This is a genomic window from Achromobacter sp. ACM03 (assembly GCF_014851665.1).
In the GTDB taxonomy this organism is placed as follows: Bacteria; Pseudomonadota; Gammaproteobacteria; order Burkholderiales; family Burkholderiaceae_B; genus Achromobacter; species Achromobacter aegrifaciens.
The window spans coordinates 1-114,579 of sequence record NZ_JACVAD010000011.1 but is presented as its reverse complement, the minus strand read 5'-3'; the positions used below and the strand labels follow the sequence as shown (position 1 = coordinate 114,579).

Genomic DNA, 114,579 nt, shown 5'->3' with positions numbered 1-114,579 from the left:
CCTTGACCGCGAGACGAACAAGGGGAGCCGCTACGGAAGCGGAACCGGGGAGACCAAGAAGTACACCGCAGACTACCGGCTTGATTTCGACAAGGACGGCCGCTGCTATTCGATGAGGCTCGATGGCAAGCAAATTACACCGGGATCGCTTCCCAATGCCGTCGGCGGCTTCGAGGCAACTCTGCTCGCCCTCTACGTGGGTCGCACGCGCCTCGAATTCGACATGGATCCGGATGACGTGGAATCGGCCGCTTCCGAGCAGTACGACGACTGACAGCCCCGGCTCATGCCCCGCGTGCGGGGTATCGGCAGGCGCTGTTGCCTGAACACCATCCCATCAATCCAGGGAGCTATGCCATGCTCGAAGCACTCGTACGCTTCATTGAAGAACTCATCGACATTCTCAATTTTGGCAATTCGATCGCCAAATAGCCCAATGCTGACATCTAAGGGGCCATGTAGAGCGTCGTCAGCTGGGGTTCCGCCGCACGCACGTTAATTTCCGTCCTCGCATAAGGAGCTGCGAGACGAATTTGTCTTCCGCTCCCCAGAACGGATTGGTGGATCGCGTTTATCGGAGGGGATCCAGGCGATCCATCCCAAATCAGCAAGTGAAGACTGAGGTACACCGGGCTTCTATGACCATTTCGAACGGTGGTCCCCTCATGGCCGAAATGCATATTCGGCTGCGCGTCAAGAGAGCCATACTCAGACGCTATATCCACATGTAGAAGTTCCAGCGATCCGCGGTCAGGATTCTCCAACCAAACGACCTGATGCGATTGCTGCGGCCCAGTAGGTCCTGGGGCCTCGACCACGATGGAGAATTCCCTATATTCACCGGTGTTAGTTACTCGCCGAGCAAGCGTAGCCCGAATGCATTGCCCACGCCATGCATTCAAAAGAAACATAACCCGCTTATCGTGAAATAACTGGACCCCGTTGATCGGATCTTGTCGGCACCAACCGGGCAGCAGGTCGCCTACTGGAGTAGTGCCTAGATTGCACTCTGTTCGTGCGTTTCTGACCACGGACATGACCTCCCCTCCCGTTGAAACACAACTGGAAGCCTGCGCTAGCGACTCTCGCAACTAAGAGTGCCCGCCAAGGTTATCGGAGCGGTATGCCGGCTGCAATTTATCCAAAAGGATGACTCGGCCTAGATCCGTCGTAATGCCATGGTTCCCCAAGACGGAGCCACTTTAAATCTCGATCCCTAGCCGCGCACCTCTGCGCAGATTCCCATGACCTTGTTTGAAACCCTCCCCTGGAGCCTGGGCCTGCTCGCGTTCGCGCGGCTGGTGCTGGCGCCCCTCGGTGACCACCTCTCTCGCCGCCACGTCGCGGCCGATCCCTGGAGCCCCACATGAACACCATCAGCGCAAGCGCGCCCCCGGTGCGCATCCGCCCCCTGCAAGCCATCGCGAAGGCCGGCAGCAAGCTGGGCAACCTGATCGCGCCACGCGACCACGCCGGCCGCGGCAACTGGAGCAAGGACGCGGATATCCCGTGGCGGGCATGGCCTGGCGGTCTCGCCTTCGCAGCGTTCATCCTCTGCGGCCCTCAGTTCCTCGGCTGGCTGATCCGCTTCATCATATGACCGGCATCGACTTCATGGTGCGCGACCGCAGCGGTTGGCTCCCACCCGTTCCGCTGCCGCGCCGCCGCCTTCGTTGGGCTGACCCGAAGGCAGAGGCGATCAAGCCTGAAGAGATCCACTTTATCCGCAGTGCTCGAGGCAGACTCAGCACCTACGAACTGGCCGACTGCTACGGCGTATCGCCGCAGGCCATCGGCAACATCCGGGCCGATCGGTATCGCTGTCCAGCTAGGAGCTATACGCTGCGTCGAACATGTCCTTTAGGTCTTTGAGATTCTTATGGCGATCGGCAAGCCCAGACTCCAACTCCTTGTAGGCGCCGCGACGATCCTTGTCCGCCAAAGTTCGAGTTATCTCGCCAAAAAAATCTTGCGCCTCCTCCCTAAGCGCAAAGGCGGCGCTGATTCGTTCACTCGAACCCAGGTCATAGATCGGTAGCGAGTCGAAAGCTGCAATTGCAGCCATAGCAGCGGGCTTCAGGAAAGACTCCCAAGATCGTGAAAGGGTGTCGGGATCACGATTGCCCACGAATGTAGCAATAGACGCCATCTCGTTGACCAGATGCTGTACGACTGATCGATATCCCTGCTCCTTTCTCGTCCGTTCCCGGTCTTCACGATGTAGGTCGTCCCGCCTCGCTGTAGCAGCCTGAATGCTCCCCAACTGGAAAGCGCTGACGATGGCAGCAATGGATCCGATCGCCTGAACCCATCCAGCCCAATCTGCCCAGGATGGGGTACTTACGGGAATATTTATAGCAAACAAGACCAGGAACAGCGCTGCCACCATGACTGATATCGCCATTCCGCAAGAAAACTCCCACTTCTGCATGACCCGCCACTCCCATTGATCTTAGTGGCGGCATCGTATCCCACCTCCTCCTAGGTGTCAGCCGCTCAGGCCGCCCTCTCCTTTCACTGGAGCTTTCACAAATGTGGTTCAAGAACCTGAAGATTTACCGCCTGTCCGCCTCCTGGCCGTTGCACGGCGATGACCTGGAGGCCGCACTGGCGCGCCAGGCATTCCATCCTGGCAACAACCTGGAAATGCAGTCCATCGGCTGGGTCCCGCCCCGCGAGAACGGCGGCCTCGCCCACGTTGTCGGCGATCAGATCCTGCTGACCCTGCGCGCCGAAAAGAAGCTTCTCCCTGGCACGGTCATCAACCAGGTGGCGAAGTTCCGCGCGCAGGAAATCGAAGAGCAGCAAGGCTACAAGCCGGGCCGCAAGCAGATGAAGGAAATCAAGGAGCGCGTGACGGACGAACTCTTGCCCCGCGCCTTCAGCGTCTACCGCGATACCCGCGTGTGGATTGACCCGCTCAATCGCTGGCTGGTGATCGACGCGGCAACCTCCAGCAAGGCCGATGAGGTGATCGGCATCCTGGCGAAGTGCATTGACCCGTTCCCGCTGGAAAACCTCTATGTCGTCCAGTCGCCCGCGTCCGCCATGACCAGCTGGCTGGCCGAGGACGAGGCCCCGGCCAACTTCAGCATCGACCAGGACACTGAACTGCGGTCCTCCGGCGAAAGCGGCGCGGCCATCCGCTACATCAAGCATTCCATCGACGCCGACGACGTACGCCGCCACATACAGACAGGCAAGCAATGCGCCCGTCTAGCCGTGACCTGGGCCGACCGCATTTCCTTCGTCCTCACCGAAGGGCTGGATATCAAGCGCGTGTCGCCCCTGGACGTACTGAAGGAAGGCAACGAAGGAGTGGCTGCCAACGATGACGAGAAATTCGATTCGGACATGCTGCTCATGACCGGCGCGCTCGCCAAGATGATGGCCGAATTGGTGGACGCCTTGGGCGGCGAAAAGCGTATTTAGGCCAGGTTATCCACGCCAATCGCCTGCGCAATCATGCGGCGCTGATGTTCGCGGAACTCGGCCAACTCTTCGGGAGATTCAGCCCCGAGTTCCAGCAGGAAATCTTGCACATCAACGCCCTTCGCACTTGCCTGAAGCCGCGCAATTCTCCAGGCCTCCAGGCCCCGCGCCTCTTCAAGGCTACTGCCTACCGCTTCAGCCGCCGCCTGCGATACGGCTGCCATGGCGTTCTTGCATTGCACATTCTCGGCTGAAAAGCGCGCGTGCCCGCGCCGAATTGCCGCCTCGTAACGTTCCTTCATTCCAGCCATGTGGGGCTCCTTTTGAGTCGGCCCATATGGTAGCTCACACACTCAGGCGAAAAATGACCACTTCCCCCGCATCGTTCAAGACGATGATTCTGGACAAGACGATCAAGCGCGCCGACGCGATGAAGATCCGGTACCACCGGATTCACGTGGCCCCCGACTTCAACCCGCGCGACTTGGACGACTTCTACGAAACCGACATTCAGGAACTGCTTGCCCACATACTGGCCGGCGGTACGCTGCCGCCGCTGGAGGTCATCGCGATGGCTGACGGGTCCGGCGTTGAACTTGTCGACGGGCATCGGCGCTTCGATGCCATGGGGCGCGCCATCGCCCAAGGATTCCCCATCGATTGGGTTTCCATCGTGGCCTTTCAGGGCAACAAGATTGATCGCCTGGCACGCGTATACACCAGCAACAAGAACTCTCCCCTGCGCCCCCTGGAAGCAGCTCGCGGCTTCAAGCGCTTCCGCGGCGCCGGCCTGGACAGCGCGGAGATTGCCGCCCTCGTCCATTGCAGCCGTACCCATGTCGAAAACTACCTTGTCCTTGCCGACGCCGAACGCGAAGTGCAAGAACTGGTCCGCAGCTGCAAGGTGTCCGCCGAGGTCGCTATCGACGCCGTGCGCAGGCTGGGCGCCAAGGCCGGCGACTTCCTCAGCGGCAAGGTGGACCAGGCCAAGGCCGCCGGCAAGTCCAAGGTCACCGCCAGCACCATCCACGGCCGCGCCCTCCCCCGCAAAGTCGTCTCCCCGCTCATCAGCGGCGTGGACTCCTTCATCAAGGGACTGGACGCCAACCAGCGCGCAATCCTCATCGACATACAGGAAGGCCGCGTAGCAGCCGACACCATCACCGTATCCACATCCGCGCTACTGGACCTGTTCCAGGCCCACGGCGCCGTCGAAACCGTCCGCGCCAAACGCGCCGAGAAAGCCGCCAAGGAGGCACAGCAAGCCGCCCCCGATACACAGGCACCTATAGACCTTGAACAAGAGGAAGCCACCGCATGAGCGCCCCCGAATCCCACACCAGCGCCGATCAGGCGCTCAGCAGCCTCATGGGCGCCGTTGGTGGCAATCCCGAAGCCTCGCGGCTCGAATCCGCCCCCGTCGCCCCGCCGAGAGACTGGAAAGCAGTTCAGGCCGCCATTGACGACTACCTGGAAGGCTACGAGCTTCGCCTTGATGAGGGATGCCACACCCCTACCGAGTTCGAACGGTTCCTGCTAGTCGATGCAGTAGCCGGCCTGATGGCAGACGACGAGTTCATTGACGCGCTGTACTCGGCAGTGACCGCTGCCCGCGCCGCTCCCGCTGCTGGCGATGCGCATATCGACCCAGCGCTGCTGCGCGAGACCGCCGACCATCTGACGGAGGATGGTCATTCCATCGATCAGGGTCGCGCCGATGAGGTCGCCGCATGGTTGCGGGTCATTGCCGCCCAGCAGGGCAAAGGGGAAGCAGCATGAAGCGCATGAGCCTCGAAGAGTTTCACGCCGTGTGCAAGGCTCAAGCCAGCAGCAGCGAACTGACGACGGTGAAGTGTCCGATGTGCGGCACCTTGCAGAACGGACTCGATTTCATAGCCGCCGGCGCGGGTAAGAATTGGGGCGACGTGGCGCGGTATGTCGGCGTTGACTGCGTCGGGCGCTTCACGGGCGCTGGATCGCCTCGAAAGGAGCCGGACGGCCAGACATGCAACTGGAGCCTGTCCGGCCTGTTCCAGACCCACCGCATGGTGGTGGTCACGCCCGATGGCATCGAGCATCCGCATTTCGAACTGGCGAGCCCGGAAGAAGCGGCAGCACATCACGATGCGCAGCACGGCAAAGGGGGTGTGGCATGAAAAACGGCATCGATGTCCTCAACGAGTTCACGAAGGAAGAAATCATCGCCTACGTGCGTGACAAGGGATTCTTCCTGCGCATCAGTCGCCGAGACCTGCTTTTCATCCGCTGGAAGCTTGCTAGTGAGAAGCTGATGGCCGACTACGATGCGGAGCTTGCCCGTTGGGAAGCTGAGAAACCCGACTTCGCGAAGCGCGACGCACTGGCCGTCCAATGTAACGCGACCACCGACATCCAAGAACGGATCCAGCTGCTACGCGAGATCGAGCCCTACGACAAAGCTATGCACGACCACCTGATGCGCAGCAAAAGGCTGGACGCCCGGCAGAAGGCCGTGGACCGCATGTATCGCGATATCGAAAGGGAGGCAGCATGAAGACGATCCAGCTTATCGATGTAGCCCACGTGGAGGCCGCCGCCCAGGAAATGGCGAAGTACGCTGAGTCGTGCCGACGCGCAGCCAAGGATGTGCCGATCCTGGCCGACATATACACCGCGCAGGCGCTCTCCGGCGACATGGCGGCGCGCTACCTGCGGACGATCATCGAGCGGCATGGACGTATCGCGGCCGCCTCTCAGCAGCAGGAGGGGTGATGCGTACCGCCATTGATCTGTTTGCGGGCCTGGGCGGCAATTCCGAGGGAGCCCGCCAGGTAGGCGTCCACGTCGTCTGGGCGGGCAATCATTGGCCGCCTGCCGTCGACACGCACGCCGTCAACCACCCCGAGGCCGTCCACGTCTGCCAGGATCTGCACCAGGCGGACTGGACGAGTGTGCCGTCGCATGACCTGCTGATCGCATCGCCCGCATGCACCGGGCACACCAACGCCCGCGGCAAAGAACAGCCGCGCCATGATGCCGCTCGCGCCACGGCCTGGGCTGTGGTGTCCGCCGTCGAATGCCACCGCCCGCCAGCGTTCCTGGTCGAGAACGTCAAGGAATTTTTGGGGTGGGAACTGTTCCCCGCGTGGTGTGCCGCTCTTACCGCACTTGGCTATGCCGTGTCGCCCCACTTGTGGGACGCCGCTGATTGCGGCGTACCGCAACACCGGTTGCGAGTGCTGATCGCCGGCACACGCAGCCGGCACCCGATCCAACTGACCGCGCCCTCGATTGCACACCGGCCCGTCCGCGACGTAATCGACTTTGCCGCGGGGAAGTGGTCGCCCGTTACTCGACCCGGCCGTGCGCCCAATACCCTGGCACGAGTGCGCGCCGGTCGCCGACAGCACGGCGACCGCTTCGTCATGCCGTACTACGGATCCGGCTCAGGCCTTACAGGCCGCTCCCTGGACCGTCCGCTAGGAACCATCACGACCCGCGCACGCTGGGCGCTTGTAGACGGCGACCGCATGCGGATGCTCACCACGGACGAGAACCGCGCCGGCATGGGCTTCCCCGCCGGCTACCACCTGCCCGACAACCACGCCCTGGCGCTGCACATGCTGGGCAATGCCAATCCGCCGCCGCTGGCGGCCTACGCCATCGACGCCATAAGGAAAGCAGCATGACCGACAACACCACCGCCGCCCAGGCGGCACACACCAACCCGCTGAGCGACGAATACGTCAATGCGGTGATCCAGCAGCACGGCTACCAAAGCCCGGAAACGGTCATCGCGCGGCTCAACCAGTGGATCGGGCTGCACGGCGGCGAAAACGGCGTCACCCTGCTCATGTACGAAGCCCACAAGGCGCTGGTAAAGCTGCGCGCCCCTGTAGCCGATTCCACGCTGCCACTCGAACAGATGCTGCACGAGTTGGTGAGCAAGATCGACACAGGGCTGGATACCGGCGATCTTCTGCAGGATGCACGACGAGCCTCTACCGTCCTGGATACCATCATGACCGGCGGCGACCTGGTGGCCTGCGCTCATACGTTCTTCAAGGAGTGCGGTGAAGACAAATGGCGCGACCGCTACGAAAGATCGCTGGACTTTCGGCTTGGTTGGAATGCGTGCCTCGACGCGATTGACGAAGCACGGGCGAAGCGCGCCGCCCTGGCAAGCGCCCCTGTAGCCGGGGAGGCGACAGACTGGCCGACCCCGGCGCAGGAAGCTGAAGCGGCAAAACAATGGGATGCCTGGGCGCATGAGATGAACCAGTGCCGTGATGCATCACTGGAGCAGGCCGCCCGTATCTGTGACGCCGAAGGCCAGGAATGGGATTCGGATGCCGTCATTACCGAGAAGAACTACGCGGAGCATTGCGGCCGCCGCATCCGTGCCCTCAAAGGGTCCGCCGCGCCCCAGGCCAGCGAGGCGGTGCGCAACGACGGGTTCAGTGACGGCGTGATCACAGCCCTGGAGGTCATGACGTCGCACGGTGACTGGGGAAGCACAGCGTATTGCGAACTGCTCCAAGCCGCTGGCCTGGAGGCAGTGGTCAGACGTGCCATCGGTCAGGAGACTTGGGAAACCGCTGGGCTCGATCGCACCCCAATGGCTATCGAATGCCGCGCCGCCCTGTCCGCACAACCGGAGCAATCATGACTGCACTCTATGCACTCGCGGTCCCGCTCGCGATCGTCATAGGCATCGCCGCAGGGCTGATGATGCCGCATCGGGGCAAGCGCCCCCGGTGCCGCTGATGACGGCAACCGACACGAATGAACCAAGTTCTCAGCAAGCCCACCTAGCGTGGGCTTCGTTTTGGAGGCAATATGCCAGTCAGGCATTTGACCATCAAGAAATTCGCCGATGAATCGGGCTACAGCGAAGATGCGATCCGCACTAAGATCCGCGACGGGATCTGGCCCGAAGGAACCGTCTGGGTGAAGGCGCCGGATGGGCGAGTTCTAATCAACACCGAAGGATATGACGAATGGGCAAGCAGTACGATGGCGTTCGGCCGGCTTCCGAGTCCTCCATCGAAATCGACTTCTATTATGCGGACCAAAGGTGCCGGGAGCGCATCAAGCTCCAGCCCAGCCCCGCTAATCTGAAGCGCGCGGCCAACCACCGCGCCGCCATACTCGACGCTATCGCCCGTGGCACGTTCAATTACGCAACGACCTTCCCCGGAAGCAAGAACGCAGCGAAGTTCAGCCCGAAGGCTATCAGCCAGAGCGTGCGGGCCTATCTGGAAAGCTGGGTAGACAGCAAGGCAAAGACCATCAAGGCCAGCACGGCCGAAGGCTATCGTAAGGCGGTTAACGGCCGCCTGGTTCCTTCGCTGGGTGCCCATGAATTACCGGACCTCCGGCGCGCCCATGTCAAGGCAATGTGCGAAGACATGCTGACCTCGAACAAGCGCATTGCCAACGTTCTATCGGTCCTTCGCACCGCATTGGACGATGCTGTTACAGATGAACTCATCGACACCAACCCCATTGCGGGCTGGACATACGCGCGGAACGAGCCGCCCAAGGAAGAGGATGATGTGGATCCATTCACGGCTGCGGAGCAGGCCGAGATCCTGAAAGCGCTCGATGGGCAGGGGCGAAATCTGATCCAGTTTGCGCTATGGACCGGCATGCGCACCTCGGAGATGGTCGGTCTGCGATGGGATGACGTGGACCTGGCCCGCGGCGAAGTGCGTGTAAGGCGCGCCACCACCCAGGCGGCGAAAGGAGCGGCGGAAGTCCCGAAGACCAACAGCAGCAAGCGCATGGTGAAGTTGCTTGCTCCGGCTCGGGAGGCGCTGGAGGCGCAGAAAGCCTTCACCCTGCTGGCGAATGGTCATGTCTTTCACAATCCGCGCACGAATTCCCCCTGGGAAGGCGACCAGCCAATCCGCAAGACCCTGTGGCAGCCTGCCCTTAAGCGCGCCAAGGTTCGTTATCGCGTGCCATACCAGACCAGGCACACATACGCGTCCATGATGCTGTCCGCTGGCGAGCATCCCATGTGGGTTGCCAACCAGATGGGCCACGCGGATTGGGGCATGATTCGCCGCGTATATGGCCGCTGGATGCCGGACGCCGCCCCGGACGCAGGGACCAAGGCGGAAGCCCTGTACGGCTCACCGAATAGTCAACATTTGGTCAGCATTACCCCCAAGACCCGCATGAATACTGGATAGCACGGGGGTTCAATTCCCCCCGGCTCCACCAAATACCGCAGAAGGCCGGTCTGATTCAAAGTCAGACCGGCCTTTTTTATTTGCCTGCGCCGGCCACCGGCCGGCGCTGTGCTCACACCTCCAGCCTGAACTGCGGCAAGGTGATCTCGTCCGACACCTGTTCGAAACACACCCGCACCCGGCTTCCTATCCGGACCGCCTCGGGCGGGGTGTCGATGATGTTGGCCATCATGCGCACGCCTTCGTCCAGGTCGATCATGGCGACCACATATGGCACTTTTTCGCTCAGGGCGGCATTGCTCGGACGCCGGTTGACGGTGTAGGTGTAGACGGTGCCCAGTCCTGCGGAGTCGATCCACTCGATGCTGTCGGACAGGCAGGCGGTGCAGAATTCGCGCGGATAGAACTGGCGCGTCTTGCAGCAGGCGCATTGCTGGATGACCAGGCGGCTTTCCTTCGCCGCGTCCCAGTAAGGCTGGGTGATCCGGGTCGGTTGCGGCAGCGGGCGTTGGGCGAGTTCCATGGTCAGACTCCGAGTATCAGGGTGGTGTTGCAGGAAAAAACCAGGCCTGGCGCGTGCACCAGGGCCAGTTCGGCGCGGGGCAGCTGGCGCTCGCCGCATTCCTTGCGCAATTGGTGCACGGCCTCGAGCAGCAGCAGCATGCCGAACTGGCCGGGATGGTTGTAGGACAGGCCGCCGCCCGAGGTATTGATGGGGAAGTCGCCTCCCGGAGCCAGGCGTCCGTCCGCCACGAAGGCCCCACCCTCCCCGCGCTTGCAGAAGCCCAGTTCTTCCAGCGACTGGATCACGCCGATGGTGAAATGGTCGTAGATCTGCACCACGTCGATGTCGGCGCGCGTGACGCCGGCCATGGCGAGCGCGGCGTCGGCCGTCTGCGCCACATTGGTGTCCAGCCAGTCCGCCGTGTTGAAGGGCGTGTAGTGGTGCGAGAAGGATTCGGCGATGCCCATCACGTAGACCGGCGGCCGCTTGAGCTCTCGCGCTCGCGCCGCGGACGTGATGATGACCGCGCCGCCGGCGTCGGTCACCAGGCAGCAGTCACGCTGGCGCAAGGGGTCGGCAATCAACTTGGACGCCATGACTTCCTCGATCGAGGTGTCCTCGCGGCGGTAGGCCTTGGGGTTGAGCTGCGCCCATTTGCGCGCCGCCACCGCCACTTCGGCCAGGTCCTTGTGGGTGGTGCCGTAGCGCTGCATGTGCAGCTGCGCCACCATCGCGTAGTAGCCGATAGGGCTCAGCTGCCCATACGGCGTGATGAACTGTCCGCGCGGCATGCGCATGTCTTCGGGCGTGCCGCCCACCTTGCGCGTGCCGTCCGACAGCTGGGTGCTGCCGTAGGCCACCAGAGCCACCTCGCACATGCCGGCCTCGATGGCGGCCATGGCGTGGCGGATGTGCATGACGCTGGACATGCCGCCCACGCTGGTCGAATCCACATAGCGCGGCCGTATGCCCAGGTATTCCGCCAGGTGCAGCCCGGCGAACTTGTCGTCCACGTGCGCGAACACGCCGTCGACGTCCTTGAGCGTCAGGCCGGCATCGCGCAGCGCGCGGGTCGCTGCCTGCGCCTGCAGGTCCAGCGAGGTCATCCCGGGCACTTTCCCCAGGTCGGATTCGGCGGCGCCGACGATGGCAACCGATTTCGAGAGATGCTTGCTCATGTAGGGATCTGTTCCTGTCGAAGTCGAAGAAGAAGAAAGTTCAAAGCGTCCGTGCGATCAGCTCTCGCATCACTTCCGAGGCGCCGCCGTAGATCCGGTTGGGCCGCACGTCGGTGTAGGCGCGGGCGATGGGGTATTCACGCATGTAGCCGTAGCCGCCGTGGAACTGCAGCAGGTCGTCGATGGCGCTGGTGGCTTCAGATGCCCACAGCTTGGCCATGGCCGCGCCGCCGGCATCGAGCTCGCCATCCAGGTATTGCTGCACGCAACCGTCGACAAAGGCGCGAGTGGCGGCGGCCAGGGTCTTGATGTCTGCCAGCTTGAAGCGGATGTGCTGGTTGTCGATCAATGCCTTGTCAAAGGCGCGCCTGTCCTTGGTGTAGTCGACGGTCCATTGCAGCGCGCTTTCCAGCGCCATGGCGCAGCGCACCGCGATCATCAGGCGCTCGCGCACCAGTTCCTTCATCAGATAGCCGAAGCCCTGGCCTGGCTCGCCCAGCATGTCCTCGTCCGGCACGAACATGTCCTGGAAGAAGAGTTCGGCCGTGTCCTGCGCCTTCTGCCCGACCTTGTCCAGCAGGCGTCCGCGCGTGAATCCGGGCGTCGCGGTATCGACCCAGAACAGGCTGATGCCGCGCGCGCCGGCTGCCGGATCGGTCTTGGCCACCACCAGCACGCGGTCGGCATGGAAGCCGTTGGTGATGAAGGTCTTCTGGCCGTTGATGACGTAGCCGCCCTGCGCGCGGACCGCCGCGGTGCGTATCGCCTTGACGTCGCTGCCCGCGCCCGGCTCGGTCATGGCGATGGACGCCACGATATCGCCCTGGGCCATGCCGGGCAGGTCGCGCTGCTTCTGGCGCTCGGTGCCGAAGTTCAGCAGATACGGCGCGACGATATCGGAATGGGTGGTGAAGCCGGTGACGCCGGTGGCCAGCGCACGGGCGATCTCTTCCACCACGATGATCGTGTGCAGGAAGTCGCCGCCGCCCCCGCCGTATTCCTCGGGCGTGCTGGGCAGCAGGATGCCGGCCGCGCCGGCCTTGCGCCACAGTTCGCGCGGCACCAGGCCTTCCTGTTCCCATTGGTAGTGATGCGGCGTGATCTCTTGCGCGATGAAGCGCGCCACGGTGTCGCGGAACAGGTCATGCTCCGCCGAGAAAAGCTTGCGCTGCCGATTCATGCTGCCTCCTGATCTTTCATGGCGGGCCGCCTAGGCTTGCGGCCAGTAACGTTGCTTGACCAGGCGCTTGAGCAGCTTGCCGGTCTCGGTGCGCGGCATGTCGCTGGAAAAGTCCACGCTCTTCGGGCACTTGATGGGCGAGATCCGGTCGCGGCAATAGTCGATCAACTGCCGCGCCAGGTCGGGGCTGGCCGCGGCCGGATCGCGCAATTGCACGACGGCCTTGACCTCCTCGCCGAACTCCGGGTTCGGCACGCCGACCACCGCTACGTCCGCCACCGCGGGATGCGTGCTCAGCAGGTTCTCAGCTTCCTGGGGATAGATGTTGACGCCGCCCGACACGATCATGTTGGACAGGCGGTCTGTCAGGTACAGATAGCCGTCCTGGTCCAGGTAGCCGATATCGCCGTAGGTGGCCCAGCCGCGCGCGTTGTAGGCGCCGCGCGTCTTGGCCGGGTCCTTGTGGTATTCGAAGGAGCCGCCGCCGGAAAAATAGATGACGCCAGGCTGGCCCGGGGGCAGTTCGTTCAGCCCGTCCTCGCTCATGATGTGGGCCTGGCCGAACTCCGGCCGGCCGACCGAGCCGCGGTGCGCCAGCCACTCATCGGAGCCCAGCGAGGTGCGTCCCACCAGTTCGGTGCCGCTGTAGTACTCGTACAGGATCGGCCCCCACCACGCGATCATGGCTTCCTTGACGTCGGCGGGGCACGGCGCGGCCGCATGCACGGCGTAGCGCAACGTGGACAGGTCGTGGCGCGTGCGCTCCTCCTGCGGCAGGCGCAGCAAGCGGATGAACATGGTCGGCACCCATTGCGAATGCGTGACGCCATGGGTGGCGATGGCCTCCAGCGCAGCGGCCGCGTCGAATTTTTCCATCATCACGCAGCTGCCGCCCGCCCGCAGCGCCGCCATGTTCCAGCGCACCGGGGCCGCGTGATAGAACGGCGCGGTGGACAGATAGACGGTGTCGCGGTCGAAAGCTTTCCAGGCGCTGCTGGGCGCATCGCCAACGCGGAAATAGCGGTTGGCCACCGACAGCGGGCGCTTGATGCCCTTGGGCAGCCCGATGGTGCCCGACGAATACAGGAAGTCCGTGCCCTCCGGGGTTTCAGGCAGGGCCACGTCATCGGCGTAGCGGCCGATCCAGTCTTCGTACGGGATTGCGCTGGCGTCCGCGCCGTCCATGCTGACGCGCAGCACGCCGCGCGCATCCAGCTCGTCCGCATCCGTTTCGGCCTGCGTGTGACCGGAATAGAACAGCACCCGCGCGTCGCAGTTTTCGATGATGTAGCGCGCTTCCTCGCGCTTGAGGTGGCGGCTGATGGTGGTGTAGTACAGGCCGACGCGGTGCGCGGCCCACAACAGTTCGAAGAAGCGCGGATGGTTTTCCAGGAATACCGCGATCACATCGCCGGATTGCAGGCCGGCGTCCAGCATGGCCGCCGCGCATTTGCGGCTGCGCAGTTCCAACTCGCGCCAGGTCACCGTGGTGCCGGACGGAATCATGCGGTAGGCGATGCCATCGGGCATCTCCCGGGCATGGGCTTCAAGTACTGACATGGTTCACCTCTGGTTTCTCTCAATGCGCCAGGCTGGCGGCGCCGTGGCTCAGCACCACCGTGCCGCGCTCGTGGGCCAGCGCGCGGAATTGCAGGCGGTCGCCGTCGCGCCAGATCTCCACGCGCAGCGTCTCGCCCGGGAAGAACGGCGCGGAAAAGCGCGCGGCGATGGCGCCCAGCCGTTGCGGCGCCGCCGGCGCGCAAGCCTGCAGCAAGGCTCGCGCCGCCATGCCGTAGGTGCACAGGCCATGCAGGATGGGCCGGTCGAAGCCGGCGGTGCGCGCCATGTGCGGCAGCGCGTGCACCGGATTGAGATCGCCGTTCAGGCGATAGAGCAACGCCTGCTGCGGCAGCGTGGACAGCAGCACGACCTGATCGGGTTCGCGTTGCGGCGTGGCCGGCAGGGCCTCGGGCGGCTCGTCGCCCTGGCCGAAGCCGCCATCGGCGCGGCAGAACGACACATGCTCCACCGTGGCCAACGGCGCGCCGCTCTCAGCATCCGAAATGTCGCGCACGGTGACTACCAGCGCACCCTTGCTGGCGCCTTTGTCCACGACGCGCGTGACGCGGGTCTGGCTGCGCACCGCGCCGGCCGCGGCCAGCGGCGCATGGAAGGTCATGCGGTGCTCGCCGTGCAGGATCTTGACCCAGTCTATGCCGGTGGCCGGATCGGCGGCCCAGCCATTGGGCGCGCCGATGGTGGCCAGGAAAGTCGGCACCACGGCCGTCCCGTCCTCGTGCACGTAGCGCAGCTCGGCTTCATCGGCCGGATCGCTGCCGTAGCCCAGGCCCAGCGCGTAGATCATGCAGTCGCGCGCGCTGTAGCGGTCGACGCGGTCCTCGAACTTCCAGTTGCGCAGGTTTTGATAATCGATTGCCATGGATCATGCCTCCCTACGCATGCCGGCGGCGCCAGGCCGCCGGCATGCTGGTCATTCCGCCTTGATGCCGGCGGCCTTGATGATTTTTTCCCAGCGGTCTTTTTCCGACCGGATGAAGCTGTCGAACTCGGCCGGCGTGCCGCCCAGCGGAATGCCGCCCTGCTGCGCCAGCTGCTTTTTCACCTCTTCATCGGCCAGGACCGCGTTGAGCTCCTTGTTCAACCGCGCGACCACCGCTGGCGGCGTGCGCGCCGCGACCAGCACGCCCAGCCAGGCGCCGACGTCGACATCGGGATAGCCTTGCTCGGCCAGCGTCGGCACGTCGGGCAGGATCTGGCTGCGTTCGCGGGTGGTGACCGCCAGCGCCCGCAGCCTGCCCGCCTTGACCAGCGGCGCCACGGTGATCACGTTCTCGACCGTGAAGTCGACCTGGCCTGCGACCAGGTCGTTGGTCGCGGGCGCGGCGCCCTTGTAGGGCACGGTGACAGCGGTGAAGTCCAGGCGGTTCTTCAGCAGCTCGCCGCCCAGGTGTCCGGACGTGCCGATCATGGAAACCGCCATGGACAGATTGCCCTGCTTCTTGCGGGCATAGTCGCGGAACTCGGCCAGCGTCTTGACCGGCGCGTTGGCGTTGACCACCAGCGCGTTCGGCATGGTGATGATGCGGATCACCGGGGCGAAGTCGGACATGGCGTACGGCAGTTTGCTGTACAGCGTGTAATTGACCGCGTTCGGGCCGCTGCTGCCCATGACCATCGTGTAGCCGTCGGGCTCGGCGCGCAGCAGGCCTTGCATGCCCAGGATGCCGGCCGCGCCTGCCATGTTTTCCACCACCACCGGCTGGCCGAGCCGCTCCGACAGCTTCTTGCCTATCACCCGACTGGTGATGTCCAGGATCCCGCCGGGCGAACTGGGCGCGATCAGGCGCAGGGGCTTGTTCGGATAGTCATCGGCCGCGTGCGACATCTGCGGCAAGGTCATTGCGGTCATCAGGCCGGCCAGCACTGCCAGCGTGTATCGCCTGCGTGTGTTCATGTATGTCTCCTGATTGGTCTTGTGTCCGCGGGCTTGTGGCGCCCGCTGTCTCGAATCCGGCGAACGGACCCGTTGCCGCGCGTCAGTCCACCTTCATGCCGGTGGCATCGACCACGCCCTGCCACTTCTTCACTTCGCTCTTCAGGAAGGCCCGCGCCTCTTCGGGGCCGCCGGTCAGGGGCCGGGCGTAGATCCGGTCCATGAATTCCTGGACATCCGGCTGCTTGTTGATGTCGGCCACGGCATCGGCCAGCGTCTTCAGGACCGGCGCCGGCACCTTGGCGGGGGCCGCCATGAAGTACACCGCTTCCACGTCGTAGCCCTTGAGGCCGGCTTCCTCGATGGTGGGCAGGTCGGGCATCGCCTTCATGCGCTCGCGCCCGGTGACAGCCAGCGCCTTCAGCTTCTTGGACTGCACCAGCGGAATGGCCGTGGAAACGCTGCCGAACATCATGTCCACGGTGCCCGACATCAGGTCCACCTCGGCCGGCGACACGCCCTTATAGGGCACGTGGGTCATGTCGACGCCGGCCATGACCTTGAACAGCTCGCCCGCCAGGTGAATGGACGAGCCCATGCCGGCCGAGGCGAAAGTCAGCTTGTTGCCGCCGGCCTTGGCCTTGCTGATCAGGTCGTCGACACCCTGGATGCTGGAGCCGGGCGGCACCACCAGGATGTTGGGCGTGGAGGCCACCATGCCTATGGGCATCAGGTCGCGCTCCCAGTCGTAGGGGTTGCGCTTCATGGCGGCGTTGGCCGCCACATAGTTGGCCGCCATCGCGATGGTGTAGCCGTCGGCCGGGGCCTGCGTCAGCGCCTGGATCGCGATGTTGCCGCCCGCGCCGGGGCGGTTTTCCACGATGAATGTCTGGTTGAAACGTTCGCCGAGCTTTTTGGCGTACAGGCGGGCAAGCAAGTCCGTGGCGCCGCCGGGCGCGAAGCCCACGTACACCCGCACCGGCTTGTCCGGATAAGCGTCGGCCCCGCTGGCTGCGCCTGCGGCAGCCAGGCTCAGTACCGCGGCCAACAATCCCTTCAACATTGCCATGAGTCGATCTCCTTCCGTTTTTTTAGAGATATGGGAATGTCGGGCCAACTTATTCCGACATGCCGAACAGTATAACGACGTGCCGATATTAATTGTCAAGAATTCCGGTGGTGTGTATATTTGTTCGGAACCTCGGAATAAATTCAAACTTGCCAGGCGCCTATCCCGGGATATCGGATTTCGGGCCCAGCGTGCCGGGCGCCATCAGCTACAGAAGGGGAATGGAGATGGACCTGCAACTCACCGGTAAAGTCGCCGTCATCACGGGTTCCGGCCGCGGCATTGGCTATGCGTCGGCACTGGCCCTGGCGCAGGAAGGCGCCCGCATCGTCATTACCGACATCAATCCCGAATCGGTGGAACAGGCGGTAGCCAACCTGAAGCAGGCCGGCCACGAGGCCATCGGCGCCGTGCTCGACGTCTGCGACGCGGAACAGGTGCAGACCATGGCCGAGCTGGCCGCGCACAAGTTCGGCGGCATCGACATCCTGGTCAACAACGCCGGCTTCACGCGCGACAAGTACCTGCTCAAGATGCCGGTGGAGGACTGGGATTCGGTGGTCGACACCATCCTGAAAGGCGCCTACTACTGCACCAAGGCCGCCCTGCCCTCGATGATGGAAAGGAAGTGGGGCCGCGTCATCAACATCGCCTCGCGCGCGCACTGGGGCAATCCCGGCCAGACCAACTACTCGGCTGCGAAGGCGGGCCTGATCGGCTTCACCCGCGCGCTGGCGCTGGAACAGGGCAAGTTCAACATCACCGCCAACGCCATCGCCCCGGGACTGATCGAAACGCCGCTGGTGCGCGGCCTGTCCACCTACGAAACCCTGCGCGCCAATGCGCTGGCGCGCCAGCCGGTGCCACGCCTGGGCGCGGTCGAGGACATCGCCAACGCGGTGGCCTTCCTGGCCTCTGAACGGTCCTCCTTCATCACGGGCGAACTGCTGCATGTGACCGGCGGCCGCTACGCTTCGTAAAACGCTCCTCCCTTCCGGAATCCGATCAGCCATGCAAAGCGCAAGCCCTGCCAGCCCATCCCCGCTTCCCGTCCAGCAACCGCTGGAGGTCGGCCATTGCTTCGAATCCGCCGGCCGCACCATTACCGAAAGCGACATCGTCAACTTCGCCTGCCTGTCCGGCGACTTCAACCGCCTGCACGTCGACCACGAGTACGCCAGCGCCACGCCCTTCGGCCAGCGCATCGCCCACGGCCTGCTGGTGCTGTCCGTGCTGTCCGGGCTGACCACCCAGTCCAGCGGCTACCGCCAGCTGGAACCCTACGTGCTGGCGCTGATCGACATCAACTGCCGCTTTCCCAAACCCACCTTCATCGGCGACACCATCGTCGTGCGAGTGACGGTGACCGAAAAAACCGGGCAGTACCGGCCGGGCAAGGACAAGGTGGTGTTCCGGCGCGAAGCCGTCAACCAGCGCGGCGAGGTGGTGGTCCAGGCCGACTTCGCGATGGTGCTGCGGTCCATGGAGGGCGCGGCATGAAACCGTTCGCAGACCTGACGCGCTTCGTCAATCCGCGCAATGTGGCCGTGGTCGGCGCTTCTGCCCGCGAATCCAGCCAGGGGCGCCGCCTGTACGACAACCTGGTGCTGCATTCGTCGGTGCCGGGCGAGGTGTACGCGGTCAACCCGGCCTACCAGGAAATCGGCGGCCGGCCCTGCTGGCCATCCATCAGCGCCCTGCCACCAGCCGAGATCGACGTGGCCCTGATCATGATCAACGCCTCGCTGGTGCTGGATGCCTTGCGGCAATGCGCGGCGCGCGGGATCCCTTTCGCGGTGGTCATGACCTCCGGCTTTTCCGAGGCAGGCGAGGAAGGCCGGCGCCTGGAACGCGAGATCGCCGAGCTGTGCGAGGCTACCGGCCTGCACGTCTACGGGCCGAACTGTCCGGGCTTCGTGAACGTGCGTGACCGCCTGGGCATGACCTTCTCGCCCGCCTTCAAGGACGATCTGAACACCGGCTCCATCGGCTTGGCGACCCAGGGCGGCGGACTCGGCCGCAACCTGCTGCAGGGCCTGTCCTACGGCCAGGGAGTGGGCCTGTGGTTCTCCGCCGGCAACGAGGTCGACCTGGAGATTCCTGACTTCATCGCCCACATGGCGAACGATCCGAAAACCAGCGTGATCGCCTTACTGATGGAAGGCGTGAAGCACGGCAGGCGGCTGACGGCGGCGCTGGAACTGGCGCGCGCCCGCAACAAGCCGGTGGTGGTGCTGAAGGTGGGCCGGTCGGAAGCCGGCGTACGCGCCGCGCAGTCGCACACGGCGTCGGTGGCCGGCACGGCTGCGGTCAACAGCGCTGTGTTCCGGCAGTTCGGCGCAATCGAAGTGGACGACCTGGACCAGCTGCTGGCGGTCTCGCGCCTGCTGACGCGCATCACGCCCAAGAGCGGCAACGGCCTGTGCATCCATACCTTCTCGGGCGGCACCGCCGCGCTGGCCGCCGACATCGCCGGCGCAGCCGGCCTGCCGATGGCGGTGTTCGCGCCCGAGACCAAGGCCGCCTTGCGCAAGCTGCTGCCGGATTTCGCCAGTATCGACAACCCGGTAGACACCACTGCCGACATCCTGCGCAACCCCGAAGCCTCGGCGGCCTGCCTGCGCGCGATATGCGCCGACCCGGCGGTGGGCACGGTGCTGTTCCCCATCCCCATGGATTACGGTTCCATCACCGACGGCATGGCGCAGGCCATCGCCACGGTGGCGGCCGAAACCGAAACTCTGATCGTGCCGGTCTGGATGAGCCGGCGGTTGGGCGGCGGTTTCCAACTGCTGGAAACCGCCGGCCTGCTGCCGTTCCTGTCGCTGTCGGACGCGATCGCGGCCCTGTCCAAGGCCATACCGTGGAAGCGGCCCGAACGCGCGACGGCGGCAGCGCCCGCGCACGCCGATGCCGCATCCGACCAGGCCCGCATGCTTAGCGAAGCCGCGGCCAAGGCCATGCTGCGCGCGGCCGGCCTGCCAATACCCGAAGGAGTGGTTGCCGCCAGCGCCGAGCAGGCAGCCCGCGAGGCCGAGCGCCTGGGCTTTCCCGTGGTGATGAAGGTGGTCAGCGCCCAGATCGCGCACAAGACCGAAGCGGGCGGCGTCAAGCTGGGCATCGCCAGCGCCGGCGCGGCGCGCGAAGCCTATGCCACCATTCATGAATCGGTCGCACGCCACCAGCCGGACGCCATCATCGACGGCATCCTGGTGGAGCGCATGCTGCCGCCGGGCGGCCGCGAAGTGCTGGTCGGCGTGCATAGCGATGCGGCCTTCGGCCTGGTGCTGACCTTCGGCCTGGGCGGCATCTTCGTCGAAACCATCCGCGACGTGGCCCACCGCATGGTGCCGCTGTCGCGCGACGATGCGCGCGCCCTGCTGCGCGAGATCCGTTACGCCGACATGCTGGACGGCGTGCGCGGCCAGGCGCCCGCCGACCTTGCCGCGCTGGAGGACCTGATCCTGCGGGTCTCGGACTTTGCCTGGAGCCGCCGCGACACCTTGCAGGAACTGGAGCTCAACCCGGTCTGGGTCGGCGCCGAAGGACAGGGCGCGATGCCGCTGGACGCGCTGATCGGCCTGCGCCCCGGCGCGGATGCCAGCCTGGAGCAACGCCCCTCATGACCGCCGCCGCAACGCCCTCCTCGACCATCTCCGCCTAGGACTCGCATGGACTTCTCACTGGACTCCACCCAGATCGAATTGCGCGACTCGCTGCGCCGCTACCTGACGGCCGAAGTCGCGCCCATCGTCAACCGCTACGAGGCCGAAGCCCGCGTGGTGCCGCAGGACATGGTCCGCGCCATGCGCGACTTCGGCCTGTTGGGCGGCATGCTGCAGGAAAAGGACGGCGGCTACGGCCTGCCGATGACGACCTACGGCATGCTGATAGCCGAGCTCGCGCGCGTCTGGCCGTCGCTGCGCAGCATCGTCAGCACCAGCAATCTCGCCGCCTCGGTGCTGAGCGACGGCGGCTCGCCCTACCTCAAGGAAAAGTACCTGCCGCGCGTCCTGTCGGGCGACGCGATCGCCAGCTTCGCGCTGAGCGAACCCAACATTGGTTCGGACGCGGCCCATGTCGAAACGCGCGCGGTGCAGACCGAAACCGGCTGGCGGGTCAACGGCCGCAAGCTCTACATCAGCCTGGGCACGGTCTGCGAGCTGGGCGTGGTGTTCGTGCAGACCCAGCGGGATGGCGGCGAACGCGGCGTGTCCTGCCTGCTGTTCGAGCGCGCCATGCAAGGCTTCTCGTCCAGCCCCATCGACAAGATGGGCATGCTGAGCTGCCCGTTGGGCGAGCTGCTGTTCGAAGACGTGGAGATCCCCGCGGCCAACCTGATCGGCGCCGAGGGCAAGGGCTTCGCGCTGGCCAAGAAGTACCTCAACATCGGCCGCTGCGTGGTGGCGTTTTCCGCGTTGGGCATCGCCGAGGCCGCCTATGAGGCGGCGGTAAAATACGCCGGCGACCGGGTCCAGTTCGGCCGGCCCATAGGCGGCTTCCAGCTGGTGCAGCATATGATCGCCGACATGATGACGCTGGTCGAAACCTCGCGCCTGCTGTGCTGGCGCGCCGCCGACGCGCTGGACCGCAACGCCGCCGACAGCCAGATGCTATGTTCGATGGCCAAGCGCCATGCCACCGACGCCGTGCTGCGCGTGGCGGAACTGTCCATGCAGGTGCATGGCGGCGCGGGCTACACCACGCTGTTCCCCGTCGAGCGTCATTACCGCGACGCCCGCCACCTGAGCATTGCCGAAGGCACCAACCAGATCCAGGCCCTGCTCATGGCGCAAAGCGTATTAGGCATTTCCGCGTTGAAATGACCGGCTACGCAAACGCCCGGGCCGGTTCCACTATCCACTCCGACATCCTATGCCGCAAATCCTCCCTACCGCACAGCGCGTGCTGCAAGTCTTCGAAGTCTATGCGCGGGAGCGCCGTCCCCTGACGAATTCGGAAATGGCGCGCTTTCTCGACCTGGCCGACAGCAGTTGCTCGGACCTGCTCTACACGCTGCGCCAGGCAGGCTACCTGTTGCGCACGCCCAAGTCGCGCTACTTCCACCCGACGGGCAGGCTGCTCGACGTGGCCCAGGGCATTTCGGCGGCCGACCCGCTGCAAGCCTTCGCGTCCGAAGCGCTGGAGATCCTGACGCGCCAGTCCGGCGAATCCTCGATGTGCGGCCTGCTCGACGGCAACAAGGTGAAGATCTACGCCAGCCAGGAAAGCCCGCGCGCCTTGCGCTACGTGGTGCAGCCCGGCACCACCTTCGACCTGCAGGTCGCGGCGCTGGGCAAGGCGCTGCTGGGTGAAATGGACGCCGCAGAACGCAACGCCGTGATCGATGCGCTGCCGTTCGAACACGTCACGGCCAGCAGCATCACCGACCCCGGCACCTTGCGCACGCAGATCGAATCCCAGCTGGAAAAGAAGTACTTCCACACCCGCGACGAAGGCAATGAAGGCGTCTCGGCCATCGGCATCGCCGGGCGTGTCGGCGGACAGTTGACTGCCCTGTCCATCGTCGGCCCGACCCATCGCATGGACGCCAACATGGAGAAGTACACCCAGGTCATCCTGGACGCGCGCGCCGAATTCTTCGAAGCCTGAGAACCCGACACATCATGGAGTGACGATAGACATGGCTGGTCCCCTGAACGGATTGACGGTGGTGGAAATGGCCGGCATCGGGCCCGGCCCGTTCTGCGCCATGATGTTGGCGGACATGGGCGCGGACGTGATCCGCATCGACCGGCTTGCGCCCGGGTTCCTGGGCGGCGGCGGCACCATCATCGACCGGGGCCGGCGCACGATCGCGCTGGATCTCAAGAAGCCCGGCGCGACCGACATCGTGCTGCGGCTGCTGGACCGGGCGGACGCCTTGCTGGAAGGCTTCCGGCCGGGCGTGATGGAAAGGCTGGGCCTGGGGCCAGACGAATGCCTGGCGCGCAATCCGCGGCTGGTGTACGGACGCATGACGGGCTGGGGCCAGGACGGACCGCTGGCGCAGGCGGCCGGCCATGACCTGAACTACATCGCCATCACCGGCGCGCTGCACGCCATGGGACATGCCGACCGGCCGCCGACGCCGCCGCTGCATCTGGTCGGCGACATGGGCGGCGGCGCCATGATGCTGGCCTTCGGCGTGCTTTGCGGCCTGCTCGAGGCCGGCCGCACGGGCCGGGGCCAGGTGGTGGACGCAGCCATCTGCGACGGCGCGTCCCTGCTGGCGAGCGCCTACCACGGCAAGCTGCAAGACGGAGGCTGGATCAACCAGCGCCAGTCCAACATGCTGGACGGCGGCGCCCATTTCTACGGCTGCTATGCCTGCGCGGACGGCAAGTACGTTTCCATCGGCGCGATCGAACCGCAGTTCTACCGCCTGCTGCTGGAGCGTTGCGGCATCGACGACCCGGACTTCCAGCAGCAATGGGAACGCGCGCAATGGCCGCAGCTGCGCGCCAAGCTGGCCGGCATCATCGCGGGCCGCACCCGCGAGCAATGGTGCGCGCTGCTCGAAGGCACGGATGCCTGCTTCGCGCCGGTGCTGGACTTCGAGGAAGCGCCGCGGCACCCCCACCATGTGGCGCGCAACAGTTTCATCGAAACCGGCGGCATCGTGCACCCCGCCCCCGCGCCGCGGCTTTCGCGCACGCCCGGGCAGGCTCGCGCAGTGCCCGCGCCCGGTGCGCACACAGAAGAATTGCTGGCGGAACTGGGCCTGGCGCCAGCCGAGATCCAGGCCCTGCGCGAACGCGGCGCCATCGCCTGAGCGCCCGCGGCAGCTTGCGGCCGGATCCGCATGGCGCGGCCCGGCCATCATGGAAGGCAGACATGGAGACCGATCCGATGCAAGTCATCTCTAGCGAGTTCAAGACCCTGCTCTATGCCGTGGAAGGCGGCGTCGCCACCATCACGCTGAACCGCCCCGCCCAGCGCAACGCGCTGGACATGGTCATGCGCGAAGAGCTGGCCCATCTGGTGGGCGAGATCCGGCGCGACCGCGGCGTGCGCGTCGTGATCCTGGCCGGCGCGGGCGGCGCCTTCTGCTCGGGCGGCGACATCTCCACCATGGGCTCCGGCGGCTCCGCCGAAGAGGCGCGCGAACGCATGGCCAGCCTGCTCCTGACGATAGAAGGCCTGATCACGCTGGACCGGCCGGTGATCGCAGCGGTCGACGGCCCGGCCTATGGCGCCGGGCTGGGCCTGGCCCTGACCGCCGACCTGATCCTGGCCTCGCCGCGGGCGCGCTTCTGCCTGTCCTTCCTGCGACTGGGGGCCATCCCCGATTGCGCCACCATGTACACGCTGCCGCGCATGGTGGGCCTGCAACGCGCCAAGGAACTGGCCTTCTCCACCCGCGAATTCGAGGCGCAGGAAGCCCGCGACATGGGCATCGTGTTCGAGATCCAGCCGCAGGAGGCGATCCACGAGCGCGCGCGGCAGATCGCGCTGTCCATGGCAGAACTGCCCATGGCGGCGCTGGCGATCACCAAGCGCGGCTTCAACGCTTCACTCAACAGCGACCTGAACGCGATGCTGGACCTGGAAGCCGCGGGCCAGGGCGTGGCCCGCTCCACCGACTACCACCGCGAGGCGGCCGGCCGCTTTCTCGACAAGGTGGCGCAACGCTTCCAGTGGCCGGCGGCCGGCCTCTAGCCCGAGGTCCGCGCGCTTGCCCGCCGCGCCAGCGTGCAGTAGTACTCGGCCGCCGGCGTCAGCGGCAGGCCGGCGCGCTGCACGATGCATACCGGCGGCGCGGGCAGCGGTTCCTTGACGCGGATTTCCTGGAACACGCCTTGCAGCAGCGGATACTGCAGCCATTGCACCGGCAGCATCATCAGCAGGTCGGAATTGGTCAGGGCCGTGATGAAGGTCAGCGCGGACTGGGCCTTCAAGGCCAGGTGCGGCGGCGGCAGGCCGTGCTTCTCGAACAGCGGACCCAGCTCTTCTTCGGCCTTGTGCGTGATGGAGGTGGTGATCCATTGCGCCCCGGCCAGGTCGCGCAGGGAACGGGCGCGCGCCAGCGGATGGCCCTTGCGGCCGATGATCACGCGCGTGTTGTCGAAGAGCTTTTCCACCTGTAGTTCGCCAGGCGTGCGCGCGGGCACCGGCCCGATGTAGAAGTCCACGGTGCCATCCAGCAGGGACGCCTCCACCAGCGGGTAGACCCCGTCGATGATCTCCAGATGAGTATCCGGGTAGCGCGCCCGGAACTCGCGCAACACTTCGGCGAACAGTCCCAGATGCGGCGCGGTCGACATGCACAGCGTGACGCGTCCGCGGGACGCGCCGTTCAACTGGCCGATCTCGTCGCGCGCACGCTGCAGCTCATGGCGGATGGCGTTGGCCCGCCTGAGGAACACAGCGCCCATGGGGGTCAGGCGCACGCCCTTGGCATGCCGTTCGAACAGCACGCACCCCAGCTCTTTCTCGAGTTCGCGGATGCTGCGCGAGATGGCCGGCTGAGGCGCGTCCAGATGGCGGGCCGCGGCCCTGACGCCGCCGCGTTCGGCCACGGCCAGGAAATCCCGCAGGGTGTTGAGCTTCATGGAAGTGAATCAAATTTGATATCGGTAAGCCAATTTTGCCATCTTTCAGCATCATGGACATAGGCCTAGGATGCTTCCAAAGCCTGCAGGTGAGCAGGCAACCGAGGAGACCGAAGGTGGAGAAGCGAGCCTCGCCCCGCGTGCTGATCGTGGGCGCCGGACCGGCCGGACTGAGTCTGGCGATCGAACTGGGGCACAGAAGGATTCCGTGCCTGCTCATCGAGCGCAACGACCGCGTGGGATACGCGCCGCGCGCCAAGACGACCAATGTGCGCACGCGCGAACACCTGCGCCGCTGGGGCATCGCCGACCGATTGCGCGCGGCGTCGCCGCTGGGCGCGTACTACCCCTCCAACGTCGTGTTCTGCACCCGCCTGGCCGGCTTCGAACTCGGGCGGCACGAGAACGCCATGTACTGCGCCCCCGGCCGCAATCCGCTGTACTCGGAACACGCGCAGTGGATACCCCAGTACACCGTGGAAGAGGTCTTGCGTTCGCATGCCTCCTCGCTACCCGACGTGGAGATACGGTTCCGCTCCGAGCTGCTGGACCTGACGGAGGATGCCGGCGGAGTGCACGCGCGCTTGCGCGATCTGGCGCAAGGCCGGGACATCGAACTGGAAGTGGATTACCTGGTGGGCGCCGACGGCGCCCGCAGCCTGGTGCGGGACCTGATTGGCACGCGCATGGAAGGCAGCTACGGGCTGTCCCGCAACTACAACATCGTGTTCCGCGCCCCCGGACTGGCCCAGGCCCATCGGCACGGCCCCGCCATCATGTACTGGCAGATCAACGGCGACGCGCCCAGCCTGATCGGTCCGATGGACAGCGGCGACACCTGGTTCTTCATGCCCACTCACGTGGACCCGCAGCAACGCGCCAGCGACATCGACGCGCGCGCCATGATCGCCCGCGCCACCGGCATCGACCTGCCATACGAGGTGCTCAGCAGCGACGAGTGGACTGCCAGCAAGCTGCTGGGCGACCGCTACCGCCAAGGGCGCGTCTTCCTCGTGGGCGATGCCTGCCATCTGCATCCGCCCTTCGGCGGCTATGGCATGAACATGGGGGTGGCCGACAGCGTGGACCTGGGCTGGAAGCTGGCCGCGGCGCTGCAAGGCTGGGGCGGCCCCGCCCTCATCGACAGCTATGAACGGGAACGCCGGCCCGTGCACCAATGGGTGCTCGACGAAGCCGAACACAACCATTCGATCCTCGGCAATCATTTGCTGGCGGACCATCTTGAAGACGCTGGCGCCGCAGGCGAGCGGGCGCGCCAGGAAGCCGGCGCGCGCATCCGCGCGGCGAAGATGCGCGAGTTCTCCACCCTGGGCGTGGTGCTGGGCTACCAGTACGCGGACTCTCCCGTCATCGTGCCCGACGGCAGCCCCGAGCCGGCCCGGGACTTCATCAACTACACGCCCTCGTCCCGTCCCGGCGCCCTGGCGCCGCATGCCTGGCTGCATGACGGCAGCTCGCTGTACGACCATTTCGGCCCGGGTTTTACCCTGCTGGCCTTGCCCATGGCAGCCGCCCGCGACGTCGATGCCGCCGTATCCGCAGCGCAGGCTGCGGGCGTGCCCTTGACGCTGATCCGTCCGGACGAAGGCGGCGTGGCCAACCTCTACCCCGCCCCGCTCACCCTGATCCGGCCCGATCAGCACGTCGCCTGGCGCGGCGCCGCGTGGCCGGATACCGACCTGTACGCCCGGGTGACAGGGCGCAACTGAAACCACAGCCGGCGCTGCGCTGCCCCGCGCCGCCGCCATCCCAGCCTAGAGAGATCCGCCACCAAGGCGGACGACAGGAGACCTACCATGATCCGCAATGAAGATCTGGCGCATGCCGAACAGGCTGTCGCCGGCTTTCGCAACCGCGTCCTGCCCTTGCTGTTCGCAGGATATCTGCTCAACTTCCTGGACCGCACCAACATCAGCTATGCGCAGTTGCAGATGGGCGCGGACCTGGGCATCTCCCTGGCGGCCTACGGGTTCGGCGCGGGCCTCTTTTTCATCGGCTATGCCAGCGTATGCGTGCCCGCCAACCTGGCGCTGCAACGCTTCGGCGTCAGGCGCTGGCTGGCCTGCATGTTCCTGGCCTGGGGCCTGGTCTCCTGCCTGATGGCCGCGCTGCACGGTGAAAAATCGTTCTACGCGCTGCGCTTCCTGCTGGGCGTGACGGAAGGCGGTTTCATTCCCGCCGTCAACTTCTACATCGCATCCTGGATTCCGCCGCGCTACCGCAGCCGCATCAATTCGATCTTCATCATGGCGCTGCCGCTGGCCATGATCTTCGGCGGGCCACTGGCGGGCGCGCTGCTGAAGATCGACGCCGGCATGCCGGGCTGGCGCTGGCTGTTCCTCATCGAAGGCCTGCCCACCATGCTGCTGGGCTTGCTGATCCTGCGCTACCTGCCCGGCACGCCGCAGGAGGCCCGCTGGCTCAGCGACGGCCAGCGCCAGGGCTTGCGCGCCGTCATGGAACACGAGGCTCCGGCCCGCACGGCCTTCCCCTCCGCTTCCTGGACGCACGGATTCGCCGTCTTCCGCCAGCCCATGCTGTGGGGCCTGCTGTTGATCTTGCTGGCCGCGTATGCCGCGACCTTTGCCCTGGCGTACTTTCTTCCGACCATACTCAAGCAGCTGTACGGCATCACGCCGCTGGAAATCGGCGCGCTGCTGATGATTCCCAACGTCGTGGCGCTGGTGTTCAGCTACGTGGTCGGACGCAGCAGCGAACGCACCGGCGACATCCGCTGGCACCTGGCGGTCGTCTGCCTGGCGGGCGCGGGCGGCTTCCTGATGCTGCACGGCGCGGCGATGGTGTCCCTGGCGGCATTCCTGGCCGTGGTGTCCATCATCACCGGCTACACCATCGCGTACTACGGTCCGCTCAATGCCGCGGTGCAGAACTATATCGGCGCGAGCGCCGGCCCCCTGGCGCTGGTTACGACCATCGGCTCGCTGGGTGGCTTCTTCGGCCCGACCCTGACCGGCGCGGTCATGCAGGCCAGCGGCGGCGAATGGGAACTCGCGGCCCAGGTGTTCGCCCTGGCGACGCTGGCGAGCGCGGGCCTGGCGATCCTGTGCGTGCGCAACCGGCGCGCGGCGCCGGCCGCGCAAGCAGCGGCCTCCGGCACCTGAAATCGACACAACCTACATAGCGAGCCAGACATGAGCACGAACACTCAAGCAAGGACCGCCGTCATCACCGGCGGCGCAAGCGGGATCGGCCAGGAATGCGCGCGGCAGCTGCGCGCCGAAGGCTGGCAGGTCGTGGTGTGGGACCGGAGCGCCGCGGATGACGCCGTGGCCGTCGACGTTTCGGACTACGCCAGCGTAGCCCGCGCGGCGGCACAGCTGGACGGCGTAGACCTGCTGATCAACGCCGCCGGCATCGCCGGCAGCCGTGCCCCGGTCGCGGAAAAGGACCCCGCGGAATGGGCCCAGGTCCTGGCGGTGAACCTCAACGGCACCTTCCATTGCGCGCATGCCCTGTATCCGGCGCTGCGCGCCCGCGGCGGCGTCATCGTCAACATCGCGTCGGTGGCCGGCATGGTCATGATGAAGGGCCGCGCCCACTACGCCGTATCGAAGGCCGGCGTGGCGACGCTGACGCGGTCGCTGGCCAATGAATGGGCCGAGGACGGCATCCGGGTCATCGCGGTGGCGCCGGGCTACGTCAAGACGCCCTTGATCCAGCATTCCATCGACGCGGGCGAACTGGACGAAGCGCGGCTTGCGGCCATGCATCCGATGAACCGCCTGGCGACTACCCAGGAAATCGCGGCGTCGATCATCGCGTTGACCAGGCCGCCGTTCCTGTTCATGACGGGTTCGGTCGTCACCATCGACGGCGGCATGACGCTGGGTAAATAGTTCGGGGTATCGCGCGAAAGCAACAGTTTGTCCCCAAATTTTCCGGCAATCCCCTTTTATTGAAATAAACCGTCACATATTACGATTACTTTCAATCCATAATCTACGCAAGAAAATGCCACCGGCGTAGGGGGCCCGCTCTTGCGATGAAAGTCCTTTCCATATTCGGGACCCGTCCCGAAGCGATCAAGATGGCGCCCCTGGTGTCCGCGCTGCAAGGCGAACCCAGGATCCAGAGCGTCGTCTGCGTGACGGGCCAGCATCGCGAGATGCTGGATCAGGTGATGGCCCTGTTCGACCTGCGGGCGCAGCACGACCTGGACATCATGGTGCCCAACCAGACGCTCAACGGCCTGTACGCGCGGCTGATCAGCCGGGTGGACAGCGTGCTGGAGGCGGAGCAGCCCGATTGCGTGCTGGTCCACGGCGACACCAGCACCGCATCGGCCTGCGCGCTGGCGGCTTTCCACCGCCGCGCGCGCATCGGCCACGTCGAAGCCGGCCTGCGCACCGGCGATCTGGCCAAGCCCTTCCCCGAGGAAATGAATCGCCGCGTGGTCGACGCGGTGGGCGACTGGCTGTTCGCGCCGACTGCGCAATCGCGCGCCAACCTGTTGCGCGAAAACCTCTCGGGCCGCATCACGGTCACAGGCAATACCGTGATCGACGCGCTGGCCATGACCTGCGCCAAGCTCGCGCCCGAAGGTGCGCTGGCGCAGCAATTGGCGGCACGCTACGGCTGGCTGGATCCGCAGCGCCGCCTGCTGCTGGTGACCGGACACCGGCGCGAGAGCTTCGGCGAGGGCTTCCGGAACATCTGCGCCGCCCTGGCCGAACTGGCGCGGCGCGAAGACCTGCAGATCGTCTACCCCGTGCACCTGAATCCGCAGGTGCGCAACGTGGTGATGGCTCAACTGGACGGCCTGTCGCGCGTGCATCTGATCGCCCCGCTGGATTACCTGGACTTCGTCTGGTTCATGCAGCGCGCCTACCTGATCCTGACCGACTCGGGCGGGGTGCAGGAAGAAGCGCCCTACCTCGGCAAGCCGGTATTGGTGATGCGCGACGTCACCGAACGCCCGGAAGCCGTGCAGGCCGGCACCGTGACGCTGGTCGGCACCGATACGCAGCGCATCCTGGCCGAAGTGAACCGCTTGCTCGACAACCCGGAACTGCACGCTTCGTTCTCGCGCCGCATCAATCCCTATGGCGACGGCCTCGCCAGCCAGCGCATCGTCGATGCGCTTTGCGGCCGCGCCGTATCCGAGTTTGCGCCTCAAGCACCGGCCGCGGCCCGTTAGCCGCCCCATGCCCCTCACCACCGGAGCCCTCATGCCCCATGCCCCGCATTCCCCCGCCGCCCGCACCCTCTGCCGCGCGCTGATCGCCGCCGGGTTGCTGCTCCCCTTGGGAGCGATGGCCAGTCCCGCGGGCGACGCCTTGCGGCGCTTGCTGGGCGACGACTGGGTCACGCGCGACACCAGCCTGGAAGACCTGGGCATCCGCGAACCGGTGGTGCTGAGCAACAGCGATGCGCGCCAGGAGTTCTACCTGCCGGTACCCCGCGGCGTGCCGATAGCCGACGCCACGCTCGATTTCGACGCGCGCTACATCAAGGGCGAACCGGGCCGCGCCAGCATGGTGTTGTGGGTGGACGGCGTGCCGCAGACGGCGCAGCGCATCGCCGACGGCGAGGGGTCGGCCACGCGCAAGCTGAACGTGGAACAACGCGTGCGCGACACCGGCTTCGTGCGCCTGGCGGTGGACTGGCAATCGGACATCGCGCAGCGCCAGTGCGAAAGCAACCGCGCCACCGCCAACGCCTTGATGGTGTCGCCGCGCACGCGCCTGAGCTACCGCTACGACGCCTCGGCCATCGGCAGCCTGGACGAAGCCTGGAGCACCCTGCCCGGCAAGCCCGTGCTGATGGTGGCGGGCGCCAAGCTCGACCAGCAGGCTTTCGACAGCGCCTGGCGCATGGGCGTGGCGATGGAGCGCAGCGGCAAGCGGGTCGCAGTCCGCGCCTTCCCGGCAGTGGGCGACGAGATCGACACCCGCGGCCTGCAGGCCCCGAACGGACTGGGGCAAGTGCAGGCGTTCGCAGCCCTGGCGGGCAAGGACAAGCACAAGCTGGCCAACGCCGCGGAGATCGGCGCGCTGCTGGTCATGGGCGCCCCCGCCGTCAGCGGCGACGTGGTGATCGCCGACGCCGCGCTGCGCGCCCGCTACAACGAGGCGCTGGACGCCTTGCAGGCGCAATTGGCGCAGGACGGCGACGCCGCCGAGGCCTTCCAGGCCTGGCGCCAGCGGCGCATGCCCCTGGCCGGCCAGGACCTGCCCTCCAAGGAGATCCGCCTGGCGCCGCTGGGCCGGCAGGCGGTCATCGCCGTGGCCGCCGACGCCGGCGCGCAAGGCGCGGGCGCCTTCGACACGGCTTGGCGCCGCATCCTGGTCACGCGCCAGGCGCAGGTCAAGACGGCGGAGCCGCCGCAGGCTTCGGGCGAAGATGGCATGCGCCTGACCGCGTTGGGCGGATCGTCCGCCAGCTTCGACGTGGTCGCGCGCGGCGACTGGAACGCCACGTTCGCGCTGGCCGCGGTGTCGGCGGACGGCAGCATGCCGGACGAACTGGTCATGGACCTGGCCGCCGCGCCGGGCGCGTCCGCCACCCGGCCGGTCGCCTCGGTATTCTGGAATGGCATCCTGCTGGCCGCCAAGCAGATGGACGCCGACGGCCATCCTGAACGCCTGACGGCGCGCGTGCCCGGCTACGCCCTGGGCCTTACCAACGCGGTGCGCGTCACGTTCCAGCGCCAGCCGGTATCGGTGGATTGCAATGAAATCCCGCAAGGCTACCCCGTCAACGTGCTGCCCACCAGCTATGTGAAGCCGGGCCGCGCGCAGCCGGACGGCACCTTCGTGGGGCTGCTGCCGCTGTTGGCCGGCAGCCCCCAGTTGCTGATCCCCGACGGCTATCTGGCCGACGCGCCGGCCAGCCTGCAACGCGTCATCGGCATCGCCACGGCCAGCGGCCTGTCCGCCACGCGCGCGGCGCTGTCGCTCACGCCGGCGGGCCAGGCGGCCAAGCCCGGCGGCCCCTTCGTGGCGATGGAAGTCGCGGTGGACGGCGCCAAGCCCATGGTCAAGGTCACGGACCGCAAGCAGCTGACGGTGGACGGCAAGAGCGCGCCCTGGCTCGACGTTTCCGGCCTGGACAACCTGAGCACGGCCGAAGTGGTGCGCGCCGGCGGCCAGGACGGCCTGCTGTGGCACACGCTGGGCCAGCGCCCGGTCATGCCGCAGGCGCCCTTCGTGCTGAACCGCGGCAACATCGCCATCATCGGCGCGGCAGGGCCGCTGGCCTGGATCGACAGCGCCAATCCCGCGGCGGGCCAGCCGCCGGGGGCGGGCGCAAGCGCCTTCTTCGAATGGCGCAACTACCTGTCGTGGAGCGTCCCGGCGCTGAGCGTGGGCCTGCTGGTCCTGCTCCTGATCCTGATCGCCGCATTGCGCGTCACCCGCAGGAAGAACAAGGACAGCAAGTAACACGGAGGCGCCATGTCCTCGCTTTACTGGCCCTACCTCATCGCCGACTACTACCGCGGCCTGGAAATGGTGACGGCGGTAGTCGGCGTCATCATCCTGCTGTCCAGCCTGGACGACCTGTTCATCGACGGCTGGTTCTGGCTGCGCGAACTGCGCCGCGGGCTGACGGTCAAGCGCCAGTATGCGCCGCTGACCGCCGAGCAGTTGCGCGCCAAGCGGGAACAGCCGCTGGCGATCATGGTGCCGGCCTGGCTGGAGTACGACGTGATCGCGCCCATGCTGGAGAACATGGTGTCGACGCTGGAATACAAGAACTACATGATCTTCGCGGGCACGTACCAGAACGACGAGCGCACCATCAAGGAAGTGGAACGCATGCGGCGGCGCTACCGCCAACTGATACGGGTGGAAGTGCCGCACGACGGGCCGACCTGCAAGGCCGACTGCCTGAACTGGATCGTGCAGGCCATCTTCGCGCAGAACGCCATGCAGCCCGAGCCCTTCGCCGGCGTGATCCTGCACGACAGCGAAGACGTGCTGCACCCGCTGGAGCTCAAGTACTACAACTATCTGCTGCCGCGCATCGATTTCATCCAGTTGCCAGTCACGTCGCTGGAACGGGAGTGGCACGAGCTGGTCGCCGGCACCTACATGGACGAGTTCGCCGAATGGCACACCAAGGACCTGGTGGTGCGTGAAAGCCTGTCCAAGATGGTGCCGTCCGCCGGCGTCGGCACCTGCTTCTCGCGCCACGCGCTGGAGGTGCTGGCGGCAGAGACCAACAACCAGCCCTTCAATACCGACACGCTGACCGAGGACTACGACATCGGCGCGCGCCTGGCCCAGCGCGGCATGCGCCAGATCTTCGGCAAATTCGAGGTCGAGTACGTGACGCGCCGCCGCTCATGGATCGGCCTGGGGCGGGAGAAGATCTCCGCCATCAGGATGCCGCTGGGCGTGCGCGAATACTTCCCCAACACCTTCCGCACCGCCTACCGGCAAAAGGCGCGCTGGACGCTGGGCATCGGCCTGCAAGGCTGGCAGCAGGTGGGGTGGACCGGCTCGCTGGCCACCAAGTATCTGCTGTTCCGCGACCGCAAGGGACTGTTCACGTCGTTCATCGCGATACTGGCCTATCTGCTGCTGGCCAACTTCTTTCTCTTCTATCTGGCCGACCGCTTTGGCTGGTGGAAGGTTTATTACCCTTCCTACTTCCGCCCCGGCGGCTGGCTGGTGACGCTGATGTGGCTGAACGCGGGGGCCCTGCTGCTGCGCGTGGTGCAGCGCGCGTACTTCGTCGGCCGCATGTACGGCTGGGAGCACGCCCTGCTGTCCATGCCGCGCATGATCGTCGGCAACTTCATCAACGCCATGGCGGCGGCGCGGGCCTGGCGCCTGTTCATCGGCCACCTGATCACGGGCAAGCGGCTGGCCTGGGACAAGACCATGCACGACTTCCCCTCCACCGACCAGTTGGCGCAGCAGCGCCAGCGCCTGGGCGACCTGCTGCTGTCCTGGCAGGCCATCGATCATCAGATGCTGGAGCAGGCGCTGGAGATCCAGGCGCGCGAGAAGCGGCCGCTGGGCGAAATCCTGATGGAGCGGGGCTGGCTCGACGAAAAGACGCTGCACGAAGCGCTGTCATTCCAGCAAGGCGCCCCGACGCAAACCGAACACCCCGCGGACCCGCTATCGCACAGGCCCACTCCTCCATGACCGTCCTTTCCCGTACGCTGGCTTTCAGCGCCCTGCTGTGCGTGGCCGCAGTCCCTGTAGCGGCCGCGCAACCTGCCGCCGCAGCCGAACGTCCGCTGGAAGGCGACGCCTACCAACTGGCCGACCAGGCCTACAAGCAGTACGACGCCGGCCATTACGAAACCGCCCAGATCATGGCGGAGAACGCCATCCGCCTGCGGCCCGACGTGGCTCGCCTGCGCCTGTTGCTGGTCTATGCCTTGGAAAAGCAAGGCAAACGGCAGGAGGCCGCCCGTGCGGCCGACGCGGCGATCGCCGACGGCCTGGGCACCCCGGAACTGCGGCAGGCCAAGGCCAACCTGCAACGCCCGCCTGCCGTGGCCGCCACGCCCACACAGCCCGCGGCGCAAACGCCTGCGCAAGCTTCCGGGCAGACGCCCGTGCAGACGCCCGCCCCTGTCCGCAAGCCCGCGCCGCAAACCCCGTACCAGCGCGCCTATCCCGTGGCGGCGCGCGCCTATGCGGACTATGGACGCCAGGATTACGCCGCGGCCGCCGCAGGCGCCGAACGCGCCTTCCGCGCCGTGCCCAGGCAAGGCGAATGGGCCTTGCTGTGGGTGGAATCGCTGGGCGCGCAACAGCGCTACGAAGCCGCCAGCCAGGCCGTCGACACGGCGCTGGCGCTGGGCGCGCCCAACAAGGCGGCGCTGCAGGCGAGGCAGCAGGCCTATCAGAAGCAGATCGCCGCAAGCCAGGCGCCCGCGGCGCCGGCTCCGGGTAGCGAGGCCGCCACGGGCGCCTATGCCGCCTACGACAAGGGCGCCTACCAGGAAGCCATCACGCTGGCCCGCCAGGCCGTGGCGCAAGCGCCGGACAATGAGAGCTATGCCCAGCTGCTGACGACCGCGCTGGCCGCGGGCAACAAGGCGCAAGCCGCCGAGGCGGAAGCCCGGCTGAGCGACGCCATCGCCCGCCAGCCGGACTCGGCCCAGCTGCTTGCGCAGCGCGGCTATGCGCGCCAGCGCCTGGGCCAGCCCGCGGGTGCGGCGTCCGACTTCGCGGCCGCGCGCGCCACCGGCCAGGCGCCGCCGCGCCTGATCCTGGACCAGGCCTATGCGCAGTCGGCAATGGGCGACAACCGCGCCGCCACCGACTCGCTCAAGCAAGCCATCGACATGGACGATGCCGGCCAGTTGGGCCTCACGCCGCTGGAGCGCTACAACACGCGCAGCGGCGTCGCCGCCCTGTCGCGCGAATGGGGCGGCTCGTTCTCCGCATCCTATCGCGGCGCACGGCCGGCCAGCTCCAGCCTGGGCGGGGCCGCCATCAACACCCCTGGCGACGTGATCTTCAGCACTGCGGAAATCTTCTGGCGTCCGCCGCAACTGAACAACCGCTGGGGCATGCTCGAGGCGTACGCGCGCAGCTCCAACACGCTGTACGACAGCGGCAGCACCTACGAGTCGCGCAGGAATGTCGACCCTTGCACCGGGGAAAGCACCCCGGACGAACGCTCTAACGAAGAACGCTTCCGCAACAACAGCACCTCATCCGGCATCCCCAGCACGATCGGCGCGCTGGGCCTGCGTTATCTGCTGGCCGATACCGGCATAACTTTCGGCATCGAACGCCGCTTCTTTCTGGGATCCGCCACCCGCCAGGGCTATGCCTACCCCGAATCCAGCGCGGTGCAGTGCGCGGCGCAGCAGGCCTTCCACAACGCCTATCCCAATCTGCAGGACCAGAGCGCCGTGGCGCGCTACAAACTCAACGGCAATGCCGGGGGCTGGATGTCCTACGTCACCTACGGCTATTACCAAGGCCGCGAATTGCGCGTGGACGTACCCAGCTGGCTCACGATCGAAGGCTATGCGCAGGCCGGCTACGCCTGGGACGACAACAGCGCCCGCTATACCGCCTATTCGGTGGATTCCAAGGGCCAGCGTCAGCAGGATCTGGGCAGTTCCTCGGGCCGCCTCAAGCGCGACCAGGCCTTCCTGTCCGGCGAACTGCGCGTGGGCCGCAGCTTCCGCGCCACCAGCATCAGCGACAAGCTGGTGCTGTTTCCGTACGCGGTGGTCGGCGCGGACTGGCTGTGGCAGAAGAGCGTGGCCAAGCTGGACGACCTGCCCGGCTACGGCAGCCAGTCGGTGGTCCTGTCCGACCACGGCACTTCTTGGTCGCTGGGCGTGGGGCCGGGCTTCAACGTGCGCTACTGGTTCCGCGAAGACCACTACAACGCGCCGCGCTCTTACCTGGACTTCGGCGTCCAGTACCGTACCAGCCTGGGCGGGGGCGAGAGCGACCGCGCCAAGGGTTGGTTCATGAACATGACGCTGTCGTACTGAGCCGCTGATACACACGATTACATCGGTTCATAAGCCTATAACAATGAATCGGGCATAGTGCTCCGCGCCACGCAGGCTGAGCGATCGCCAGGCGTGCAAACCTCATCCCTCACCGCGTTGGAGATTGAATTGCCGATGTTCAAACAAGCCCGTATCGCCCTGGCCGCCGCCGCCCTGACCCTGGCCAGCAGCGCCGCCCTTGCCCAGCAGACCATGCAGGGCCAGATGCCCAACCTGGCGGCCGTGAGTGGCCAGATGCATGCCGCCGCCGAGTACTGCGGCGCCTACACGGCAGCGCAGCTCGAGCAGATGAAGCAACAACAGAAGACTGCGACCAGCGCCCAGGGCATGTCGGCGGCGGACTTCGACGCCGCTTTTTCGAAGTCCTACAGCCAAGCCAAGGTGCAACTGGGCACGTTGAGCGCGGCCGACAAGGAAAAGACCTGCGCGCAGCTCAAGGCCATGGCCGCGGCGCAACCGCGCTAACCATTCCGCGTCAGACCGCTGATCGGCCGCCTAGAGCGGCCATTCCCGCTTCAGGCGCTCGGCCTCGGGCGTAGGCCCGATCAGCCAGGGATCAGCCGCAAAGGCGACCACGCGTTGCGCGCGGTAGCGCCGCGCGATGCGCAACTGCCGGCGCACGCGCGCCGCGTCGGCGGAGCGGGCATTGAAGGTGGTGCCGTCCTGGCGTTCGGACGGCAGTTCCTCGAATAGTTCGACGATCAGGTCGAACGGCGCACGACGCGCCAGCAGCATGCGATGCAAGGGCTCCAACGCCTCATACGCCGCCATGCCGGACACGCCCACTCCGTCCTGGAGCATGGGCCTCACCCTGACCACATCCAACAATCCGTTCCACAGGTCGGCCAGGCTCAGCGCTCCCGGCAATTTGCTGTGATACGTGGAGATGGCGGGCACGCGTCCCGTCTGTTGCACGAGCGGATCGGACAGCTCGCGCAGCCATTGCGCCAGCAGCGCCTGGCGGCCGGGCGCGGCCCAGCTGTGCTGCTCGATCTCGTAAGGGATGTACCAGCCGCGGAAAGCGGCAAGCCGGGTTGCGTTCGACGCTTGCGCATAAGCCAGCGCCTGCGCCTGCGTGGCCTGCAGGAATGCGGCCAGCGCGGCGTCATCCGGATTGCCCAACTGTCGCCACCAGCGCTCGTCGTAGGGCAGGCCCAACTGCAGCCCCATGCCCAGGCGCTCGGCCTCGTCGAAGATCAGCGCCAGCGTGGACGCGGGCAGTTGCCAGGGCTGCGCCCCGCCGCTGGCGCCCACCCACTGAATGATGATCTCGCGGAATCCCAACGCGTGCATGGCGGCGATGCGTTCGCGCCACGCCTGCGGGCTCAATTCCAGGTGGCTGGGCCAAAGCTGCCAGAAGGTGCTTTGCACCGACCAGGCCGGCGCGCAGGCGGGCAGGCTGGCGGCCAGCGCCGCCACGCCCAGGCCCTGCAACAGGCGTCGCCGGCCGGTGGAAGCAGGCGCAGACGCCTGCATGGGCTGCCTGGCGATAGGATTTACCCGGCGCGGTTACCGAAGATGCCCGACAGGGACGCCAGCAGGTCGGCAGGGTTGAATTGCTGTTCGCCCTGGACCTCGCCGTTGGGCGTGGCCTTGTCCACCAGTTGCGGCAGCAGCGAGGACAGCGAACCCAGCACGGAGTCCGTGTCCTGACCGGTCTTGGCGGCCAGTTCGTTGACGACGCCGGGATCCAGCACGGAACCGAGCTGATCGGCGCTGACCGGCATGTTCTGGCCGGTGCCCACCCACGAGGCCACGATCTCGCTCAAGCCGCCCTTCTGGAAGCTGGCGATCAGGCCGGTCAGGCCGCCCGGGTACTTGTTCAGTTGCTCGATCAACGCGGGCAGCAGCGAAGCCGAGCCCCCTTGCTGACCGCCGCCGGCCATCGAGGCCAAGGTATCCAATAGGCTCATCATCGTGCTCCTGAAAAAACGGAGATCCAGTATAGGCCCATGCCTGCCGCCCCGCCTGTCATCCGATGGATGACACGCGGCATCTTTACAAAGCTTGTCGATTGCATCCCGTCAGTCGACGGCCTTTCCCGCCTGCAAGGCCTGCAGCGACTTCAGGCCGGCGCGGCCGTCCGGCCGCAGGCCCAGTTCGCGCTGCACCGTCTGCAGGGCCTGCCGGGTGCGGGCGCCGATCATGCCATCGGGTTCGCCGATCTCATAGCCGCGGGCAATCAACAGCCGTTGCAATTCCCGCCGCTGCGCCCGCGACAGGCCTGGATCGTCGGTTGGCCAGGCTTGCACCAGCGGGCCGCCGCCGCGCAGCCTGTCGGACAGGTGGGCGATGGCCAGCGCGTAGCTTTCGGCTGCGTTGTAGGAATACAGGGCGTCGAAATTGCGCGTGACCAGGAAGGCAGGACCTTTGCTGCCCGCCGGCAGCAGCAGCCCCGCCGGCGTGTCGCCCGCGGGCAGCGGCTGGCCGTCGGCGCGCGTCACGCCGCGCCCCGCCCAGTACGACATCGCGCGCTTGTTCTTGCGGCCCGCGCCTGAAGTGTCCAGACCCGCCGGCAGGCGGACTTCATAGCCCCATTGCAGCGCGCTGTTCCAGCCCGCGCGCTTGAGGAAATTGGCTGTCGATGCCAGCGCGTCCGGCACGCTGTCGACCAGGTCGCGGCGGCCGTCGCCGTCGAAGTCCACCGCCAGCCGCAAGTACGTCGAGGGCATGAACTGGGTCTGGCCGAAAGCGCCCGCCCAGGAGCCCGTCAGGCGTTCGGGCGCGATGTGCTCGTCCTGGATGATCTTCAGCGTGGCAAAGAATTCGCCGCGGAAATATGCCTGACGCCGGCCGAAGCAGGACAGCGTGGACAGCGACGTCAGCAGGGGCCGGCCGCCCAGTGTGCGGCCGTAGTTGCTTTCCACGCCCCACACCGCGGCGATGGTGGCTGCGTCCACACCGTAGCGCGACGCGGCGCGGTCCAGGTCGGACTGCCAGCGCGCCATGCCGGCCCGGCCGTCGGCCACGCGCTCGTCGTCGACCAGGGCCGCCATGTAGTCCCAGATAGGCGTCTTGAATTCCGGCTGGGCGTCCAGCAGATCCAGCACTGTCATGTCCGGTGCAAGCCCGGTGGTCTGGGTGTCGAACGTGGCGCCGGACACGCCGGCCTTGAGCGCCGCGCCGCGCAATTGCGCGAGGCAGGCCGCGAACGCGTCGGCGGCCGACGCCGCGGGCGCCAGCGAAATGAGGGCGCCGCCGGCCAGGGCGCAGGCCAGCGCGCGCAGCGGGCGGGCCCGCAGCGTCTTGAAGAAGTTATGGTTGTTCATGTCGTCCAGTCAGCCGGCCTGCAGCGCGGCAAGCTCGGCGTCGTCGAAGCCGGCGGCGCGGCGCGCCTCCAGGTTGAAGGGACCGCGCAGCCGGGGTGCGTCATAGCGCTGCGCCAGTTCGGCATAACAGGACACGGGATCCTTGCCTGCCTGCGCGCACAGCTGCTTGTACCAATAATTACCGATGGCCACGTGGCCGATCTCGTCGGCCAGGATGATGTCGACGATGGCAGCGCTTTCCGCATCGCCCGCTCCCGCCAGCTTGGCACGGATCGCGGGGGAAGCATCCAGGCCGCGCGCCTCCAGCGTGCGCGGCACCAGCGCCAGGCGGGCCAGCAGATCCTCTTGCGTGCGCTGCGCCATGTCCCACAGACCGTTGTGGGCGGGGAAGTCGCCATAGGCGTAGCCCATGGCGGCCAGACGCTGCCTGAGCAGATCGAAGTGATAGGCCTCTTCGCGCGCCACGCGCAGCCAGTCGCGGTAGAAGGCTGCCGGCATGCCGGCAAAGCGCCACATGATATCCAGAGCCAGGTTGATGGCATTGAATTCGATGTGCGCCAGCGCGTGCAGCAGCGCCGCGCGCCCTTCCTCGGTGGCCATGGAACGCTGCTTGACCTGGGCGGGGACCACCAGCTCAGGCCGCGCCGGGCGGCCCGGCAGTTCCGCCGTGGGCGTGTAGGCCTGCTCGCAGTCCAGCACCGTCTCATCCGACATGGCGCGCACTGCCGCCAGCTTGTCCTGCCAGGCCGTGGCGGCCAGGGCCGCCAGCGCCTGCCCACGCAGGCAATCCTGGCGATGCCCGGCCGCGTCGGGCGTCGTGTTGCTATCCATATGCTTCTCTGTGCCGGGCGGCCTCGCGCCCGCCCGAAATCCCTTGAAAGCGCCGTGGCCGCAGGCCTCGCGCATACACGGAGACTTTATCATTCACCCATGGATTCCCTGCGCCTGACCATAGAGACCGACCTGTCCCGCATCGACGCCCAGCAATGGGACGCGCTGGCGGGCGACCAGCCCTTTCTGCGCCATGCATTCCTGCGCGCGCTGCACGAGACCGGCTGCGCCGCGCCCCAGACCGGATGGGCGCCGCATTACCTGGCGCTGTGGCGCGACGATGCGCTGGCGGCTGCTGCGCCGCTCTACCTGAAATCCCATTCGCGCGGCGAATATGTATTCGACTACGCCTGGGCCGACGCCTTCCAGCGCCACGGGCTGCGCTACTACCCCAAGCTGCTGTCGGCCATTCCCTTCACGCCGGTCACCGGCCCCAGGTTGCTGGCCGGCAACGATGAGGATCGCGCCACGCTGGTGCGCGGGCTGGTCGCCTTCGCCGAAGAGATCAAGGTGTCTTCGCTGCACCTGCTGTTCCCCGCCGAGGCCGACATGCGCGCGCTGCGCGAGGCCGGCTTCATGATCCGCGAAAGCGTGCAGTTCCACTGGACCAATCCGGGCTACGCGGACTTCGACGCCTTTCTGGCCATGATGAGCCACGACAAGCGCAAGAAGATCCGCCAGGACCGCAAGAAGGTCGCGGCCGCCGGGCTGTCGTACCGCTGGCTGCGCGGGGCCGCGATCGGCGCGGTCGAGCTGGACTTCTTCTACGAATGCTATTGCCGCACCTACTTCAGCCATGGCAATCCACCCTACCTGAGCCACGAATTCTTCCGCCGCGCGTATCGCGAACAGGCCGAGGCCTTCGTGCTGATCCTGGCAGAGCGGGACGGCCAGCCGGTGGCGGCCGCGCTCAACCTGGCGGGCGGCGACGCGCTGTATGGGCGCTACTGGGGCGCGACCGAATACGTGCCGGGGCTGCACTTCGAGACCTGCTACATGCAGTCCATCGCCTATTGCATTGCCCACGGCATCGCGCGCTTCGAGGGCGGCGCGCAAGGCGAACACAAGATGGCGCGCGGGCTGCTGCCCACGCCCACCTGGTCGGCGCACTGGGTCGCGCACCCCGGTTTCGCGGACGCGATCCAGAACTTCCTGGACGAGGAAACCGCCGCGGTGGCGAACTATCTGGGAGAGCTGGAAACGCACTCCCCGTTCAAGCGGCCGCGGGAAGGCTGAGGGTTAGAGGAAGCGGTCCAGCAGCTTGCGGCTGTGCTTGTCCAGCGACTGGATGTCGCGCACCAGATAGAAGATGCCGTGGCTGTCGGCGATCAACAGGGTCTGCGGACTCAGGCGGCGGATGTCCTCTTCGCCGCGCAGCGTGAACGAGGTGGGGCCGCGGTCGGTATCGACCTGCCAGGTGCTGGGGGTGGCGAAAGTGGAGACGCTGGCCAGCTTGCGGATCTCGGGCATGAATTCCCGGCTTGCCAGTTCTTCCTCGATCAACTCGCGCTGCGGAGCCGGCACATCGGAAAGGTGCTCGATCCAGAGCAATTCGCGCCCGTCCACTGTCACGAGCGACAGGCCGCGGCCCGGTTCGCTGATGGGAAAGGCGCGCACGGGCAGCACGCCCTCGTGGTTCTGGCCATCGGCGGACTGGAACTCCAGGCGCCCGAAGGCATTGCGGCGCAGCTGAAAAGACGGCAAGGTCATGACGATAATTCCGGTTCCGCGTCAGGCCACGGCGGCCATGTCTTCGCTGCCCGACGCCTGCGCGTCGGCCTCGGCCTGGCGCGCCTGCGCCTGGTACAGGCGGTAGTAGGCGCCCTCGCGGGCCATCAGTTCTTCGTGCGGGCCCTGCTCCACGATCTGGCCGCGGTCCAGCACCACCAGGCGGTCCGCCTTGCGCAGCGTGCTCAGACGGTGGGCGATGGCGATCGTGGTGCGGCCACGCACCAGGTTGTCCAGCGCCTTCTGGATTTCCTTTTCGGTGGTGGTGTCCACCGACGAGGTGGCTTCGTCCAGAATCAGGATGCGCGGATCGATCAGCAGCGCGCGCGCGATCGAGATGCGCTGGCGTTCGCCGCCGGACAAGGCCTGGCCACGTTCGCCGACCAGCGAGTCGTAGCCGTGCGGCAACCGCAGGATGAATTCATGCGCATGCGCGGCGCGCGCCGCAGCCACGATTTCGTCACGGGTGGCGTCCGGCTTGCCGTAGGCAATGTTCTCGGCGATGGTGCCGAAGAACAGGAACGGCTCCTGCAGCACCAACCCGATGTTGCGGCGGTAGTCCGCCACGCGCACCGAACGGATATCGGCGCCGTCCACCAGCACCGCCCCTTCGGATACGTCGTAGAAGCGGCAGATCAGGTTGATCAGCGTGCTCTTGCCCGAGCCGCTGTGGCCCACCAGGCCGATCATCTCGCCCGGCGCGATGTTCAGGTTCAAGCCGCGGATGACCTGGCGGTTGCCGTAGCGGAAGCCCACGTCGCGCAACTCGATGCGGCCGTTGATGTGCGGCAGCTTGGCGGGATTCTGCGGTTCCGGCACGCTGGAGACATGGTCCAGGATGTCGAAGATGCGCTTGGCGCCAGCCGCCGCTTTCTGCGTGACCGAGACGATGCGGCTCATCGAATCCAGACGCATGTAGAAGCGCCCGATATAGGCCAGGAAGGCGGCCAGCACGCCAACGGTGATCTGCTTCTGCGACACCTGCCAGATGCCGAAGATCCACACCACCAGCAGGCCCACTTCGGTCAGCAGCGTGACGGTGGGCGAGAACAGCGACCAGGTGGTGTTCACGCGGTCGTTGACTTCCAGGTTACGGTTGTTGGCTTCACGAAAGCGCGCGACTTCGCGCTTTTCCTGCGCGAAAGCCTTGACCACGCGGATGCCCGGAATGGTGTCGGCCAGGACGTTCGTGATCTCCGACCAGATGCGATCGACCTTTTCGAAGCCATGGCGCAGGCGGTCGCGCACCGCGTGGATCATCCAGATGATGAACGGCAGCGGCACCAGCGTGACCAGCGCCAGCCACGGGTTGATGGACACCAGGATGACCGCGGTCATGCAGATCATCAGGATGTCGTTGGCGAAGTCCAGCAAGTGCAGCGACAGGAACACACAGATGCGGTCGGTTTCGCTGCCGATGCGGGAAATCAGATCCCCGGTGCGCTTGCCGCCGAAATACTCCAGCGACAGCTGCTGCAGGTGCTCATAGGTGGTGGTGCGCAGGTCCGCGCCGATGCGCTCGCTGACCCAGGCCAGGATATAGGTCCGGGCCCAGCCCAGCCCCCAGGCCAGGAAAGCCGAGGCCAGCAGCCCGCCCAGATAGAGGCGGACCTTGTCGTAATCGATCGGCGCGCCGTTCTGGAACGGAATCAGCACGTCGTCCATCAGCGGCATGGTCAGGTACGGCGGCACCAGGGTGGCGGCGGTGCCCAGCAGGGTCAGCACGAAACCCGCCAGCAGCGGCCCGCGGTAAGGGCGGGCGAAACGCCACAGGCGCAGCAGCGCCCAAGTGGTGGATGGCGCTGCCTGTTCCTGGTTGCAGGTCGGGCATTCTTCCTCGCCCGCCGGGATGACGTTATTACAGACGGTGCAGGTGCGCTCCGCCAGATCCTCGTCCTGATGGCCGGACAAACGGATGGCCTGCTGCGTTTCGAACTGCGCCAGCAGCCGCAACGCGGCCGGATTGCGCGCCAGCGTGAAACGCCACGCGCCCAGGCGGGAGCCGTCGTCGTGCAATTCCAGCAGCGCGGCGCCAGCGTGGTCGGTGAGGCTCAGTTTTAATTGGGGGCCATATGCCCAGGATTCCCAGCGCGGTTCGTCGGGATGGCGCGCCAACAGCCGGCGGTCGGTGGCGGCGATAAGCCCCGGACGGAACTTCAGGCGCTGATCCAGGTCTATTTCAACCCAGGCCAACAAGGTTTCGCCGTCCGCCAGTTCGGCGCTGATTTCATCGCGCCAGCGGGCAGGAAAGGCTTCGGCAAGGCCGGAAAGCAGGTTTGGTTTTTTCATTGGTACGCATGCCGGGCCAGGACTCTGCCCTACTAGGCGGCAACCGGTTCGCAACCAGGACTGGCGGCAAACGTGTCCCTTCCTTACAACATAACGATTTCACGCCTTGAAGGCGTCGTATAGTAGCAGCCGATTTTTCTAATTAGGAATATCTGGGATCCCCCACTCGTTGGCATTATTCTAAAGGCGCAACCCCAATAAATTCGCGGTCTTGCATAGGGGCGTCCGCGCGTGCCAACCTGCTTCTCTCGTAAATTAAAACATGAAAAAGAAAGACATTGAATTTCTCGATGTCGTGGCTTTGCGCGGCCCGAACATTTGGACGTACCGTCCGGTACTCGAAGCGTGGGTGGATATCGGTGAACTGGAGGATTATCCCTCCAACACCATTCCCGGCTTTTACGAACGCCTGACCGAATGGCTGCCGACGCTGATCGAGCACCGCTGCAGTCCGGGAGTCCGGGGCGGTTTCCTGTCGCGCCTGAAAGAAGGCACCTGGCCCGGCCACATACTTGAACATGTCACCCTGGAACTGCAGAACCTGGCCGGCTTGCGCGGCGGTTTCGGCAAGGCCCGGGAAACCTCCACCCGCGGCGTCTACAAGGTCGTCGTGCGCGCCTGGCAGGAACAGGTCACCCGCACCGCCCTGAACGAAGCCCGCGACCTGGTCATGGCCGGCATCGAAGACCGCCCCTTCGACGTGCCCGCCGCCATCGCCAAGCTGCGCAGCCTGATCGACAAGCACTGTCTCGGCCCCAGCACCGCCTGCATCGTGGATGCCGCCGACGACCGCGACATTCCCTACATCCGCCTGTTCGAGGGCAACCTCGTGCAGTTCGGCTACGGCTCGGCCCAGCGCCGCATCTGGACTGCCGAGACCGACCGCACCAGCGCCATCGCCGAAGGCATTTCGCGCGACAAGGACCTAACCAAGGAACTGCTGTCGACCTGCGGCGTGCCCGTGCCCGAAGGCCGCCTCGTACGCAGCGAGGACGACGCCTGGGAAGCTGCCGAGGACATCGGCCTGCCGGTGGTCGTGAAGCCCTATGACGGCAACCACGGCCGCGGCGTGTTCACCAATCTGACGACGCGCGAGGAAGTGGTGTCGGCCTACCGCGTGGCCGTGGACGAAGGCAGCGGCGTCATCGTCGAACGCTTCGTGCTGGGCAACGAACACCGCCTGCTGGTCGTGGGCGACCGCATGGTGGCCGCCGCCGCCGGCGAACCGGCCTGGGTGACGGGCGACGGCAAGTCCACCATCACCGAACTCATCGACAGCCAGATCAATACCGACCCGCGCCGCGGCCGCACCGAGAACCACCCGCTGAACCCGGTGCGCCTCGATTCCGCCGCGCGGCTGGAAATCGCCCGCCAGGGCCTGTCGGAAGACAGCGTTCCGCCCGAAGGCCAGCGCGTGCTGGTGCAACGCAGCGGCAACGTCGCCTTCGACGTCACCGACCGTGTGCATCCCAGCATCGCCGCCACCGTGACCCTGGCCGCGCGCATCGTCGGCCTGGACATCGCCGGTGTGGACCTGGTGGCCGAGGACATCTCGCGCCCGCTGGAAGAACAGCGCGGCGCCATCGTCGAAGTCAACGCCGGCCCCGGCCTGCTGATGCACCTGAAGCCTGCCGACGGCACGCCGCGTCCGGTCGGCCGCGCCATCGTCGACCACCTGTTCCCTGAAGGCGATGCGGGCCGCATCCCCATCGTCGGCGTTACCGGCACCAACGGCAAAACCGTGGTGGCGCGCCTGGTGGCCCGCCTGCTGAGCCTGTCCGGCAAGCGCACCGGCCTGGCCTGCAGTGAAGGCCTGTACCTGGACCGCCGCCTGGTGCAAAAGGGCGACCGCGCCGATTTCGCTTCCGGTACGCGCCTGCTGATGAACCGCAACGTGGATGCTGCCGTCATCGAGAACGACAGCGGCGTGATCCTGGGCCAAGGCCTGGCCTACGACCGCTGCCAGGTTGGCGTGGTCACCAACATCGACGACGCCGACCACCTGGGCGACTTCGACATCAATGAAACGGAGCGCATGTTCAACGTGTTCCGCACGCAGGTGGACGTGGTGCTGCCCGGCGGCTCCACCGTGCTGAACGCGCGCGATCCGCGCGTGGTGGAAATGGCCGAGCTCTCCGACGGCGCCGTGATCTTCTTCGGCATCGATCCCGCCCTGCCCGCCATCGTCGCTCACCTGCAACAAGACGGCCGCGCCGTGTTCGTGCGCGACGGCGGCATCGTGCTGGCGCATGGCACCCGCGAGGAGCGCCTGGCCACGGTGGCCTCGATCCCGCTGACCCATGGCGGCCGCGTGGCCTTCCAGGTCGAGAACGTGCTGGCCGCGGTGGGCGCGGCCTGGGCGCTGGACATACCCGTGGAGCTGATCCGCGCCGGCATCGAGACCTTCGACATCGACCAGGCCGACGCTCCCTGGCAGTTCACGCTGTTCGAACGCAACGGCAGCACCGTGGTGGTCGACGACGTGCACAACGCCTCGGCGTTGCGCCCCCTGATCGCCGCCATCGACCAGTTCCCGTCGACCACGCGCGCCGCCGTCTACTCGGCCGGCGCCGACCGCCGCGACGCGGACCTGATCGAACAGGGCAAGCTGCTGGGCGACGCCTTCGACCGCGTGGTGCTCTACGACGACCTGACCGTGCGCAGCAAGCGTCCCGAAGGCGAGGCGCGCGCGCTGTTGCGCCAGGGCCTGGCGCAAGGCTCCCGCGTCAAGGACATCCAGGACGAACCCGACCACGGCAAGGCCATCCAGAGCCAGCTCGACGCCATCGCCGCAGGCGACTTCGTCCTGCTGCAGTCCGACGAAGCCTTCTCCGGTCCCACCATCGACCTGGTCCGCCGCTGGATTCAGCAATACTGACAATATCTGCGCGCGCCCTCGCACTAGCGGGGCGCGCGTGAGCTAGACAGGAATACCTGCCATGGAAGTTTCCCGTATCCGAGCACTGCGCGGCCCCAATCTGTGGAGCAAGAACACCGCGATCGAGGCCATCGTTTCCTGCGCCGACGCCGAATGCTCCATCGACAACCTGCCTGATTTCGAAGCGCGCCTGCGCGCGCGCCTGCCGCAGACCGGGCTGCTGCGTCCGGAAGGCCATCAGGGCGCGGTCTCCATCGCGCACGTGCTGCAGATCGTGGCCCTGACGATGCAGGCGCATGCCGGCTGCCCCGTCACGTTCGGCCGCACCGCCTCCACCATCGAGCCTGGCGTGTTCCAGGTGGTGGTCGAGTACAGCGAAGAAGAAGTCGGCAAGCTGGCGATGGAACTGGCGCAAGTGCTGGTGCGCGCCGCGCTGGACGACACCTCCTTCGATCTCGCCGACGCCTTGAAGCGCCTGCGCGAACTGGACGAAGACGTGCGCCTGGGGCCCAGCACCGGCTCCATCGTCAATGCCGCCACCGCCCGCAACATCCCGTACCGCCGCCTGACCCAGGGCAGCATGGTGCAGTTCGGCTGGGGCAGCAAGCAGCGCCGCATCCAGGCCGCCGAAACCGACCTGACCAGCGCCATCTCCGAGTCAATCGCGCAGGACAAGGACCTGACCAAGATGCTGCTGGACGCCGCCGGCGTGCCGGTGCCCATGGGCCGTTCGGTGACCACCGCCGAGGAAGCCTGGGCCGCCGCCGAGGAACTGGGCGGCCCGGTCGTGGTCAAGCCGCGCGACGGCAGCCAGGGCCGCGGCGTCGCCGTCAACATCGAATCCCGCGAGCGCGTGATCCAGGCCTTTGAAGTGGCCGAGGAAATCAGCTCCGAGGTCATCGTCGAGCGCTACATCCCCGGCCACGACTTCCGCCTGCTGGTGGTCGGCGGCGCACTGGTCGCGGCCTCGCGCCGCGACCCGCCGCAGGTCACGGGCGACGGGGTGCAGACCATCCGCCAACTGGTGGACCAGGTCAACGCCGACCCGCTGCGCGGCGACGGCCACGCGACCTCGCTGACCAAGATCCGCTTCGACGACATTGCCCTGGCGACGCTCAAGAAGCAGGGTTTCGAGGCCGACTCCGTGCCGCCGTCCGGCACCCTGATCTTCCTGCGCAACAACGCCAACCTGAGCACCGGCGGCTCGGCCACCGACGTGACCGACGAAGTGCATCCGGAAATGGCCGCGCGCGCGGTGTCGGCGGCCCGCATGATCGGGCTGGACATCTGCGGTGTGGACGTGGTCGCCGAAAGCGTGCTCTACCCGCTTGAAGACCAGAACGGCGGCGTGGTGGAAGTGAACGCCGCCCCCGGCCTGCGCATGCACTTGAATCCGTCCTTCGGCAAGGGCCGCGCCGTGGGCGAGGCCATCATCGCCAACATGTACGCGGACGGCGACGACGGCCGCATCCCGGTCGTGGCCGTGGCCGGCACCAACGGCAAGACCACCACCGTGCGCCTGACCGCCCACATCCTGGGCGTCGCCGGCAACCGCGTCGGCATGACGAATTCCGACGGCGTCTACGTCGACAACCTGCGCATCGACACCGGCGATTGCAGCGGCCCGCGCAGCGCCCGCAGCGTGCTCATGCACCCGGACGTCGACGCGGCCGTGTTCGAAACCGCGCGCGGCGGCATCCTGCGCGAAGGCCTGGCCTTCGACCGCTGCAACGTGGCCATCGTCACCAACATCGGCATGGGCGACCACCTGGGCCTGGGCTACATCAGCACGGTCGAGGACCTGGCCGTGGTCAAGCGCGTGATCGTGCAGCACGTGCACCCCAGCGGCACCGCGGTGCTGAACGCGGCCGATCCCATCGTGGCTGAAATGGCGGCGAGCTGCCCGGGTTCCATCACCTACTTCGCCGAAGACCGCAATCATCCCGTGCTGGCCACGCATCGCGCGCAAGGCCTGCGCTGCGTGTACCGCGACGGCGACTCCATCGTCACCGCGCAGGGCGGCGAAGAAACCCGCTACCCGCTGGCCGCCATTCCGCTCACGCGCAACGGCACGATCACCTTCCAGGTGGAAAACGCCATGGCGTCAATCGCCGCGGCCTGGGCGCTGGGTCTGGACACGGACATCATTCGCCGCGGCCTGGCCAGCTTCGTCAACGACGCCCAGACAGCGCCCGGACGCTTCAACGTGTTTGACTACCGCGGCGCCACGGTGATCGCCGACTACGGCCACAATCCCGATGCCATCCTGGCCCTGGTGCGCGCGGTGGACGCCATGCCGGCCAAGCGCCGTTCCGTGGTCATCAGCGGCGCGGGCGACCGGCGCGACGAAGACATCCGGATGCAAACCGAGATCCTCGGCGAAGCCTTCGACGACGTGCTGCTTTACCAGGACCAATGCCAGCGCGGCCGCGCCGACGGCGAAGTGTTGGCCCTGCTGCAACAAGGCCTGGCCAACGCCACGCGCAGCAAGCACGTCGAAGAGATCCACGGCGAGTTTCTCGCCATCGACACGGCGCTGGCGCGCCTGGGCGCAGGCGACCTGTGCCTGATCCTGGTCGACCAGGTCGAAGAGGCGCTGGATCACATCGCGCGCCGCATCGCGCAAGCCTGAGCCGTACGCGGTTCCTGAAGTGCAAACGGGGCGCCCAAGGGCGCCCCGTTTGCTTCGGCGCGCGCCGATCAGCTGCTGGACGACACCACAGGCGCAGCGGCCTGATAACGGTCCGTCACGTGCGTGCATCCGAGCGCGGCCATCGCGGTCAGCGTCAGCAAGATAGCGCGGCAAAGTCGTTGCGTCATGCGAGTTCCTCTTTCAATATTCTGTGGCCGAACCTGCTTGCGGGTTCCGCGGACACTATACCGGCGCGCGCGTCGGCAAGCCAAGCGCGCATGCCCGCGTCCAGCCTTGCAGATCCAGTTACCAGCCTCCCTCAAAAGGGGACAAGACATTGCCGGAATGTAACTGCGGCACCTAGTACGCCTGCAATCTCCTCCCGCCGGAAACCAGGCCATTTTGCCGCCGCCAGGCCGTTACATTTGCCCACAGCCAGGTTTGACGGCCATGCCGCAGGCTCGTACGGTAAGTACATGGCCTGCACGGCAACTTCTTGAATCGGCAGGCCCTAGCTGATCAGTGTCCCACTCAACCGCGACAACCCGGTTTACAGGCCGCAAACCGGATGCCGCTAGCAACAGGAGAGGTCACCATGAACAACGACATCATCGCTGGCAAATGGAAGCAACTGACGGGCAAGGCCAAGGCCGCCTGGGGTGAGCTCACCGACGACGAGCTGACCCGCACCGAAGGCAACGCCGAACGTCTGGCGGGCCTGATCCAGGAGCGTTATGGCAAGACCAAGGAACAAGCTGAAAAAGAAGTCCGCGACTTCTTCGACCGCAATCCTTGATCCGATAAACCACCAGGAGAAGCTGACATGTTGCACTACGCCGTAGTTTTCTTCGTCATCGCCATCATCGCGGCTGTCCTGGGCTTCGGCGGCATCGCCGCCGGCGCTGCCGGCATCGCCAAGATCCTGTTCTTCGTCTTCCTGGTACTGGCGCTGCTGTCCATCCTCGGCGGCGCTTTCCGCAAAAAATAGAACTCGGACCCAAGACACCACACAATCCTCGCGTCCCGACGCGCTGAACCACTAACAAGGAGCATGACTATGGAATTCCGCAAGCTGATCGCCGCCGCTGCACTGGGCACGGGCGCCGTCTTCACTTCCATGGCTTTTGCCGCCGATGACGGCAAGCCGAAACAGTCCGTGGGTGAGTACGCGTCCGACGCCACCGTGACCACCAAGGTCAAGGCTGCCATCGTGGCCGACAAGCAGCTGAGCGCGCTGGACATCGCCGTGGAGACCAATGCGGGCGTCACCAAGCTGACGGGTACCGTCGGCACCGCAGCCGAAGCCGATCATGCCGCCACCGTGGCGCGCGGCGTCGAAGGCGTCAAGCAGGTGATGAACAACATCAAGGTCGACCCGGCCAAGAACAAGAAGTAAGCCCGACCGGGCCGCTTCGGCCCGGTCTTGAAAACAAGGCGGCGCCTGTGTCCGACACAGGCGCCGCCTTGCTTTTGCGCCGCGTCCCGCGCGGCAGTCCTGATCAGACGTCCACTACGCCCCGGCCTATCTCCAGGGCGCGTCCGCCCACCTGGATCCGGCCATCGGCCTGGACGTCCAGCAACAACCGGCAGGGCCTGCCCATCTGGTCGCCCTGCTCCACCAGGATGCTGGCGGGCAAGGGTCGCTTTTGATGCAAAAGCCAGCCGCCCAGATTGGCGCAGGCCGAACCCGTGCCGGCGTCTTCGTTCACGCCGCCGCCCGCCTTGGCGTAGAAATAGCGCGCCACCACCACCTGGCGCCCATCCTGCTGGCGGCTGTCGTCGAAAGCGTAGGCATACATGACCTTGCGGCCCAGGCTGTTGGCCTGCCAACGGTCCAGCCGCGAGGCATCGGGCGCAACGCGGCGTACCGCGTCCACGCTGGCCAGCGGCACCAGCAGTTGATCGGCGCCGGTGTCCAGCCAGATCGGATCGTCCAGCAGATCGCTCGCATCCAGACCCAGCAGGCTGGCGATTTCGCCTCGCTCCAGCTCGGGCGCGGCGGTGCGCACGCCATCCGGGCACGGCGCGGTAAAGGTCCAGGCATCGCCGCGCGCCGTCACCGGCACCACGCCGGCAGCGAACTCCAGGGTCAATGCATCGCCCGTCTGCCGCAAGTCACGCACGACCTGCGAGGTGCCTATGGTGGGATGGCCCGCGAACTTCATCTCGAAGCCCGGCGTGAAGATGCGCACGCGCGCTGCCGCCTTGTCGGAGGGCAGGATGAAGGTCGTTTCGGACAGATTGAATTGCGCCGCCAGATTCAGCATCGTGGCGTCGTCCATGCCGCGCGCGTCTTCGAACACGCAGAGCTGGTTGCCGCTGAAGGTGGAGGAAGCGAAAACGTTGAGCAGGCGGAAAGCGTAGGTGGCCATGGCGGTAGCGATAGTTGAAAACATTGCGCCGGCTTGAGCCGGCGCGTTCCCTACTTTATCGCAAGCCTCGGGCCCGGACTACCAGACCGCGAAGAACAACACCCATGCCAGGCAGAACGGCGCCAGGCCGGCTGCCAGCACCAGCCAGGCCAGCCCCTTGCGCCAACCGCTTGCCGCGCGCGGCTTGAGCAGGCGCGCATACAGGCGCAGCGTCCACAGCACCGCCAGGCTTAGCAGCGTGAACCGCACCGGCGCGGCCCAGGCGGCCTGCATCCCTTCGTGCTTGAGCAGATTTACGGTGGTGGCCGACAGGCCCAGGAACACGCCGATGCCGGCGGAAGGAATCAGGGCCTGCGCCAGTTTGTGCAGGCCAGGACGGCCCCAGCGCGTCGCGGGTTCGCCTTCCACCGGCGCGGCGGGCGCCAGGCGGTCGGCGATCCACAACGACAGGAAGGAAGCGCCGCCGACACAGATCGTGGCGCCGACGACGAACATCAGGATGCCGGCGCCGTCCAGCCACGAGAAGCTGTCGTTCACTTCCGGGTAATGCGTCAGGATGAACCAGGGCGCGTTGTCCAGCAGCGGCCACACGATGTCGTGTTCGACCAGCCAGGTCGCGGCCCACTGCTTGGCGGTCACGTACCAGGGGCTGGCGCTCCAGAGGAAGGCGCCGATCGCGATGCCCATCAGGCCGAAGCACAGCAGCGCCGTCTGCCATGGATCGCCATGGGTGACATGCACGATTTCTTCTTCGGGCGAACGCGGCGTCAGCTCGATCGCACCGCGATAGCCGCTGCAGCGTCCGCAGACATGGCAGTCGCCCGCGCCCTTCATGTGGCGCAGCGGTACCAGCGGCGCACAGTTGATGGGCTCGATGCGGATGACAGGATGACGCCACTTCTCTTCGTCGACCTTGAAGTGCCAGGGAGCCAGCTTGGCCAACAGGTTGAAGACGCCGTTGACCGGGCACAGGTACTTGCACCACACGCGCTTGCTGCGGCCGTAGCGCCAGCCGACGATCATGGCCGCCACCGTGGACCCGCCCAACACCGCCAGCACCGCCAGCGGATATTGATAGACGCTGACCAGTTGACCGTAGACGGTCGTCAACGCGAACGCGACGAAAGGCCAGCCGCCCCAACGCATCCATTTCGGAATCGCATGGCCCTGGCCGCGCTCGCTGGCCCATTCGGTCAGCATGCCCTCCGGACAGAGCCAGCCGCACCAGGCCCGGCCCAGGATGGGCATGGAAATCAGCACGAACGGCCACCACACGCCCCAGAACGCGAACTGAGCGACGATGGTCAGATTGTTGAAGACCGAGGCCGCGTTGTCCGGCAAGGGCAGGATCGCGGGCACGATCAAAAGGAACGCGTATATCGCAACAATGCCCCACTGCAGCTTGCGCAACAGCGGGGCATGGTCACGGAGAAAGTCGGCGATACGGGAGGTCGCCCTCCCGAGTGCAGCTGCCATGGTCAAACCTTCAAATATTCAGTCCGGCAACAGTCGGGTTCAGGTGGCGCTGCGGGCGGCGGTGGCAGCGCCTGCCGGCTTGCTCCCCACCCAGCGCAGCAGCGCCCACACAATGATCCAGTAAGCCACCCACAACAGCACCGAGATCACCGCAGGCAGCGCGCGGTAGCCGGCGAAGTCGGCCAGGACCTTGCCCACGCCGGTGCTGTCGCTCAAGAGCCACGAGCTGTCCCAGACCGGATCCACGATGGTCGGCAGCACGTCCAGCGAAATCAGGTGATCCAGGCCGCCCACCAGCAGCGAGCCGGCCAACAGCAGCAACAGGATTTCGGTCACGCGGAAGAAGCGGCGCCAGGTGATGAGCTTGCCGCCCAATTGCAACAGCCAGAACGTCAGCAACGCCACCACAAAACCGGCCACGCCAGCCAGCGCCAGCATCAGCATGTCGCTGCCTCCCTCGCCCGCCGACACGGTGCCGTACAGGAACACCACGGTTTCGCTGCCTTCGCGCGCCACGGCAATGGCCACCAGCACGAACAGGCCCCACCAGTTGTCGCTGGCGACGGAAGCGCGGGCTCCGCCTTCGAGTTCGCCCTTGAGCGTGCGGCCGTGCTTCTTCATCCACACCACCATCTGCACCACCAGCGCGCACGCGGCCAGCGACATGATGGCCTGGAACCATTCCTGGCCTTCGTCGCTGAGCCAGGAGGAGACGCCCAGCAGCACCAGCGCCAGGGCCACGGCCAGCGCCAGGCCTGCCGCGACGCCACCCCATAGGTAGTTCAGGCCGCGCTTGCCCTCCGGCGTGGAGCGCAGCCAGGTGTAGAGTATGCCCACCACCAGCATGGCTTCGACGCTTTCACGCCAGACGATAAAGAGGACCTGTTCCATATATTGCTACCGCTTATTCCTTGGGTTTGACGACCAAGGTGCCTTTCACGCTCTGGTGAAAGTCATCAAAAAATGGATACTCGCCGGGGCGGGAAATGGTGATCACCACGAAAGACTTCACACCCGGCCCCAGGACTTTTTCCTTGCGCAGCGGAATGCTTTCGAATTCCACCGGCTCGTTGCTCTCGTTGATGAGCTCGATCTTGAAACGGCCCGCCGGCACTTCCAGCGTGGCGGGCTCGAACGTACCGTTCGGCTTGAAGGTCAGCGTGAACGTGGGTAGTTCGTCAGCCTGCGCGGGCGCCCCGCCGGCCAGGCCGGCCAGGCCGATCAGCAATGCGGCGGCAACGCGAAGCAGGCTGCGCACGATCAGTAACCGCCCTTCTTGCCGGTGCCGGCGTAGACGAATTCATATTCGAGGTCGAAGGGCTCGAACCACGGCCCCACGCCGGTTTCCTTGTCGATGTGACGGCCGAAGTGACTCATCTTGTCCGCGGTCGGCGGCAGGATGGAGTATTTCAGCTTGTACTTGCCCGGACCTTCCAGCTTGACGTTCTCGCCGTAGTGCGGACCGTCGTTGGCGACCATCGGCATGAAGGTGCCCTTCTGCACGTTCTGGCTGCCGACCTTCTGGATTTCGTACTTCACGACCAGGTAAGGCACCCACTCGCCTTCGGGGAAGCCCGTCTTGTTGCCGGCGGTGGCGTGAATGTCGGCCTCAAGGTGCACATCCGAATCCTTGGCCGGGCGCATCATGCCCGGGGGGTCCATTTCGATCGGCTGCAGATACACCGCGCCGATTTCCATGCCGCCCTTTTCCACCGGTTTGCCGATGGGGTATTCGGCCGCGTTCGCGGCGGAAACGCTCAGGGCGACAATGGCCAGGGCCAAGGCTTTCTTGATCATGTGCATAATCCTTGAGACACAAATGAGACGACGGCTCCTAAAATACAAACAAGAACCGTTTTCATTAATGTAACCAAATCAACTGACAGAACCCTGAACCTCGGATCAGGAAAATCTGTGGATCATTGCGTTTGATCAAGCGGCGAAAAAGGCCCTGACCTTTTTTCAGAGCCCGAGAAACTTGAACGGCGCCGCGGGCTGGAAGTCGCGCGTGGCGTCGCCCGCAAACGTGTGGCGCTGATCCGGCCCCAGGTCCAGCTTCAGCACCTTGCCTGTTTCCGAACTGAAGTCCAGGGCCTTCAGGTCCACCCAGAACGTGTTGGGCGTCAGGGCCGATTCGAAGAAGTACAGCTTGCGCTGGTGGTCGAAGACGGTGCGCCAGCGGGTGGACGAGATATTGGGTTGTCCGGGCGTGCTGATGCCATAGGGTACGGAGACGTTGCGTATCACGCTGAAGACGCTGGCCAGCGCCTTGTTGGGATCGGGATCCTTGGGGATGGCGTTGATGTAGAACGATGCGCGCACGAAACGGTCGGCTGCGCGGTTGGTGCCCGGCAGCATGGTGGTGCCGCCGATCTGCTGCCAGTAGGCATCGAGCGCAAGCTGCTGCTCGAACTGAGGCGAGTTGGTCATCACCTGGTAGTCGCGGCTATGGTGGATCACCTGGCGTCCGCCGATGTATTCGATGATGGCGCTGTCGCCGCTGGCGTCCGAGATCGACAGGTGCAGCGTCGTCAGGCGGTCCTCGCCCGGCACGTTGTCCGAGACGATGGTGTAGGGTTCCTGCTCCAGCGCCGCCACGGCCTCCTTGACGGTGGCGTAGTTGTCCAGCACGTATTGCGCCCACGCCGCGATGGTCAGGCCGGGCTTGCTCTTCGCATCGAATTGCGGGTACTGCGATTCGGCCAGCCACAGCAGATTGGCGCTCAGGCCCGCCTCGTTCACGCCATCGGTGGTGGAGACGTCATAGCCGGACGTGACCACGCTGCCGTAGCGCGAAGTCCAGCGCAGGGAGTTCGGGCCGGCCTCGCCGCTGCGCGCCATGCCGCGCGGCAATACCCACAGGTTGCTGGTGATGTCGTTCTTCCAGTCCATGGAGCGTGCGGTAACCACCTGCTGGTTGGCGCCATGGAAGACCACGCGCGTGCAAGCCCAAGCGGCGGGCGACGCGGACATGGCCGTCAAGCCTGCCAGTGCCGCGCAGGCCAGGCGGGAAAACGCCTTGTTCAGTCTCATGCTTGCTCTCCGAGGTATCTGTGCTTGCTTGCCGCGCGAGCAGAACCTGCACGCGGTGATGAAAAAACACCCCAAGAACCAGATCTCTGTCCGGCTTTTGGGGTGCTGATCGATGAGGCCGCGCCAGGCACGGCCCCGCCATTACTTGCGGCCGGGACCTTGCGTGCCGCCAGGCGTGAACGGGAAGGTCGAGAACATGGCGCGGGTCTGATCCTGCATCTGGTCCTGCATCTGCACGAACAGATTCTTGCTCTGGTCGATGTAGTTGTTCATCATGTTCTGCAGCATGGGCGTCTGCACGTTCATGAACTGGGCCCAGGCCTCGGGGCCGAATTGGCTGCCGTACAGGCCCTTGGATTGCTCCGCCATGCGCTGCTGGATTTCCATGAAGGCCTGGATGTTCTTTTCCAGGTAGGAACCCATGATGCCCTGCATGGCATGGCCATAGAAACGGATGATCTGCGACAGCATGTTCGAGGAGAACATGGGCATGCCGCCGCTTTCCTCTTCAAGGATGATCTGCAGCAGGATGCTGCGCGTCAGGTCTTCGCTGCTCTTGGCATCGACGACCTGGAATTCTTCGTTTGCCAGGACCAGTTGCTTGACATCTGCCAGGGTGATGTAGGTGCTGGTCCGGGTGTCGTACAGGCGACGGTTGGGGTACTTTTTAATCAGGCGCAGGCTGGCGCCGGTTTGTGCTTGCGTCATGGTTGTCCCCGGATCGGGCGATCTCTAAGGCTTCGGATAGGGTTAGTGTAATCCGGAGGGCCCTCTCCCCGAGGCCCTCCGGCGCCGACGGGCCGCCCGCTGGCGGCCCGCGATGGGTCAGCCCATGTGCAGGCCGCCATTGAGCGAGAAGTCCGCGCCCGTCGAAAAGCCGGACTCGTCCGAGGCCAACCACGACGTCATGGACGCGATTTCTTCCGGCGTGCCAAGGCGGCGCACCGGGATGGTGGCGACGATCTTTTCCAGCACGTCGGGACGGATGGCGCGGACCATGTCGGTGCCGATGTAGCCGGGCGAAATCGTGTTGACGGTGACGCCCTTGCTGGCGACTTCCTGGGCCAACGCCATGGTGAAGCCATGGATGCCGGCCTTGGCGGTCGAATAGTTCGTCTGGCCGAACTGGCCTTTCTGCCCGTTCACCGAGCTGATGTTGATGATGCGCCCCCACTGGCGTTCGACCATGCCGTCGATCACCTGTTTGGTCACATTGAACAAGCTGTTCAGGTTGGTGTCGATGACCGCGCGCCAATCGTCCGCGCTCATCTTGCGGAACAGGCCATCGCGGGTGATGCCCGCGTTGTTGACCAGCACGTCGACCGGGCCCAGCTCCTTCGTGACCCGTTCGAAGGCTTCTACCGTGGAGTCCCAATCGGACACGTTGCCCACGGACGCGTAGAACGTGTAGCCCTGCGCTGCCTGCTCATCCAGCCACTGCTGGTAGTTGCGGCTGGGGCCGCAACCTGCCACCACGCGAAAGCCATCCTTGGCCAAGCGCTGGCAAATAGAGGTGCCGATACCGCCCATCCCGCCTGTAACGTAAGCCAGTTTTCCGCTCATTGGACTTCCTCCTGTGTGCGACGGACGCCTCGTTGATTAACCTTCTTCTCGTCTGGGCCTAACCGCTGGTCGCGGCTTCAGGCTGCCCGGACTTTCACATATCTGCCAGGCGCCGGCTCTATCGGCCGGTACTTGGCATTGCCCAATTTTTCACGCGCCTTGACCTGCTTGCCGGAATGGCCCGACAGCCAGCCGGCCCAATCGGGCCACCAGCTGCCCGGCGTCTCGACCGCTTGCGCGAACCAGGTGTTCGGGTCGCCAGGCAGATGATGGCCTGACTGTTCAAGCTTGTCAGCCGCCCAGTAGCTGCGGCGCTTCTTCGCCGGAGGGTTCACCACGCCGGCGATGTGGCCGGACGCCCCCAGCACGAAGCGCTGCGGTCCGCGCAGCACCTGGGTCGACGCATACGCCGAAACCCAGGGCACGATATGGTCCTCGCGTGACCCGAAGATGTACGCAGGCATTTCCAGGCGCGTCAGGTCCAGCGGCAGGCCCGCGGCCTGCGCGCGGCCCGGCACCTTGAGGTTGTTCTCCAGATAGGTATTGCGGAAATACCAGGAGAAGAACGGGCCGGGCAGATTGGTGCTGTCGCCATTCCAGAACAGCAGGTCGAACGCGGGCGGCTTCTGGCCTTTCAGGTAGTTGCCGACCACATAGTTCCAGACCAGCTCGTTGGGCCGCAGGAACGAGAACGTGGTGGCGAGATCGCGCCCGGGCATCAGCCCGCCCTGCCCCAACTGGTGGTCGCGCAGCAGCGCGTGCGCTTCGTCGACGAAGACGTTGAGGATGCCGGTATCGTGGAAATCCAGCAGCGAGGTCAACAGGGTCAGCGACGCGACCGGATGCTCGCCGCGCGCCTCGGCCAGGGCCAGCGCGGAAGCCAGCATCGTGCCGCCCACGCAGAAGCCCAGCGCATTGACCTGCGGCTGTTTGGTGATGTCGCTGGCCACGCGCAGCGCCTGCAGCACCGCGTCGTCCAGATAATCGGACCAAGTCGCGCGGTCCACGCCATCGGTGTCGCTGGACACCGGATTGCGCCAGGAAATCAGGAATACCGTGTAGCCCTGGTCCACCGCGTGCCGCACGAAGGAATTTTCGGGCTGCAGGTCCAGGATGTAGAACTTGTTGATGTTCGGCGGCACGATGACCAGCGGCCGTTCGTGTACGGTGGCGGTCGACGGCGCGTACTGGATGAGCTGGAACAACCGGTTTTCAAACACCACTTCGCCCGGCGTCACGGCGACGTTGCGGCCGATCTCGAACTGCGATTCGTCGGTCTGCGTGATGCGGCCTTTCTTGACGTCCCCCAGCAGATTGGCCAGCCCTTCGTTGAGCGCGCGTCCGGCGCTTTCGACGATGGATTGCTGGGCATCCGGGTTCAACGCCAGGAAGTTCGACGGCGACAACGCGTCGACCCATTGCATGATGGAAAAGCGCAGGCGATCGCGCATGGGCTCGCTGACCTGGGCCGCGTCGACCATGCGCGACATGGCGCGGGCCGACAGCAGATAGGTATGCGCCAGCAGCAGGTGCGAATGATTGGAGGCCCAGGCATCACCCGAAAAACGGCGGTCTGGCGGCGGCGCAAGCGCGCCACGGCGGGCGTCATCGCAAAGGCGCTGCCACTCGCGGGAGAATTCGGCCTGAATGTCGGCCAGGACTTCCGGTGCCACGCTCACCGGAATGGGCCCTGCGGAGAGATTGGCATTCACTTCGACACCTTGTTATCGAAACTACGCGATTGATGTTGCATTCCGGGTCCGGGACTGTCAATGCGGGTATACAAGGAGGCCTGACAGGGTATGACGCAAGGCCGGCTGCGGGCCTTGCGCCAGATCAAACCGGGCCTAGCCAGGCCAGCAAAGCCATGCGTCCGGTTTCGCCGTCGCGGCGGTACGAGAAGAACCGGTCCGCCCCGGCCACCGTGCACATCCCGCTCAAGGACACTTCTTGTACTCCGGCGCGGCGCAGGCGGAAATCAGCCAATTCGGCGAGGTCGGCCAGCCATTTTCCGGAAATGCCCGGCCGCGGCGTGAAGTAGCGCAGGGTTGCCGGATCGTCCTTGGTGAACGCGTCCAGTACGTCCTGCCCGACCTCGAACGCCTGCGGGCCGATGCCGGGGCCGACCCAGGCGCGCCAGCCCGAGGCCTGCGGCGCCTTGGCGCGCATGGCCGCGAGCGTGTTCTCCAGCACGCCGCCCGACAGGCCGCGCCAGCCGGCATGCGCCGCGCCCAGCACCGTGCCTTGCGCATCGGCGATGACCACGGGCAGGCAATCGGCAACCATCACGGCCAGCACGCGGCCGGGTTGCGCCGTGACGCTGGCGTCGACCGCCGGCTCGTCCGGCAGGTCGGCCTGATCGGCATCCACCACTACGCTGCCATGGACCTGACGCAGCCACAGGGGTTCGGCCGGCAGCGCAGCGCGCACGCGGCGCCGGTTCTCAGTCACCGTGTCCGGATCGTCCCCGGCGCGGCGGCCCAGATTCAAGGTGTCGTGCGGCGCGACGCCCACGCCCCCTGCCCGGGTCGTGCAGAAGTAGTTCACGCCCGGCCATTGCGGGCCCGTCACCACCGGCAAGCCTGCCACTACGCGTTCCATGCAATCTCTTCCTGGACCAAGCTCATGTCGGGAGGCACGGCCGCGGTGAAGTCGACTTCGCCGCGACCGCCCGGATCTTCGAAATGCAGCGCGCGCGCATGCAGCATCTGCCGCTGCGCGCCCGCAATGTTCTTGCCGCCGTAGATGGTATCGGCCAGCAGCGGATGCCCCAGGCTGGCCATGTGCACGCGGATCTGATGGGTGCGGCCGGTTTCCAGGCGGCACACCACTTCGGTGACGCGGCCGCCGGGATCCGCCTCGCCGCGGCGGGCGGGCATGTAATGGGTGATGGCGGGCTTGGGCGCCACCGGGCGCTCCACGCTCATGCGGACCGGCACGCGCGCATCGCGGCCGATGGGACGATCGACCTTGCCGGCCGCGGCCAGCCAGCCGTGGACCAGCGCCACGTACTCGCGGCCCATGCTGCGCGCCTGCAATTGGCGCACCAGGTGGGTCTGGGCGGTTTCGTTGCGCGCCACGACCATCAGGCCGGAGGTGTCCTTGTCCAGGCGGTGCACGATGCCGGCGCGCGCCACCTGCGCCAGTTCGGGATAGCGGTACAGCAGGCCGTTGAGCAGCGTGCCGCTCCAGTTGCCGGCGCCAGGATGCGTCACCAGGCCGGCGGGCTTGTTCACCACGATCCAGTCGGGGCTTTCGGCCACGACCGCGAACTCCACGGGTTCGGGCGCGAAGGCCAGGGTTTCGGGCGCGGGCTGGGGCCAGACGGTGAGTTCGTCGTCGGGTCCGACCGTCTGGCGGATCTTGCCGGGCTTGCCGTTCACGTGGACGTTGCCGGCCTCGATCCAGCCCTGCAGCCGGCTGCGGGAATGCTCGGGCATCAGCCCCGCGAGCACCTTGTCCAACCGGTCGGCGCGCGTGCCGGAAGGCACTGTTACAAATTGCGGTTCCCCCTGCGGGTTTTCTTCGGAAATACCCAGGAGTTCGTCGTCGGAAACGAGATCCGCGCCGGAGGCTGTATCAGACATGGAGACAAATCATATAATCAGCCTTGCATGCTAACACCAAGGATACGATTCTCGTGATTCACCACTCCGCAGCTCCCTCGAATCCCGCCTCCCGAAGCGGGCCGGTCTTGCGCGTGGTTATCGCGCTGCTCGCCGTGATGGTCATCGCCGGTTGCGGCTCGAGCAACAGCAAGTACGACAAGACCACCAACTGGAGCGCCGAACAGCTCTACGCAGACGCCAAGGCGGAAATGGCCTCGGGCGGCTGGAAAGAAGCGCGCGAACGCCTGACCGCGATCGAAAGCCGCTACCCCTTCGGCGTCTACGCCCAGCAAGCCCTGCTTGAGCTTGCCTACGTCAACTGGAAGGACGGCGAAAACGAGCAGGCCCTGGCCGCCATCGACCGCTTCCAGCAGCTCTACCCCAATCACCCCGGCACCGACTACGCCCTTTACCTGAAGGGCCTGATCAACTTCACCCCGGCCAGCGCCTTCATGAGCAGCATCACCGGCCAGGATCCCGCCGAGCGCGATCCCAAGGGCCTGCGCGCGTCCTACGACGCGTTCAACGAGCTGATCAAGCGCTACCCGGACAGCAAGTACACGGTGGATGCCGAGAAGCGCGTCGCCTGGCTGGTCAACACCATCGCCATGAACGAAGTGCACGTCGCCCGCTACTACTACGAGCGCGGCGCCTACGTGGCCGCGGCCAACCGTGCGCAGACCGTCATCACCGACTTCGAAGGCGCCCCCGCCACCGAGGAAGCGCTCTATCTGATGGTCGAGTCCTACGACAAGCTCGGCCTGACCGAACTGAAGAACGACTCGCAGCGCGTGTACGACAAGAACTTCCCCAACAGCGAATTCAAGACCAAGGGCCTGAAGGCCGACAAGAGCTGGTGGAACCCGTTCAACTGACGTAACGCCCGCCGCACCAAGCAAAGCCCCTGCCACGCAGGGGCTTTTTCATGCCGGCGCGCCGCGCCGCAGCGCTTGCGGCGGCTGCCCGTAGATGCGGATGAAGGCGCGGCGCATGCGCTCCGTATCGCCGAAGCCCACCCGGCGCGCGATGGCATCCATGCCGGCCTCGCCTTCCTCGACCAGTTCACGCGCAGCCTCGGCGCGCACGCGCTCCACGGCCTTGGCCGGGGTCTGCCCGGTTTCCAGCTTGAACTGGCGGCAGAACTGGCGCGGACTCAGGCAGGCCACGCCGGCCAGGCGCTCGATGTCCAGGACTTCGTCCAGGTGCTGGCCCACATGGGCCAGCACCTCGCGCATGCGTCCGCTGGCTGGCGCCAGGTCCTGCAATGCAGAGAACTGCGACTGCCCTCCCGTGCGCCGGTGATAGACCACCATCTCGCGGGCGGTGGCGCGGGCGACCGCCTCGCCGTGGTCCGCCTGCACCATGGCCAGCGCCAGGTCGATGCCGGCCGTGATGCCCGCCGAGGTCCAGACCGCGCGGTCCTCGACGTAGATGCGGTCCGCTTCCACCGCAAGCGCAGGATGGCGCTGCTGCAGTTCGGCGGCATGACGCCAGTGGGTGGTCACGCGGCGCCCTTGCAGGATGCCGGCCTGCGCCAGCACGAACGCGCCGGTGCAGACGCTGGCCACGCGCCGGCCGCGCGCATGCGCTGCGCGCAGATAGGCCAGCATGGCCGGGGCCGCCTGGGGTTCGCGCGCGCCCTGGCCACCCGGCACCAGCACGGTGTCGGCGCGCAGACCGCGCCAGGGCCGCGTCAGCACGGGCACGCCGGCCGAACAGCGGACCAGGCCGCCTTCGGCCGACGCCACGGCCACTTCGTAGGCGCCCGGCACCAGTTCGGCAGCGATCTGGAAGACCGACAGCGGGCCTGCCATGTCGAGCAGCTGGAAGTTGGGTACGGGCAGGATGCAAACGCGATGGGTCATGGCATGAAATGAGGGAAAATAGTCATTCTTGCCATAGTTTCCGGCGCTAGAGTGGGGCCTGTCAATCCTCCGGACTCCCACAGCCATGACCTCCTCCACGCGCGGCCTGCGCAATGCCCGCATCCTCGCCGTCTGCCAGGGCCTGTACATCGCGGCGATCTCCATCGACCTGACCCTGACGGCGCTGACCGGCCAGATGCTGGCGCCGCATCCGGCCCTGGCCACGCTGCCGTTCGCGCTGATCACCGTGGCGGGCGCCGCGGTCACCTGGTATGCATCGCTGCTCATGCAGCGCATCGGCCGCCGTGCGGGCTTCATGCTGGGATCGCTGGCGGGCGCGGCCGGCGGGCTGATTTCCGTGGCCGCGGTGTTCGCCAGCGACTTCTGGCTCTTCTGCCTGGGCACGGCGCTGGTCGGCGTGTTCCAGGCGTTTGCGCAGTACTACCGCCTGGCCGCCGCCGACGCGGTACCCGCCGAGGCCAAGAGCCGCGCCATATCCGTGGTCCTGACGGGCGGCGTCATCGCCGCCATCGCGGGGCCGGCGCTGGCGGCCTGGGCCAAGGACATCTTCCCCGCCGCGATCTTTTCCGGCGCCTATCTGATGGTGGCGCTGCTGGGAGCCGCCAGCGCGCTGCTGCTCTTCGCCTACCGCGATCAGGAAGGCGAAGGCGGCCAGCCCGCCGACACGCAGGCCGCAGGCCTGCCGGCCCGTCCTTTGGGCGAGGTCATGCGGCAGCCGATTTTCGTGGCGGCCCTGGCCAACAACGTCGTGGGTTCGGTGTCGATGATGTTTGTCATGACGGCCGCGCCGCTGGCCGCGGTCGCCTGCCAGCACAGCATCGCCGATGGCGCCAGCATCATGCAGTGGCACCTGATCGGCATGTACGCCCCGGCCTTCTTCGCCGGTGCGCTGATCAACCGGCTGGGTCTGCCCCGCGTACTTGGCATGGGCATGGCGTTGAACGCGGCCTGCTCGCTGATCGCGATGCAATCGACTTCGCTCACGGCCTTCCACGCGGCATTGTTCTGCCTGGGCGTGGGCTGGAACTTCATGTTCGTCGGCGGCACCACGCTGCTGGCGCAGTCCTACCGTCCCGCCGAACGGGCGCGCGTACAAGGAGCCGCCGAAATGCTGCGCTACGCCACCACCGCCCTGGCCACGCTGGCCGCGGGTCCGGCGCTCGTGCGCATGGGCTGGGAAACGTTGAACGCCGCCATGCTGCCCATCGTGGGCCTGGCCGCGGTCATGACCGGGTGGTGGGCGATGTCGCGGCGGACGGAACGGGTCGCGGCCTGAGGCGGCTGGCAGGGGCGCCCGCTGGCGCGGGCAGCCCCCAGGGCTGGCTGATTGTGGCGTGAACGGCCGCTAGTCCTGCGGTTCCTGCTTGCGCCGGTAGAACGCCAGTACTTCTTCCAGTTCGCGCGTCCGCGCGAACGGCGGCAGACCGCGCCACAGGCGCTTGCCATAAGGCTTTTCGACCAGGCGCGCGTCGCCCACCATGAGCACGCCCCAGTCCGATTCCGTACGGATCAGACGGCCCGCGCCCTGCTTGAGCGAGATCGCGGCTTCGGGCAGTTGGTATTCCGCAAAGGGATTGCCGCCATGCGCACGGCAGGCGCGCAGGCGCGCCTCGATGACCGGATCGTCGGGCGGCGCGAACGGCAGCTTGTCGATCGCCACCAGGGTCAGCACGTCGCCGGGCAGGTCTATGCCTTCCCAGAAACTGGCGCTGCCCACCAGCACCGGATGCTCCAGTTTGCAGAAGCGGTCCAGCAGATCGCGGCGCGTGCCCTCGCCCTGCTTGAGCAATGGCCATTCATGGCCGGCATCGTCGAAGGCGTCGGCCAGCAGGTTGGCGACCTTGTCCACCGCGCGCAGCGTCGTGCACAGCACCAGCGTGCCGCCGGGGCTGGCCTCCAGCAGCGGCAGCAGGGTCTGCACGAAGCGGTCGAGGAACTGCGGCGATTGCGGTTCGGGCATGCCGCGCGGCACGAACAGCAAGGCCTGTTCGGGATAGTCGAAGGGCGATTCCCATTTGCCCGTGCGCGCCTTCTCCAGCCCCAGCTGGCTGGTGAAGTGCGTGAACTCGCCGTTCACGGACAGCGTGGCCGAGGTCATGATCCAGGCCTGGCCCGGCTTGCGGTACTTGGAAAAAGCCTGGGCCACCGACAGCGGCGCCGAATGCAGGCGCACGTGGTGCTGCCCGTGTTCGACCCAGCGCACCGCCGGGCCGGTCCATTGTTCCGCCGCGGCCGCGCCCTCCAGGATGGCGGCAGGCGTGGGCAGTCCGTCGCCCAGCGCCGATTGCACGACGGGTTCGGACGCCTGGTCGTCGCGGCCCCAGCCTTCGTCGGAATGGTCTGCGCCCGCCCGGCCCGGCGTGGCCCAGCGCTTCAGCCGCACCGAAATCTCGGCGCCGCTGCGCGCGGCCGCCATCAGGTCCGGGTGCTTTTCGGCCACCGCGCCCAGCGCCTTGGCCGCGCCGTCCACGGCCTCGCGCAGCGCCAACAGCGCTTCGTCGAATTCCTCGGGATTGGGGATGGCCTCGAAAGTCGCCTTGCGGCCGGGCATACGGTCCAGCGGCGCACAGACCAGGCGCAGCTCGCGCGCCGCCGTTTCCACATGGCGGCTGACGTCGCTCCATTTGGCGGCTTCGCGCGCGTAGGCCAGGCCGGCCGCTTCCAGCGCGCGGCCGAAATCCAGCAACTGGTGCGTGGACACGCTGCTGCCCAGAAAGCGGGTGGCCGTGTCCGGCAACTGGTGCGCTTCGTCGAAGATCACGGTGTCCGCTTCGGGCAGCAGGTCGGTCACGCCCTCTTCGCGCAGCACCAGGTCGGCCATGAACAGGGCATGGTTCACGACCACCACGTCGGCTTCCTGCGCCTGGCGGCGCGCCTTCACCACGAAGCAGTCGCGGATGCGCGGGCATTCCTGGCCCAGGCAGTTCTCGCGCGTGGAGGTCACGCGCTGCCAGATGTCGGCGTCTTCCGGTACCTGCGCCAGGTCGCCGCGGTCGCCCGTCTTGGAAATGCCCGCGAACACCTGGATCTGGCGCAACTGCTGGATTTCGGTGCGCGACTTCAGCGCGCGCTCGTCGCCCTGCAGGCGATCCAGGTGGTAATGACAGAGGTAGTTGCCGCGGCCCTTGAGCAGCGCGGCCGTCACCGGCGCGGCCAACGCCGCGCGCACGCGCGGCAGGTCACGGGCGAAAAGCTGGTCCTGCAGGGTGCGCGTACCCGTGGAAATCAGCACCTTGCCGCCCTGGATGAAGGCGGGTACAAGATAGGCCCAGGTTTTGCCGATGCCGGTGCCTGCCTCCGCCACCAAGGTGGCGCGGTCCTGGATGGCCTGCCCTATGGCCTGCGAGAGTTCGACCTGTGAAGGCCGGGGCTTGTAGCCGGGCAAAGCCGTGGCCAAAGGCCCGTCGGCGTCGAAGAATTCGGAGATATCCAGGTCCAGCATAGCGAGTCAACGGTGAACCGGTGCCGGTTGCGGTTCGGGCGCCAGACACTTGGGTGGGAAAGGACCAAATGATACCCGCTGCCGGGCCGCGGATTGGCCGCCAGGCCGTCGCGAGGGGGACATATCCGTCCACCCTGGCACGTTTTGTAACAGCGGCTTATGGCACAATCCGCCCCTTGTTTTTCCTTTTTGTCGTCGTATCGAGATGTCTGAAACTTCCGCTATCACGTACGTCGCCGCCGGCGTCGACAACGCCCGCATCGTCGCGCAGCTCGCCACCGAGCTGGGCACGCGCGCCTCCCAGATCGCTTCGGCGGTGGAACTCCTGGACGATGGCGCCACCGTGCCCTTCATCGCCCGCTATCGCAAGGAAGCCACGGGCGGCCTGGACGATACCGTGCTGCGCAATCTCGAAGTGCGCCTGGGCTATCTGCGCGAACTCGAAGAGCGCCGCGGCTCCATTCTTGAATCCATCTCGCAACAGGGCAAGCTCACGCAAGCGCTGCAGCAGGAAATCGCCACGGCCGACACCAAGCAGCGCCTGGAAGACTTGTACGCGCCGTACAAGCCCAAGCGCCGCACCCGCGCCCAGATCGCCCGCGAAGCGGGCCTGGAGCCGCTGGCCGACGGCATCCTCGCCGATCCCGCCTGCGACCCCGCCGCGCTCGCCGCGCAATACCTGAATCCCGAAGCGTCTATCAACGACGCCAAGGCCGCGCTCGACGGCGCGCGCGACATCCTGGCCGAGCGCTACGCGGAAAACGCGGATCTGCTGGCCGACATGCGCGAGCACCTGTGGTCCACCGGCCTGATCCATTCCAAGGTGGTCGACGGCAAGGAAACCGAGGGCGCCAATTTCCGCGACTGGTTCGACTTCAACGAACCGCTGCGCACCCTGCCCTCGCACCGTATCCTGGCGCTGCTGCGCGGCCGCCAGCAAGGCGTGCTGGAACTGCGCCTGGGCCTGGAAGCCGAACTGGAAGCGCAGACGCCGCATCCCTGCGTGGCCCGCATCGCCGGCTTCCTCAAGCTGGGCAACGGCCTGTTCGCGCTGGACGCCACGCCGCGCGCGCGCTGGCTGGGCGAAGTCTGCCGCTGGACCTGGCGCGTGAAGCTGCTGACGGCGTTCGAAAGCGAGCTGATCGGCCGCCTGCGCGAAAGCGGCGAAGCCGAAGCCATCCGGGTGTTCGCCGCCAACCTGAAGGACCTGCTGCTGGCCGCGCCCGCCGGCCCCAAGGCCGTGCTGGGCCTGGACCCCGGCATCCGCACCGGTTGCAAGGTCGCCGTGATCGACCAGACCGGCAAGGTCGTGGACACCACCACCGTCTACCCGTTCGAACCGCGCCGCGACCGCGACGGCACCATCAACACGCTGGCCGCCCTGGTGGCGCGCCACAAGGTCGACCTGATCGCCATCGGCAACGGCACCGCCTCGCGCGAAAGCGAGAAGCTGGTGGGCGACATGATGGAACGCTTCCCGGACCTGAAGGTCACCCGCGTGGTGGTCTCCGAGGCCGGCGCTTCCGTCTATTCGGCGTCTGAAACCGCGGCCCAGGAATTCCCCGACCTGGACGTGACGCTGCGCGGCGCGGTGTCCATCGCCCGCCGCCTGCAGGATCCGCTGGCCGAACTGGTCAAGATCGATCCCAAGGCCATCGGCGTGGGCCAGTACCAGCACGACGTCAACCAGCGCGAGCTGGCGCGTTCGCTGGACGCCGTGGTCGAGGATTGCGTGAACGCCGTGGGCGTGGACGTGAACACCGCGTCGGCCGCCCTGCTGGCCCGCGTGTCCGGCCTGAATTCGCTGCTGGCCAAGAACATCGTCGCCTGGCGCGACGAGAACGGCGCCTTCCCGACCCGCGAGATCCTGCGCAAGGTGCCGCGCTTTGGCGACAAGGCATTCGAACAAGCCGCGGGCTTCCTGCGCATTCCCAACGGCGACAACCCGCTGGACGCCTCGTCGGTCCACCCCGAAGCCTATCCGGTGGTCGAACGCATCGTCGCCAAGATCAAGGCCGAGGTGAAGCAGATCATCGGCCAGCGCGAAGCGCTCAAGGGCGTGTCGCCGTCCGACTTCACCGACGAGCGCTTCGGCCTGCCGACGGTGCGCGACATCTTCGCCGAACTGGAAAAGCCCGGCCGCGATCCGCGTCCGGAGTTCAAGACGGCGCAGTTCAAGGAAGGCGTCGAAACCCTGAACGACCTGTACCCGGGCATGGTGCTGGAAGGCGTTGTGACCAACGTGGCGAACTTCGGCGCGTTCGTGGACATCGGCGTGCACCAGGACGGCCTGGTCCACATCTCGGCCCTTGCCGAAAAGTTCGTGAAGGATCCGCGCGACGTCGTGCGGGTGGGCCAGACGGTCAGCGTGAAGGTGCTGGAAGTGGACGTGGCGCGCAAGCGCGTCGCGTTGACCATGCGCCTGAACGACACCGCAGCTCCCGCCCGCCGCAGCGGCGACGCCCCCAAGGGCGGCGACCGCAACCGCCGTCCGCAGGGCGACGGCAGCCGCGGCGGCGCCGGGGCCGGCGCCGGCATGAACAGCGCCATGGCGGACGCGTTCGCCAAGCTCAAGCGTTGAGCGAGACCCGCCCCACGGAAAACCGGCGCCTGATGCGCCGGTTTTTTTTGCCTAGGGCTTACCCGTAAAGAGGCGGGTTACTTGTCTTCTCTCAAGCCAAACCTATCAAAAATGATAGAAAATATCTAATTGTGTCCAAATAATAAAACCCGGCGGCGCCAGGCCACAAGGCGGCACAAGCCCCCCGCGAGCAGGCGAGCCAAGGCGCATAGCGCCTGCCGGGGAGCAGCACAAGAACAACAGCGCCCTGCCCCGAACGACCGGAGATCCGCCCAGCCATGTCCCATACCATCACGCTTGCCGCCAATGAAACGGCAACCCTCACCGCCAAGGAAGCCAACGCCAGCGGCGTCTACAGCGAAATCACCCTGGGCCAGTATTCGCACCTGCTTGTCGATGGCGCCGAAGTCAGTTTCAAGCACATCACGCTGGAGCGGCTGGGCAGCCGCATCATCGAATTGAGCAATGGGGCGCAGTTGCACGTCGGCGCACTGGGATTCGCCAGCATGGGCGCCAGCATCACCTACCGTATCGGCGCGGGTTGCGCGCTGACTTTCGATGCCAGCCAATGGGATCCGGAAGTGGTCGCCAACACCACCTTCGATTTTGCCAGCCAGGGCAGCGGCACGCTCAAGTACTTCCCGTTCATCAACCCCGAATGGCTGGACTGCCCGAATGTCACGGGCTACACGGAAGGCGACATGCTGGAAATCGCCGGACAGGGCAGCGCCCAGCGCTTCCAGGTGCGCGACGGGCGCATCGTAGCCAGCGCCCGCGCGGCCTGAACCGCCGGGCCGGCTGCGCGCCGGCCCCTTGGGTTTATTCCTGCGACAAAGACGACAGCGCGGCGCGCGCGCGTTCCAGCAAGGCGCCGGATTCGTCTTGCGCGCCAGCCGGCGCGGTGGCCACGGCCACGCCGTCGATCATCGCGGCATAGCCTTGCCCATCGGCCTTCAGCACCGCATCGGCCGGTTCCGCTTGCAGACGGCGCATCAACGCGCCGGCTTCCTTCGGATCGGCGAAACGCTGCGACAACAGCAGTTCCTCGCCATCCGCTGCCAGCAGGCGGAAACGGAAGCTGCCGTCCTCGTCGCGGAAGCTGACGAAGCGCGCGCCCTTGCCCTTTTCCTTCTTGGGCTGCGCGGCCTTGGCGCCCGAGCCGGCTTCCAGGTTGCGCAGGCCCACGGCCTGGCGCAGTTCCTGCATGAAAGGCGTGGCCAGCTTGCGCGCCTTGGCGGCGCCGGCCTGCAGGATGTCTTCGATGCGGCCAGGGTTGGCCATCAGGTCGAAATACTTCTCGCGCATGGGCGCCAGCAGGTTTTCCAGGTGGTCGCACAGCGCCTGCTTGGCTTCGCCCCAGCCCATGCCTTCTTCGAGCTGCTTGCGCAGCGCGGCAGCCTGTTCGTGCGTGGCAAAGGCGCGGTAGATGGTGTACAGGTGCGAGTTCTCGGCGTCCTTGGGTTCGCCCGGCGCGCGCGAATCGGTCACGATGCGCATCACCGCCGCGCGCAGCGCGCTGGCGCCGCCCTCGAACAGCGGAATGGTGTTGTTGTAGCTCTTGGACATCTTGCGGCCGTCCAGGCCCGGCAAGGTCGCCACGTCTTCTTCGATCACCACTTCCGGCAGCGTGAAATAGTCGCGGCCGTACAGGTGGTTGAAGCGCTGGGCGATGTCGCGCGCCATTTCCAGATGCTGGATCTGGTCACGGCCCACCGGCACCTTGTTGGCGTTGAACATGACGATGTCAGCGGCCATCAGCACCGGGTACGAGAACAGGCCCATGGTCACGCCATCGTCCGGTTCCAGACCCTTTTCCGTGTTCTGGTCCACCGACGCCTTATAGGCGTGCGCCCGGTTCATCAGGCCCTTGGCCGTGACGCAGTTCAACAGCCAGGTCAGCTCGGGGATCTCGGGGATGTCCGACTGGCGGTAGAAGGTCACGCGCTCGTGGTCCAGGCCCACCGCCAGCCAGGTCGCGGCGATTTCAAGGCGCGAGCGCGCCACGCGGGCAGGGTCGTCGCACTTGATGAGGGCGTGGTAATCCGCCATGAAGAAGAATGCGTCCACGCCGGGCTGCGCGCTGGCCTGAACGGCGGGACGGATCGCGCCCGCGTAGTTGCCGAGGTGGGGAGTTCCAGAGGTGGTGATGCCGGTGAGGACGCGGGTATTCATGAGGCGAAGAGGCGTTTGCTGGGGGAAACGCCCAGTGTAACTTGCCGGGCGCGCGGCTACAGGACGGCCAACACTGGCGCCGCCAGCGCGCACAGCCCGCCCGCGGTCAGCGCGGCGCGCGGCCGGAACGTCAGGAACCAGATCAGCAGCAGCCCGGCGATGCTCAGAATGCCGATCCATTCCACCGTGCCGTAGCTCCAGCCCCAGACCGCCGCCGAGGCGCACAAGGACAAAGCCAGCGCCCCCCAGCCGAACAGGCGCAAAGGCAACCTGTGACGCCGCGGCAGCGCGCGGTCGAACAGGTCTTCGTAGTGGCGGTCCATGCCCAGGCACAGGGCGGAAAAGCCCGCGTAGGCCAGGCAGAAGGCAGCTAGCGTCATGGCGTATCACCTCTAGGTTCGTAGGCGGGCTGGGACGGCTTGGATGCGGCGCGGCCCTTGGCGGGCGCTTTGGCGCCCGCTTTGCTGGCGCGGGCCGCCTTGCGCGCCATCCAGGCCAGCAGCAGCGCCCCGGCCAGGCAGGTCAGGTCAAAACCAGCCATGACCCAATCGCCCGCAGGCAGCGACACCCCGAGATGGCGCGAGGTCGTCAGGGCGTTGACCACCGGCACCAGCGCCAGGGAGGCCGCGGCCGCGGCCAACAGGTCGCGCCACTTGCTGCGCTGGAACAGGAAGGCGTAGACCAGCGACAAGCCCCAGACGGCGAAGAAGGCGCGCGATTCCCAGAACTGCCTGCCCGCCAGGTCGATCGGCAGGAGGCGGTTGGCCCAAAAAAAGGCGGCGATCGAGATGAACAGGCCAGCGACCGTGCCGGCGTTGAGCGCGTCGACCAGGCGCAACGAAAACGCTTCGCGCGCCCCCGGACGCGCCTTCTGCCGCCGCTTGGCGATCCACAGGACCAGGCCCGTGCCCACCATCGCCGTGCCCGCCATGCTGACCAGGAAATAGAGCCAGCGCAAAAACGGTTCGGCAAACAATCCCAGGTGCAGGCCGACGATGACGCCCGCCGTACGCGCCGTGGCGCCGAGCTCGTCCTCGCCTTCCTGGAATGCGCCCGTGACGCCGTCAAAACGCATGTAGGGCGCCAGCTTGCCGAACGACACGCCATCCGCGGCGTCGCGCACCAGGGTCACGGTCGCGCCGGCATCGCCGGGATGATTGACGGTGATGCGCCCCACCCGGCCGCCTTGCCAGTGCTGCTGCGCCTGCTCCACCAGCGGCGCCAGCGCGGTCAGCGGCGCGGGCTCGTTGCGCGCGGGAGTGATCCTGAAGGACTTGAAGACCTCGTCGGAATACTGCCTGGGGCTCTCGTAGACGGCCAGTATGCCGGCCGGCATCAGCATGGCCATGAACAGCACCAGCCCGCTGAACGTGATCATCAGGTGGAACGGCAGCCCCAGCACGGACAAGGCGTTGTGGCCGTCCATCCAGGCGCGCTGCCCGCCTTTCCCGGGCCGGAACGTGAAGAAGTCGGTGAATATCTTCTTGTGGGTGATGATGCCGCTGATGATGGCCACCAGCATGAACATGCCGGCGATGCTGGCCAGCCAGCGCCCCCAGGGAAACGCGGTTTCCAGTTCGAAATGGAAGCGGTAGAAGAAGTCGCCGCCACGCGTCTCGCGCGCGGTCAGGGCCTGGCCGGTGGCGGGGTCCAGCTTCACGCGCACGAAACCGCGTTCGCCCGGCTTGGGCTTGGGCACTTGGTAGAGCAGTTGGATGAGCGGTTCGCGGTCGGACGGCGGCGTGATGAACCAGCGCGTGGCGTCGGGCGCATGTTCCGCCAGGTAGTTCTGTGCAGCAGTCACGGACTGCGCCGCAGGCGCGGGCCGCGTCTGGATCTCGGGCTGCATCCAGGCCGTGATCTCGGGGCGGAAGAACGCCAGCGTGCCGGTCAGGAACATCGCGAACAGCACCCAGCCGAAGATCAATCCCGACCAGGTGTGCAGCCAGGACATGGATTGGCGCAGGCCTTCCTCGCCCGGCGCCTTTTCCACTTTCGCCTTCATGCCGCCCCCATCGCGCGGCCGATCGCGAACAGCCCGCCCAGGAGCGCGGCGGACGCCAGCACGCCGGCCCAGGCGCGCCAGGCATTGCGCGTGGCAAAAACCCAGATCACGCCGCAGGCGTAGAACACAAAGGACAGCATCTGCGCCGTGACCACGGCGTCCGGCCGCCGCATGGGCAGCCAGATCGCCAGGCAGGCGGCTGCCGCCGACGCCAGAACATAGCCGCCCAGGATGGCGGCCGCCGCCCTGGAAAAGACGGCCAGACGGTAGCGCATCATGCCTGCGCCGGCAGCGGGAGCTTTCACTGGGACACGTTGAAGGTAGTAGTGGAAACGTAGCGGATCTTGGCGTATGCCTTGCCGTCGGCCTCGCCCGCCTTGTCTTCGACGTGGGCGGCTTCGAGCACGTACTGGCCGGGCCACGGGGTGGTGATTTCGATGCGGCCGTTCTCATCGCTGTGGAAGCGCTTCTCCCACTTGGGCGGGCCGAATACGGTGACTTCCGTCTTCGCCAGCGGCTTGCCCTTGAACTGCAGCACGAAGGCGTTGGTCCCGGCCGCGACCGGCACGAATTCCAGGTCCAGCTTGCCCTCGGTGTCCGCGCGGCCGGCCTTGGCGCCGTACTGCACCAGGGTGTCCTTGAACTGGTAGGCCTGGCGCAAGCGCACGTCGCCCTTGCCCGCCGCCGCGAATTCGAGGAAGTCGGCGCCTTCGCCCGAGGCCTTCAGCGGCTTGCCATCGGCGCCCGTAACGACGGGCGCGACCATGATCTTGCCGAGCAGGCCGTCACGCTTTTCGCGCACGTCATCCGCCCATTCCCCGAAATACGCCTTGGCCGGTCCCTCGGCGCTGCGTTCCAACCAAACGAAATGCGCCTGCGCGGCGCCCGCCGTGCCCAACAGGGCAATGGCGGCCAAGGTTCTTGCGAATGTCATTATTGATTTCCTTTAGAGGACCGGATCGGACCAGCCCCGCGGCCCAAGCCCGATTCGGAGGGTTTTAAATTATAACCATTCTCACTTCGAACTAGCAGCAAGACTTACCAGCGATAGCGCAGGCTGGCCTTGATGGAGCGCTGGTAGCCGTACCAGCACCAGGAATCGCCCGAGCACGACGCGATGTATTCCTTGTCGAACAGGTTCTGCACGTTCAGCGCCACCTGCATGCCCTTGAGCGACGGCGACGCGCGGCCCAGGTCGTAGTCCAGCATCAGGTCGAACAGCGTGACCGACGGCACCTTCAGGGTGTTGGTCTCGTTGGCATACGAGGAACCGATGTAGCGCACGCCGCCACCCACTCCCACGCCCGCCAGCGGACCGTCCTGCAACTGGTAGCGGGCCCAGGCGGACGCCTGTTGCGAAGGCACGCCCACCGGCGTCTTGCCCTTCAGGTTCATGCCCGCGGCGTTGGGATAGCCCTTGGAGTACTCGTTATCCATCAAGGAGTAAGCAGCCACCAGCGTCAGGCCGCGCAGGGGCTCGGTCTTGGCTTCGAGCTCGATGCCCTGCGTGCGCAGCTCGCCCGCCTGGATCGAGCAGCGTCCGCCCGCCGTGCCGCAGATGTGGGTCGGATCCGGATCGGTGGTGGTCATGTTCTCGCGGCGGATGTCGAACGCCGCAAACGACAGCAGCGTGGCGCTGCCCGGCGGCTGGTACTTGATGCCGACCTCGTACTGGTTGCCTTCGATCGGCTTGAACGGCTTGTTCTGCCAGCCCGTGCCGGACTGCGGCTCGAACGATTCCGAATAGCTGAAGTACGGCGCCACGCCGTTGTCGAAGTTGTAGATCGCACCCAGGCGGCCCGTGAACTTCTCCGCATTCAGCGAGGACGGCGCGACCCGTCCGGTGGCGATCGTGGTGGTCTCGCCCACGGTGCGCGACCAGTCGTAGCGGCCACCCAGCAACACCGAGAGGCGATCGATCTTGATCTGGTCCTGGAAGTACAGGCCGGTCTGGTACTGCTTGTTGGTCGCATCCGTCGAGAACGCCGGCGCCGGGATGTTCTGATGATTGTTCGGGTTCAGCACATCCAGCGCGGGCGCGGTGCCAAAGCCGGACAGCGTGTCGGTCTTGACGTGCTGATAGTCAAAGCCCAGCAGCGTGGTGTGGGCGAAGGGGCCGGTGTTGAAGCGCGCCTGCACATTGTTGTCCAGCACCAGCGCGCCCACGTCCACATCAGTCGCGATCGACGCGCGCTGCTGGTAGCGGTAGGTCTTGTCGGTATAGCCGTAGTTATTGGTCATCGCGCCGTAGATGCTGCGGTACTGCGCTTCCGCACGCGTCCAGCGCAGGCTTTGCGATGCCTTGATGTTGTCGTTGAAGCGGTGCTCCAGCACATAGCCCAGCGAATAGCTCTTGCGGTCGCTCTTTTCGAAATTGGCGTCGCCGTCGTAGTAATCGGCCGGCAGGCGGATGCCGTCGGGCGCGGAAAGCAGCGTGCGCATGGCCGGCACGCTGCCATAGGAACCCATGTCGGGATCGCGCTGGAAGTTGGTCAGCACCGTCAGCGTCGTGTCGCTGCTGGGCTTCCAGGTAAAGGCCGGCGACACGAAGTAGCGGCGTTCCTTGGTGTCCTTGACCTGGCCGTCGGACATGTAGCCCGAGCCGACCAGGCGGTACAGGAACTTGCCGTCTTCATCGACCGGACCGCCGAAATCGAAGTTGGCGCGACGGTAGTCATAGTTGCCGACCTGCACCTCGACCTCGCGCAGCGTCTCTTCCAGCGGGCGCTTGCTGACCTGGTTGACCACGCCGCCCGGGCCGCCCTGCCCGTACATGACGGAGGCCGGTCCCTTCAGCACGTCCACGCGCTCCAGGCGATAGGTGTCCACCTGCGGCAAGGCGTCGCGCCCGCCGAATACTCGCAAGCCGTCCAGGTAGGACGAAGCCTGAAAGCCGCGCACGCTGAACTGGTCCAGGCGCGTGGCGGTGGCGCCGCGCGATTCGGTGGCCACGCCCGCGGTGTAGCGCAGCACCTGGTTCAGTGTCTGCGCGCCCTGCTCCGTGATCTGCTCGCGCGTGACGACCGATACCGACTGCGGCGTTTCGATCAGCGGCGTGTCGGTCTTGGTGGCGCTGGCGCTCACCGTGGCCACGTAGCCCACCGTCGTGATTGCGCTGTCGGACATGCCCGACACGGTCACCGGCGCCAGCGTGGGCGTGTCGCCCGCGGGTGCGGCAACCTGCAGCAGCGTCCAGGTATTGCCCGACTGCGCACGCGCCTGCAAACCGCTGCCCGACAGGATGCGGGCGAATCCCGCGCCCACCGAGTAGGCGCCGTCCAACCCGTCCGAGCGGCGTCCCCGCACCAGCGCCGGATCGAACGACAGGACCACGCCAGCGCTGCGCGCGAACTGCGTCAGGGCATCGGCCAAGGAGCCGGCAGCGATCTGGTAGCTGCGCGGCGCGTTCGCGGTAGCGGGCGCCGGCTGCGCCCAGGCCTGCGGCATGCCGGCGGCAAGCCCGCCCGCGCACATGGCGGCCAGCAGGGCCATGCGGCCGGCAGACAAGGGGGCGCGCAAGCGCGAGTGAGATGAAGCGGACACAAAACTCTCCCTGTACGGTGGTATCTATCCCTGCCTTCCGTACGGGATCGGAAAACCTGCAAGCCGCAGGCAAAAAAATTTGTAACGCTCAGGCCTCGCGCGGACCGACCTGCAGCCAATACTGCGTATGCCGCGTCACGCGGATGGGCAAGGCGGGCTCCAGTGCCTTGAGCGCACGCTCGGCGTCGTCCAGCGGGAATACGCCCGACAGCCGCAGACCGGCCACCGCCGGATCCACCCGGATCATGCCCAGGCGCTGGCGAGCCAGGTATTGCGCGAAGTAGTCCAGGCGCCAGTCCTTGGCCACCACCAGCCCGTCGGTCCAGGCCAGCCGGTCGGGATCGGAGGCAAGACGGCCGACTTCGCCATGCTCGGAGAATTCCAGGCGCTCCCCGGCTTCCGCATGCGTAGCCACGCCGCCGCGCAGTAGCGTCACGCTGCCTTCGTACACGCCCAAGCGCGCGCCTGCGGCGGTGCGCCGCAGGTCAAAGCGCGCCCGTTCGGCGCGCAGTTCGCCATGCCCGGTATCCACGCGCAGAGCCGCCATGGCGGGCCGCATTTCGGTCCGCACCAGCACTTCGCCGCGCAACAGGTCCAGGCCGCGGGCATCGTCCTGCAAGTGCAGGCGCACCGCGCTGTCGCTGTTCAAGGTGATGTGCAATCCATCAGCCACCGCAACGGCCAGCCGTTCGCCTGTGCCGGTGCTGAGGTCCGCCGCCAGTCGCTGCCACGGCGTATGCCGGTAGCCCGCCCAACCGGTAAAAGCCGTGCCGCCAACAGCCAGCAATCCGCGCAATACCGTGCGACGGCCGGCCGATCGGGGCGAGGACGATGCAGAACGCGTCAGCGCGTCATGCGCCAACGCCGCCGGCACGCGCCGCGCATCCTGACTGATGCGCTGCAAGCGATCCCACGCGCAGCGATGCGCGGGATCCTGCGCCAGCCATGCCTCGCAGGACTGCCGCTCTGCCGCACCGGCCAGGCCGGATTGCAGCCGCACCCACCAGGCGATCGCCTGGTCGGCGACGGGGTCCGCGGCGCTAGTCATCAAAGGCCGCGTAGCACGCGGTCATGGCGCGCACCATGTATTGCTGCACCGAACTCAAGGAGACTTCAAGCCGCTGGGCGATCTCGGGATAGGTCAGCCCGTCGAGCTGCGACAGCAGGAACGCGGAACGCGCCTTGGGCGGCAAGCCGTCCAGCAGACGGTCCAGCCGCGCCAGCGATTGCAGTTGCTCGGTCTGCTCTTCGGGGGACGGCGCATAAGCCTCGGGTATGGCGGCCAGGTAGGCGAGATAGGCCCGTTCCAATGCCGCATGCCGCTGGTGGTCCACCACCAGGCCCTTGGCAATGGTGGTCAGCAGTCCGCGTGCTTCGCCGGCGCGCACCGCCTTGCGGCCCTGGATCACGCGCAGAAACACGTCTTGCGCCAGGTCTTCGGCCCGGTGCTCGCAGCCAAGCCTGCGGCGCAGCCAGCCGAACAGCCAGGGGCGGTGATCGCGGTACAGGCCATCGACGGGCGCGGCGGAAGGGTCGGTGCGCGCGGCCGATGCGGACAAGAGGGTGGAAGACACGTTGGAAACTGCGGTGCTGGACCAGAAGTCTCCAAATCTTAATTGATAATGACTTGTATTACCAATTTCAACCGCGATCTGCCCGGAAAATTCGGACAGATGCGGCGCGACTACAACGACACGGTGTGGCGGCGTTCCGATTCCAGGTACTCGCGCGACTGCATTTCCAGGATGCGCGAGACCGTGCGGTGGAATTCATTGGCAAGCGCGCCTTCCGTGTAAATCTCCTCGGGTTCGCACTCGGCGGACATGATGAGCTTGACGCGGTGGTCATAGAACACGTCGATCAGCCAGGTGAAGCGGCGCGCCTCCGAAGCCTGGCGCGGTCCCATGCGCGGCACGCCCGACAGGATCACCGCATGGAAGCGGTTGGCCAACTCCAGATAATCGTTCTGCGAACGCGGCCCGCCGCAAAGCGTGGCGAAATCGAACCACACCACCGATCCGCCCAGCGCCAGCGCGCGGATCTCGCGGTGCTCGATATGCAGCACCGGATCCTGGGGCGGCGTGTCGGCCAGGCTGTCGAATGCTTCCTGCAATGCTTTCTGGGCGCGCTCGTCCAGCGGCGTGTGATAGCACTGCACCTGTTCCAGCGAGCGGCGGCGGTAGTCCACGCCAGCGTCCACGTTCATGATGTCCATGCGCGCCTGGATCAGCTGGATCGCGGGCAGGATGCGGTCGCGGTGCAGGCCGTCCGGATACAGGGTCGAGGGCTCGTAGTTGGACGTCATCACGAAGGACGTGCCGTACTCGAACAGCTTGAACAGCAGCCGGTGCAGGATCATCGCGTCGGCCACGTCGGATACGTGGAACTCGTCGAAGCAGATCAGACGGTAGCGTTTGGCCACGCGCCTGGCCACTTCGTCCAGCGGATCCTGCATGCCCTTCACTTCTTCGAGTTCGCGGTGCACGCCGCGCATGAATTCGTGGAAGTGCAGGCGCGTCTTGCGCACCACGGGCACGGTGGCGTAGAAGGCGTCCATCAGGAAGCTCTTGCCCCGCCCCACTCCGCCCCACAGGTACACGCCGCGCGGCACGTCGGGGCGGTTCAGCAGCTTCTTCAGCGCGTTCGAGCGCATCGACTTGAACTTGACCCATTCGTCGAAATAGCGCTGCAGCCGGTCGATCGCCTTTTTCTGGGCTTCGTCGGGCTTGTAGCCGCGTTCGGCCAGGGCGTGTTCGTAGTATTCGCGGACGTTCATGTGGGAGCAGGAAAAGCAGAATGAAAAAAGGGCGGATCCGTGAACCCGCCCCCGTCTTGCATCGGCTATGCGCGTATCAGAAGTTCAATGCGCGCTTGTCCACGGCCAATGCGGCTTCCTTCACGGCTTCCGACAGCGTCGGGTGCGCGTGGCAGATGCGGGCGATGTCTTCGGCTGCGCCACGGAATTCCATGATGGTCACGGCTTCCGAGATCAGTTCCGAGGCCATCGGGCCCACGATGTGCACGCCGAGGACCTCGTCGGTCTTGGCATCGGCGATCACCTTGGCAAAGCCGGTGGTGTCGCCCAACGCGCGGGCGCGGCCGTTGGCCAGGAAGGGGAAGCTGCCAGCCTTGTACTCGCGGCCTTCGGCCTTGAGCTGCTGCTCGGTCTTGCCGACCCAGGCGATTTCCGGCGAGGTGTAGATAACCCACGGCACGGTGTCGAAGTTGACGTGGCCGTGCTGGCCGGCGATGCGCTCGGCAACCGCCACGCCTTCTTCCTCGGCCTTGTGCGCCAGCATGGGGCCGCGCACCACGTCGCCGACTGCCCAAACGTTCGGCAGGTTGGTCTTGCAGTCGCCGTCCACGGCGATGAAGCCGCGCTCGTCCAGCTTCAGGCCCACGGCGTCGGCGTTCAGGCCGCCGGTGTAAGGCACGCGGCCGATCGAGACGATCAGCTTGTCGACCACCAGCTTCTGCTCGGCGCCCTTGGCGTCGACGTAGGGCACGGTGACGGACTTGGCGGTCGCCTTGATCTCGCCGATCTTGACGCCCATCTGGATGTTCAGGCCTTGCTTGGTGAAGGCCTTCAGGGCTTCCTTGGCCACCTGGCCGTCAGCGGCTGCCAGGAATTCCGGCATGGCTTCCAGGATGGTGACTTCGGAACCCAGGCGGCGCCACACGCTGCCCATTTCCAGGCCGATCACGCCGGCGCCGATCACGCCCAGCGTCTTCGGCACGGCGCCGATGTTCAGCGCGCCGTCGTTGGACAGCACGACCTTTTCGTCGAACGGCAGGCCGGGCAGCTCGCGCGCCGACGAACCGGTGGCGACCACCACGTGCTTGGCAACCAGGTCTTCCTCGGCGGTGCCGGTGACCTTGATGGCCCAGCCGCCTTCAACCTGGCCGGCGAACGCGCCCTTGCCATGGAAGAACGTGACCTTGTTCTTCTTGAACAGGTACAGGATGCCGTCGTTGTTCTGCTTGACCACCGTGTTCTTGCGGCCGATCAGCGTGTCGAGCTTCAGGCTGACGCCCTTGACTTCGATGCCGTGCTCGGCGAAGTGGTGATTGGCTTGTTCGTAGTGCTCGGACGATTGCAGCAGCGCCTTGGACGGGATGCAGCCGACGTTGGTGCAGGTGCCGCCGAGAGCCGGGCCGCCTTGGCCGTTCTGCCAGGCGTCGATGCAAGCCACCGACATGCCGAGCTGCGCGGCGCGGATGGCGGCGATGTAGCCGCCGGGGCCCGCGCCGATGACGACGACGTCAAATTGTTTGGACATAGTGTTCTCGCGATGAGGTATTGAGTGGAGCACGCCCCGCCCTGCGGGCCGGCAATAAGCCGGCCAGGGCGCCGCAAGACCCAGGGGTCGGGTGGGCGCCGGGCCGGGGCGTCGAGATTACAGGTCCAGCAACAGGCGCTGCGGATCTTCCAGGGCGTCCTTCATGGCGACCAGGCCCAGCACGGCTTCGCGGCCGTCGATGATGCGGTGGTCGTAGGACAGCGCCAGGTAGTTCATCGGGCGGATGACGATCTGGCCGTTTTCAACCACGGCGCGATCCTTGGTGGCGTGCACGCCCAGGATGGCCGATTGCGGCGGGTTGATGATCGGGGTCGACAGCATCGAGCCGAACACGCCGCCGTTGGAGATCGAGAACGTGCCGCCGGTCATTTCTTCAATGCCCAGCTTGCCGTCAGCGGCGCGGCGGCCGAAGTCGGCGATGGTCTTTTCGATGTCGGCGATCGACAGCTGGTCGGCGTTGCGCAGGATCGGCACAACCAGGCCGCGCGGGCTGCCGACAGCGATACCGATGTCGAAGTAGCCGTGGTAGATGATGTCCTTGCCGTCGATCGAGGCGTTGATCAGCGGGAACTTCTTCAGCGCGGCAACGGCGGCCTTGACGAAGAACGACATGAAGCCCAGCTTGATGCCGTGCTCTTTCTCGAACTTGTCCTTGTACTTGTTGCGCAGGTCGATGACGGCCTGCATGTTCACTTCGTTGAACGTGGTCAGGATCGCGTTTTCCTGTTGCGATTGCAGCAGGCGCTCGGCGATGCGGGCGCGCAGGCGGCTCATCGGCACGCGCTGTTCCGGACGGCCGTCCAGCGACAGCGTCGGGGGCGCGACCGGAGCGGCGGCCTTGGCCGGAGCGGCCTTGGCGGGAGCGCTGGCGGCCAGGGCATCGCCCTTGGTCACGCGGCCGTCGCGGCCGGAGCCAGCCACGGAAGCGGCGTCAACGCCCTTCTCGGCCAGGATCTTGGCAGCGGCGGGCGAAGCCACGCCGGCGGCAGCCGACGAAGCGGGAGCGGCGGCCGGAGCGGCAGCGGCTTGCTCGGCGGCCTTGGGCGCTTCGGCGGCGGGCGCGGCGGCGGCAACGGCGGCCTTGCCGGCGGTGTCGATGCGAGCCAGCACTTCGCCGGAGGTGACGGTGCTGCCGTCGCCCTTGACGATTTCAGCCAGCACGCCCGAAGCGGGAGCCGGCACTTCCAGCACGACCTTGTCGGTTTCGACTTCGATCAGGATTTCGTCCGCTTCAACGGCAGCGCCCGGCTGCTTCTTCCAGGTCAGCAGCGTCGCTTCGGAGACGGATTCGGAGAGTTGGGGGACGACGACGTCGGTAATAGCCATTTTGTTTGTTCCGTAAAGTTTGTGTTCTGGTCGCGCTGCGCGGCAAGCTTCGAATCGGAATTCCAGAAACCTGCGCGCGCGGCGCGTGCATCAAGCGAGTGTTACTTCGTCAACATGACCTTGAACTTGGGCGCGAAAGCCGTTTCGATCAGGGCCTTCTGCTGCTCCTGGTGCTTGGCCAGGTAGCCCACGGCCGGCGATGCCGACGCGGCGCGGCCGGCGTAACCCAGCTTCTGGCCTTCGACCATGTTCTCGTACACGTGATGCTGAACGTAGAACCAGGCGCCCTGGTTCTGCGGTTCGTCCTGAACCCAGATCACTTCGGTTGCCTTCGGGTACTTGCGCAGTTCCGTTTCGAACGACTTGTGCGCGAACGGATACAGCTGTTCGACGCGGACGATCGCAACGTTGTCGGCGCCACGCTCGCGGCGGGCATTGACCAGATCGTAGTAGACCTTGCCCGAGCAAGCCAGCACGCGCTTGACCTTGCTGGCGTCGATGGCCTCGTCGACCTCGCCGATGACCGGGCGGAAGCTGCCGCCGGCCAGGTCGGTCAGGGGCGAACCGGCGTCCTTGTTGCGCAGCAGCGACTTGGGCGTGAACAGCACCAGCGGCTTGCGGAACGGACGGATCATCTGACGGCGCAGCACGTGGAAGATCTGCGACGCGGAGGTCGGCTGGACCACTTGCATGTTGTTGTCGGCGCACAGCTGCAGGAAGCGCTCGATGCGGCCCGACGAGTGCTCGGGCCCCTGGCCTTCGTAGCCGTGCGGCAACATCAGGGTCAGGCCCGACTGGCGGCCCCACTTGGCTTCGCCGGAGCTGATGAACTGGTCGATCACGACCTGGGCGCCGTTGACGAAGTCGCCGAACTGGCCTTCCCAGATGGTCAGCGTGTTGGGTTCGGCGCTGGAGTAACCGTATTCAAAGCCCAGCACAGCCTCTTCGGACAGCACGGAGTCGATGACGGTGAACGGAGCCTGGCCTTCCGAGACGTTCTGCAGCGGAATGTAGGTGCCGTCGTTCCAGCGTTCGCGGTTCTGGTCGTGCAGCACGGCATGGCGGTGCGTGAACGTGCCGCGGCCCGAGTCCTGGCCGGTGATGCGGATGGCGTAGCCCGAGGACACCAGGGTCGCGAAGGCGAGGTGTTCGCCCATGCCCCAGTCCAGGTTCATTTCGCCCTTGGCCATGGTGCGGCGGTCGTTCAGCAGCTTGGCGACCAGCGGGTGCACCGTGAAGCCTTCCGGCACGCTGGTGATGCGTTCGCCGATGCGCTTGAGTTCGGCCAGCGGCACGGCGGTGTCGGCCTGGTCGGTCCACTTGGCGCCCAGGAACGGCGACCAGTCGATGGCGTACTTGCTCTTGTAGTCGGTCAGCACCGGTTCGATGGTGCGCTGGCCGTCTTCCATCAGCTGGCGGTAATCCTTGACGAGCTGATCGGCTTCGCCGTCGGCCAGCACGCCTTGCGTGGTCAGCTTGTCGGCGTACAGCTTGCGCGTGCCGGGGTGATGGCCGATGCGCTTGTACATCAGGGGCTGCGTCAGCGACGGGGTGTCTTGCTCGTTGTGGCCCAGCTTGCGGAAGCAGACGATGTCCACGACCACGTCGTGGCGGAACTGCAGACGGTAGTCCAGCGCCAGCTTGGTCACGAACACGACGGCTTCGGGATCGTCGCCGTTGACGTGGAACACCGGCGCTTCGATCATCTTGACCACGTCGGTGCAATACAGCGTCGAGCGCGAGTCGCGGGGGTCGGACGTGGTGAAGCCGATCTGGTTGTTGATGACGATGTGCAGCGTGCCGCCCGTGCCGTAGCCGCGGGTCTGGGCCAGGTTCAGGGTTTCCATGACCACGCCCTGGCCGGCGAAGGCCGCGTCGCCGTGCACCAGCACCGGCAGCACTTGCTTGCCTTCGGCGTCGCCGCGGCGTTCCTGGCGGGCGCGCGCGCTGCCTTCGACCACGGGGTTGACGATTTCCAGGTGGGACGGGTTGAACGCGAGCGACAGGTGGACCGGGCCGCCACGGGTGGACAGGTCGCTGGAGAAGCCGTTGTGGTACTTCACGTCGCCGTCGGTCAGGCCTTCGGCGTGCTTGCCTTCGAACTCGGCGAACAGGTCGCCGGGCATCTTGCCCATGATGTTCACGAGCAGGTTCAGGCGGCCGCGGTGGGCCATGCCGACCACGATTTCCTGGACGCCATTTTCACCGGCGTGGTTCACCACTTCGTCCATCGAGGCGATGAAGCTTTCGCCGCCTTCCAGCGAGAAGCGCTTCTGGCCGACGTACTTGGTGTGCAGGAAGCGCTCGAGGCCTTCGGACTCGGTCAGCTGCTGCAGGATGTGGCGCTTTTCTTCGGCCGAGTAGGCAGGCGCGCCCAGGGTGGCTTCCAGGCGTTCCTGGATCCAGCGCTTGGCGGCGGGGTCGGAGATGTGCGTGAATTCGGCACCGATGCTGCGGCAGTACGTGTCGCGCAGCGCCTTCAGGATGTCGCGCAGCGTCATCGTGCTGGCGGTCGTGAAGTAGGTGTTGGTGGCCGAGTAGGTCTGGTCCAGATCGGCTTCGGTCAGGCCGTAGAAGGCCGGATCGAGTTCGGGGATCGGGGGACGTTCCTGGCGCTTGAGCGGATCCAGGTCGGCCCAGCGCGAACCCAGGGAGCGGTAGGCCGCGATCAGCGACTGCACCGAAACCTGCTTGCTGGCCACGGTCAGGTCGGGTTCGGCCGCGCGTTGCACGAAGGCATTGGCCTTGGCGCGCTGGGCGAACGATTCGACGATGGGAGCGTGGGCCTGGTCGCGGGTGGATTCCTGGCCGTCGGTAGCGGGAGCGTGTTGCAGCTGGTCGAAGTATTCGCGCCAGTTGTCAGGTACCGAACCGGGATTGTCGAGGTAGGCTTCGTAAAGCTCCTCAACATAAGGGGCGTTACCCCCAAAGAGATAAGACGTGGATAGAGATTCTATTTCCGAAGACATATCGCTTCACCTTTACGAGTGCTTCACTCGACACGATGCAGGAAAACCTTCCGCGACACGGGCTTCCCGTTAGGCGGATAGCAGGGGCAGAAGGCGCGTACAAGCCTTAAAAGCCGTATGGGATAAGAGTATAGCCCTTTGAGTTTAAGGACGTCTTCTTGCGTTTGCGTGACGCAAAAGCGCATTCGGAATGCCGTCATGCAGCATTGGAATGTCCAGGCAACCCCTTCCATTGCGCCGTCTACTCGCATTCAATTTCCGGCAACCCAAAATGCCGCGCCGCATCATTTTCACTGGTAGAAATTGCAGTGTTGCGCATTAGCCTCGTTCATACGGGCAATTCGGTGGTCGACAGGATCTCTTTCAGGACGAAAAAGGTGCGGATCTGGCGTACGCCGGGCAGCTTGATGATCTCGCCCGCATGCAGCTTGTTGAAGCGTTCCAGATCACGGATGCGCAGCATCAGGAAGTAGTCGAACTCGCCGGCCACCAGGTGGCATTCCAGGCAGCCGCTGATGCCGCGCGCCGCGGCTTCGAAATCGGTGAAGGACTCCGGCGTGGAGCGGTCCAGCACCACGCCCACGATGACCAGGGTGGCCATGTCCACTTCCGCCGGCTCCAGCAGGGCGACAGTCTTGCGGATGACGCCCTCGTTCTTGAGCTTTTCCACGCGGCGCAGGCAGGCGGCCGGGCTCAGGTGGACGCGCGCGCTCAGCTCCAGGTTGGTGATCTGCGCGTCCTGCTGCAGCACGCGCAGGATGTGGCGATCGATGCGGTCCAGCTCAGAATTTGCCGGCATTTGATACGTCCCTGAAAATTAAATTTCGATCAAAAAGCCAATCAGGAAATATTAAATAGAAACCTGGACGTTTATTTAATTATTTTCCTTTTAAATAATAAAAATACGCAATTGACGGCAAATCCTTGAAATTCCTATGATTTTTCCATCCGCGCCACCCGGCCCGGCCCAGGAGAGTCCCATGGATCTGCAACGATTTCCGCGCCATCGCCTGACCTTCGGCGACACCCCCATCGAAAAGCTCGAGCGCCTGTCCGCGCATCTGGGCGGCAAGGTCGAGATCTACGCCAAGCGCGAAGACTGCAACAGCGGCCTCGCGTTCGGCGGCAACAAGCTGCGCAAGCTGGAGTACCTGATCCCGCAGGCGCTGGAACAGGGCTGCGACACGCTGGTCACCATCGGCGGCATCCAGTCCAACCACACCCGCATGGTGGCTGCGGTGGCCGCCAAGCTGGGCCTGGCCTGCGTGCTGGTGCAGGAAAACTGGGTGGACTATTCAGACGCGGTCTACGACCGCGTCGGCAACATCATGATGAGCCGCCTGATGGGCGCCGACGTGCGTCTTGTGGACCAGGGGTTCGACATCGGCTTTCGCCGCAGCTGGGAAGAGGCGCTGGAAGACGTCCGCAAGCGCGGCGGCAAGCCCTACGCGATTCCGGCCGGCGCATCCGACCATGAACTTGGCGGCCTGGGCTACGTCGGCTTCGCCGAGGAAGTGCGGCGCCAGGAAGCCGAGCTGGGCTTCAAGTTCGACTACATCGTTGTCTGCGCCGTCACGGGCAGCACGCAGGCCGGCATGGTGGTGGGCTTTGCGGCGGATGGCCGCGCGGACCGCGTCATCGGTATCGACGCTTCGGGCACGCCCGAGCAAACCCGCGCGCAGATCCTGCGCATCGCGCGGCGCACGGCCGATATGGTCGGACTCGGGGCTGCCATCGAAGAGCGCGACGTGGTGCTGGACACCCGCTATGCCTATCCGGCCTACGGCCTGCCCTCGGCCGAGACCAACGAGGCCATCCGCCTCTGCGCCCGGCTCGAGGGCATGATGACCGACCCGGTCTACGAAGGAAAATCCATGCAGGGCATGATGGACATCATCCGCCGCGGCGAGATTCCGGCCGGTTCGCGGGTTCTGTATGCGCACCTGGGAGGGGTGCCGGCGATCAACGCCTACAGCTTTCTCTACCGCAACGGATAAGGGCGCCTACGGCGCCTTCGGCTGGCCTTGCGGCGACTTGCGCTGAAAGTCCAGCCTTGCCCCAGGGCTTGCCAGCCCTGGCCGCCAGCGCCCATGATGAGCGCAGGAAGCGCAGCCCAGCCGGCGTGTCCGCCGGCTGGGCTTTTTCCGTGGCCGGACCTTCCCGACAACGTCGCCTCCGCAAAATTATGTACATAGTTTGTATACAAAACCAGGATTTCCAGCTATGGTGCTGATCATCAGGAAGTCGTCCGCCCACCCACGCCCGGCCGCCGCGCGCCGTTGCACTCCGCCCGCCTGTCCATGACCGTCTACGATTCCACGCTCCCCTACCCCCGCGACCTGGCCGGCTACGGCCGCAATCCGCCGCATGCCCGATGGCCGGGGCAGGCGCGCATCGCGGTGCAGTTCGTGCTGAATTACGAGGAAGGCGGCGAAAACAGCGTGCTGCATGGCGACGCCGGGTCCGAACAGTTCCTGTCGGAAATGTTCAACCCCGCCAGCTATCCCGAGCGCCACCTCAGCATGGAAGGCATCTACGAGTACGGCTCGCGCGCCGGCGTCTGGCGCATCCTGCGCGAATTCGAGAAGCGCGGCCTGCCGCTGACGGTGTTCGGCGTCGGCATGGCCTTGCAGCGCCACCCCGAGCTGACCGCCGCCTTCGTCGAGCTGGGACACGAGATCGCCTGCCACGGCTGGCGCTGGATCCACTATCAGCACATCGACGAGGCCACCGAGCGCGAACACATGCGCCTGGCCATGGACGCGATCACGCAATTGACCGGCAGCCGTCCGCTGGGCTGGTACACCGGACGCGACAGCCCGCGCACGCGGCGTCTGGTGGCCGACTACGGCGGCTTCGAGTACGACAGCGACTACTACGGCGACGACCTGCCCTTCTGGATGCGCGTACAGAAAACGGACGGCAGCGTCGTGCCGCAACTGATCGTGCCCTACACGCTGGACTGCAACGACATGCGCTTCGCGCTGCCGCAGGGCTATTCGCACGCCGATCCCTTCTTCCAGTACCTGAAGGACAGCTTCGACGCGGTCTATGCCGAAGGCGACGAGGCCCCCAAGATGATGAGCATCGGCATGCATTGCCGCCTGCTGGGCCGGCCCGGCCGCATCACTGCGCTGCAGCGCTTCCTGGACCACATTGCCAGCCATGACCGCGTCTGGGTCTGCCGGCGCCTGGACATCGCGCGCCACTGGAAGGCGGCGCATCCCTACACCCCCAACGCCTGAACAGGACGGCCATGGCCCACACCCTAGCCCAACTCAATGCGGCAGCGCCCGCGGACGCCGCCGCCATGCTCGACGGCCTGTACGGCCGCGCGCCCTGGATCGCCGAACGCGCGCTTGGCCACCGGCCGTTCCGCTCGCTGGCCGACCTGGCGCAGCGCCTGCGCCGCGCCGTGAACGACGCGGATGCCGATGCCCGGACGGCGCTACTGCGCGCCCATCCCGAGCTGGCAGCAGGGACGCCCCAGGACGCGGATTCGGCGCGCGAACAGGACCTGGCCGGATTGGCCGCGTGCACGCCCGCCGAATCTGCCCGCCTGCAAGCGTTGAACGCCGACTACCGCGCCAGGTTCGGCTTTCCCTTCGTGCTGGCCGTGCGCGGCCCGCGCGGCGCCGGCATGACGCGCCAGCAGGTGATCGACGAGTTCACCCGCCGCCTGGACAACCCGCCGGACCTGGAGTTCGATGAGGCCCAGCAGCAGTTGCACCGCATCGCCGAGATCCGCCTGCGCGATGGCTTCGGCGCCGAACCCGCCATCGGCAACGACATCTGGGACTGGGGCGAGCAACTGGCCGTCCACAGCGATCCCGGCTACGCCGAAAAAGGGCAGCTCACCGTCACCTACCTGACCGAAGCCCACCGCGCCTGCGCCGGACTGTTGTCGCAATGGATGCGCGACTGCGGCTTCGACGAGGTCGGCATCGACGCGGTCGGCAACGTGGTTGGCCGCTACCTGGCCGCCAGCCCCGACGCCCCCACGCTCATGACGGGCAGCCATTACGACACCGTGCGCAACGCCGGCAAATACGACGGCCGGCTGGGCATCTTCGTGCCGATGGCCTGCGTGCGCGAACTGCGCCGCCAGGGCAAGCGCCTGCCCTACCACCTGGAAGTCATTGGCTTCGCGGAAGAGGAAGGCCAGCGCTACCGCGCCACCTTCCTGGGCTCGGGCGCGCTGATCGGCGACTTCAAGCCGCAATGGCTGGACCAGCAGGACGTCGACGGCGTCAGCATGCGCGACGCCATGGCGCAAGCCGGCCTGCGCAGTGAAGACATTCCCACGCTCAAGCGCGACCCTGCCCGCTATCTGGGCTTCGTCGAAGTCCACATCGAACAAGGGCCGGTGCTCTACGAAATGGGGCTGCCGCTGGCCGTGGTCACGTCCATCAACGGCTGCGTGCGCTACCAGGTGCGGATCCACGGCCTGGCCTGCCACGCCGGCACCACGCCCATGAACCGCCGCCGTGACGCCGCCACCGCCACGGCCGAACTGGCCTTGTACGTGGAGCAGCGCGCCGCCCGCGACGGCGACTCGGTCGGCACCATAGGCATGCTGGAAGTCCCGGGCGGCTCGATCAACGTGGTGCCGGGAGAATGCCGCTTCAGCCTGGACCTGCGCGCGCCCAGCGACGCGCAGCGCGATGCGCTGGCGCATGACGTGCTGGCCGAACTCGAAGCCATCTGCCAGCGCCGCGGCCTGCGCTACACGCTGGAAGAAACCATGCGCGCCGCCGCCGCGCCCAGCGATCGCGCCTGGCAGCAGCGCTGGGAACGCGCCGTCGACGCGCTGGGACTGCCCGTCCACCGCATGCCCAGCGGCGCCGGCCACGACGCCATGAAGCTGCACGAGGTCATGCCCCAGGCCATGCTGTTCGTGCGCGGCCAGAATTCCGGCATCAGCCACAACCCGCGCGAATCCACCTCCAGCGACGACATCCAGCTTGCCGTGCTGGCGTTCCTGAACCTGCTCGACGACCTTGCCCACGACACCCAATAGCCGACCATGACCGACTACGCCCGACTCGACGCCTGGATTGACGCCCACTTTGACGAGGAAGTCCGCTTCCTGCAGGAGCTGGTGCGCGTGCCGACCGACACGCCGCCCGGTAACAACGCACCGCATGCCGAGCGCACGGCCGAGCTGCTGCAAGGCTTCGGCCTGCAGGCGGAAGCCCATCCCGTGCCCGCCGAGGCCGTGCGGGACTATGGCCTGCAATCGATCACCAACCTGATCGTGCGCCGCGAATACGGCGCGGGCGGCCCGCGCGTGGCGCTCAATGCCCACGGCGACGTGGTGGCGCCGGGCGAAGGCTGGGAACATGACCCCTACGGCGGCGAGATCGACGACGGCAGCCTGTACGGCCGCGCCGCCGCGGTCAGCAAGAGCGACTTCGCCAGCTACACGTTCGCCCTGCGCGCGCTGGAAGCCGTCGCCCGCCCCAGCCGCGGCGCCGTCGAACTGCACTTCACCTACGACGAGGAATTCGGCGGCCTGCTCGGCCCCGGCTGGCTGCTGTCCCAAGGACTGACCAAGCCCGATCTGCTGGTCGCCGCGGGTTTCAGCTACGAGGTCGTAACCGCCCACAACGGCTGCCTGCAAATGGAAGTGACGGTCCACGGCAAGATGGCGCATGCCGCCATCCCCAGCAGCGGCGTGGACGCGCTGCAAGGCGCGGTTGCCATCCTGAACGCGCTGTACGCGCAGAACGCACGGTACCGGGAAATCCGCTCCAAGGTGCCGGGCATCAGCCACCCCTACCTGAACGTGGGCCGCATCGAAGGCGGCACCAACACCAATGTGGTGCCAGGCAAGGTGGCGTTCAAGCTGGACCGGCGCATGATCCCCGAAGAAAGCGCGGCCGAGGTCGAGGCCGACATCCGCCGCATCATCCGGGAAACCGCTGCTGCCGTGCCCGGCATCAGCGTGGACATCAAGCGCCTGTTGCTGGCCAATTCCATGCGCCCGCTGCCCGGCAGCCAGCCGCTGGTGCAGGCCATTCAGAAGCATGGAGAGGAATTGTTCGGCGAACCCATCGCCGCCATGGGCACGCCGCTCTACACCGACGTGCGCCTGTACGCCGAAGCGGGCATTCCGGGCGTGATCTACGGCGCCGGACCGCGCACCGTGCTGGAATCGCACGCCAAGCGCAACGATGAGCGGGTAGTGCTGGAAGACCTGCGGCGCGCCACCAAGGTCATCGCCCGCACGCTGGCCGACCTGCTGGACGCCGCCTGAGGCGGCCGCCCGGCAGGACCGGCCGGGCGCTTCACGCCAGTTTCATCACCCGGCGCCAGAACAGGATCGCCACCGCCACGAAGACGGCCAACCCCAGGAACGAGGCCGTGTGCTCGAAGCCCGCGCCGGCGATCGCCAGCGGCGCTTCGGTGCCGGCCGCGCCGATGATGCCGGCCATCAGCACGCCGACCAGGCTTTCGCCCACGATCAGGCCCGAGGCGATCAGCACGCCGCGGCGATTGGCTGCGTCGGCGAACTGCTCGTAGGGCTTGCCGGCGGCGGCCGCGCGGCGGCGCAGGGCGCGTTCCAGCAGCCATGCCAGGACCGCGCCGACCACGATGGGCGCGGCGACGGTGGGCGGCAGATAGATGCCGATACCCACGGCCAGCACCGGAATCCGGGCCACGCGGCAGGTGCGCTTCATGATCTCGTCCACCACGATCAGGCCCACGCCGACCGCCATGCCGATCAGGATCATGGTCCAGTTGAGCTGGTGCGTGAAGATGCCGCGCGCGATCGCCAGCATCAGCGTCGCCTGCGGCGCGGACAGGGCCTGCGCCGGGTCCATGCCCTCGCGCGGCATGGCGTCGGCAAAACCGTAGGCGTTGTAGAGCAGTTCCAGCACCGGCGAAATCACTGCCGCGCCGGCGACGCAGCCGATCAGCAGGGCCACCTGCTGACGCCAGGGCGTCGCGCCCACCAGCCAGCCGGTCTTCAGGTCCTGCAGGTTGTCGTTGGAAATGGAGGCCACCGCCACCACCGCCGAGGTGCTGAAGATCGACAGCGCAATCGCCATCTGCACGCCGTTCTGCGCGCCCAGCAATTCGCCGCCCAGCGCCAGCATCAGCAGCGACACCAGCACGATGGCAACGATGCCCACGCCCGAGATCGGGCTGGTCGACGACCCCACCAGGCCGGCCATGTAGCCGCAGGCGGCGGCCACCAGGAAGCCGAAGACGAAGGCAAACAGCACGGCGTAGGCCACCAGCTTCCAGATGCCGGCAGGCGACAGCGGCGCGCCGGACAGGAACACCTGGAAGGTCACCACCAGGACCGCCACCAGCACCAGCGTCACGGCCGAGATCCACCCGGCCGACAGGTCGCGCTCGGTGCGCGGCGCGCGTCCGGCGCGGGCCGCGCCCGCCTTGGTCAGCGCCGCGAACGAAGCCTTGACGCCGCGCGCCATCGGCATGAACAGCGTGGCCAGCGTCCAGATGGCGCCCACGCCGATCACGCCGGCGCCGATGAAGCGCACCTGCGAAGCCCACAGGCCGGTGGCGTACTTCGCCAGCGACGTGCCCGCCGGGATGTCGCCCATGGCGGTGAGGATGGGCACGGCGATGCCCCAGGAAATGATCAACCCGGTCAGCATGGCCAGGCCCGCGACGATGCCGATCAGGTAGCCCGCGCCCAGCAGCGCCAGCGAAAAGCCCATGGGCAGCCGGAACACCGCGCCGCCCAGCGCGAACCAGCCGCTGACGCTGTCTCCCAGCACGCGCAGTCCGCTGGCCGCGAAGCTGACCGCGGCGGCGACCACGCCGCCGGCCACGATGTCGCCCATGCCGGTCTCGACCTTGGCTGGCGCGCGTCCGGTGTCCGCGGCCTCGTCCTGGGCGCGCTCGGCGCTGCCCACCCGCAGGATTTCAGCGGCAGCCACGCCTTCCGGATACGGCAGGTCGCTCTGCACCACCATCACGTGGCGCAGCGGAATGGTGAACATCACGCCCAGCATGCCGCCGGCGGCGCAGATGCCCAGCGTCTGCCAGAACGGGAAGCCCTGCCAGTGCCCCATCATGACCAGGGCCGGCAGGATGAAGATGATGGACGACAGCGTCCCGGCCGCGGAGGCCTGGGTCTGCACCATGTTGTTTTCGAGGATGTTCGCGTCCTTGAACAGGCGCAGGACGGACATCGAGATCACCGCCGCCGGAATGGCGGATGAGAACGTCAGGCCCACCTTCAGTCCGAGAAAGACGTTGGAAGCCGTGAAGATGACGGTGATGATTGCGCCCAGGAGGATGCCGCGGAACGTAAGTTCGGGCAACGTGACCTCTGCCGGGACGCTGATGGGTTGGGTCATTGCAGTTATTCCTATCTTGCCAGGCGCGAATTCTAGCGCCTTCGCGTCCACCTGGCGGTCACCCCTCTGATACGACCACCAAGCATATCCTCGGCAGAAGCTGCCGCAAGCGGTAAAACTTGCAAAAGATTATGCTGAATTTTCCGAAGTTTCCCCAGAATTTTGATCACCCATGCCAGGGGCTAGGGTCTAGCATGGACGTCAAACCAGGAGACGACAAGACCATGCGCGACGCCAGTTCCGCCCGCCCCGGGCAAGACATCCAGCACGACGCCGACCCCGCCGAAACCGCCGAATGGCGTGAGGCGCTGGAATCGCTGGTACAGGCGGAAGGTTCTGAGCGCGCGGGCTACGTGCTGGACAATCTGCTGGGTCATGCGGCGTCGCTGGGCCTGCGCGCCAACAGCCAGACCCGCACCGCCTACCTCAACACCATCCCCGCCGATCAGGAGCCGCCCTTCCCCGGCAACCTCGCCGTGGAGGAACGGATCGCCCGCATCAACCGCTGGAATGCGCTGGCCATGGTGGTGCGCGCCAACCAGGCGCATGGAGAGCTGGGCGGCCACATCGCCAGCTACGCCTCGGCCGCCGACCTGTTCGAGGTCGGCTTCAACCATTTCTTCCGCGCGCAGAGCCCGGACGGCCCCGGCGACCTGGTCTACATGCAGCCGCACTCGGCGCCCGGCGTGTATGCCCGCGCCTATCTGGAAGGCTTTCTGGGCGAAGAGGACCTGGCGCATTTCCGCCAGGAGATCACGGCTGGCGCGCGCGGCCTGCGCGGACTGTCGTCGTATCCGCACCCGTGGCTGATGCCGGATTTCTGGCAATTCCCCACGGGCTCGATGGGCATCGGCCCCATCAACGCCATCTACCAGGCGCGCTTCATGCGCTACCTGGAGCACCGTTCGCTGATGCCCGGCGGCGACCGCAAGGTCTGGGGCATCTTCGGCGATGGCGAAATGGACGAACCTGAATCCATCGCCGCGCTGACGCTGGCCGCGCGCGAAAAGCTCGACAACCTGGTGTTCGTGGTCAATTGCAACCTGCAGCGCCTGGACGGCCCGGTGCGCGGCAACGGCCGCATCATCGACGAACTGGAAACGCTGTACGCGGGCGCCGGCTGGAACGTCATCAAGCTGGTCTGGGGCAGCGACTGGGACGCGCTCCTGCGGCGCGACGCCAACGGCGCCCTGGCGCGCGCCTTCGCCAATACCGTGGACGGACAGTTCCAGACCTTCGCGGCCAACGACGGCGCCTTCAACCGCGCCCACTTCTTCAACCAGAATCCCGAACTGGCCGCCCTGGTGGCCGACTGGAGCGACGAAGCCATCGACCGCCTCCACCGCGGCGGCCATGACATGGTGAAGATCCACGCGGCCTACCACCGCGCCGTGCGCCATCGCGGCCAGCCCACGGTGATCCTGGCGCAGACCAAGAAGGGTTTCGGCATGGGCTCGGCCGGCCAGGGCAAGATGACCACGCACCAGCAGAAGAAGCTGGATGACGAGGCGCTGCTGGCCTTCCGCGACCGCTTCGCGCTGCCGATCTCGGACGCCGATTGCCTGGCGCTGAAGTTCTACCGCCCGGCCGAGGACAGCGCCGAACTGCGCCACCTGCAGGCGCGCCGCGCCGCGCTGGGCGGCCACATTCCCCGCCGCAATACCGAGGCGCCGCGCCTGGCGCCGCCGGACGCGGAGCACTGGGCGCGCTTCGCGCTGGCCGCCGACGGCAAGGAAATGTCGTCCACCATGGCCATCGTGCGCATGCTCACCGCCCTGCTCAAGGACGCCAACGTGGGGCCGCGCATCGTGCCCATCGTGGCGGACGAGGCGCGCACCTTCGGCATGGCCAACCTGTTCCGACAGATCGGCATCTATTCCGCGCAAGGCCAGCTCTACGAACCCGAAGACATCGGCTCGGTGCTGTATTACCGCGAGGCGCGCGACGGCCAGATCCTGGAAGAAGGCATTACCGAGGCCGGCGCGATTTCCTCGTGGACGGCCGCGGGCACCAGCTATTCGGTCAACGGCCTGCCGATGCTGCCCTTCTATATCTATTACTCGATGTTCGGCTTCCAGCGCATCGGCGACCTGATCTGGGCTGCCGCCGATCAGCGCACGCGCGGCTTCCTTGTCGGCGCCACCTCCGGCCGCACCACACTCGGCGGCGAGGGGCTGCAGCACCAGGACGGCTCCAGCCACATCATGGCCGCCGCCGTGCCGAACTGCCGCGCCTATGACCCGGCCTATGCCTACGAGGTCGCCATCATCGTCGAGCACGGCATGCGCCGCATGCTGGACGAACAGCGCGACGAGTTCTACTACCTGACCGTCACCAACGAGAACCTGGCACAGCCGGACATGCCGGCAGGCAACGACGTGCGCGAGGGCATCCTGCGCGGCATGTACCGCCTGCGGCCCGCGCGCGGGCAGGCCCAGGTGCGCCTGCTGGGCGCGGGCCCGATGCTGCGCGAGGCCGAACTCGCGGCGGAGCGCCTGCAGGCCGATTACGGCGTGGACGCCGAAGTCTGGAGCGTCACCAGCTTTTCCGAACTGGCCCGCGACGGCCGCGAAGCCGAACGCGCCCGCGTGCTCGGCCTTGCATCCGGCGCCGACTGGGTCCGCAGCTGCCTGGGCGCCAGCAACGCCCCGGTAGTCGCCGCCAGCGACTACGTGCGCGCCGTGCCGGAACAGATCCGCGCCTGGGTGCCCGCGCCCTACCGCACGCTGGGCACCGACGGCTTCGGCCGCAGCGATACCCGCGCCCAGCTGCGCGACTTCTTCGAGGTCAGCGCGGATTGGATCGTGCTGTACGCGCTGGACAGCCTGGACCGCCAGGAAGATGCCCAGGCGTTGCGCGCGCGCCTGAATGCCGGCGCGCGGCAAACGCCGCCTTGGGATAGATAGGATTGCAATCCGCAATGCAGCGAGGTTTTGCGCAAAATCGTCCATTCGCTGCAGCGCAACAACCAAGCACCCGCGCTTTCTGTTGAAATACGGGTGTTCCCAAGCATTTCCCAGAAAATACGGCGGGCCGCGAGCCCGCTTTTTGCAATCCCATTTCCTTTCCATTTAGCGCCCGCAAGGCCTGTATCCCATGGACGAAACCCTCACCAAAATGGCGTTGGACTACCACGCCTACCCCACCCCCGGCAAAATCTCGGTCACTCCGACCAAGACGCTGGCCAACCAGGACGACCTGTCCCTGGCCTACTCCCCCGGCGTGGCAGCCGCCTGCATGGCCATCTTCGACCAGGGCGATGACGCCGCCTCGAAGTACACCTCGCGCGGCAACCTGGTGGGCGTGATCACCAACGGCACCGCCGTGCTGGGCCTGGGCAACATCGGCCCGCTGGCCGCCAAGCCCGTGATGGAAGGCAAGGGCTGCCTGTTCAAGAAGTTCGCCGGCATCGACGTGTTCGACATCGAACTGGCCGAGAACGACCCCGACAAGCTGGTCGACATCATCGCCGCGCTGGAACCCACGCTGGGCGGCGTCAACCTCGAGGACATCAAGGCGCCCGAGTGCTTCTACATCGAGAAGAAGCTGCGCGAGCGCATGAAGATCCCCGTCTTCCACGACGACCAGCACGGCACCGCCATCATTTCGTCGGCCGCCATCCTGAACGGCCTGAAGGTCGTGAACAAGGACATCGGCAAGGTCAAGCTGGCCTGCTCCGGCGCCGGCGCCGCCGCCATCGCCTGCCTGGACCTGCTGGTCCACCTGGGCGTCAAGCGCGAGAACATCTACGTGGTGGATTCGCGCGGCGTGATCTGGGACGGCCGCGATGAAAACATGGAAGCCAACAAGAAGCGCTACGCGCAGAAGACCGACGCACGCACGCTGGCCGACGTGGTCAACGGCGCCGACGTGTTCCTGGGCTGCTCGACCGCCGGCGTGCTGACCGCCGACATGGTCAAGACCATGGCCGCCAGCCCGCTGATCCTGGCGCTGGCCAATCCGGAACCGGAAATCCGTCCTGAAGTGGCCAAGGCCGCCCGCCCGGACTGCATCATCGCCACCGGCCGTTCGGACTACCCGAACCAGGTCAACAACGTGCTGTGCTTCCCCTTCATCTTCCGCGGCGCCATGGACGCCGGCGCGTCGCGCATCACGGAAGAGATGAAGCTGGCTTGCGTGAAGGCCATCGCCGAACTGGCGCAAGCCGAGCAGAACGACGAAGTGGCCCGCGCCTACGCCGGCCAGGAACTGTCGTTCGGCCCGGACTACATCATCCCCAAGCCCTTCGACCCGCGCCTGATCGTCCAGATCGCCCCCGCCGTGGCCCAGGCCGCCGCCGACTCCGGCGTGGCCGCCCGCCCCATCGAGGACATCGAAGCCTACCGCCAGAAGCTGATGGGCTTCGTGTACCACTCGGGCCAGCTGATGCGTCCGCTGTTCGCCCAGGCCAAGAAGGCGCCCAAGCGCGTCATCTACGCCGACGGCGAAGACGAGCGCGTGCTGCGCGCGGTGCAGACCGTGGCCGATGAGAAGCTGGCGTTCCCGATCCTGATCGGCCGCCCGGCCGTCATCGAAATGCGCATCAAGAAGTTCGGCCTGCGCCTGGCGGCCGGCCAGGACTTCGAGATCGTGGATCCGGAAGACGACAGCCGCTTCAACGAAACCTGGAACGCGTACTACCAGCTGAAGGGCCGCGAAGGCGTGACGCCGGCCATCGCCAAGGCGATGATCCGCAAGCACAACACGCTGATCGGCGCGATGCTGCTGCGTCGCGGCGACGCGGATGCCCTGCTGTGCGGCGTGGCCAGCAAGTACGACAACCAGCTCAAGTACATCGACGAAATCATCGGCAAGAAGGAAGGCCAGACCTACGCCGCCCTGAACGTGCTGATGCTGCCCGACCAGACGCTGTTCGTCACCGACACCCACGTCAACGAGAACCCGACGGCCGAGGAAGTCGCCAGCATCACCATCCAGGCCGCGGACGAAATGCTGCGCTTTGGCGTGGTGCCGAAGATCGCCCTGCTGTCGCACTCCAACTTCGGCAGCCGCGTGACGGAATCCTCGCGCAAGATGGCCGCCGCGCGCCAGATGGTGCAGGACCGCGCTCCCGACCTGGAAGTCGACGGCGAAATGCACGCCGACGCCGCCCTGTCGGAAAAGATCCGCGTCCTGGCCTACCCGGACAGCACGCTCAAGGGCCGCGCCAACCTGCTCGTCATGCCCACGCTGGACACCGGCAACATCACGTACAACATGCTGAAGATGACTGGCAGCAATGGCGTCGCGATGGGCCCGATCCTGCTGGGCGCGGCGCGCCCCGTGCACATCCTGACCACCAGCGCCACCGTGCGCCGCATCGTCAACATGACGGCGCTGGCCGTGGTGGACGCGCAGCAGGAAGCCGCCGAGGCCGCCAAGAAGCGCCGTTGATGATAGTCAGCCGCTGAGCAATGGGCGCCCCTCGGGGCGCCCATTTTCATTGCGCGGGCTCATGCCGCCGCGATAGCCCGCCGGCACGGGCTGATGGTAAAAACCAAGTTCAACCTTGTTTTCTGGAGTCAACATGCTGGCCGACGCCTTGTATGCCTGGTTTCACTACCTGGCCATCTTCCTGCTGGTGGTGGTCCTGACCGCCGAAGCCGTGCTGCTGCGGCCCGATCTCACTGCCGCCGGCCTCAAGCGCCTGGTCATCTATGACCGCCTCTATGCGCTGAGCGCCGTGGTGGTGCTCATCACTGGTGTGCTGCGCCTGACGCTGGGCATCAAGGGCGCCGCGTTCTACATGAGCAATCCCTGGTTCCATGCCAAGATCACGCTCTTCGTCATCATCGGGCTCTGTTCGATCGCACCGACGATGACCTTCCTGCGCTGGGCCAAGCAGTCGCGGCAGCAGCCGGGCTTCTTGCCTGCGGCCGCCGACATCAAGCGGGCGCGGCGCTGGGTCATGATCGAATCGCACCTGTTCATCTTCCTGCCGCTGTTCGCCGTGCTGATGGCGCGCGGCATCGGCGCGTAACACCCGCCCGCGAGGGCCGTGCGCTCAAGGGCAGGATGCGCGACGGGGGGCCTCGGGTTCCTCGTCGCCCACGACGAAGGTGGCGAAGTGGAAGACGCCCACCGTGTCGTTCCGGACCACGTCCACGACCTCGCCAGCCAAGGTCTGCATCACCGACATGCCTTCCGGCACGTCCGCCTGGCCGTCGCGTGTGGCGGCCTGGCCATTCCAGGGGCTCAGCACCAGCACGCCCGGGAACGGCTCGCGCGCATCGCCGCGGCCGCGGCGCATCGACTTGACCTGGGTGCCGGCGGCATAGCTCACGCCGCCGAATCGCGTCGGGCAGGCCAGTTCCGCATCGCTGACCCGCAGCAGGCGCCGCGCCTCGTCCAGGTACAGCCGGGGCTCGCTCAAGGGCAGCCCGAATATCCGGACCGCCATCGGATCCTTGACCTCGATCCGCCAGCGGTCCGGATCGCTCGAGCCATCGGTGTAGACCGTGCCGCCGGAGCCGTAGACGACGGAACCCGGCGCAAGGTCCAGGGTTTCGGCGCGGTTGCCCGGCCCCAGCACGCACTTGTCCAGCGCCCTCATCGCGCCATCGCGCGCCACCTCGAATTCGATATCCTGCGTGGCGTCGCACTGCCAGCCCAGCACGGTCTGGCTGCCCGCGCCACGCAGGATGACGTTGCGCGGATAGCGGCCCCGCAAGGCGTAGGTTTCGTCGTCATAGTCCGAATTGAGATAGCGCCGCGCGCTCGACGCCTGCACGCCATACATGGCCACGGGCTGCGGAAATTCCGCTTCGAGATAGGTCTCCAGCTGCCCTTCGTCCTGCAGCTTCAGTCGAGTGCCCGCGGGCATGGCGACGCCGCCGACGGTCGTGACTTCCTGCAGCGTGACATTGCGGGCTGCCTCGGCACGGGCGCCCTCTCGTTCGATTTGCCAGATCACCGTCTGCACCCAGGCATAGAAGGCGAACGGCACGGCCAGCACGACGAACACCAGGGAAGAAGTCTTCCAGTACTTGCGCACCGTACGGCGCGCGCCGCCGCTGGCGACCAGGACCACGGCCCAGGCCAGCAGCGCCAGACCGGCAAGAAAACCCAGGGAAACAAAAATGTAGAAGCCAGCAGAAGGCAGCGCTATCGGAATCATGGCAAGGATGGTACACGCCAAACCATCGCGCCGCGGCCACACGGCGTACAGGCAACAAAAAACCGCCCGAAGGCGGTTTCTTGTTCAAGCCAGACTGCGTATCAACGCTTGTCCATCGGGGGCACGTCGCGCGTGACCGAACCGGTGAACAGCTGGCGCGGACGGCCGATCTTGTAATCGGGATCCGACAGCATTTCGTTCCACTGGGCGATCCAGCCCACCGTGCGGGCCAGCGCGAAGATGGCCGTGAACAGCGAAGTCGGGATGCCGATGGCGCGCTGGACGATACCCGAGTAGAAGTCCACGTTCGGGTACAGCTTGCGCTGGACGAAGTACGGATCCGACAGGGCGATGCGTTCCAGTTCCATGGCCAGCTTGAACAGCGGGTCGTTTTCCAGGCCCAGGGCCGAGAGCACTTCCTTGCAGGTTTCCTGCATCAGCTTGGCGCGCGGGTCGTAGTTCTTGTAGACGCGGTGGCCAAAGCCCATCAGGCGCACGCCCGAGTTCTTGTCCTTGACCTTCTCCATGAACTCGCCGACCTTGGCGATGCCGCCGTTGGCTTGCAGCTCTTCCAGCATCTGCAGGCAAGCTTCGTTGGCGCCGCCGTGAGCCGGGCCCCACAGGCAAGCCACGCCGGCCGAGATGGCGGCGAACGGGTTGGTGCCCGACGAACCGCACAGGCGGACGGTCGAGGTCGAAGCGTTCTGCTCGTGGTCGGCGTGCAGGATGAAGATGCGGTCCAGCGCGCGCTCGACGACTTCGTTCACCTTGTAGTCTTCGCACGGCGTGGCGAACATCATGCGCAAGAAGTTGCCCGTGTAGGACAGGTCGTTCTGCGGGTAGATGAAGGGCTGGCCTTGCGAATACTTATAGGCCATCGCGACCAGCGTCGGCATCTTGGCGATCAGGCGGATGGCCGAGATGTGACGATGCTGCGGGTTCGTGATGTCGGTGGAGTCGTGGTAGAACGCGGACAGCGCGCCGACCAGGCCGGTCAGCACGGCCATCGGGTGCGCGTCGCGACGGAAGCCGCGCAGGAAGAAGTGCAGCTGCTCGTTGACCATCGTGTGATGGGTCACTTGCGAATCGAAATCGGCCTTCTGGTCCTTGTTGGGCAGTTCGCCGTTCAGGATCAGGTAGCAGATGTCCATGAAGTCGCAATTGACGGCCAATTGCTCGATGGGGTAGCCGCGGTACAGCAGTTCGCCCTTGTCGCCGTCGATGTACGTGATGCCCGATTCGCAGGCAGCGGTGGACATGAAGCCGGGGTCAAACGTGAACATGCCCGTCTGGCCGTACAGCTTGCGGATGTCGATCACATCCGGACCAACCGTACCCTTGTAAACAGGGAACTCAATGGGGGCGCTGCCATCCGAGAAGGATAGAGTGGCTTTTTTGTCAGACAGGTTCATGTTCATTCCTCTCAATTAATCAGAGCGCGCGCATCTGGCCAATGATGCTCCGAAGCCTGGGCGTGTCCAGCGCGCCCTCAAGCTCTTTGCGGGCCAGCAGCAGGTCGAGAAGGTCGTTGTCTCCCATCTCGAAAAGCTGCGTCAATGCGGCTACGTCATCATCGGTAAGCTCAGCCTCGTGGGCATCCAGATACCGGGTGATGATCAAGTCGTTTTCGAGCAAGCCGCGGCGCGCCCGCCAACGCAAGCGCGCCCGCTCCAATTCAGTTAGCTTGCTCATCCTTCTTTACACCTTTAAAAGCCCCCACGCCGCACCCGCTACGCGGGCTTGCTGCCCCCCTTGGGGGCGTTTTTGCCTTGGGACGGCCCGGCGGCAAAAAATGCCGCCGGAGGCAAAATGCGCTTAATAAAAACTAGACCGTACGGCGAACCATCAGTTCCTTGATCTTGCCGATCGCCTTGGTCGGGTTCAGTCCCTTGGGACAGACGTCGACGCAATTCATGATGGTGTGGCAACGGAACAGGCGGTACGGATCGTCCAGGTTGTCGAGGCGGCTGCCCGTGGCTTCGTCGCGGCTGTCGGCGATGAAGCGGTAGGCTTGCAGCAGGCCGGCCGGGCCGACGAACTTGTCCGGGTTCCACCAGAACGACGGGCAGGAAGTGGAACAGCACGCGCACAGAATGCACTCGTACAGGCCATCCAGCTCTTCGCGGGCCTCGGGCGACTGCAGACGTTCCTTTTCGGGCGGCGGCGTGTCGTTGATGAGGTACGGGCGGATCGAGTGGTACTGGTTGAAGAAGTGCGTCATGTCCACGATCAGGTCGCGGATGACGGGCAGGCCCGGCAGCGGACGCAGAACGATGGGTTCCTTCAGTTCGCGCAGGTTGGTCGTGCACGCCAGACCGTTCTTGCCGTTGATGTTCATGGCGTCCGAACCGCACACGCCTTCACGGCACGAGCGGCGCAGGGCCAGGCTGTCATCGACGTCGTTCTTGATGCGCACCAGCGCATCGAGCAGCATCTTGTCGGTCGGCTGGAGTTCGACTTCCAGCTTCTGCATGTACGGGCGCTCGTCCTTGTCCGGATCGTAGCGGTAGATTTCGAACTTGACGATTCTCTTGGTGCTCATAGTGGGCTCAATCCGGACTTAGAAGGTACGCGCCTTGGGCGGGAAGGACTCGACCGTCAGCGGCTTCATCTGCACGGGCTTGTAATCCAGGCGGCTGCCTTCGGAGTACCACAGCGTGTGCTTCAGCCAGTTCTCGTCGTCGCGCGTCGGGTGGTCGTCCAGCGCGTGCGCGCCGCGGCTTTCGGTGCGGTTGGCGGCCGACTTGATCGTGGCGCGGGCCACTTCGGTCATGTTCGCCAATTCCAGCGCCTCGACGCGCGCGGTGTTGAACACCTTGGACTTGTCCTTGAAGTAGATGTTGTCGGCTTGCTTGGCCAGATCTTCGATCTGCGTCACGCCTTCGTTCAGCAGTTCCAGCGTGCGGAACACGCCGCAGTGGCGCTGCATCGAGAAGCGGATGGCGTTGCCGATGTCCTGGGTCTTCTCGCCCGAGGTGCGCGATTCCAGCTTGTTGATGCGGTCCAGCGAGAATTCGACGGCTTGCTGCGGCACGGGCTGGTGCGCGTGCTGGCGTTCCGGATGCGAATTGACGATGTGGTTGCCGGTGGCGCGACCGAACACGATCAGGTCCAGCAGCGAGTTGGTGCCCAGGCGGTTGGCGCCGTGCACCGACACCGCGGCGCATTCGCCGATGGCGTACAGGCCGTTGACGATCTTGTTCTCGCCGTTTTCGCGCGTCAGCACCTGGCCGTGGTAGTTGGCCGGAATGCCGCCCATCTGGTAGTGGATGGTCGGAACGACGGGGATCGGTTCCTTGATCGGGTCCACGTTGCCGAACTTGATCGCGATTTCGCGGATCGAGGGCAGACGCTTGTTGATCACGTCGGCGCCCAGGTGATCCAGCTTGAGGACCACGTAGCTGCCGTCCGGACCGCAGCCGCGGCCTTCCTTGATTTCCTGGTCCATCGAGCGGGACACGAAGTCGCGCGGGGCCAGATCCTTCAGCGTGGGCGCATAGCGCTCCATGAAGCGTTCGCCATCCTTGTTCAGCAGGATGCCGCCTTCGCCGCGCACGCCTTCGGTGATCAGCACGCCGGCGCCGGCCACGCCGGTCGGGTGGAATTGCCAGAATTCCATGTCCTGCAGCGGAATGCCCGCGCGGGCGGCCATGCCCAGGCCATCACCGGTGTTGATGAAGGCGTTGGTGGAAGCGGCCCAGATGCGGCCGGCGCCGCCGGTGGCCAGCACCGTGGTCTTGGCTTCCAGGATGTAGATTTCGCCCGTTTCCATTTCCAGGGCGGTCACGCCCACGACGTCGCCCGCTTCGTTGCGCAGCAGGTCCAGCGCCATCCATTCGACGAAGAACTGGGTGCGCGCGGCGACGTTGCGCTGGTAGAGGGTGTGCAGCAGCGCGTGGCCGGTGCGGTCGGCAGCGGCACAGGCGCGCTGGACCGGCTTTTCACCGAAGTTGGCGGTGTGGCCGCCGAACGGACGCTGGTAGATGGTGCCGTCGGGGTTGCGGTCGAACGGCATGCCGAAGTGCTCGAGCTCGTACACGGCGTTCGGCGCTTCACGGCACATGAATTCGATGGCGTCCTGGTCGCCCAGCCAGTCCGAACCCTTGACGGTGTCGTACATGTGCCAGTACCAGTTGTCTTCGCTCATGTTGCCCAGCGAGGCGCTCACGCCGCCCTGTGCGGCAACCGTGTGCGAACGCGTGGGGAACACCTTGGACAGCACTGCAACGGACAGGCCCGCTTGGGACAGTTGCAGCGAACAACGCATGCCGGCTCCACCGGCGCCAACGACCACCACATCAAACTGGCGGCGCGGCAGGGATTTCATGACAGAGACCACGGCTTAAATGCTCCAGAGGATTTGCGCGAAGTAAACGACCGAACCGACCAGCCAGAGGATCGTCAGCACTTGCAGCAGCAGGCGCACGCCCACCGACTTGACGTAGTCCATCCAGATGTCGCGCACACCAATCCAGGCATGCCAGGCCAGCGCAATGAATGCAAGGGTGGCCAGGATCTGGCCAACCGGAAGAACGCCCACGTAGAAGTTGAACAGCGCGGTCCAGTGCTCGTACGTGAAGGCCGGCATCATCAGGATGCCGATGAGCAGCACCAGCGTATACACGGCCATGATGACGGCGGTGATGCGCTGGATGATGAAATCCATGACGCCGTAATGGGCGCCCACGACCAGACGCTTGGGTCCGTAGTTTTTGACGTCGGCCATTACAGCACTCCGAACAGTTTGAGAGCGAACACCAGGGTCAGCGCCAGGCTCACCCCGAAAACCACGCCGGCGCTCTTCTTGGCCGACAGCTTGTCGATACCGATGTGCAGGTCCAGCAGCAGGTAGCGGATGCCGGCACAGAAGTGGTGCAGATAGCCCCAGATCAGGACCAGGAAGACAAGCTTGACGATCGGGTTGCCGGCGTACGCGGCCACGGCTGCGAACGTCTGCGGTGCGGCCACGCTGGCCGCGAACAGCGGCAGAATGACCAAGGGAAGACAGAGGAACAGCAGCGCACCGCTGACGCGGTGCAGGATGGACAGCTTGCCGGCCAGGGGCAGGCGGTAGCTGGCGAGTTGCGCAATACCAATATTGCGAAACTGCGGACGTGGCTTGGCAGCGGTGTCGGACATGACGGCCTCGGTGTTTCGGAACTAGGGAATCGTTACGGCGGAAATGCCGTAGCCCTTGCGGGCAAACACGGTATTTTCGCCCAGAGATAGGGTCGGTATCAAATCGTAGGTAAAAAACTCATCAATTCAGACTATTGCGGTAGTGGTATCGATCGGTCAAGTACAACCCCCGGCGGATTTCCATGGGGCGGTCACCATACGTATAAGACACCCTATCAACCTGCAACAACGGCGTCCCGGCGGGAACATTAAGCAGCGGACAGACCTCGGCCGGCGCGATCACCGCGCGCAGCTTTTCGTCCGCGCGCACCATGCTCACGCCGAATTCGGATTCGAACAGACCGTAGAGCGGCGCCTTGTTGGCGGTCAACAGCTCCAGGGTCAGTCCACGGAAGATGGAACCAGGCAGCCAGATGTCGTCCACGACGGTGGGCGTCTGCCCCATGGACAGCAGGCGGCGGATCATGACGACGGTTTCGCCGGCACGCAGGTCCAGGGCGCGCGCGATCTCGGCGGGCGCCCGCAGGCGCCGGCATTCCAGGATGCGGCTTTCGGCCCGGCCGGCCTCGCCTTCGTCATCGGCGGCCAGGCGCAGGAAGCGGTAGCGCACGCGCGCTTCGTGGTGGGTGGCGACGAAAGTGCCCTTGCCCTGGCGGCGCAGCAGCATGTGCTCGGCAGCCAGCTCATCGACCGCCTTGCGCACCGTGCCCTGGCTTACCTGGAAACGGGCAGCCAGATCGATTTCGCTGGGGATGAGTTCGCCGGGCTTCCATTCGCCGCGTTCCAGGCTCTGGACAAGCAGATCCTTGATTTGCCGGTAGAGCGGACTGAAAGCGGCCCCCTCGCCCGCCGTGCGGGCGGCGCGAATGCGTAAGGAGGTTTCGGGCCGGGGCTCTGCCATGGATCTTTTTGATTGAGTCATGTTTATCCGGGGAAATGGGAGGGCGGCGCAAGGCAGCGAACCCATCCGCAATGCGCTGCTGCCGCCAGTGTTCTGGCTTGATACAGGCGCGCAACCGAAACCGGGTTGCGGCGCATTCGAATAAACGCTCTATTGTGGCATATCGGCCGGGCGGCTGTCCAACGTCTTATGTCTTATATAAGATAGAAGAGCAATTGACGGACACGTAAATTCGATCTAGGATTCAACGCTGTCCGGGCCCCGCGCCTGCCGCTGCGCACGCCGTTGCACACGCGTTGATTTTCACGCCCAACGATTACACTGCTTGGTGAGATTTTTTCTCGCCAAACCATTACGGAGAACGTCCATGTCCAAGCCTGCCTTGCGTGTCGCCGTCACCGGCGCCGCCGGCCAAATCGGTTACGCACTGCTATTCCGCATCGCCTCCGGCGAAATGCTGGGTAAAGATCAACCCGTCATCCTGCAACTGCTGGAAATCCCCGACGAGAAAGCGCAAAAGGCCCTGAAGGGCGTCATCATGGAACTGGATGACTGCGCCTTCCCGCTGCTGCAAGAAGTCACCGCCCACAGCGACCCGCGCACCGCCTTCAAGGACGCCGACGTGGCCCTGCTGGTTGGCGCCCGCCCGCGCGGCCCCGGCATGGAACGCAAGGACCTGCTGTCGGTCAATGCCCAGATCTTCACGGCTCAGGGCAAGGCCCTGAACGACGTCGCCAGCCGCAACGTCAAGGTCCTGGTCGTCGGCAACCCGGCCAACACCAACGCCTACATCGCCATGAAGTCGGCGCCGGACCTGCCCGCCAAGAACTTCACCGCCATGCTGCGCCTGGACCACAACCGCGCCTTGTCGCAACTGGCTGCCAAGTCCGGCAAGGCCGTCGCCGACATCGAAAAGCTGGTCGTGTGGGGCAACCACTCGCCCACGATGTACCCCGACTACCGCTTCGCCACCGTCGGCGGCGAATCGCTGTCCAAGCTGATCAACGACGACGCCTGGAACCGCGACACGTTCATCCCCACCGTGGGCAAGCGCGGCGCCGCCATCATCGAAGCCCGCGGCCTGTCCTCGGCCGCTTCGGCTGCCAACGCCGCCATCGACCACGTCCGTGACTGGGTCCTGGGCAGCAACGGCAAGTGGGTCACGATGGGCATCCCGTCGGACGGCTCCTACGGCATCCCCGAAGGCATCATCTACGGCGTGCCGGTCACGACCGAAAACGGCGAATACAAGCGCATCGAAGGCCTGGAAATCGACGCCTTCTCGCGCGAGCGCCTGGACTTCACGCTGAAAGAGCTCCTCGAAGAGCGCGACGGCGTCAAGGACCTGCTGAAGTAAGCAGCGCATGAGTAAAGAATTGGGCCCGTTTGCGCGGGCCCAATTCCTAGGCAAGACCGAAACATAAACCTGTCCCTTTGCCCCTGCGCAAAGGAATGTCGCGAAGGGGACAGATTTATTTTCCGGGCCCGCGGTAAGGTCAGGAACCAGGACGGGACGCATCCCGGCCTGGCCTGCAACGCGCCAGTCCGCAGTCCAGTCGTTTCATCCGGGGCCCACGAAAACACCCGGTCCAAATTACGGAGACCACCCATGTCCAGACCCGAATCCGCCGGCGCCCTCTTTCGCCGCGCGCTTGCCGAAGAAAGCCCCCTGCAGATCATCGGCGCCATCAACGCCAATCACGCGCTGTTGGCCAAGCGCGCCGGCTACCGCGCCATCTACCTGTCCGGCGGCGGCGTCGCGGCTGGTTCGCTGGGCCTGCCCGACCTGGGCATCAACACCATGGACGACGTCCTGACGGACGTGCGCCGCATCACCGACGTCTGCGACGTGCCCCTGGTGGTCGACATCGATACCGGCTTCGGCCCGTCGGCGTTCAACATCGCCCGCAGCGTCAAGAGCCTGATCAAGTTCGGCGCCGCCGCCTGCCACATCGAAGACCAGGTCGGCGCCAAGCGCTGCGGCCATCGCCCCGGCAAGGAAATCGTCTCGACCGAAGAAATGGCCGACCGCGTCAAGGCCGCGGCCGACGCCCGCACCGATACGGACTTCTACCTGATCGCCCGCACCGACGCGATTGCCTCCCATGGCGTGGACGCCGCCATCGAGCGCGCGCTGGCCTGCGTGGAAGCGGGCGCCGACGCGATCTTCGCCGAAGCCGCCTACGACCTGCCTACCTACGACCGCTTCGTCAAGGCGGTCAAGGTGCCGGTGCTGGCCAACATCACCGAATTCGGCAAGACGCCGCTGTTCTCGGTGGAAGAACTGAAGAGCGTGGGCGTGGGCATGGTGCTCTACCCGCTGTCGGCCTTCCGCGCCATGAACAAGGCAGCCGAAGCGGTCTACACCGCCATCCGCCGCGATGGCCACCAGAAGAACGTGGTGGACCTGATGCAGACGCGCGAGGAACTGTACGACCGCATCGGTTACCACGAATTCGAATCGAAGCTGGACGCGCTGTTCCAGAAGGGCAAGGCCTAAGCCAGCCCACGGTTTCCGGCGTCGCGGCAGCCGCCCGGCGCCTTGCATGCCCACCCCCAATAGCAACGACCATCGCGAAAGGAAGGAGTAGAGACATGAGCACGGCTCCCAAGAAGCAAGTGGCCAAGACGGACGCCCAGCCGGAAGAAAAAGCCGGCTTCAAGCCCAAGAAGTCGGTTGCGCTGTCCGGCGTCGTCGCCGGCAACACCGCACTGTGCACGGTCGGCCGCAGCGGCAACGACCTGCACTACCGCGGCTACGACATCCTGGACATCGCCGACGCCAGCGAGTTCGAGGAAATCGCCCACTTGCTCGTCCACGGCAAGCTGCCGAACAAGGCCGAACTGAAGGCCTACAAGGAAAAGCTGCGCAGCCTGCGCGGCCTGCCCGCCCAGCTGCAAGCCGCGCTGGAAGCCTTGCCCGCCGCCAGCCACCCGATGGACGTGATGCGCACCGCCGTGTCCGTGCTGGGCTGCGTGCTGCCTGAAAAAGACGACCACAACACCCCGGGCGCGCGCGACATCGCCGACCGCCTGATGGCCAACCTGGGCTCGGCGCTGCTGTACTGGTACCACTACAGCCACAACGGCCGCATCATCGACGTGCAGACGGACGACGACAGCATCGGCGGCCACTTCCTGCACCTGCTGCACGGGGAAAAGCCCAGCGACGAGTGGGTCAAGGCCATGCACATCTCGCTGAACCTGTACGCCGAACACGAGTTCAACGCGTCCACGTTCACGGCCCGCGTCATCGCCGGCACCGGCTCGGACATGTTCTCCGCCATCTCGGGCGCCATCGGCGCGCTGCGCGGCCCCAAGCACGGCGGCGCCAACGAAGTGGCCTTCGACGTGCAGAAGCGCTATGAAACCCCGGACGAGGCCGAGGCCGACATCCGCCGCCGCGTCGAAGCCAAGGAAGTTATCATCGGCTTTGGCCACCCCGTCTATACCGTGTCCGACCCACGCAACAAGGTCATCAAGGAAGTGGCCAAGAAGCTGTCCAAGAAGGCCGGCAGCACCAAGATGTTCGACATCGCCGAACGCTTGGAAACGGTCATGTGGGACATCAAGAAGATGTTCCCCAACCTGGACTGGTTCTCGGCCGTCAGCTATCACATGATGGGAGTCCCCACCGCCATGTTCACGCCGCTGTTCGTCATCGCGCGCACGGCGGGCTGGTCGGCCCACATCATCGAGCAGCGCATCGACAACAAGATCATCCGCCCCACCGCCAATTACGTGGGCCCGGAAGACCAGAAGTTCGTGCCGCTGGAAAAGCGCAAGTAAGCCACGACACCAGGGCGCGGACGAGGGCACGGCATGGCCACCTGTATTCATTCCATGGAGAGGTACCGCTATGTCTGCCCCGATCTCCAACGTCCGTCCCGATCCCGACCTGGTTCTGGTCGATATCGCCGACTACGTCCTGAAGTATGAAATCCAGAGCGGCCTGGCGTACGAAACGGCGCGCAACTGCCTGATCGACACGCTGGGCTGCGGCCTGGAAGCGCTGGAGTATCCAGCGTGCAGGAAACTGCTGGGGCCCATCGTCCCCGGCACGACCGTGCCCCACGGCGCCAAGGTGCCGGGCACGCAATTCCAGCTCGATCCCGTGCAGGCCGCCTTCAACATCGGCACGATGATCCGCTGGCTGGACTTCAACGACACCTGGCTGGCCGCCGAATGGGGCCACCCGTCCGACAACCTGGGCGGCATCCTGGCCACCGCCGACTGGCTGTCCCGCACGGCGGTCGCGGCCGGCAAACCGCCCCTGCTGATGCGCGACGTGCTGACCGGCATGATCAAGGCGCACGAGATCCAGGGCTGCATCGCACTGGAAAACTCCTTCAACAAGGTCGGCCTGGACCACGTCGTGCTGGTGAAAGTTGCCTCCACCGCCGTGGTGGCGCAGATGCTGGGCCTGAGCCGCGATGAAGTGATCAATGCGGTGTCGCTGGCCTGGGTCGATGGCCAGAGCCTGCGCACCTATCGCCACGCGCCCAATACCGGCAGCCGCAAGAGCTGGGCCGCGGGCGACGCCACCAGCCGCGCCGTGCGCCTGGCGCTGATCGCCCGGACCGGCGAAATGGGCTATCCGTCCGTGCTGACGGCCAAGACCTGGGGCTTTTACGACGTGCTGTTCAAAGGCCAGCCGTTCCGGTTCCAGCGCCCCTACGGCAGCTACGTGATGGAAAACGTGCTGTTCAAGATTTCGTTTCCAGCCGAATTCCATGCGCAGACCGCCGTCGAGTGCGCAATGGAACTCCACGCCCGGCTGCAGGCCGCCGGCAAGAACGCCGACGACATCGCGAAAATCACAATCCGCACGCACGAAGCCTGCATCCGCATCATCGACAAGAAGGGACCGCTGGCCAACCCGGCCGACCGGGACCACTGCATCCAGTACATGGTGGCGGTACCGACGCTGTTCGGCCGCCTGACCGCGGCCGACTACGAGGACACGGTGGCGCGGGATCCGCGCATCGACGCGCTGCGCGACAAGATTGTGTGCGTGGAAGACCCGGCCTATACCCGCGACTATCACGACCCCGACAAGCGTTCGATCGCCAATGCGCTGACGGTGGAATTCAAGGACGGCACGCGGCTGGACGAGATCGTCTGCGAGTACCCCATCGGCCACAAGCGCCGCCGCGCCGAAGGCATACCGCTGCTGGAAACCAAGTTCCGCACCAATCTGGCGCGCATGTTTCCAGCCCGCCAGCAAGACCGCATCCTGCAGGCCTCGCTGGACCAGAAGCGGCTGGAAGCCATGCCGGTCCACGAGTACGTCGACCTGTACGTGATCTGAGCCGCCTCCTCGCAAAGCCCTGCCCGCGGGGCTTTGCCTCTTGGCCTGAACGCGTAGTGGCGCAGCTTACAATGCGGCTTTCCTCGACTGGATCGCGCCATGGCCATGCTTTGGGTCAAGACCTTTCATATTGTCTTTATCGCTTCCTGGTTCGCCGGCCTGTTCTACCTGCCGCGCATATTCGTGAATCTGGCGCAGCAATCGGACCCCGCGGTCCAGACCACCCTGCTGGGCATGGCGCGCCGCCTGTACCGTTTCACCACCATCCTGGCCGTGGTCGCGGTGGTATTCGGCATGTGGCTCTATCTGGGTTATCGCATCGGCGTGGGCCCCGGCAACGGCTGGATGCACGCCAAGCTCTTTTTCGTCCTGCTCGTCATCGGCTACCATCACGCCTGTGGCCTGATGCTGCGCAAATTCGAACAGGGCAAAAACACCCGTTCGCACAAGTTCTATCGCTGGTTCAACGAAGTTCCCGTCTTGCTGCTCTTGGTGGTGGTGGCGCTGGTCGTCGTCAAACCCTTCTGATACCCCTACCTCTGCACATTCGCCAGGATTCGTATGTCCTCTGATGAACAGGACCGCCCGCGCAAGACGCTGACGATCAAGAAAACGGCGCGCGACGCCTATGCCGAAGACGCCCCCAAGCGCACCCGCAGCGGCGCCCGCGCCCGTCTGGTCGCGCAACAGGAGCGCACCAAGGAAAGCATCGAACGCCAGAAAGATCCCGCCGCCTATCAGCGGCGCAAGGACGAGGAAGCCCGTGGCCCGCGCGGCGCCGGCCGCGGCCAGTCCGCGCGCGGCGCGTCGGACCGGGCGGCGCCGGGA

Annotated in this window: 101 protein-coding genes and 1 pseudogene (1 of these 102 only partly in view); 50 read left to right on the top strand and 52 right to left on the bottom strand. The window is 66.0% G+C overall.

The window, feature by feature from the left end; all coding sequences use genetic code 11:
• The 3 genes from IB257_RS30080 to IB257_RS30075 all read left to right on the top strand — a co-directional run.
• A protein-coding gene (locus IB257_RS30080) for a hypothetical protein (protein WP_192493247.1) crosses the window boundary here: on the top strand, nt 1-274 show its end. 437 nt of this gene lie to the left of the window's left edge; only the last 274 of its 711 coding nucleotides appear in the window; the start codon falls outside the window, past its left edge; its stop codon occupies nt 272-274.
• Nucleotides 275-1,244: 970 nt separating this feature from the next.
• Nucleotides 1,245-1,370 carry a hypothetical protein gene (locus tag IB257_RS31765; RefSeq protein ID WP_255509219.1) on the top strand — a complete coding sequence of 42 codons (126 nt, stop codon included), beginning with the start codon at nt 1,245-1,247 and terminating at the stop codon, nt 1,368-1,370.
• Nucleotides 1,367-1,600, top strand: a complete 234-nt coding sequence (locus tag IB257_RS30075; protein ID WP_192493246.1) for a hypothetical protein — start codon at nt 1,367-1,369, stop codon at nt 1,598-1,600. Before IB257_RS31765 ends, IB257_RS30075 begins: the two co-directional genes overlap by 4 nt.
• A 228-nt stretch (nt 1,601-1,828) precedes the next feature.
• Here the strand turns inward: IB257_RS30075 and IB257_RS30070 are convergent, their stop codons facing one another.
• Complete coding sequence (locus IB257_RS30070) at nt 1,829-2,431, bottom strand: hypothetical protein (RefSeq protein WP_192493245.1); 603 nt, start codon at nt 2,429-2,431, stop codon at nt 1,829-1,831.
• A 101-nt stretch (nt 2,432-2,532) separates the two neighbouring features.
• On the opposite strand from IB257_RS30070, the gene IB257_RS30065 reads away from it, so the two are divergent.
• Nucleotides 2,533-3,432: a recombination-associated protein RdgC gene (locus IB257_RS30065; RefSeq protein WP_192493244.1), complete on the top strand. Its 900-nt coding sequence runs from the start codon at nt 2,533-2,535 to the stop codon at nt 3,430-3,432.
• On the opposite strand, the gene IB257_RS30060 is transcribed toward IB257_RS30065, so the two are convergent.
• Nucleotides 3,429-3,743 (bottom strand): DUF6388 family protein, encoded by a 315-nt coding sequence (locus IB257_RS30060; protein ID WP_192493243.1) that lies wholly within the window; start codon nt 3,741-3,743, stop codon nt 3,429-3,431. The genes IB257_RS30065 and IB257_RS30060 overlap by 4 nt on opposite strands.
• A 53-nt stretch (nt 3,744-3,796) precedes the next feature.
• On the opposite strand from IB257_RS30060, the gene IB257_RS30055 reads away from it, so the two are divergent.
• The 8 genes from IB257_RS30055 to IB257_RS30020 all read left to right on the top strand — a co-directional run bounded on the left by IB257_RS30055 (nt 3,797) and on the right by IB257_RS30020 (nt 9,611).
• Nucleotides 3,797-4,753: a ParB/RepB/Spo0J family partition protein gene (locus IB257_RS30055; protein ID WP_192493242.1), complete on the top strand. Its 957-nt coding sequence runs from the start codon at nt 3,797-3,799 to the stop codon at nt 4,751-4,753.
• Nucleotides 4,750-5,211 carry a hypothetical protein gene (locus tag IB257_RS30050; RefSeq protein ID WP_192493241.1) on the top strand — a complete coding sequence of 154 codons (462 nt, stop codon included), beginning with the start codon at nt 4,750-4,752 and terminating at the stop codon, nt 5,209-5,211. Before IB257_RS30055 ends, IB257_RS30050 begins: the two co-directional genes overlap by 4 nt.
• Nucleotides 5,208-5,588, top strand: a complete 381-nt coding sequence (locus tag IB257_RS30045; protein WP_192493240.1) for a VVA0879 family protein — start codon at nt 5,208-5,210, stop codon at nt 5,586-5,588. Before IB257_RS30050 ends, IB257_RS30045 begins: the two co-directional genes overlap by 4 nt.
• Nucleotides 5,585-5,965, top strand: a complete 381-nt coding sequence (locus tag IB257_RS30040) for a hypothetical protein (protein WP_192493239.1) — start codon at nt 5,585-5,587, stop codon at nt 5,963-5,965. Before IB257_RS30045 ends, IB257_RS30040 begins: the two co-directional genes overlap by 4 nt.
• Nucleotides 5,962-6,183, top strand: coding sequence for a hypothetical protein (locus IB257_RS30035; RefSeq protein WP_192493238.1), 222 nt, complete (start codon nt 5,962-5,964; stop codon nt 6,181-6,183). Before IB257_RS30040 ends, IB257_RS30035 begins: the two co-directional genes overlap by 4 nt.
• Nucleotides 6,183-7,100: a DNA cytosine methyltransferase gene (locus IB257_RS30030; protein ID WP_192493237.1), complete on the top strand. Its 918-nt coding sequence runs from the start codon at nt 6,183-6,185 to the stop codon at nt 7,098-7,100. Before IB257_RS30035 ends, IB257_RS30030 begins: the two co-directional genes overlap by 1 nt.
• Nucleotides 7,097-8,080: a hypothetical protein gene (locus IB257_RS30025; protein WP_192493236.1), complete on the top strand. Its 984-nt coding sequence runs from the start codon at nt 7,097-7,099 to the stop codon at nt 8,078-8,080. The genes IB257_RS30030 and IB257_RS30025 overlap by 4 nt, the downstream gene beginning before the upstream one ends.
• 331 nt (nt 8,081-8,411) lie before the next feature.
• On the top strand, nt 8,412-9,611 hold the full coding sequence (locus IB257_RS30020; RefSeq protein ID WP_192493235.1) for a site-specific integrase: 1,200 nt from the start codon (nt 8,412-8,414) through the stop codon (nt 9,609-9,611).
• Nucleotides 9,612-9,723: 112 nt separating this feature from the next.
• Here IB257_RS30020 and IB257_RS30015 read toward each other — a convergent pair whose 3' ends face one another.
• The 7 genes from IB257_RS30015 to IB257_RS29985 form a co-directional block, all read right to left on the bottom strand.
• Entirely contained in the window at nt 9,724-10,134 is a 411-nt protein-coding gene (locus IB257_RS30015) for a Zn-ribbon domain-containing OB-fold protein (protein WP_054450873.1), read from the bottom strand.
• Nucleotides 10,135-10,136: 2 nt separating this feature from the next.
• Nucleotides 10,137-11,294: an acetyl-CoA acetyltransferase gene (locus IB257_RS30010; RefSeq protein WP_192330001.1), complete on the bottom strand. Its 1,158-nt coding sequence runs from the start codon at nt 11,292-11,294 to the stop codon at nt 10,137-10,139.
• Nucleotides 11,295-11,334: 40 nt separating this feature from the next.
• The gene (locus IB257_RS30005) at nt 11,335-12,474 is read right to left on the bottom strand and encodes an acyl-CoA dehydrogenase family protein (protein WP_054450868.1); all 1,140 of its coding nucleotides are present in this window, start codon (nt 12,472-12,474) and stop codon (nt 11,335-11,337) included.
• 30 nt (nt 12,475-12,504) lie between these two features.
• Entirely contained in the window at nt 12,505-14,034 is a 1,530-nt protein-coding gene (locus IB257_RS30000; RefSeq protein WP_192493234.1) for an AMP-binding protein, read from the bottom strand.
• 19 nt (nt 14,035-14,053) lie between these two features.
• A complete protein-coding gene (locus IB257_RS29995; protein ID WP_054450862.1) occupies nt 14,054-14,914 on the bottom strand; it encodes a MaoC/PaaZ C-terminal domain-containing protein in 861 nt (286 codons plus the stop codon).
• A 51-nt stretch (nt 14,915-14,965) separates the two neighbouring features.
• Nucleotides 14,966-15,949 (bottom strand): tripartite tricarboxylate transporter substrate binding protein, encoded by a 984-nt coding sequence (locus tag IB257_RS29990; RefSeq protein ID WP_054450860.1) that lies wholly within the window; start codon nt 15,947-15,949, stop codon nt 14,966-14,968.
• A gap of 82 nt (nt 15,950-16,031) precedes the next feature.
• Entirely contained in the window at nt 16,032-16,997 is a 966-nt protein-coding gene (locus IB257_RS29985; protein ID WP_054450858.1) for a tripartite tricarboxylate transporter substrate binding protein, read from the bottom strand.
• 227 nt (nt 16,998-17,224) lie between these two features.
• Here IB257_RS29985 and fabG point away from each other — a divergent pair, with 227 nt between their 5' ends.
• From fabG to IB257_RS29950, 7 genes are all read left to right on the top strand, one after another.
• On the top strand, nt 17,225-17,977 hold the full coding sequence (gene fabG / locus IB257_RS29980; protein WP_119450912.1) for a 3-oxoacyl-ACP reductase FabG: 753 nt from the start codon (nt 17,225-17,227) through the stop codon (nt 17,975-17,977).
• Between the two features lie 31 nt (nt 17,978-18,008).
• Nucleotides 18,009-18,497, top strand: coding sequence for a MaoC/PaaZ C-terminal domain-containing protein (locus tag IB257_RS29975; protein ID WP_054450854.1), 489 nt, complete (start codon nt 18,009-18,011; stop codon nt 18,495-18,497).
• Nucleotides 18,494-20,623: an acetate--CoA ligase family protein gene (locus tag IB257_RS29970; protein WP_192329997.1), complete on the top strand. Its 2,130-nt coding sequence runs from the start codon at nt 18,494-18,496 to the stop codon at nt 20,621-20,623. The genes IB257_RS29975 and IB257_RS29970 overlap by 4 nt, the downstream gene beginning before the upstream one ends.
• A 45-nt stretch (nt 20,624-20,668) precedes the next feature.
• Complete coding sequence (locus IB257_RS29965) at nt 20,669-21,823, top strand: acyl-CoA dehydrogenase family protein (RefSeq protein WP_125472801.1); 1,155 nt, start codon at nt 20,669-20,671, stop codon at nt 21,821-21,823.
• A 49-nt stretch (nt 21,824-21,872) separates the two neighbouring features.
• Nucleotides 21,873-22,610 (top strand): IclR family transcriptional regulator, encoded by a 738-nt coding sequence (locus IB257_RS29960; RefSeq protein ID WP_054450848.1) that lies wholly within the window; start codon nt 21,873-21,875, stop codon nt 22,608-22,610.
• Between the two features lie 31 nt (nt 22,611-22,641).
• Nucleotides 22,642-23,772, top strand: coding sequence for a CaiB/BaiF CoA-transferase family protein (locus tag IB257_RS29955; RefSeq protein WP_192354529.1), 1,131 nt, complete (start codon nt 22,642-22,644; stop codon nt 23,770-23,772).
• Between the two features lie 62 nt (nt 23,773-23,834).
• Nucleotides 23,835-24,659 (top strand): enoyl-CoA hydratase/isomerase family protein, encoded by an 825-nt coding sequence (locus IB257_RS29950; RefSeq protein ID WP_054450846.1) that lies wholly within the window; start codon nt 23,835-23,837, stop codon nt 24,657-24,659.
• Here IB257_RS29950 and IB257_RS29945 read toward each other — a convergent pair.
• On the bottom strand, nt 24,656-25,552 hold the full coding sequence (locus IB257_RS29945) for a LysR family transcriptional regulator (RefSeq protein ID WP_054450843.1): 897 nt from the start codon (nt 25,550-25,552) through the stop codon (nt 24,656-24,658). The genes IB257_RS29950 and IB257_RS29945 overlap by 4 nt on opposite strands.
• A gap of 116 nt (nt 25,553-25,668) precedes the next feature.
• On the opposite strand from IB257_RS29945, the gene IB257_RS29940 reads away from it, so the two are divergent.
• The 8 genes from IB257_RS29940 (at nt 25,669) to IB257_RS29905 (ending at nt 37,505) form a co-directional block, all read left to right on the top strand.
• A complete protein-coding gene (locus IB257_RS29940) occupies nt 25,669-27,282 on the top strand; it encodes an FAD-dependent monooxygenase (RefSeq protein ID WP_370540138.1) in 1,614 nt (537 codons plus the stop codon).
• 87 nt (nt 27,283-27,369) lie between these two features.
• Entirely contained in the window at nt 27,370-28,695 is a 1,326-nt protein-coding gene (locus tag IB257_RS29935; RefSeq protein WP_192329990.1) for an MFS transporter, read from the top strand.
• Between the two features lie 30 nt (nt 28,696-28,725).
• Nucleotides 28,726-29,430 (top strand): SDR family NAD(P)-dependent oxidoreductase, encoded by a 705-nt coding sequence (locus tag IB257_RS29930; RefSeq protein ID WP_054450840.1) that lies wholly within the window; start codon nt 28,726-28,728, stop codon nt 29,428-29,430.
• 146 nt (nt 29,431-29,576) lie between these two features.
• A complete protein-coding gene (gene wecB / locus IB257_RS29925) occupies nt 29,577-30,731 on the top strand; it encodes a non-hydrolyzing UDP-N-acetylglucosamine 2-epimerase (protein WP_192493232.1) in 1,155 nt (384 codons plus the stop codon).
• Between the two features lie 31 nt (nt 30,732-30,762).
• Nucleotides 30,763-32,976 carry a cellulose biosynthesis cyclic di-GMP-binding regulatory protein BcsB gene (locus IB257_RS29920; RefSeq protein WP_175181956.1) on the top strand — a complete coding sequence of 738 codons (2,214 nt, stop codon included), beginning with the start codon at nt 30,763-30,765 and terminating at the stop codon, nt 32,974-32,976.
• Nucleotides 32,977-32,988: 12 nt separating this feature from the next.
• A complete protein-coding gene (locus tag IB257_RS29915; protein WP_192493231.1) occupies nt 32,989-34,692 on the top strand; it encodes a glycosyl transferase family protein in 1,704 nt (567 codons plus the stop codon).
• Nucleotides 34,689-37,019: a hypothetical protein gene (locus tag IB257_RS29910; protein ID WP_175213979.1), complete on the top strand. Its 2,331-nt coding sequence runs from the start codon at nt 34,689-34,691 to the stop codon at nt 37,017-37,019. The genes IB257_RS29915 and IB257_RS29910 overlap by 4 nt, the downstream gene beginning before the upstream one ends.
• A 135-nt stretch (nt 37,020-37,154) precedes the next feature.
• The gene (locus IB257_RS29905) at nt 37,155-37,505 is read left to right on the top strand and encodes a hypothetical protein (RefSeq protein ID WP_225589298.1); all 351 of its coding nucleotides are present in this window, start codon (nt 37,155-37,157) and stop codon (nt 37,503-37,505) included.
• Nucleotides 37,506-37,535: 30 nt separating this feature from the next.
• Here IB257_RS29905 and IB257_RS29900 read toward each other — a convergent pair whose 3' ends face one another.
• The 4 genes from IB257_RS29900 to IB257_RS29885 all read right to left on the bottom strand — a co-directional run bounded on the left by IB257_RS29900 (nt 37,536) and on the right by IB257_RS29885 (nt 41,140).
• Nucleotides 37,536-38,516, bottom strand: a complete 981-nt coding sequence (locus tag IB257_RS29900; RefSeq protein ID WP_192493230.1) for a DUF4434 domain-containing protein — start codon at nt 38,514-38,516, stop codon at nt 37,536-37,538.
• A 20-nt stretch (nt 38,517-38,536) separates the two neighbouring features.
• Nucleotides 38,537-38,983 (bottom strand): YidB family protein, encoded by a 447-nt coding sequence (locus IB257_RS29895; protein WP_225589308.1) that lies wholly within the window; start codon nt 38,981-38,983, stop codon nt 38,537-38,539.
• A gap of 81 nt (nt 38,984-39,064) precedes the next feature.
• Nucleotides 39,065-40,309, bottom strand: a complete 1,245-nt coding sequence (locus IB257_RS29890; protein ID WP_192493229.1) for a lytic murein transglycosylase — start codon at nt 40,307-40,309, stop codon at nt 39,065-39,067.
• A gap of 9 nt (nt 40,310-40,318) precedes the next feature.
• Complete coding sequence (locus IB257_RS29885; protein ID WP_192493228.1) at nt 40,319-41,140, bottom strand: ferritin-like domain-containing protein; 822 nt, start codon at nt 41,138-41,140, stop codon at nt 40,319-40,321.
• A gap of 99 nt (nt 41,141-41,239) precedes the next feature.
• On the opposite strand from IB257_RS29885, the gene IB257_RS29880 reads away from it, so the two are divergent.
• Complete coding sequence (locus tag IB257_RS29880) at nt 41,240-42,376, top strand: GNAT family N-acetyltransferase (RefSeq protein ID WP_192493227.1); 1,137 nt, start codon at nt 41,240-41,242, stop codon at nt 42,374-42,376.
• Between the two features lie 3 nt (nt 42,377-42,379).
• Here IB257_RS29880 and IB257_RS29875 read toward each other — a convergent pair whose 3' ends face one another.
• Nucleotides 42,380-42,850 (bottom strand): DUF1854 domain-containing protein, encoded by a 471-nt coding sequence (locus IB257_RS29875; protein WP_054450822.1) that lies wholly within the window; start codon nt 42,848-42,850, stop codon nt 42,380-42,382.
• Nucleotides 42,851-42,871: 21 nt separating this feature from the next.
• Nucleotides 42,872-45,157 carry an ABC transporter ATP-binding protein gene (locus tag IB257_RS29870; RefSeq protein ID WP_054450820.1) on the bottom strand — a complete coding sequence of 762 codons (2,286 nt, stop codon included), beginning with the start codon at nt 45,155-45,157 and terminating at the stop codon, nt 42,872-42,874.
• 262 nt (nt 45,158-45,419) lie between these two features.
• Between IB257_RS29870 and cphA (IB257_RS29865) the strand changes: the two genes are divergently transcribed.
• The 5 genes from cphA (IB257_RS29865) to IB257_RS29845 all read left to right on the top strand — a co-directional run bounded on the left by cphA (IB257_RS29865) (nt 45,420) and on the right by IB257_RS29845 (nt 52,063).
• Complete coding sequence (gene cphA, locus IB257_RS29865) at nt 45,420-48,035, top strand: cyanophycin synthetase (protein ID WP_054450818.1); 2,616 nt, start codon at nt 45,420-45,422, stop codon at nt 48,033-48,035.
• 61 nt (nt 48,036-48,096) lie between these two features.
• The gene (gene cphA / locus IB257_RS29860; protein WP_192493226.1) at nt 48,097-50,667 is read left to right on the top strand and encodes a cyanophycin synthetase; all 2,571 of its coding nucleotides are present in this window, start codon (nt 48,097-48,099) and stop codon (nt 50,665-50,667) included.
• Nucleotides 50,668-51,262: 595 nt separating this feature from the next.
• Nucleotides 51,263-51,463: a CsbD family protein gene (locus IB257_RS29855; RefSeq protein WP_006389412.1), complete on the top strand. Its 201-nt coding sequence runs from the start codon at nt 51,263-51,265 to the stop codon at nt 51,461-51,463.
• Nucleotides 51,464-51,490: 27 nt separating this feature from the next.
• On the top strand, nt 51,491-51,655 hold the full coding sequence (locus IB257_RS29850; RefSeq protein WP_006389411.1) for a DUF1328 domain-containing protein: 165 nt from the start codon (nt 51,491-51,493) through the stop codon (nt 51,653-51,655).
• A gap of 69 nt (nt 51,656-51,724) precedes the next feature.
• Nucleotides 51,725-52,063 (top strand): BON domain-containing protein, encoded by a 339-nt coding sequence (locus IB257_RS29845; RefSeq protein ID WP_013392352.1) that lies wholly within the window; start codon nt 51,725-51,727, stop codon nt 52,061-52,063.
• Between the two features lie 103 nt (nt 52,064-52,166).
• Here IB257_RS29845 and IB257_RS29840 read toward each other — a convergent pair whose 3' ends face one another.
• The 11 genes from IB257_RS29840 to IB257_RS29790 all read right to left on the bottom strand — a co-directional run bounded on the left by IB257_RS29840 (nt 52,167) and on the right by IB257_RS29790 (nt 62,698).
• Nucleotides 52,167-53,039 carry a PhzF family phenazine biosynthesis protein gene (locus IB257_RS29840; protein WP_192493225.1) on the bottom strand — a complete coding sequence of 291 codons (873 nt, stop codon included), beginning with the start codon at nt 53,037-53,039 and terminating at the stop codon, nt 52,167-52,169.
• A gap of 78 nt (nt 53,040-53,117) precedes the next feature.
• Complete coding sequence (locus IB257_RS29835; RefSeq protein WP_192493224.1) at nt 53,118-54,515, bottom strand: 4Fe-4S binding protein; 1,398 nt, start codon at nt 54,513-54,515, stop codon at nt 53,118-53,120.
• A gap of 39 nt (nt 54,516-54,554) precedes the next feature.
• Entirely contained in the window at nt 54,555-55,406 is an 852-nt protein-coding gene (locus IB257_RS29830; RefSeq protein WP_192493223.1) for an FTR1 family protein, read from the bottom strand.
• Nucleotides 55,407-55,419: 13 nt separating this feature from the next.
• Nucleotides 55,420-55,773: a cupredoxin domain-containing protein gene (locus IB257_RS29825; RefSeq protein WP_054450809.1), complete on the bottom strand. Its 354-nt coding sequence runs from the start codon at nt 55,771-55,773 to the stop codon at nt 55,420-55,422.
• Between the two features lie 2 nt (nt 55,774-55,775).
• Nucleotides 55,776-56,312 (bottom strand): iron transporter, encoded by a 537-nt coding sequence (locus IB257_RS29820; protein WP_088139137.1) that lies wholly within the window; start codon nt 56,310-56,312, stop codon nt 55,776-55,778.
• A 165-nt stretch (nt 56,313-56,477) separates the two neighbouring features.
• Entirely contained in the window at nt 56,478-57,488 is a 1,011-nt protein-coding gene (locus IB257_RS29815; protein WP_370540140.1) for a linear amide C-N hydrolase, read from the bottom strand.
• Nucleotides 57,489-57,689: 201 nt separating this feature from the next.
• Entirely contained in the window at nt 57,690-58,256 is a 567-nt protein-coding gene (phaR, locus tag IB257_RS29810) for a polyhydroxyalkanoate synthesis repressor PhaR (protein ID WP_042792481.1), read from the bottom strand.
• Nucleotides 58,257-58,373: 117 nt separating this feature from the next.
• Nucleotides 58,374-59,111, bottom strand: a complete 738-nt coding sequence (gene phbB, locus IB257_RS29805) for an acetoacetyl-CoA reductase (RefSeq protein WP_054450805.1) — start codon at nt 59,109-59,111, stop codon at nt 58,374-58,376.
• Nucleotides 59,112-59,188: 77 nt separating this feature from the next.
• Nucleotides 59,189-60,823 carry a class I poly(R)-hydroxyalkanoic acid synthase gene (phaC, locus tag IB257_RS29800; RefSeq protein ID WP_054450803.1) on the bottom strand — a complete coding sequence of 545 codons (1,635 nt, stop codon included), beginning with the start codon at nt 60,821-60,823 and terminating at the stop codon, nt 59,189-59,191.
• 124 nt (nt 60,824-60,947) lie between these two features.
• Entirely contained in the window at nt 60,948-61,712 is a 765-nt protein-coding gene (gene pgeF, locus IB257_RS29795) for a peptidoglycan editing factor PgeF (RefSeq protein ID WP_192493221.1), read from the bottom strand.
• The gene (locus IB257_RS29790; protein ID WP_054450799.1) at nt 61,700-62,698 is read right to left on the bottom strand and encodes an RluA family pseudouridine synthase; all 999 of its coding nucleotides are present in this window, start codon (nt 62,696-62,698) and stop codon (nt 61,700-61,702) included. Before IB257_RS29790 ends, pgeF begins: the two co-directional genes overlap by 13 nt.
• 137 nt (nt 62,699-62,835) lie before the next feature.
• Here IB257_RS29790 and IB257_RS29785 point away from each other — a divergent pair, with 137 nt between their 5' ends.
• Complete coding sequence (locus tag IB257_RS29785; protein WP_233564578.1) at nt 62,836-63,594, top strand: outer membrane protein assembly factor BamD; 759 nt, start codon at nt 62,836-62,838, stop codon at nt 63,592-63,594.
• Nucleotides 63,595-63,642: 48 nt separating this feature from the next.
• Here IB257_RS29785 and IB257_RS29780 read toward each other — a convergent pair whose 3' ends face one another.
• A complete protein-coding gene (locus IB257_RS29780; RefSeq protein WP_054450795.1) occupies nt 63,643-64,584 on the bottom strand; it encodes a GlxA family transcriptional regulator in 942 nt (313 codons plus the stop codon).
• A gap of 85 nt (nt 64,585-64,669) precedes the next feature.
• On the opposite strand from IB257_RS29780, the gene IB257_RS29775 reads away from it, so the two are divergent.
• Entirely contained in the window at nt 64,670-65,881 is a 1,212-nt protein-coding gene (locus IB257_RS29775) for an MFS transporter (protein ID WP_175213975.1), read from the top strand.
• Between the two features lie 69 nt (nt 65,882-65,950).
• Here IB257_RS29775 and IB257_RS29770 read toward each other — a convergent pair whose 3' ends face one another.
• Nucleotides 65,951-68,047: an ATP-dependent DNA helicase gene (locus IB257_RS29770; protein WP_192493220.1), complete on the bottom strand. Its 2,097-nt coding sequence runs from the start codon at nt 68,045-68,047 to the stop codon at nt 65,951-65,953.
• A 205-nt stretch (nt 68,048-68,252) separates the two neighbouring features.
• On the opposite strand from IB257_RS29770, the gene tex reads away from it, so the two are divergent.
• Nucleotides 68,253-70,628 carry an RNA-binding transcriptional accessory protein Tex gene (gene tex / locus IB257_RS29765; RefSeq protein WP_054450789.1) on the top strand — a complete coding sequence of 792 codons (2,376 nt, stop codon included), beginning with the start codon at nt 68,253-68,255 and terminating at the stop codon, nt 70,626-70,628.
• A 278-nt stretch (nt 70,629-70,906) separates the two neighbouring features.
• Nucleotides 70,907-71,413 carry a hypothetical protein gene (locus IB257_RS29760; protein ID WP_125472535.1) on the top strand — a complete coding sequence of 169 codons (507 nt, stop codon included), beginning with the start codon at nt 70,907-70,909 and terminating at the stop codon, nt 71,411-71,413.
• A 34-nt stretch (nt 71,414-71,447) separates the two neighbouring features.
• Here IB257_RS29760 and IB257_RS29755 read toward each other — a convergent pair whose 3' ends face one another.
• From IB257_RS29755 to IB257_RS29695, 13 genes are all read right to left on the bottom strand, one after another.
• Nucleotides 71,448-72,800, bottom strand: coding sequence for a tryptophan--tRNA ligase (locus IB257_RS29755; protein ID WP_192493219.1), 1,353 nt, complete (start codon nt 72,798-72,800; stop codon nt 71,448-71,450).
• A 56-nt stretch (nt 72,801-72,856) separates the two neighbouring features.
• Entirely contained in the window at nt 72,857-73,180 is a 324-nt protein-coding gene (locus IB257_RS29750; protein WP_054450784.1) for a DUF3325 domain-containing protein, read from the bottom strand.
• Nucleotides 73,177-74,805: a PepSY domain-containing protein gene (locus IB257_RS29745; protein WP_054450783.1), complete on the bottom strand. Its 1,629-nt coding sequence runs from the start codon at nt 74,803-74,805 to the stop codon at nt 73,177-73,179. The genes IB257_RS29750 and IB257_RS29745 overlap by 4 nt, the downstream gene beginning before the upstream one ends.
• Nucleotides 74,802-75,083: a DUF3649 domain-containing protein gene (locus IB257_RS29740; RefSeq protein ID WP_192493218.1), complete on the bottom strand. Its 282-nt coding sequence runs from the start codon at nt 75,081-75,083 to the stop codon at nt 74,802-74,804. The genes IB257_RS29745 and IB257_RS29740 overlap by 4 nt, the downstream gene beginning before the upstream one ends.
• Nucleotides 75,084-75,106: 23 nt before the next feature.
• A complete protein-coding gene (locus IB257_RS29735) occupies nt 75,107-75,739 on the bottom strand; it encodes a DUF4198 domain-containing protein (RefSeq protein WP_192493217.1) in 633 nt (210 codons plus the stop codon).
• A 104-nt stretch (nt 75,740-75,843) separates the two neighbouring features.
• On the bottom strand, nt 75,844-78,297 hold the full coding sequence (locus tag IB257_RS29730) for a TonB-dependent siderophore receptor (RefSeq protein WP_370540139.1): 2,454 nt from the start codon (nt 78,295-78,297) through the stop codon (nt 75,844-75,846).
• A 139-nt stretch (nt 78,298-78,436) separates the two neighbouring features.
• Complete coding sequence (locus tag IB257_RS29725) at nt 78,437-79,396, bottom strand: FecR domain-containing protein (RefSeq protein WP_119450935.1); 960 nt, start codon at nt 79,394-79,396, stop codon at nt 78,437-78,439.
• The gene (locus IB257_RS29720; RefSeq protein ID WP_082400675.1) at nt 79,389-79,922 is read right to left on the bottom strand and encodes a sigma-70 family RNA polymerase sigma factor; all 534 of its coding nucleotides are present in this window, start codon (nt 79,920-79,922) and stop codon (nt 79,389-79,391) included. The genes IB257_RS29725 and IB257_RS29720 overlap by 8 nt, the downstream gene beginning before the upstream one ends.
• A 110-nt stretch (nt 79,923-80,032) precedes the next feature.
• Nucleotides 80,033-81,124, bottom strand: a complete 1,092-nt coding sequence (zapE, locus tag IB257_RS29715) for a cell division protein ZapE (protein ID WP_054450771.1) — start codon at nt 81,122-81,124, stop codon at nt 80,033-80,035.
• A 76-nt stretch (nt 81,125-81,200) separates the two neighbouring features.
• Nucleotides 81,201-82,628 (bottom strand): dihydrolipoyl dehydrogenase, encoded by a 1,428-nt coding sequence (gene lpdA, locus IB257_RS29710; protein ID WP_192493215.1) that lies wholly within the window; start codon nt 82,626-82,628, stop codon nt 81,201-81,203.
• Nucleotides 82,629-82,745: 117 nt separating this feature from the next.
• Nucleotides 82,746-83,975 (bottom strand): 2-oxoglutarate dehydrogenase complex dihydrolipoyllysine-residue succinyltransferase, encoded by a 1,230-nt coding sequence (gene odhB, locus IB257_RS29705; RefSeq protein WP_054450766.1) that lies wholly within the window; start codon nt 83,973-83,975, stop codon nt 82,746-82,748.
• Between the two features lie 101 nt (nt 83,976-84,076).
• Nucleotides 84,077-86,944, bottom strand: a complete 2,868-nt coding sequence (locus IB257_RS29700; RefSeq protein ID WP_054450764.1) for a 2-oxoglutarate dehydrogenase E1 component — start codon at nt 86,942-86,944, stop codon at nt 84,077-84,079.
• 328 nt (nt 86,945-87,272) lie between these two features.
• Nucleotides 87,273-87,743: an Lrp/AsnC family transcriptional regulator gene (locus IB257_RS29695; protein ID WP_054450761.1), complete on the bottom strand. Its 471-nt coding sequence runs from the start codon at nt 87,741-87,743 to the stop codon at nt 87,273-87,275.
• Between the two features lie 181 nt (nt 87,744-87,924).
• Between IB257_RS29695 and IB257_RS29690 the strand changes: the two genes are divergently transcribed.
• From IB257_RS29690 to IB257_RS29675, 4 genes are all read left to right on the top strand, one after another.
• Nucleotides 87,925-88,941, top strand: coding sequence for a 1-aminocyclopropane-1-carboxylate deaminase (locus tag IB257_RS29690; protein WP_054450759.1), 1,017 nt, complete (start codon nt 87,925-87,927; stop codon nt 88,939-88,941).
• Nucleotides 88,942-89,244: 303 nt separating this feature from the next.
• Complete coding sequence (puuE, locus tag IB257_RS29685; protein ID WP_192493214.1) at nt 89,245-90,189, top strand: allantoinase PuuE; 945 nt, start codon at nt 89,245-89,247, stop codon at nt 90,187-90,189.
• Nucleotides 90,190-90,200: 11 nt separating this feature from the next.
• The gene (uraD, locus tag IB257_RS29680) at nt 90,201-91,964 is read left to right on the top strand and encodes a 2-oxo-4-hydroxy-4-carboxy-5-ureidoimidazoline decarboxylase (RefSeq protein WP_054450756.1); all 1,764 of its coding nucleotides are present in this window, start codon (nt 90,201-90,203) and stop codon (nt 91,962-91,964) included.
• 6 nt (nt 91,965-91,970) lie between these two features.
• Entirely contained in the window at nt 91,971-93,203 is a 1,233-nt protein-coding gene (locus IB257_RS29675) for a M20/M25/M40 family metallo-hydrolase (RefSeq protein ID WP_192493213.1), read from the top strand.
• 31 nt (nt 93,204-93,234) lie between these two features.
• Here the strand turns inward: IB257_RS29675 and IB257_RS29670 are convergent, their stop codons facing one another.
• Nucleotides 93,235-95,283 (bottom strand): OPT family oligopeptide transporter, encoded by a 2,049-nt coding sequence (locus tag IB257_RS29670; RefSeq protein WP_175181943.1) that lies wholly within the window; start codon nt 95,281-95,283, stop codon nt 93,235-93,237.
• A 224-nt stretch (nt 95,284-95,507) separates the two neighbouring features.
• On the opposite strand from IB257_RS29670, the gene mdeB reads away from it, so the two are divergent.
• Together mdeB and IB257_RS29660 are read left to right on the top strand one after the other, a co-directional pair.
• Nucleotides 95,508-98,189: an alpha-ketoglutarate dehydrogenase gene (gene mdeB / locus IB257_RS29665; protein WP_192493296.1), complete on the top strand. Its 2,682-nt coding sequence runs from the start codon at nt 95,508-95,510 to the stop codon at nt 98,187-98,189.
• A gap of 190 nt (nt 98,190-98,379) precedes the next feature.
• Nucleotides 98,380-100,677: an NADP-dependent malic enzyme gene (locus IB257_RS29660; RefSeq protein ID WP_054450748.1), complete on the top strand. Its 2,298-nt coding sequence runs from the start codon at nt 98,380-98,382 to the stop codon at nt 100,675-100,677.
• 6 nt (nt 100,678-100,683) lie between these two features.
• On the opposite strand, the gene IB257_RS31760 is transcribed toward IB257_RS29660, so the two are convergent.
• Nucleotides 100,684-100,812, bottom strand: coding sequence for a hypothetical protein (locus IB257_RS31760; protein ID WP_255423521.1), 129 nt, complete (start codon nt 100,810-100,812; stop codon nt 100,684-100,686).
• On the opposite strand from IB257_RS31760, the gene IB257_RS29655 reads away from it, so the two are divergent.
• Nucleotides 100,811-101,263 (top strand): DUF2214 family protein, encoded by a 453-nt coding sequence (locus IB257_RS29655; protein ID WP_054450746.1) that lies wholly within the window; start codon nt 100,811-100,813, stop codon nt 101,261-101,263. The two genes, IB257_RS31760 and IB257_RS29655, sit on opposite strands and share 2 nt — an antisense overlap.
• A 24-nt stretch (nt 101,264-101,287) precedes the next feature.
• Here the strand turns inward: IB257_RS29655 and IB257_RS29650 are convergent, their stop codons facing one another.
• The 8 genes from IB257_RS29650 to IB257_RS29615 form a co-directional block, all read right to left on the bottom strand.
• Nucleotides 101,288-102,400, bottom strand: coding sequence for a hypothetical protein (locus IB257_RS29650; protein WP_192493212.1), 1,113 nt, complete (start codon nt 102,398-102,400; stop codon nt 101,288-101,290).
• A 101-nt stretch (nt 102,401-102,501) separates the two neighbouring features.
• Nucleotides 102,502-103,812, bottom strand: coding sequence for a citrate synthase (locus IB257_RS29645; protein WP_013392312.1), 1,311 nt, complete (start codon nt 103,810-103,812; stop codon nt 102,502-102,504).
• Nucleotides 103,813-103,831: 19 nt separating this feature from the next.
• A complete protein-coding gene (locus tag IB257_RS29640) occupies nt 103,832-104,092 on the bottom strand; it encodes a succinate dehydrogenase assembly factor 2 (RefSeq protein ID WP_013392311.1) in 261 nt (86 codons plus the stop codon).
• A 133-nt stretch (nt 104,093-104,225) separates the two neighbouring features.
• Nucleotides 104,226-104,942 carry a succinate dehydrogenase iron-sulfur subunit gene (locus tag IB257_RS29635; protein WP_054450743.1) on the bottom strand — a complete coding sequence of 239 codons (717 nt, stop codon included), beginning with the start codon at nt 104,940-104,942 and terminating at the stop codon, nt 104,226-104,228.
• Nucleotides 104,943-104,960: 18 nt separating this feature from the next.
• Complete coding sequence (sdhA, locus tag IB257_RS29630; RefSeq protein ID WP_225589297.1) at nt 104,961-106,727, bottom strand: succinate dehydrogenase flavoprotein subunit; 1,767 nt, start codon at nt 106,725-106,727, stop codon at nt 104,961-104,963.
• Between the two features lie 15 nt (nt 106,728-106,742).
• Nucleotides 106,743-107,126, bottom strand: coding sequence for a succinate dehydrogenase, hydrophobic membrane anchor protein (gene sdhD, locus IB257_RS29625; protein ID WP_013392308.1), 384 nt, complete (start codon nt 107,124-107,126; stop codon nt 106,743-106,745).
• Nucleotides 107,126-107,539 (bottom strand): succinate dehydrogenase, cytochrome b556 subunit, encoded by a 414-nt coding sequence (sdhC, locus tag IB257_RS29620; RefSeq protein ID WP_013392307.1) that lies wholly within the window; start codon nt 107,537-107,539, stop codon nt 107,126-107,128. The genes sdhD and sdhC overlap by 1 nt, the downstream gene beginning before the upstream one ends.
• Before the next feature lie 121 nt (nt 107,540-107,660).
• Nucleotides 107,661-108,440, bottom strand: coding sequence for a GntR family transcriptional regulator (locus IB257_RS29615; RefSeq protein WP_042792450.1), 780 nt, complete (start codon nt 108,438-108,440; stop codon nt 107,661-107,663).
• Nucleotides 108,441-108,807: 367 nt separating this feature from the next.
• Between IB257_RS29615 and IB257_RS29610 the strand changes: the two genes are divergently transcribed.
• The 6 genes and pseudogenes from IB257_RS29610 to IB257_RS29585 all read left to right on the top strand — a co-directional run.
• Complete coding sequence (locus tag IB257_RS29610) at nt 108,808-109,797, top strand: malate dehydrogenase (RefSeq protein ID WP_013392305.1); 990 nt, start codon at nt 108,808-108,810, stop codon at nt 109,795-109,797.
• Between the two features lie 252 nt (nt 109,798-110,049).
• Nucleotides 110,050-110,940: a methylisocitrate lyase gene (gene prpB / locus IB257_RS29605; protein ID WP_054450739.1), complete on the top strand. Its 891-nt coding sequence runs from the start codon at nt 110,050-110,052 to the stop codon at nt 110,938-110,940.
• 95 nt (nt 110,941-111,035) lie between these two features.
• Nucleotides 111,036-112,229, top strand: coding sequence for a 2-methylcitrate synthase (gene prpC, locus IB257_RS29600; RefSeq protein ID WP_042792448.1), 1,194 nt, complete (start codon nt 111,036-111,038; stop codon nt 112,227-112,229).
• Nucleotides 112,230-112,299: 70 nt separating this feature from the next.
• A complete protein-coding gene (locus IB257_RS29595) occupies nt 112,300-113,751 on the top strand; it encodes a bifunctional 2-methylcitrate dehydratase/aconitate hydratase (RefSeq protein WP_192493211.1) in 1,452 nt (483 codons plus the stop codon).
• Between the two features lie 99 nt (nt 113,752-113,850).
• Nucleotides 113,851-114,279: a CopD family protein gene (locus IB257_RS29590; protein WP_175163653.1), complete on the top strand. Its 429-nt coding sequence runs from the start codon at nt 113,851-113,853 to the stop codon at nt 114,277-114,279.
• Between the two features lie 33 nt (nt 114,280-114,312).
• Nucleotides 114,313-114,579: pseudogene (locus IB257_RS29585) on the top strand (DNA methyltransferase); the annotation flags it as partial.

Excerpts from the sequence above, each read along its gene's own strand:
- IB257_RS31765 (WP_255509219.1), top strand. The coding sequence starts at position 1,245 with ATGACCTTGTTTGAAACCCTCCCCTGGAGCCTGGGCCTGCTCGCGTTC.
- IB257_RS30075 (WP_192493246.1), top strand. The coding sequence starts at position 1,367 with ATGAACACCATCAGCGCAAGCGCGCCCCCGGTGCGCATCCGCCCCCTG.
- IB257_RS30070 (WP_192493245.1), bottom strand. The coding sequence starts at position 2,431 with ATGCAGAAGTGGGAGTTTTCTTGCGGAATGGCGATATCAGTCATGGTG.
- IB257_RS30065 (WP_192493244.1), top strand. The coding sequence starts at position 2,533 with ATGTGGTTCAAGAACCTGAAGATTTACCGCCTGTCCGCCTCCTGGCCG.
- IB257_RS30060 (WP_192493243.1), bottom strand. The coding sequence starts at position 3,743 with ATGGCTGGAATGAAGGAACGTTACGAGGCGGCAATTCGGCGCGGGCAC.
- IB257_RS30055 (WP_192493242.1), top strand. The coding sequence starts at position 3,797 with ATGACCACTTCCCCCGCATCGTTCAAGACGATGATTCTGGACAAGACG.
- IB257_RS30050 (WP_192493241.1), top strand. The coding sequence starts at position 4,750 with ATGAGCGCCCCCGAATCCCACACCAGCGCCGATCAGGCGCTCAGCAGC.
- IB257_RS30045 (WP_192493240.1), top strand. The coding sequence starts at position 5,208 with ATGAAGCGCATGAGCCTCGAAGAGTTTCACGCCGTGTGCAAGGCTCAA.
- IB257_RS30040 (WP_192493239.1), top strand. The coding sequence starts at position 5,585 with ATGAAAAACGGCATCGATGTCCTCAACGAGTTCACGAAGGAAGAAATC.
- IB257_RS30035 (WP_192493238.1), top strand. The coding sequence starts at position 5,962 with ATGAAGACGATCCAGCTTATCGATGTAGCCCACGTGGAGGCCGCCGCC.
- IB257_RS30030 (WP_192493237.1), top strand. The coding sequence starts at position 6,183 with ATGCGTACCGCCATTGATCTGTTTGCGGGCCTGGGCGGCAATTCCGAG.
- IB257_RS30025 (WP_192493236.1), top strand. The coding sequence starts at position 7,097 with ATGACCGACAACACCACCGCCGCCCAGGCGGCACACACCAACCCGCTG.
- IB257_RS30020 (WP_192493235.1), top strand. The coding sequence starts at position 8,412 with ATGGGCAAGCAGTACGATGGCGTTCGGCCGGCTTCCGAGTCCTCCATC.
- IB257_RS30015 (WP_054450873.1), bottom strand. The coding sequence starts at position 10,134 with ATGGAACTCGCCCAACGCCCGCTGCCGCAACCGACCCGGATCACCCAG.
- IB257_RS30010 (WP_192330001.1), bottom strand. The coding sequence starts at position 11,294 with ATGAGCAAGCATCTCTCGAAATCGGTTGCCATCGTCGGCGCCGCCGAA.
- IB257_RS30005 (WP_054450868.1), bottom strand. The coding sequence starts at position 12,474 with ATGAATCGGCAGCGCAAGCTTTTCTCGGCGGAGCATGACCTGTTCCGC.
- IB257_RS30000 (WP_192493234.1), bottom strand. The coding sequence starts at position 14,034 with ATGTCAGTACTTGAAGCCCATGCCCGGGAGATGCCCGATGGCATCGCC.
- IB257_RS29995 (WP_054450862.1), bottom strand. The coding sequence starts at position 14,914 with ATGGCAATCGATTATCAAAACCTGCGCAACTGGAAGTTCGAGGACCGC.
- IB257_RS29990 (WP_054450860.1), bottom strand. The coding sequence starts at position 15,949 with ATGAACACACGCAGGCGATACACGCTGGCAGTGCTGGCCGGCCTGATG.
- IB257_RS29985 (WP_054450858.1), bottom strand. The coding sequence starts at position 16,997 with ATGGCAATGTTGAAGGGATTGTTGGCCGCGGTACTGAGCCTGGCTGCC.
- fabG (WP_119450912.1), top strand. The coding sequence starts at position 17,225 with ATGGACCTGCAACTCACCGGTAAAGTCGCCGTCATCACGGGTTCCGGC.
- IB257_RS29975 (WP_054450854.1), top strand. The coding sequence starts at position 18,009 with ATGCAAAGCGCAAGCCCTGCCAGCCCATCCCCGCTTCCCGTCCAGCAA.
- IB257_RS29970 (WP_192329997.1), top strand. The coding sequence starts at position 18,494 with ATGAAACCGTTCGCAGACCTGACGCGCTTCGTCAATCCGCGCAATGTG.
- IB257_RS29965 (WP_125472801.1), top strand. The coding sequence starts at position 20,669 with ATGGACTTCTCACTGGACTCCACCCAGATCGAATTGCGCGACTCGCTG.
- IB257_RS29960 (WP_054450848.1), top strand. The coding sequence starts at position 21,873 with ATGCCGCAAATCCTCCCTACCGCACAGCGCGTGCTGCAAGTCTTCGAA.
- IB257_RS29955 (WP_192354529.1), top strand. The coding sequence starts at position 22,642 with ATGGCTGGTCCCCTGAACGGATTGACGGTGGTGGAAATGGCCGGCATC.
- IB257_RS29950 (WP_054450846.1), top strand. The coding sequence starts at position 23,835 with ATGGAGACCGATCCGATGCAAGTCATCTCTAGCGAGTTCAAGACCCTG.
- IB257_RS29945 (WP_054450843.1), bottom strand. The coding sequence starts at position 25,552 with ATGAAGCTCAACACCCTGCGGGATTTCCTGGCCGTGGCCGAACGCGGC.
- IB257_RS29935 (WP_192329990.1), top strand. The coding sequence starts at position 27,370 with ATGATCCGCAATGAAGATCTGGCGCATGCCGAACAGGCTGTCGCCGGC.
- IB257_RS29930 (WP_054450840.1), top strand. The coding sequence starts at position 28,726 with ATGAGCACGAACACTCAAGCAAGGACCGCCGTCATCACCGGCGGCGCA.
- wecB (WP_192493232.1), top strand. The coding sequence starts at position 29,577 with ATGAAAGTCCTTTCCATATTCGGGACCCGTCCCGAAGCGATCAAGATG.
- IB257_RS29920 (WP_175181956.1), top strand. The coding sequence starts at position 30,763 with ATGCCCCATGCCCCGCATTCCCCCGCCGCCCGCACCCTCTGCCGCGCG.
- IB257_RS29915 (WP_192493231.1), top strand. The coding sequence starts at position 32,989 with ATGTCCTCGCTTTACTGGCCCTACCTCATCGCCGACTACTACCGCGGC.
- IB257_RS29910 (WP_175213979.1), top strand. The coding sequence starts at position 34,689 with ATGACCGTCCTTTCCCGTACGCTGGCTTTCAGCGCCCTGCTGTGCGTG.
- IB257_RS29905 (WP_225589298.1), top strand. The coding sequence starts at position 37,155 with ATGTTCAAACAAGCCCGTATCGCCCTGGCCGCCGCCGCCCTGACCCTG.
- IB257_RS29900 (WP_192493230.1), bottom strand. The coding sequence starts at position 38,516 with ATGCAGGCGTCTGCGCCTGCTTCCACCGGCCGGCGACGCCTGTTGCAG.
- IB257_RS29890 (WP_192493229.1), bottom strand. The coding sequence starts at position 40,309 with ATGAACAACCATAACTTCTTCAAGACGCTGCGGGCCCGCCCGCTGCGC.
- IB257_RS29885 (WP_192493228.1), bottom strand. The coding sequence starts at position 41,140 with ATGGATAGCAACACGACGCCCGACGCGGCCGGGCATCGCCAGGATTGC.
- IB257_RS29880 (WP_192493227.1), top strand. The coding sequence starts at position 41,240 with ATGGATTCCCTGCGCCTGACCATAGAGACCGACCTGTCCCGCATCGAC.
- IB257_RS29875 (WP_054450822.1), bottom strand. The coding sequence starts at position 42,850 with ATGACCTTGCCGTCTTTTCAGCTGCGCCGCAATGCCTTCGGGCGCCTG.
- IB257_RS29870 (WP_054450820.1), bottom strand. The coding sequence starts at position 45,157 with ATGAAAAAACCAAACCTGCTTTCCGGCCTTGCCGAAGCCTTTCCTGCC.
- cphA (WP_054450818.1), top strand. The coding sequence starts at position 45,420 with ATGAAAAAGAAAGACATTGAATTTCTCGATGTCGTGGCTTTGCGCGGC.
- cphA (WP_192493226.1), top strand. The coding sequence starts at position 48,097 with ATGGAAGTTTCCCGTATCCGAGCACTGCGCGGCCCCAATCTGTGGAGC.
- IB257_RS29855 (WP_006389412.1), top strand. The coding sequence starts at position 51,263 with ATGAACAACGACATCATCGCTGGCAAATGGAAGCAACTGACGGGCAAG.
- IB257_RS29850 (WP_006389411.1), top strand. The coding sequence starts at position 51,491 with ATGTTGCACTACGCCGTAGTTTTCTTCGTCATCGCCATCATCGCGGCT.
- IB257_RS29845 (WP_013392352.1), top strand. The coding sequence starts at position 51,725 with ATGGAATTCCGCAAGCTGATCGCCGCCGCTGCACTGGGCACGGGCGCC.
- IB257_RS29840 (WP_192493225.1), bottom strand. The coding sequence starts at position 53,039 with ATGGCCACCTACGCTTTCCGCCTGCTCAACGTTTTCGCTTCCTCCACC.
- IB257_RS29835 (WP_192493224.1), bottom strand. The coding sequence starts at position 54,515 with ATGGCAGCTGCACTCGGGAGGGCGACCTCCCGTATCGCCGACTTTCTC.
- IB257_RS29830 (WP_192493223.1), bottom strand. The coding sequence starts at position 55,406 with ATGGAACAGGTCCTCTTTATCGTCTGGCGTGAAAGCGTCGAAGCCATG.
- IB257_RS29820 (WP_088139137.1), bottom strand. The coding sequence starts at position 56,312 with ATGATCAAGAAAGCCTTGGCCCTGGCCATTGTCGCCCTGAGCGTTTCC.
- IB257_RS29815 (WP_370540140.1), bottom strand. The coding sequence starts at position 57,488 with ATGTCCGCGTCGCCCGCCGCTTGGGCTTGCACGCGCGTGGTCTTCCAT.
- phaR (WP_042792481.1), bottom strand. The coding sequence starts at position 58,256 with ATGACGCAAGCACAAACCGGCGCCAGCCTGCGCCTGATTAAAAAGTAC.
- phbB (WP_054450805.1), bottom strand. The coding sequence starts at position 59,111 with ATGAGCGGAAAACTGGCTTACGTTACAGGCGGGATGGGCGGTATCGGC.
- pgeF (WP_192493221.1), bottom strand. The coding sequence starts at position 61,712 with ATGGAACGCGTAGTGGCAGGCTTGCCGGTGGTGACGGGCCCGCAATGG.
- IB257_RS29790 (WP_054450799.1), bottom strand. The coding sequence starts at position 62,698 with ATGTCTGATACAGCCTCCGGCGCGGATCTCGTTTCCGACGACGAACTC.
- IB257_RS29785 (WP_233564578.1), top strand. The coding sequence starts at position 62,836 with ATGGTCATCGCCGGTTGCGGCTCGAGCAACAGCAAGTACGACAAGACC.
- IB257_RS29780 (WP_054450795.1), bottom strand. The coding sequence starts at position 64,584 with ATGACCCATCGCGTTTGCATCCTGCCCGTACCCAACTTCCAGCTGCTC.
- IB257_RS29775 (WP_175213975.1), top strand. The coding sequence starts at position 64,670 with ATGACCTCCTCCACGCGCGGCCTGCGCAATGCCCGCATCCTCGCCGTC.
- IB257_RS29770 (WP_192493220.1), bottom strand. The coding sequence starts at position 68,047 with ATGCTGGACCTGGATATCTCCGAATTCTTCGACGCCGACGGGCCTTTG.
- tex (WP_054450789.1), top strand. The coding sequence starts at position 68,253 with ATGTCTGAAACTTCCGCTATCACGTACGTCGCCGCCGGCGTCGACAAC.
- IB257_RS29760 (WP_125472535.1), top strand. The coding sequence starts at position 70,907 with ATGTCCCATACCATCACGCTTGCCGCCAATGAAACGGCAACCCTCACC.
- IB257_RS29755 (WP_192493219.1), bottom strand. The coding sequence starts at position 72,800 with ATGAATACCCGCGTCCTCACCGGCATCACCACCTCTGGAACTCCCCAC.
- IB257_RS29750 (WP_054450784.1), bottom strand. The coding sequence starts at position 73,180 with ATGACGCTAGCTGCCTTCTGCCTGGCCTACGCGGGCTTTTCCGCCCTG.
- IB257_RS29745 (WP_054450783.1), bottom strand. The coding sequence starts at position 74,805 with ATGAAGGCGAAAGTGGAAAAGGCGCCGGGCGAGGAAGGCCTGCGCCAA.
- IB257_RS29740 (WP_192493218.1), bottom strand. The coding sequence starts at position 75,083 with ATGATGCGCTACCGTCTGGCCGTCTTTTCCAGGGCGGCGGCCGCCATC.
- IB257_RS29735 (WP_192493217.1), bottom strand. The coding sequence starts at position 75,739 with ATGACATTCGCAAGAACCTTGGCCGCCATTGCCCTGTTGGGCACGGCG.
- IB257_RS29730 (WP_370540139.1), bottom strand. The coding sequence starts at position 78,297 with ATGGCCCTGCTGGCCGCCATGTGCGCGGGCGGGCTTGCCGCCGGCATG.
- IB257_RS29725 (WP_119450935.1), bottom strand. The coding sequence starts at position 79,396 with ATGACTAGCGCCGCGGACCCCGTCGCCGACCAGGCGATCGCCTGGTGG.
- zapE (WP_054450771.1), bottom strand. The coding sequence starts at position 81,124 with ATGAACGTCCGCGAATACTACGAACACGCCCTGGCCGAACGCGGCTAC.
- lpdA (WP_192493215.1), bottom strand. The coding sequence starts at position 82,628 with ATGTCCAAACAATTTGACGTCGTCGTCATCGGCGCGGGCCCCGGCGGC.
- odhB (WP_054450766.1), bottom strand. The coding sequence starts at position 83,975 with ATGGCTATTACCGACGTCGTCGTCCCCCAACTCTCCGAATCCGTCTCC.
- IB257_RS29700 (WP_054450764.1), bottom strand. The coding sequence starts at position 86,944 with ATGTCTTCGGAAATAGAATCTCTATCCACGTCTTATCTCTTTGGGGGT.
- IB257_RS29695 (WP_054450761.1), bottom strand. The coding sequence starts at position 87,743 with ATGCCGGCAAATTCTGAGCTGGACCGCATCGATCGCCACATCCTGCGC.
- IB257_RS29690 (WP_054450759.1), top strand. The coding sequence starts at position 87,925 with ATGGATCTGCAACGATTTCCGCGCCATCGCCTGACCTTCGGCGACACC.
- puuE (WP_192493214.1), top strand. The coding sequence starts at position 89,245 with ATGACCGTCTACGATTCCACGCTCCCCTACCCCCGCGACCTGGCCGGC.
- uraD (WP_054450756.1), top strand. The coding sequence starts at position 90,201 with ATGGCCCACACCCTAGCCCAACTCAATGCGGCAGCGCCCGCGGACGCC.
- IB257_RS29675 (WP_192493213.1), top strand. The coding sequence starts at position 91,971 with ATGACCGACTACGCCCGACTCGACGCCTGGATTGACGCCCACTTTGAC.
- IB257_RS29670 (WP_175181943.1), bottom strand. The coding sequence starts at position 95,283 with ATGACCCAACCCATCAGCGTCCCGGCAGAGGTCACGTTGCCCGAACTT.
- mdeB (WP_192493296.1), top strand. The coding sequence starts at position 95,508 with ATGCGCGACGCCAGTTCCGCCCGCCCCGGGCAAGACATCCAGCACGAC.
- IB257_RS29660 (WP_054450748.1), top strand. The coding sequence starts at position 98,380 with ATGGACGAAACCCTCACCAAAATGGCGTTGGACTACCACGCCTACCCC.
- IB257_RS29655 (WP_054450746.1), top strand. The coding sequence starts at position 100,811 with ATGCTGGCCGACGCCTTGTATGCCTGGTTTCACTACCTGGCCATCTTC.
- IB257_RS31760 (WP_255423521.1), bottom strand. The coding sequence starts at position 100,812 with ATGTTGACTCCAGAAAACAAGGTTGAACTTGGTTTTTACCATCAGCCC.
- IB257_RS29650 (WP_192493212.1), bottom strand. The coding sequence starts at position 102,400 with ATGATTCCGATAGCGCTGCCTTCTGCTGGCTTCTACATTTTTGTTTCC.
- IB257_RS29645 (WP_013392312.1), bottom strand. The coding sequence starts at position 103,812 with ATGAACCTGTCTGACAAAAAAGCCACTCTATCCTTCTCGGATGGCAGC.
- IB257_RS29640 (WP_013392311.1), bottom strand. The coding sequence starts at position 104,092 with ATGAGCAAGCTAACTGAATTGGAGCGGGCGCGCTTGCGTTGGCGGGCG.
- IB257_RS29635 (WP_054450743.1), bottom strand. The coding sequence starts at position 104,942 with ATGAGCACCAAGAGAATCGTCAAGTTCGAAATCTACCGCTACGATCCG.
- sdhA (WP_225589297.1), bottom strand. The coding sequence starts at position 106,727 with ATGAAATCCCTGCCGCGCCGCCAGTTTGATGTGGTGGTCGTTGGCGCC.
- sdhD (WP_013392308.1), bottom strand. The coding sequence starts at position 107,126 with ATGGCCGACGTCAAAAACTACGGACCCAAGCGTCTGGTCGTGGGCGCC.
- sdhC (WP_013392307.1), bottom strand. The coding sequence starts at position 107,539 with ATGTCCGACACCGCTGCCAAGCCACGTCCGCAGTTTCGCAATATTGGT.
- IB257_RS29615 (WP_042792450.1), bottom strand. The coding sequence starts at position 108,440 with ATGGCAGAGCCCCGGCCCGAAACCTCCTTACGCATTCGCGCCGCCCGC.
- IB257_RS29610 (WP_013392305.1), top strand. The coding sequence starts at position 108,808 with ATGTCCAAGCCTGCCTTGCGTGTCGCCGTCACCGGCGCCGCCGGCCAA.
- prpB (WP_054450739.1), top strand. The coding sequence starts at position 110,050 with ATGTCCAGACCCGAATCCGCCGGCGCCCTCTTTCGCCGCGCGCTTGCC.
- prpC (WP_042792448.1), top strand. The coding sequence starts at position 111,036 with ATGAGCACGGCTCCCAAGAAGCAAGTGGCCAAGACGGACGCCCAGCCG.
- IB257_RS29595 (WP_192493211.1), top strand. The coding sequence starts at position 112,300 with ATGTCTGCCCCGATCTCCAACGTCCGTCCCGATCCCGACCTGGTTCTG.
- IB257_RS29590 (WP_175163653.1), top strand. The coding sequence starts at position 113,851 with ATGGCCATGCTTTGGGTCAAGACCTTTCATATTGTCTTTATCGCTTCC.